At 58.3% G+C, this 112,789-nt stretch carries 102 protein-coding genes (3 of these 102 running past the window's edge); 58 read left to right on the top strand and 44 right to left on the bottom strand.

Annotation, left to right across the window (positions count from 1 at the left end; all coding sequences use genetic code 11):
* A protein-coding gene (locus ACZ5Q2_RS08260) for a Na+/H+ antiporter subunit E (RefSeq protein ID WP_061333240.1) crosses the window boundary here: on the top strand, positions 1-3 show its end. Its footprint begins 513 nt before the window's first position; only the last 3 of its 516 coding nucleotides appear in the window; its start codon lies beyond the left edge, outside the window; its stop codon occupies positions 1-3.
* Positions 1-290, top strand: the 3' portion of a protein-coding gene (locus ACZ5Q2_RS08265; RefSeq protein WP_061333239.1) for an MrpF/PhaF family protein. The gene continues 1 nt to the left of window position 1, outside the view; 290 of the gene's 291 nt are visible here — the last part of the coding sequence; its start codon straddles the left edge of the window (only 2 of its three bases are visible, at positions 1-2); it ends in the stop codon at positions 288-290. Before ACZ5Q2_RS08260 ends, ACZ5Q2_RS08265 begins: the two co-directional genes overlap by 4 nt.
* Positions 283-603, top strand: a complete 321-nt coding sequence (locus ACZ5Q2_RS08270; protein ID WP_227510249.1) for a cation:proton antiporter — start codon at positions 283-285, stop codon at positions 601-603. The genes ACZ5Q2_RS08265 and ACZ5Q2_RS08270 overlap by 8 nt, the downstream gene beginning before the upstream one ends.
* Positions 596-880 (top strand): Na(+)/H(+) antiporter subunit B, encoded by a 285-nt coding sequence (locus tag ACZ5Q2_RS08275; RefSeq protein ID WP_072676423.1) that lies wholly within the window; start codon positions 596-598, stop codon positions 878-880. The genes ACZ5Q2_RS08270 and ACZ5Q2_RS08275 overlap by 8 nt, the downstream gene beginning before the upstream one ends.
* Positions 877-1,578, top strand: coding sequence for an MnhB domain-containing protein (locus ACZ5Q2_RS08280; protein ID WP_061333238.1), 702 nt, complete (start codon positions 877-879; stop codon positions 1,576-1,578). Before ACZ5Q2_RS08275 ends, ACZ5Q2_RS08280 begins: the two co-directional genes overlap by 4 nt.
* On the top strand, positions 1,575-1,925 hold the full coding sequence (locus ACZ5Q2_RS08285) for a cation:proton antiporter subunit C (protein ID WP_082780619.1): 351 nt from the start codon (positions 1,575-1,577) through the stop codon (positions 1,923-1,925). The genes ACZ5Q2_RS08280 and ACZ5Q2_RS08285 overlap by 4 nt, the downstream gene beginning before the upstream one ends.
* Positions 1,922-3,388, top strand: a complete 1,467-nt coding sequence (locus ACZ5Q2_RS08290; RefSeq protein ID WP_197463868.1) for a complex I subunit 5 family protein — start codon at positions 1,922-1,924, stop codon at positions 3,386-3,388. The genes ACZ5Q2_RS08285 and ACZ5Q2_RS08290 overlap by 4 nt, the downstream gene beginning before the upstream one ends.
* Positions 3,385-4,881, top strand: a complete 1,497-nt coding sequence (locus ACZ5Q2_RS08295; protein WP_061333237.1) for a complex I subunit 5 family protein — start codon at positions 3,385-3,387, stop codon at positions 4,879-4,881. The genes ACZ5Q2_RS08290 and ACZ5Q2_RS08295 overlap by 4 nt, the downstream gene beginning before the upstream one ends.
* A complete protein-coding gene (locus ACZ5Q2_RS08300; protein ID WP_061333236.1) occupies positions 4,881-6,359 on the top strand; it encodes a complex I subunit 5 family protein in 1,479 nt (492 codons plus the stop codon). Before ACZ5Q2_RS08295 ends, ACZ5Q2_RS08300 begins: the two co-directional genes overlap by 1 nt.
* Here the strand turns inward: ACZ5Q2_RS08300 and ACZ5Q2_RS08305 are convergent.
* Both ACZ5Q2_RS08305 and ACZ5Q2_RS08310 read right to left on the bottom strand, forming a co-directional pair.
* Positions 6,342-7,862: an FAD-binding domain-containing protein gene (locus ACZ5Q2_RS08305; protein WP_061333235.1), complete on the bottom strand. Its 1,521-nt coding sequence runs from the start codon at positions 7,860-7,862 to the stop codon at positions 6,342-6,344. The two genes, ACZ5Q2_RS08300 and ACZ5Q2_RS08305, sit on opposite strands and share 18 nt — an antisense overlap.
* Positions 7,859-8,002, bottom strand: a complete 144-nt coding sequence (locus tag ACZ5Q2_RS08310; protein WP_432210239.1) for a DUF2256 domain-containing protein — start codon at positions 8,000-8,002, stop codon at positions 7,859-7,861. The genes ACZ5Q2_RS08305 and ACZ5Q2_RS08310 overlap by 4 nt, the downstream gene beginning before the upstream one ends.
* Positions 8,003-8,071: 69 nt before the next feature.
* Here ACZ5Q2_RS08310 and ACZ5Q2_RS08315 point away from each other — a divergent pair, with 69 nt between their 5' ends.
* A complete protein-coding gene (locus ACZ5Q2_RS08315; protein ID WP_374787712.1) occupies positions 8,072-9,760 on the top strand; it encodes an HAD family hydrolase in 1,689 nt (562 codons plus the stop codon).
* A gap of 5 nt (positions 9,761-9,765) precedes the next feature.
* Here ACZ5Q2_RS08315 and ACZ5Q2_RS08320 read toward each other — a convergent pair whose 3' ends face one another.
* The gene (locus tag ACZ5Q2_RS08320; RefSeq protein ID WP_374787711.1) at positions 9,766-11,061 is read right to left on the bottom strand and encodes a substrate-binding periplasmic protein; all 1,296 of its coding nucleotides are present in this window, start codon (positions 11,059-11,061) and stop codon (positions 9,766-9,768) included.
* 96 nt (positions 11,062-11,157) lie between these two features.
* A complete protein-coding gene (locus ACZ5Q2_RS08325) occupies positions 11,158-12,690 on the bottom strand; it encodes a cryptochrome/photolyase family protein (RefSeq protein WP_061333224.1) in 1,533 nt (510 codons plus the stop codon).
* Between the two features lie 183 nt (positions 12,691-12,873).
* Here ACZ5Q2_RS08325 and hemN point away from each other — a divergent pair, with 183 nt between their 5' ends.
* The gene (gene hemN, locus ACZ5Q2_RS08330; RefSeq protein ID WP_061333223.1) at positions 12,874-14,283 is read left to right on the top strand and encodes an oxygen-independent coproporphyrinogen III oxidase; all 1,410 of its coding nucleotides are present in this window, start codon (positions 12,874-12,876) and stop codon (positions 14,281-14,283) included.
* Positions 14,284-14,352: 69 nt separating this feature from the next.
* Here the strand turns inward: hemN and ACZ5Q2_RS08335 are convergent, their stop codons facing one another.
* Positions 14,353-16,374 (bottom strand): methyl-accepting chemotaxis protein, encoded by a 2,022-nt coding sequence (locus ACZ5Q2_RS08335; RefSeq protein ID WP_061333222.1) that lies wholly within the window; start codon positions 16,372-16,374, stop codon positions 14,353-14,355.
* A gap of 283 nt (positions 16,375-16,657) precedes the next feature.
* Between ACZ5Q2_RS08335 and ubiU the strand changes: the two genes are divergently transcribed.
* The 5 genes from ubiU to ACZ5Q2_RS08360 all read left to right on the top strand — a co-directional run bounded on the left by ubiU (position 16,658) and on the right by ACZ5Q2_RS08360 (position 21,961).
* Positions 16,658-17,653 (top strand): ubiquinone anaerobic biosynthesis protein UbiU, encoded by a 996-nt coding sequence (gene ubiU, locus ACZ5Q2_RS08340; protein ID WP_061333221.1) that lies wholly within the window; start codon positions 16,658-16,660, stop codon positions 17,651-17,653.
* A 13-nt stretch (positions 17,654-17,666) separates the two neighbouring features.
* Positions 17,667-18,572, top strand: a complete 906-nt coding sequence (locus ACZ5Q2_RS08345; protein WP_061333220.1) for a U32 family peptidase — start codon at positions 17,667-17,669, stop codon at positions 18,570-18,572.
* 75 nt (positions 18,573-18,647) lie between these two features.
* Positions 18,648-20,714, top strand: a complete 2,067-nt coding sequence (locus ACZ5Q2_RS08350) for a T6SS phospholipase effector Tle1-like catalytic domain-containing protein (protein WP_061333219.1) — start codon at positions 18,648-18,650, stop codon at positions 20,712-20,714.
* A gap of 129 nt (positions 20,715-20,843) precedes the next feature.
* Complete coding sequence (locus ACZ5Q2_RS08355; RefSeq protein WP_230713908.1) at positions 20,844-21,326, top strand: DUF2931 family protein; 483 nt, start codon at positions 20,844-20,846, stop codon at positions 21,324-21,326.
* Complete coding sequence (locus ACZ5Q2_RS08360; protein ID WP_227510248.1) at positions 21,323-21,961, top strand: DUF2931 family protein; 639 nt, start codon at positions 21,323-21,325, stop codon at positions 21,959-21,961. Before ACZ5Q2_RS08355 ends, ACZ5Q2_RS08360 begins: the two co-directional genes overlap by 4 nt.
* Positions 21,962-22,052: 91 nt before the next feature.
* Here ACZ5Q2_RS08360 and ACZ5Q2_RS08365 read toward each other — a convergent pair whose 3' ends face one another.
* The 5 genes from ACZ5Q2_RS08365 to ACZ5Q2_RS08385 form a co-directional block, all read right to left on the bottom strand.
* On the bottom strand, positions 22,053-22,352 hold the full coding sequence (locus ACZ5Q2_RS08365) for a CcdB family protein (RefSeq protein WP_374787350.1): 300 nt from the start codon (positions 22,350-22,352) through the stop codon (positions 22,053-22,055).
* Positions 22,352-22,597, bottom strand: a complete 246-nt coding sequence (locus ACZ5Q2_RS08370; protein WP_061332598.1) for a type II toxin-antitoxin system CcdA family antitoxin — start codon at positions 22,595-22,597, stop codon at positions 22,352-22,354. Before ACZ5Q2_RS08370 ends, ACZ5Q2_RS08365 begins: the two co-directional genes overlap by 1 nt.
* A 71-nt stretch (positions 22,598-22,668) precedes the next feature.
* Positions 22,669-23,169: a ubiquinone anaerobic biosynthesis accessory factor UbiT gene (gene ubiT, locus ACZ5Q2_RS08375; protein ID WP_082780587.1), complete on the bottom strand. Its 501-nt coding sequence runs from the start codon at positions 23,167-23,169 to the stop codon at positions 22,669-22,671.
* 69 nt (positions 23,170-23,238) lie between these two features.
* Positions 23,239-23,898 carry a two-component system response regulator NarL gene (gene narL, locus ACZ5Q2_RS08380; RefSeq protein ID WP_058092689.1) on the bottom strand — a complete coding sequence of 220 codons (660 nt, stop codon included), beginning with the start codon at positions 23,896-23,898 and terminating at the stop codon, positions 23,239-23,241.
* A gap of 29 nt (positions 23,899-23,927) precedes the next feature.
* Positions 23,928-25,784, bottom strand: a complete 1,857-nt coding sequence (locus ACZ5Q2_RS08385) for a histidine kinase (RefSeq protein ID WP_061332599.1) — start codon at positions 25,782-25,784, stop codon at positions 23,928-23,930.
* 183 nt (positions 25,785-25,967) lie between these two features.
* Here ACZ5Q2_RS08385 and ACZ5Q2_RS08390 point away from each other — a divergent pair, with 183 nt between their 5' ends.
* The 14 genes from ACZ5Q2_RS08390 (at position 25,968) to ACZ5Q2_RS08455 (ending at position 44,716) form a co-directional block, all read left to right on the top strand.
* Positions 25,968-27,236: an MFS transporter gene (locus tag ACZ5Q2_RS08390; RefSeq protein ID WP_061332600.1), complete on the top strand. Its 1,269-nt coding sequence runs from the start codon at positions 25,968-25,970 to the stop codon at positions 27,234-27,236.
* Between the two features lie 122 nt (positions 27,237-27,358).
* Complete coding sequence (locus ACZ5Q2_RS08395) at positions 27,359-31,102, top strand: nitrate reductase subunit alpha (protein ID WP_374787349.1); 3,744 nt, start codon at positions 27,359-27,361, stop codon at positions 31,100-31,102.
* On the top strand, positions 31,099-32,676 hold the full coding sequence (gene narH / locus ACZ5Q2_RS08400; protein ID WP_138435260.1) for a nitrate reductase subunit beta: 1,578 nt from the start codon (positions 31,099-31,101) through the stop codon (positions 32,674-32,676). The genes ACZ5Q2_RS08395 and narH overlap by 4 nt, the downstream gene beginning before the upstream one ends.
* Before the next feature lie 10 nt (positions 32,677-32,686).
* Positions 32,687-33,427, top strand: coding sequence for a nitrate reductase molybdenum cofactor assembly chaperone (narJ, locus tag ACZ5Q2_RS08405; protein ID WP_152438941.1), 741 nt, complete (start codon positions 32,687-32,689; stop codon positions 33,425-33,427).
* Positions 33,428-33,445: 18 nt separating this feature from the next.
* A complete protein-coding gene (gene narI / locus ACZ5Q2_RS08410) occupies positions 33,446-34,123 on the top strand; it encodes a respiratory nitrate reductase subunit gamma (RefSeq protein ID WP_432210238.1) in 678 nt (225 codons plus the stop codon).
* A 124-nt stretch (positions 34,124-34,247) separates the two neighbouring features.
* A complete protein-coding gene (locus tag ACZ5Q2_RS08415) occupies positions 34,248-35,054 on the top strand; it encodes a peptidylprolyl isomerase (RefSeq protein WP_432210237.1) in 807 nt (268 codons plus the stop codon).
* 307 nt (positions 35,055-35,361) lie between these two features.
* The gene (locus ACZ5Q2_RS08420) at positions 35,362-36,111 is read left to right on the top strand and encodes a Crp/Fnr family transcriptional regulator (protein ID WP_432210236.1); all 750 of its coding nucleotides are present in this window, start codon (positions 35,362-35,364) and stop codon (positions 36,109-36,111) included.
* Between the two features lie 54 nt (positions 36,112-36,165).
* On the top strand, positions 36,166-36,567 hold the full coding sequence (locus ACZ5Q2_RS08425) for a ribonucleotide reductase subunit alpha (RefSeq protein WP_432210235.1): 402 nt from the start codon (positions 36,166-36,168) through the stop codon (positions 36,565-36,567).
* 123 nt (positions 36,568-36,690) lie between these two features.
* On the top strand, positions 36,691-38,811 hold the full coding sequence (gene nosR, locus ACZ5Q2_RS08430) for a transcriptional regulator NosR (RefSeq protein ID WP_432210716.1): 2,121 nt from the start codon (positions 36,691-36,693) through the stop codon (positions 38,809-38,811).
* 62 nt (positions 38,812-38,873) lie between these two features.
* Entirely contained in the window at positions 38,874-40,769 is a 1,896-nt protein-coding gene (nosZ, locus tag ACZ5Q2_RS08435; RefSeq protein ID WP_432210234.1) for a TAT-dependent nitrous-oxide reductase, read from the top strand.
* Between the two features lie 284 nt (positions 40,770-41,053).
* On the top strand, positions 41,054-42,322 hold the full coding sequence (locus ACZ5Q2_RS08440) for a nitrous oxide reductase family maturation protein NosD (protein WP_432210233.1): 1,269 nt from the start codon (positions 41,054-41,056) through the stop codon (positions 42,320-42,322).
* On the top strand, positions 42,319-43,251 hold the full coding sequence (locus ACZ5Q2_RS08445; protein ID WP_432210232.1) for an ABC transporter ATP-binding protein: 933 nt from the start codon (positions 42,319-42,321) through the stop codon (positions 43,249-43,251). The genes ACZ5Q2_RS08440 and ACZ5Q2_RS08445 overlap by 4 nt, the downstream gene beginning before the upstream one ends.
* Positions 43,248-44,078 carry an ABC transporter permease gene (locus tag ACZ5Q2_RS08450; RefSeq protein WP_058092703.1) on the top strand — a complete coding sequence of 277 codons (831 nt, stop codon included), beginning with the start codon at positions 43,248-43,250 and terminating at the stop codon, positions 44,076-44,078. Before ACZ5Q2_RS08445 ends, ACZ5Q2_RS08450 begins: the two co-directional genes overlap by 4 nt.
* Before the next feature lie 20 nt (positions 44,079-44,098).
* Complete coding sequence (locus ACZ5Q2_RS08455; RefSeq protein ID WP_432210231.1) at positions 44,099-44,716, top strand: nitrous oxide reductase accessory protein NosL; 618 nt, start codon at positions 44,099-44,101, stop codon at positions 44,714-44,716.
* 228 nt (positions 44,717-44,944) lie between these two features.
* Here ACZ5Q2_RS08455 and moaA read toward each other — a convergent pair whose 3' ends face one another.
* Entirely contained in the window at positions 44,945-45,937 is a 993-nt protein-coding gene (moaA, locus tag ACZ5Q2_RS08460; protein ID WP_432210230.1) for a GTP 3',8-cyclase MoaA, read from the bottom strand.
* Between the two features lie 219 nt (positions 45,938-46,156).
* Here moaA and ACZ5Q2_RS08465 point away from each other — a divergent pair, with 219 nt between their 5' ends.
* From ACZ5Q2_RS08465 to ACZ5Q2_RS08475, 3 genes are read left to right on the top strand one after another with little or no spacing between them, the layout of a single operon-like run.
* Entirely contained in the window at positions 46,157-46,381 is a 225-nt protein-coding gene (locus ACZ5Q2_RS08465) for a hypothetical protein (RefSeq protein ID WP_058092705.1), read from the top strand.
* 23 nt (positions 46,382-46,404) lie between these two features.
* Positions 46,405-46,797 (top strand): YbaN family protein, encoded by a 393-nt coding sequence (locus ACZ5Q2_RS08470; RefSeq protein WP_432210229.1) that lies wholly within the window; start codon positions 46,405-46,407, stop codon positions 46,795-46,797.
* Positions 46,798-46,826: 29 nt separating this feature from the next.
* Positions 46,827-47,264: an RrF2 family transcriptional regulator gene (locus ACZ5Q2_RS08475; protein WP_058092706.1), complete on the top strand. Its 438-nt coding sequence runs from the start codon at positions 46,827-46,829 to the stop codon at positions 47,262-47,264.
* Here the strand turns inward: ACZ5Q2_RS08475 and ACZ5Q2_RS08480 are convergent.
* Positions 47,252-48,343: a fatty acid desaturase family protein gene (locus ACZ5Q2_RS08480; RefSeq protein ID WP_058092707.1), complete on the bottom strand. Its 1,092-nt coding sequence runs from the start codon at positions 48,341-48,343 to the stop codon at positions 47,252-47,254. The two genes, ACZ5Q2_RS08475 and ACZ5Q2_RS08480, sit on opposite strands and share 13 nt — an antisense overlap.
* 48 nt (positions 48,344-48,391) lie before the next feature.
* The gene (locus tag ACZ5Q2_RS08485; RefSeq protein WP_058092708.1) at positions 48,392-49,498 is read right to left on the bottom strand and encodes a ferredoxin reductase; all 1,107 of its coding nucleotides are present in this window, start codon (positions 49,496-49,498) and stop codon (positions 48,392-48,394) included.
* 197 nt (positions 49,499-49,695) lie between these two features.
* On the opposite strand from ACZ5Q2_RS08485, the gene ACZ5Q2_RS08490 reads away from it, so the two are divergent.
* Positions 49,696-50,325 carry a TetR family transcriptional regulator gene (locus ACZ5Q2_RS08490; protein WP_058092709.1) on the top strand — a complete coding sequence of 210 codons (630 nt, stop codon included), beginning with the start codon at positions 49,696-49,698 and terminating at the stop codon, positions 50,323-50,325.
* A gap of 5 nt (positions 50,326-50,330) precedes the next feature.
* Here ACZ5Q2_RS08490 and ACZ5Q2_RS08495 read toward each other — a convergent pair whose 3' ends face one another.
* Entirely contained in the window at positions 50,331-51,767 is a 1,437-nt protein-coding gene (locus ACZ5Q2_RS08495; RefSeq protein ID WP_058092710.1) for a WS/DGAT/MGAT family O-acyltransferase, read from the bottom strand.
* A 212-nt stretch (positions 51,768-51,979) separates the two neighbouring features.
* On the opposite strand from ACZ5Q2_RS08495, the gene ACZ5Q2_RS08500 reads away from it, so the two are divergent.
* Together ACZ5Q2_RS08500 and ACZ5Q2_RS08505 are read left to right on the top strand one after the other, a co-directional pair.
* Positions 51,980-52,879, top strand: coding sequence for a bile acid:sodium symporter family protein (locus ACZ5Q2_RS08500; protein ID WP_058092711.1), 900 nt, complete (start codon positions 51,980-51,982; stop codon positions 52,877-52,879).
* Between the two features lie 134 nt (positions 52,880-53,013).
* The gene (locus ACZ5Q2_RS08505; RefSeq protein ID WP_227510193.1) at positions 53,014-55,116 is read left to right on the top strand and encodes a TonB-dependent receptor family protein; all 2,103 of its coding nucleotides are present in this window, start codon (positions 53,014-53,016) and stop codon (positions 55,114-55,116) included.
* On the opposite strand, the gene ACZ5Q2_RS08510 is transcribed toward ACZ5Q2_RS08505, so the two are convergent.
* Complete coding sequence (locus tag ACZ5Q2_RS08510; RefSeq protein WP_058092712.1) at positions 55,113-57,014, bottom strand: alkaline phosphatase D family protein; 1,902 nt, start codon at positions 57,012-57,014, stop codon at positions 55,113-55,115. The two genes, ACZ5Q2_RS08505 and ACZ5Q2_RS08510, sit on opposite strands and share 4 nt — an antisense overlap.
* A 79-nt stretch (positions 57,015-57,093) precedes the next feature.
* Positions 57,094-57,549 carry a hypothetical protein gene (locus ACZ5Q2_RS08515; RefSeq protein WP_156471756.1) on the bottom strand — a complete coding sequence of 152 codons (456 nt, stop codon included), beginning with the start codon at positions 57,547-57,549 and terminating at the stop codon, positions 57,094-57,096.
* 172 nt (positions 57,550-57,721) lie between these two features.
* Here ACZ5Q2_RS08515 and ACZ5Q2_RS08520 point away from each other — a divergent pair, with 172 nt between their 5' ends.
* Complete coding sequence (locus ACZ5Q2_RS08520) at positions 57,722-57,913, top strand: ATP-binding protein (RefSeq protein ID WP_156471757.1); 192 nt, start codon at positions 57,722-57,724, stop codon at positions 57,911-57,913.
* An 8-nt stretch (positions 57,914-57,921) separates the two neighbouring features.
* On the opposite strand, the gene ACZ5Q2_RS08525 is transcribed toward ACZ5Q2_RS08520, so the two are convergent.
* The 4 genes from ACZ5Q2_RS08525 to tmpT all read right to left on the bottom strand — a co-directional run bounded on the left by ACZ5Q2_RS08525 (position 57,922) and on the right by tmpT (position 63,796).
* Entirely contained in the window at positions 57,922-59,481 is a 1,560-nt protein-coding gene (locus ACZ5Q2_RS08525; protein ID WP_058092714.1) for a SpoVR family protein, read from the bottom strand.
* Complete coding sequence (locus ACZ5Q2_RS08530; RefSeq protein WP_432210228.1) at positions 59,478-60,773, bottom strand: YeaH/YhbH family protein; 1,296 nt, start codon at positions 60,771-60,773, stop codon at positions 59,478-59,480. Before ACZ5Q2_RS08530 ends, ACZ5Q2_RS08525 begins: the two co-directional genes overlap by 4 nt.
* 20 nt (positions 60,774-60,793) lie before the next feature.
* Positions 60,794-62,716 carry a PrkA family serine protein kinase gene (locus tag ACZ5Q2_RS08535; RefSeq protein ID WP_058092716.1) on the bottom strand — a complete coding sequence of 641 codons (1,923 nt, stop codon included), beginning with the start codon at positions 62,714-62,716 and terminating at the stop codon, positions 60,794-60,796.
* A 420-nt stretch (positions 62,717-63,136) separates the two neighbouring features.
* Positions 63,137-63,796, bottom strand: a complete 660-nt coding sequence (gene tmpT, locus ACZ5Q2_RS08540) for a thiopurine S-methyltransferase (protein WP_058092717.1) — start codon at positions 63,794-63,796, stop codon at positions 63,137-63,139.
* A gap of 74 nt (positions 63,797-63,870) precedes the next feature.
* Here tmpT and ACZ5Q2_RS08545 point away from each other — a divergent pair, with 74 nt between their 5' ends.
* Positions 63,871-64,806: a D-2-hydroxyacid dehydrogenase gene (locus tag ACZ5Q2_RS08545; protein ID WP_058092718.1), complete on the top strand. Its 936-nt coding sequence runs from the start codon at positions 63,871-63,873 to the stop codon at positions 64,804-64,806.
* A 93-nt stretch (positions 64,807-64,899) separates the two neighbouring features.
* Positions 64,900-66,258 carry a YihY/virulence factor BrkB family protein gene (locus ACZ5Q2_RS08550; protein WP_058092719.1) on the top strand — a complete coding sequence of 453 codons (1,359 nt, stop codon included), beginning with the start codon at positions 64,900-64,902 and terminating at the stop codon, positions 66,256-66,258.
* Here ACZ5Q2_RS08550 and ACZ5Q2_RS08555 read toward each other — a convergent pair.
* Positions 66,241-67,257, bottom strand: coding sequence for an HDOD domain-containing protein (locus tag ACZ5Q2_RS08555; protein WP_432210227.1), 1,017 nt, complete (start codon positions 67,255-67,257; stop codon positions 66,241-66,243). The two genes, ACZ5Q2_RS08550 and ACZ5Q2_RS08555, sit on opposite strands and share 18 nt — an antisense overlap.
* Positions 67,258-67,379: 122 nt before the next feature.
* Between ACZ5Q2_RS08555 and ACZ5Q2_RS08560 the strand changes: the two genes are divergently transcribed.
* Positions 67,380-68,585, top strand: coding sequence for an ISL3 family transposase (locus ACZ5Q2_RS08560; RefSeq protein WP_011785425.1), 1,206 nt, complete (start codon positions 67,380-67,382; stop codon positions 68,583-68,585).
* Between the two features lie 111 nt (positions 68,586-68,696).
* On the opposite strand, the gene ACZ5Q2_RS08565 is transcribed toward ACZ5Q2_RS08560, so the two are convergent.
* The 3 genes from ACZ5Q2_RS08565 to ACZ5Q2_RS08575 form a co-directional block, all read right to left on the bottom strand.
* Entirely contained in the window at positions 68,697-69,926 is a 1,230-nt protein-coding gene (locus tag ACZ5Q2_RS08565) for a DUF445 domain-containing protein (RefSeq protein WP_058092721.1), read from the bottom strand.
* Between the two features lie 272 nt (positions 69,927-70,198).
* The gene (locus tag ACZ5Q2_RS08570; protein ID WP_058092722.1) at positions 70,199-70,933 is read right to left on the bottom strand and encodes a 16S rRNA (uracil(1498)-N(3))-methyltransferase; all 735 of its coding nucleotides are present in this window, start codon (positions 70,931-70,933) and stop codon (positions 70,199-70,201) included.
* 9 nt (positions 70,934-70,942) lie between these two features.
* Positions 70,943-72,292, bottom strand: coding sequence for an adenosylmethionine--8-amino-7-oxononanoate transaminase (locus ACZ5Q2_RS08575; RefSeq protein WP_058092723.1), 1,350 nt, complete (start codon positions 72,290-72,292; stop codon positions 70,943-70,945).
* A 214-nt stretch (positions 72,293-72,506) separates the two neighbouring features.
* Here ACZ5Q2_RS08575 and ACZ5Q2_RS08580 point away from each other — a divergent pair, with 214 nt between their 5' ends.
* Positions 72,507-72,995, top strand: a complete 489-nt coding sequence (locus ACZ5Q2_RS08580; RefSeq protein WP_058092724.1) for a DUF2505 domain-containing protein — start codon at positions 72,507-72,509, stop codon at positions 72,993-72,995.
* Positions 72,996-73,106: 111 nt separating this feature from the next.
* Positions 73,107-73,895, top strand: a complete 789-nt coding sequence (locus ACZ5Q2_RS08585; protein WP_058092725.1) for an SDR family oxidoreductase — start codon at positions 73,107-73,109, stop codon at positions 73,893-73,895.
* Between the two features lie 60 nt (positions 73,896-73,955).
* Here the strand turns inward: ACZ5Q2_RS08585 and ACZ5Q2_RS08590 are convergent, their stop codons facing one another.
* The 7 genes from ACZ5Q2_RS08590 to ACZ5Q2_RS08620 form a co-directional block, all read right to left on the bottom strand.
* Positions 73,956-74,702 carry an amino acid ABC transporter ATP-binding protein gene (locus ACZ5Q2_RS08590; RefSeq protein WP_058092726.1) on the bottom strand — a complete coding sequence of 249 codons (747 nt, stop codon included), beginning with the start codon at positions 74,700-74,702 and terminating at the stop codon, positions 73,956-73,958.
* Positions 74,703-74,715: 13 nt separating this feature from the next.
* Positions 74,716-75,387, bottom strand: a complete 672-nt coding sequence (locus ACZ5Q2_RS08595) for an amino acid ABC transporter permease (protein ID WP_058092727.1) — start codon at positions 75,385-75,387, stop codon at positions 74,716-74,718.
* Positions 75,388-75,458: 71 nt separating this feature from the next.
* Entirely contained in the window at positions 75,459-76,217 is a 759-nt protein-coding gene (locus ACZ5Q2_RS08600) for a transporter substrate-binding domain-containing protein (protein ID WP_058092728.1), read from the bottom strand.
* A 216-nt stretch (positions 76,218-76,433) separates the two neighbouring features.
* Positions 76,434-77,303, bottom strand: a complete 870-nt coding sequence (gene metF, locus ACZ5Q2_RS08605) for a methylenetetrahydrofolate reductase [NAD(P)H] (RefSeq protein WP_061332605.1) — start codon at positions 77,301-77,303, stop codon at positions 76,434-76,436.
* A 12-nt stretch (positions 77,304-77,315) separates the two neighbouring features.
* A complete protein-coding gene (gene ahcY / locus ACZ5Q2_RS08610; RefSeq protein WP_354445881.1) occupies positions 77,316-78,710 on the bottom strand; it encodes an adenosylhomocysteinase in 1,395 nt (464 codons plus the stop codon).
* Positions 78,711-79,179: 469 nt separating this feature from the next.
* Complete coding sequence (gene metK, locus ACZ5Q2_RS08615; RefSeq protein ID WP_230713802.1) at positions 79,180-80,370, bottom strand: methionine adenosyltransferase; 1,191 nt, start codon at positions 80,368-80,370, stop codon at positions 79,180-79,182.
* Between the two features lie 96 nt (positions 80,371-80,466).
* Complete coding sequence (locus ACZ5Q2_RS08620; RefSeq protein WP_061332608.1) at positions 80,467-81,468, bottom strand: metalloregulator ArsR/SmtB family transcription factor; 1,002 nt, start codon at positions 81,466-81,468, stop codon at positions 80,467-80,469.
* 235 nt (positions 81,469-81,703) lie between these two features.
* Between ACZ5Q2_RS08620 and tkt the strand changes: the two genes are divergently transcribed.
* The 4 genes from tkt to fba all read left to right on the top strand — a co-directional run bounded on the left by tkt (position 81,704) and on the right by fba (position 87,286).
* On the top strand, positions 81,704-83,704 hold the full coding sequence (gene tkt / locus ACZ5Q2_RS08625; protein ID WP_061332609.1) for a transketolase: 2,001 nt from the start codon (positions 81,704-81,706) through the stop codon (positions 83,702-83,704).
* Positions 83,704-84,735, top strand: coding sequence for a type I glyceraldehyde-3-phosphate dehydrogenase (gene gap / locus ACZ5Q2_RS08630; protein ID WP_061332610.1), 1,032 nt, complete (start codon positions 83,704-83,706; stop codon positions 84,733-84,735). The genes tkt and gap overlap by 1 nt, the downstream gene beginning before the upstream one ends.
* Positions 84,736-84,855: 120 nt before the next feature.
* Positions 84,856-86,016 (top strand): phosphoglycerate kinase, encoded by a 1,161-nt coding sequence (locus tag ACZ5Q2_RS08635; RefSeq protein WP_061332611.1) that lies wholly within the window; start codon positions 84,856-84,858, stop codon positions 86,014-86,016.
* 205 nt (positions 86,017-86,221) lie between these two features.
* Positions 86,222-87,286 carry a class II fructose-bisphosphate aldolase gene (gene fba / locus ACZ5Q2_RS08640; RefSeq protein ID WP_061332612.1) on the top strand — a complete coding sequence of 355 codons (1,065 nt, stop codon included), beginning with the start codon at positions 86,222-86,224 and terminating at the stop codon, positions 87,284-87,286.
* Between the two features lie 37 nt (positions 87,287-87,323).
* Here the strand turns inward: fba and ACZ5Q2_RS08645 are convergent, their stop codons facing one another.
* The 6 genes from ACZ5Q2_RS08645 to ACZ5Q2_RS08670 all read right to left on the bottom strand — a co-directional run bounded on the left by ACZ5Q2_RS08645 (position 87,324) and on the right by ACZ5Q2_RS08670 (position 92,939).
* Positions 87,324-87,932, bottom strand: coding sequence for a DUF2894 domain-containing protein (locus tag ACZ5Q2_RS08645; RefSeq protein WP_227510194.1), 609 nt, complete (start codon positions 87,930-87,932; stop codon positions 87,324-87,326).
* Positions 87,929-88,585 (bottom strand): OmpA family protein, encoded by a 657-nt coding sequence (locus ACZ5Q2_RS08650; RefSeq protein WP_061332614.1) that lies wholly within the window; start codon positions 88,583-88,585, stop codon positions 87,929-87,931. Before ACZ5Q2_RS08650 ends, ACZ5Q2_RS08645 begins: the two co-directional genes overlap by 4 nt.
* Entirely contained in the window at positions 88,585-90,657 is a 2,073-nt protein-coding gene (locus ACZ5Q2_RS08655) for a DUF802 domain-containing protein (protein WP_061332615.1), read from the bottom strand. The genes ACZ5Q2_RS08650 and ACZ5Q2_RS08655 overlap by 1 nt, the downstream gene beginning before the upstream one ends.
* Positions 90,654-91,340: a DUF3348 family protein gene (locus ACZ5Q2_RS08660; protein ID WP_061332616.1), complete on the bottom strand. Its 687-nt coding sequence runs from the start codon at positions 91,338-91,340 to the stop codon at positions 90,654-90,656. Before ACZ5Q2_RS08660 ends, ACZ5Q2_RS08655 begins: the two co-directional genes overlap by 4 nt.
* Before the next feature lie 105 nt (positions 91,341-91,445).
* A complete protein-coding gene (locus ACZ5Q2_RS08665) occupies positions 91,446-92,681 on the bottom strand; it encodes an MFS transporter (RefSeq protein ID WP_058092740.1) in 1,236 nt (411 codons plus the stop codon).
* Between the two features lie 57 nt (positions 92,682-92,738).
* Positions 92,739-92,939, bottom strand: a complete 201-nt coding sequence (locus ACZ5Q2_RS08670; RefSeq protein WP_058092741.1) for a hypothetical protein — start codon at positions 92,937-92,939, stop codon at positions 92,739-92,741.
* A 156-nt stretch (positions 92,940-93,095) separates the two neighbouring features.
* Here ACZ5Q2_RS08670 and ACZ5Q2_RS08675 point away from each other — a divergent pair, with 156 nt between their 5' ends.
* The 7 genes from ACZ5Q2_RS08675 (at position 93,096) to ACZ5Q2_RS08705 (ending at position 99,510) form a co-directional block, all read left to right on the top strand.
* Positions 93,096-94,055 (top strand): DnaJ C-terminal domain-containing protein, encoded by a 960-nt coding sequence (locus ACZ5Q2_RS08675; RefSeq protein ID WP_058092742.1) that lies wholly within the window; start codon positions 93,096-93,098, stop codon positions 94,053-94,055.
* A gap of 11 nt (positions 94,056-94,066) precedes the next feature.
* Positions 94,067-94,411 (top strand): chaperone modulator CbpM, encoded by a 345-nt coding sequence (locus ACZ5Q2_RS08680; RefSeq protein WP_058092743.1) that lies wholly within the window; start codon positions 94,067-94,069, stop codon positions 94,409-94,411.
* 203 nt (positions 94,412-94,614) lie between these two features.
* On the top strand, positions 94,615-96,045 hold the full coding sequence (locus tag ACZ5Q2_RS08685) for a DUF5666 domain-containing protein (protein ID WP_058092744.1): 1,431 nt from the start codon (positions 94,615-94,617) through the stop codon (positions 96,043-96,045).
* Between the two features lie 79 nt (positions 96,046-96,124).
* Complete coding sequence (locus ACZ5Q2_RS08690) at positions 96,125-96,970, top strand: DUF6502 family protein (RefSeq protein ID WP_058092745.1); 846 nt, start codon at positions 96,125-96,127, stop codon at positions 96,968-96,970.
* A complete protein-coding gene (locus ACZ5Q2_RS08695; protein ID WP_058092746.1) occupies positions 96,967-97,368 on the top strand; it encodes a hypothetical protein in 402 nt (133 codons plus the stop codon). Before ACZ5Q2_RS08690 ends, ACZ5Q2_RS08695 begins: the two co-directional genes overlap by 4 nt.
* 39 nt (positions 97,369-97,407) lie before the next feature.
* Complete coding sequence (locus tag ACZ5Q2_RS08700) at positions 97,408-98,913, top strand: DUF5666 domain-containing protein (protein ID WP_058092747.1); 1,506 nt, start codon at positions 97,408-97,410, stop codon at positions 98,911-98,913.
* A gap of 3 nt (positions 98,914-98,916) precedes the next feature.
* Entirely contained in the window at positions 98,917-99,510 is a 594-nt protein-coding gene (locus ACZ5Q2_RS08705) for an acyl carrier protein phosphodiesterase (RefSeq protein WP_058092748.1), read from the top strand.
* On the opposite strand, the gene ACZ5Q2_RS08710 is transcribed toward ACZ5Q2_RS08705, so the two are convergent.
* Positions 99,493-100,458 (bottom strand): NAD(P)H-dependent flavin oxidoreductase, encoded by a 966-nt coding sequence (locus tag ACZ5Q2_RS08710; protein ID WP_058092749.1) that lies wholly within the window; start codon positions 100,456-100,458, stop codon positions 99,493-99,495. The two genes, ACZ5Q2_RS08705 and ACZ5Q2_RS08710, sit on opposite strands and share 18 nt — an antisense overlap.
* A 115-nt stretch (positions 100,459-100,573) precedes the next feature.
* On the opposite strand from ACZ5Q2_RS08710, the gene ACZ5Q2_RS08715 reads away from it, so the two are divergent.
* The 3 genes from ACZ5Q2_RS08715 to ACZ5Q2_RS08725 all read left to right on the top strand — a co-directional run bounded on the left by ACZ5Q2_RS08715 (position 100,574) and on the right by ACZ5Q2_RS08725 (position 103,365).
* Complete coding sequence (locus tag ACZ5Q2_RS08715) at positions 100,574-101,305, top strand: DsbA family protein (protein ID WP_061332618.1); 732 nt, start codon at positions 100,574-100,576, stop codon at positions 101,303-101,305.
* A 283-nt stretch (positions 101,306-101,588) separates the two neighbouring features.
* Positions 101,589-102,608, top strand: a complete 1,020-nt coding sequence (gene trhO, locus ACZ5Q2_RS08720) for an oxygen-dependent tRNA uridine(34) hydroxylase TrhO (RefSeq protein WP_058092751.1) — start codon at positions 101,589-101,591, stop codon at positions 102,606-102,608.
* Positions 102,609-102,633: 25 nt separating this feature from the next.
* Positions 102,634-103,365: a DUF481 domain-containing protein gene (locus tag ACZ5Q2_RS08725; protein ID WP_058092752.1), complete on the top strand. Its 732-nt coding sequence runs from the start codon at positions 102,634-102,636 to the stop codon at positions 103,363-103,365.
* Between the two features lie 73 nt (positions 103,366-103,438).
* Here the strand turns inward: ACZ5Q2_RS08725 and ACZ5Q2_RS08730 are convergent, their stop codons facing one another.
* A complete protein-coding gene (locus tag ACZ5Q2_RS08730; protein WP_058092753.1) occupies positions 103,439-104,386 on the bottom strand; it encodes a YbgA family protein in 948 nt (315 codons plus the stop codon).
* A 113-nt stretch (positions 104,387-104,499) separates the two neighbouring features.
* Positions 104,500-105,156, bottom strand: coding sequence for a GntR family transcriptional regulator (locus ACZ5Q2_RS08735; protein WP_061332640.1), 657 nt, complete (start codon positions 105,154-105,156; stop codon positions 104,500-104,502).
* 257 nt (positions 105,157-105,413) lie between these two features.
* On the opposite strand from ACZ5Q2_RS08735, the gene ACZ5Q2_RS08740 reads away from it, so the two are divergent.
* Together ACZ5Q2_RS08740 and gloA are read left to right on the top strand one after the other, a co-directional pair.
* The gene (locus ACZ5Q2_RS08740) at positions 105,414-106,553 is read left to right on the top strand and encodes an alkane 1-monooxygenase (RefSeq protein ID WP_061332619.1); all 1,140 of its coding nucleotides are present in this window, start codon (positions 105,414-105,416) and stop codon (positions 106,551-106,553) included.
* 200 nt (positions 106,554-106,753) lie between these two features.
* Positions 106,754-107,302 carry a lactoylglutathione lyase gene (gene gloA / locus ACZ5Q2_RS08745; protein WP_061332620.1) on the top strand — a complete coding sequence of 183 codons (549 nt, stop codon included), beginning with the start codon at positions 106,754-106,756 and terminating at the stop codon, positions 107,300-107,302.
* A gap of 18 nt (positions 107,303-107,320) precedes the next feature.
* Here the strand turns inward: gloA and ACZ5Q2_RS08750 are convergent, their stop codons facing one another.
* The 4 genes from ACZ5Q2_RS08750 to uca all read right to left on the bottom strand — a co-directional run.
* The gene (locus tag ACZ5Q2_RS08750) at positions 107,321-108,265 is read right to left on the bottom strand and encodes a DMT family transporter (protein ID WP_061332621.1); all 945 of its coding nucleotides are present in this window, start codon (positions 108,263-108,265) and stop codon (positions 107,321-107,323) included.
* Between the two features lie 109 nt (positions 108,266-108,374).
* A complete protein-coding gene (locus tag ACZ5Q2_RS08755) occupies positions 108,375-108,647 on the bottom strand; it encodes a ComEA family DNA-binding protein (protein ID WP_061332622.1) in 273 nt (90 codons plus the stop codon).
* 408 nt (positions 108,648-109,055) lie between these two features.
* Positions 109,056-109,751 carry a GntR family transcriptional regulator gene (locus tag ACZ5Q2_RS08760; RefSeq protein WP_228703915.1) on the bottom strand — a complete coding sequence of 232 codons (696 nt, stop codon included), beginning with the start codon at positions 109,749-109,751 and terminating at the stop codon, positions 109,056-109,058.
* A 469-nt stretch (positions 109,752-110,220) separates the two neighbouring features.
* Positions 110,221-112,789, bottom strand: partial view of an urea carboxylase gene (gene uca / locus ACZ5Q2_RS08765; RefSeq protein ID WP_432210226.1) — the 3' portion only. Its footprint extends 1,064 nt past the window's final position; 2,569 of the gene's 3,633 nt are visible here — the last part of the coding sequence; its start codon lies beyond the right edge, outside the window; it ends in the stop codon at positions 110,221-110,223.

Genomic DNA, 112,789 nt, shown 5'->3' on the forward strand with positions numbered 1-112,789 from the left:
TGACCCTGATACTCAATGCCGTTGCGGCCTTCCTGTTGCTGACCCTGTTGATTGCCCTGATCCGCATCTGGAGGGGGCCGGCCCCGGCGGACCGGATGTTGGCGTCGCAACTGTTCGGCACAACCGGTGTGGCCCTGTTACTGGTGCTGTCCTACGCCCAATCCATGCCCGCACTGATGGATGTGGCGCTGACACTGGCGGTGTTGTCGGTACTCGCGATCGTGGCGTTTGTGACCCGGGTGGTGCGCATCGAACAGCCCTTGGGTGATGACGGAGGCCGCCATGATTGATTCAGCCATGTTTGCGGTTCAGGTGGTGTTGTTGGTTCTCGGTTGTCTGTTTTTTGCTGTGGGCACCCTCGGCCTGTTCCGATTCTCCGACACCCTGACCCGTATCCATGCCCTGACCAAGGTGGACAACCTCGGGTTGGGCTTTATTATACTGGCGCTTTTGCCACTGGCGCCGTCGCTGGCGGGTGGCGTAAAAATGGTATTGATCTGGGCCGCAGCTCTGGCTGCCAGCGCAACGTCTGCGCACCTGATCGCCCGCGCCGTTCATGTGCGCCCGAAGCATTCCGCGGTTCAGGAGGCAGCTGATGATTGACTGGCTGGTGGACTCCATCTTGGTGCTGGCGCTGTTGTCGACCGCGATCGGGGTGTTGTGGTCTGCAAACCTGTTTCGGGCGGTGGTGATGTTTATCGCCTTTGGCCTGCTGATGGCGCTGGCCTGGGTTCGCCTTCAGGCGCCGGACATTGCCCTGGCAGAAGCCGCCATCGGTGCCGGCCTGACCGGCGTGTTGCTGCTGGATGCGGCCAGGCATTTGGGCTATAACCGGCGTTGCGGTGGTGAAGGCAATGACCAGGGTGGGGCGTCGGGATGATGCGTTTTTTTGGCGTTACCGTCCTCGCCGCCGTGTGTCTGGCCTTTGCCGGTGCCTTGATGATCACGGTCTGGCACATTTCTGGTACCCAGGCGCCGGTCGACCTGCCCGGACTGCTGGTGGAGAACCTGGAGGCCAGTGGGGTAGAGCATCCGATCACCGCTGTGCTGTTGAACTTTCGCAGTTACGACACGCTGCTTGAGATCGGCGTGTTGGTCATCGCCGGGATTGCGGGTATCTCCATGGCGAAAACGACGTCCCTGGAAGATCCTCTCCTGCGCACTTCAGATCCCTTGTTGTATGCCCTGCAGCGCTGGTTTGTGCCGCTGATGCTGGTACTTGCCGGCTACCTGTTGTGGGCGGGTTCCGACCGCCCCGGGGGAGCGTTCCAGGCCGGAGCCGTGTTGGCGGCATCGGGCGTGATGATGCGCCTTGGCGGGATCCCCATGGAGTTTCTGCGCCCCGGCGTGTTGTTGCGTTTGGGGCTGGCCCTGGGCTTTTCCGTATTCCTTCTGGTGGCGGTGGCCAGTGCCCTGGCCGGCGATGCGTTCCTGGCGTACCCGGAAGCCTTTAACAAACCTCTGATCCTGGTCATCGAAACCGTGCTTACGTTCTCCATTGCGATGGTATTGCTGGCTCTGTTTGTGTCGGCACCGGTTAACGGCGCTGAAGAGCCGGAAGAAGGTGAGCGCGGATGACCTCGGCCCTGTTGTATGCATTCGCTGGCGTTGCCTTATGTGGTATTGGCCTGTTCGGGTTTTTGCGCCTGCAGCACCTGCTGCGCAAGTTGATGGCGTTCAACCTGATCGGTTCCGGCGTATTCCTGATCATGGTGGGCCTGGCCCAGCGCAATGGTCAGCCAGATCCTGTGCCCCAGGCCCTGGTGCTCACGGGCATTGTGGTGGCTATTGCAGCGACGGCACTGGCTGTGGTGTTAATCCGCCGGTACTACCATTTGTCAGGCCAGACTACGCTGGCTGAGCCGGCCCGGGAAAATGCCAGGCCCAAGGCTCGGGCTGTGAACCGGGAGGGTGCTCCCGAATGACCTTGTGGTTAATGGCGGGATTGTTGTTCACACCCCTGGCCTGGGCGGTGCTGACCCTGTTGCTGGATTTCAGCAAAGGCCGGGTGGTGACCTGGCTTGGAATCCTGGTGCAGGTGTTGGTGTCTCTGGGCTTGTGGGCCGCCGTGGCCAGCGACGGCGGGTTTCTTTACCTGCTTGGCGGTTGGCAGGCGCCCCTGGGCATTGAGCTGCGGGTGGATGGCCTGGCGGTAACCTTTGTGTTGCTGACGGCCCTGGTCGCGGCCGCTTGCGGCTGGCACGCGAGCATCTACCTGGACCCTGGCAAGCCGTGGCACCGGTATTTCTGGCCGCTGTTCTGGTTTCTGTGGGCCGGGCTGAATGCGGTCTGGCTGGGCGGCGATCTGTTCAATCTGTATGTGGGGCTGGAGCTGATCAGCCTTGCCGCCGTGGGGCTGGTGGCGTTGGGCGGCCAGGCGGACGCACTCAGGGCTGCCATTCGCTACCTGATGGCGGCTTTGCTGGGTTCCCTGGCGTACCTGCTTGGTGTGGCCCTGATTTACGGCCAGTTTGGCACGCTGTCGCTGGCAGGCGTGACCGAGCTGATGAATAGCGGTGATGTTCAGTCGGGCCTGACCTTCCCGCTGATTCTGATGCTGCTGGGCCTGGCCCTGAAAACCGCGCTGTTCCCGATGCATGGCTGGTTGCCGCCGGCCCATGGCATCGCCAAGTCGCCGGTCAGTGCGCTGTTGTCTGCGTTAGTGGTCAAAGCCTCGTTCTACATTGCCGCCAGGCTTTGGCTGGAACTGGGAGGCGACCTGGGTGGCTATGCCCTGGCTCAGTTGATAGGCGTGTTGGGTAGTTTGGCGGTTATCTGGGGTAGCTGGCTGGCGTTCCGGCAGGCCAAACTGAAACAGGTGGTTGCCTATTCCTCCGTGGCGCAGATTGGCTATCTGTTTTTGCTGTTCCCACTCACCTGGGGCGTCACCGACGCCATATCCCAGCAGGCGCAACAGGGCATTACCCTGCAGGTGGTCAGCCATGCCCTGGCCAAGGCCGCGATGTTCCTGGCCGCCGGCAATCTGATCATGTCGGTAGGCAGCAACCGGGTGGATGCCTTGGCGGGTGTCAGCCGGTTCCTGCCGTTCTCGCTGTTTTCTTTCGGGCTGGCCGGGGTGTCGTTGATGGGGCTGCCGCCTACCGGGGGCTTTGCTGCGAAGTGGTTGCTCCTCCAGGCCAGCCTGGCCAGTGGCCAATGGTGGTGGCTGGGGGTTCTGCTGGCGGGTGGTTTGCTTTCTGCCGCCTATGTCTTCCGGGTTTACCGGGCGTCGTTCATTGAAGCGACAGACACGGACCAGTTCTATCACCCGTCCAGGAGCCTGGAGGTGATACCGATGATTCTTGCGTTGCTGTCGCTTGGCCTTGGCCTGGTGGCGGAGCCGGTGTTGTCGGTGATGTCCTTGCCGTTTGAGGGGGGCAGCCGATGACCCTGAGTGTATTAATGCCGGTTTTTGCGCTGATGACTTCGTTGCTGGCGTCGGTGGTTCTGTTCGCTCTGCCGGAGAAAGGGCATCGTCTGAGAACCATCATTAACCTGGCAGCCGCCATTCTGAAGATTGCCCTGGTGGGTGTGATGATCTGGGGTGTGGCCCAGGGGCGCGAGTACGAGGCCGCGTTCACCATGGTACCTGGTGTGGAATTCGTGCTGCGGGCTGATGCGCTGTCGATGTTGTTTGCCGGGTTGTCTGCCCTGCTGTGGTTACTGACCACCATCTATGCCGTTGGCTATCTCGAGGACTCCCCGAACCGGAGCCGGTTCTTCGGGTTTTTCAGTCTGTGTGTCGCCAGCACCATGGGGATTGCCCTGGCGGGCAACCTGTTCACCTTCTTTCTGTTCTACGAAATGCTCACCCTGTCCACCTATCCGCTGGTGGTCCATCGTGGCACGACCAAAGCGCTGCGAGCCGGGCGTAACTACATTATCTACACCCTGACCGGTGGCGCGGTATTGCTGTTTGCCATTGCCTGGCTGCACGGCCTGGTGGGGGATCTCAGGTTCCAGGAAGGGGGCTACTTCTCAGAGATTGACCCCTCCATGCAGGGGCCTCTGACGATCATTTTCGTGCTAATGATTGTCGGACTGGGGGTAAAAGCAGCCCTGGTGCCATTCCACGGCTGGCTGCCCCAGGCAATGGTAGCGCCGGCACCGGTCAGTGCCCTGTTGCATGCCGTGGCGGTGGTGAAAGCTGGTGCCTTTGGCATTATCCGCGTGGTCTTTGAGATCTACGGGTTGGAAGCGGCCAAAGACATTGGGCTGCTGGCCGGGCTTTCGGTCGTGGCAGCCTTCACCATTATCTATGGCTCCACCCGTGCCCTGTACCAGGTTGACTTGAAACGTCGACTGGCGTTTTCAACGGTCAGCCAGGTGTCCTACATCGTGCTGGGGCTGTGCCTGTTCGGGCCCGTGGGCGTTGCCGGTGGCCTGGTGCATCTGGTGCATCAGGGCATCATGAAGATCACCCTGTTTTTCTGTGCCGGTAATTACGCCGAAACCCTCGGAGTGCACCGCATCGATGAACTGGACGGCGCCGGCAAACGCATGCCGGGCACCTCGGTGGCGTTTACCCTGGGCGCCTTTGGCATGATTGGTGCCCCACCGTTGGCGGGGTTTATTACCAAGTGGACCATGGGCAGCGGTGCACTGGCGGTCGGTATGGATTGGGTAGTGGCGGTGCTGGTGATCAGCAGCCTGCTCAATGCGGCGTATTTTCTCCCGATACTGCACCGGCTCTGGTTTGCTGAACAGTGCGAGCCGTGGCCCCACGAGCGCCGTTGGGGGCGCCTTGAAACCAGCGCCTGGCTGCTATGGCCGCCGTTGATTACTGCCGCTCTTATGCTGGTAGCCGGGCTGATTGCCAACCTGCCATTCAGCCCCCTGAGTTGGGCTGAGTTGATTGTGGCAAGGGAGGTGGCGCTGTGATGTTTGCGTCAAACCCCTTGCTGTTGTTGGCGATTATCCTGCCGCTGGCCTCGTTGTTACTGGCGCTGCGGCCCGCTTGGCAGCAGGCTTATCGTTACTGTTTGCCCTTGTTGCCCTTGCCCGCCTTGTTGGCAGGCCTGACATTGGGGCCAGACGCGTCCCTTGAATTGCCGGGGCTGCTGTTAGGCGGCCGGTGGGGGCTGGATGAGCTGCGCCAAGTATTCCTGGTTCTGACGGCAACGCTTTGGCTGGTGGCCGGTGTCTTCGCCGTCGGCTATCTGAAGGTACATTACCTGCGGCGTTTCTGTGTGTTCTGGGCGCTCACCCTGGCCGGGAATCTGGGGCTGGTGATGGCCCAGGATATTGCCAGCTTCTATAGCTTCTTCGCCCTGATGACCTTTGCCGGTTATGGCCTGGTGGTGCACGAGGGAACGGGAGAGGCCAACCACGCGGGGCGCGTCTACCTGGCCATGGCGGTGGTGGGTGAAATGGCCATTCTGTCGGGCCTTCTGATGGCCGCACAACAGGCCGGTAGTGGCTTGTTGGCCGATCTGCCTGCCGCCGTGGCGGAGGCCGACCGGCGCTGGTTGATCATGTTCCTGTTGTTGGCGGGATTCGGGGTGAAGGCGGGCCTGCCACTGCTGCATTTCTGGTTGCCCCTGGCGCACCCGGTCGCGCCGACGCCAGCCAGTGCGGTGCTCAGTGGCGCCATGATCAAAGCCGGCCTGTTGGGTTGGCTGGTCACTTTGCCGTTTGGTGAGGTGTCTTTGCCGGATTGGGGCAATGCGCTGGTGATCCTGGGCGCTGTCGGTTCCCTGGGTGGTGCTGTGCTGGGTGTGCGCCAGCGGCGCCCGAAAACCGTGTTGGCCTATTCCAGCATTAGCCAGATGGGCCTGATGACACTGATGGTGGGCGCAGCGCTGGCCAATACCGAGTATGCGGGCCCGCTGTTTGCGGTGATGGCGCTGTACGTGCTGCATCATGGCCTGGCCAAAGGTAGCTTGTTCCTCTCTACTGCCATGGCGTTGCCGGCGGGACGAGGTGGTCAGTGGCTGTTGTGGCTGTTGATCGCATTGCCGGGGCTGTCGCTGGCGGGGCTGCCGTTTACCAGTGGCGCTGCCAGCAAGCTGGCCATGAAGGAACTGCTCAAGCCGGGCAACTTCGAGTTTGCGATGGCACCCTACCTGCCCATGCTGATGAGTGCGGGTGCCGTGGCCACCATGCTGCTGGTATGGCGTTTTTTGTGGGTGCAGCGGGCAGCTGCCAGTGTTGGCAGCATTCCTGCGTTTATGTGTCTGGGCTGGGGCCTGGCCACGGCTGGCAGTCTGGTACTGTTCTGGTGGTTGCCCTGGCCCGGGGCCGTGCCGGATAAAGCCTGGCTAGCCACCATGGTTCATGAGGCCTGGAGCCTGTTCTGGCCCATTCTGGCGGCCACGGTTATCGCGGCGCTGGCCTGGCGTTCAGTCAAACAGCGATAGCTGGTTGTCCGGCGGCGGCTGGCTTGCCGGTTTCGGCCGTGTTTGATGTGGCCCCTTGCGGCTGCCGTGGCGGTGCAGTACCCGGCCGGTCTCTTCCCGGCTGACGTGTTGTTTTCGGAAGTCTCCCACCGCTTTGCGCGCAGCCCGGGCCGCCTGTTCGTGATCGCACACCGGCGCAATGTAGGTGTTGCCGCCGAATTTCGCTTTCTGGGCGGGCGTCATTAACCAGGGGGTATGGATCATTTCTTCGGGAACCCCGGCCAGCTCCGGAATCCAGCGGCGGATAAACTCGCCGTGCGGGTCCAGCTTCTGGCTTTGCAGCACCGGATTGTAGATGCGCAGGGCGTTGATGCCGGTCAGGCCGGATTGCATCTGGGTCTGGGAATAGTGAATGCCCGGCTCGAAATCGGTAAACAGTCGCGCCAGGTGCAGGGCAGGTTCACGCCAGTGCAACCACAGTTGGTAGCTGGCTACCGCCATCAGCATTGCCCGCATTCGGAAATTGAGCCAGCCAGTGTGTTGCAGGCTGCGCATGCAGGCATCCACCAGAGGCCAACCGGTTTGCCCTTGCTGCCAGCGCTGCAGCCGTTCGGAATCGTTCGGCCCGGTTTTCATGCCCTCCAGTTCCCGGTGCATGGCGCGGAATTCCAGCTCCGGTTCGTCTTCGAGTTTCTGGATAAAATGACAATGCCAGTGCAACCGCGAGCGAAAGCTGGTCAGGCTTTTCTGTTTCCGGGGCAGGGTAGTACGGTGATTGCCGGCAGCCTTGGCCTGTTGGTAAATCTCCCGAAGGCTGACCGTGCCGTAGGCGATATGAGGGCTCAGCCGGGAGCAGGCGCGCACGGCGGTATTGGGGCTGGAAATGTTGTACTGGTAACCCACGCAGCGGCGCTCCAGAAACGACGCCAGTAACGTCTCGCCGCGAATGCTGCCGCCGGTTTGTCGATCCGGGCACCGGTCCGCTGCGGTGGCGCCGGGTTCGATACCGCGCCAAGTTATACCCTGAATGGCGCCGGCAAACGGCACGGAACCAGGTGCCTCAAGTACGGGCTGCTTCATCAGTTCTGTCCAGGCTTTGTCCCATATGTCCCGGTCTTTGAGCCGGCGTACCACCCCGAACTGGTTCCACTCCCTGAACTCTATCTGGTTGTCGGAGCACCACTTTATAACCGCTTTGTCGCGCTCGAAGGTCCATTGCCCGCCGGTTTCCTGATGGCAAAACACGCGCTCAATGGCATGGCTTGCCTTGAGCTCACTCAGGGCTCCGATGACGGTCCCTCGCAGCACCACCAGTTGGTTGCCCGCTTTGCGCAGCTGCTTATCGAGGTCATCCAGGGAATCCTGGATAAAACACCATTGCCGCCCGCTGGTATCCGGTTGCTGCCAGTAGTCGTCTTCAATCACGTACAGTGCAATAACCGGCTCCCCCAGATTGGCGGCAGCCACCAATGGGGCGTGATCGCGGGTGCGCAAATCCCGCTTGAACCAGACCACGGTGGTCATGGTTGCGGGCTCCGATTACGGCGGCACCGTTCGCTGCAATAGCGGACCTGGTCCCAGTCTTTTGCCCATTTCTTGCGCCAGCTGAAGGGGCGCTGGCACACCGGGCAGGTTTTCTCGGGCAAGTGTGGTTTTTTGTGCATTCGCGACTTTTGGTTTTAACTGAATAAATGTGGGCAGATATACGTGACTGAAACGGCAAAGGTTTTGTTATGACCACACTGAACGAAGGCATTCACCCCCCCTCGGTTCTGATCTTTGACTGGCACGGCACTTTGGTGGACACCCACGATGCCATGTTCAGCGCCATGGAAGATATGTTGCCGCAGCTGGAAGATCTGGGGCTGGTGGAAAAGTTGCTGCCGGAGGAGCAATGCCGCACACAGGATGATGCCCGGCTGGTGCGTTACATCCGTATCTTCCGGCGCCTGCATCCGAGGATTCTGGCGGAGCGGCGGGTGTCCAGAACTGATATCTTCAATGCCATCTTCGGTGATAACAAAGCGGCCAAGCTGGTTGCCCACGAAGCCTACAACAACGCTTACCGGAAATATTTTGGCCAGGTGAAGCCATTTCAGCCGGGTGCCTATGAGTATCTGTGTGCGCTGAAAGCCATGGGCATCAAGCTGGCGGTATCGACCAACCGCAACCGGGAGTTTCTGGACAAAGAGCTGCAAACGGTGGATGAGGGCCGATGGCATCATCTGTTCGACGCAACGGTATGCGCTGATGATGTGACCGAGTACAAGCCCGACCCTCAGGTGATTCTCAAAACCCTCGAGAAGCTAGAGCTGGCGGCCGATGCCCGGGCCTGGTATGTGGGCGATAGCTATGTGGATATGCTCACCGCCCACAGTGCCGGGGTGTCCGGCGTGTTCTACAACGGCGCCTGCTGGGAGCCGGAGCGGATTTCGAGCTGGTTTACCTCCCGGGATGCACCGGCGGCGGTGCTCGACAGTTTTGAAGACCTGATGGATTTGCTGGCGTTGCTGGAGCGGGAACAGCCTGAGGCGTTCGCCGCCAGCCCGGCGGAAGTGCGCCCGAAGCCCTTCCCGCCACCCGAACGGCCGGAGCCGCGTATTGAGCCGGATTGGCACCCGGCGGTGGTGAAGCTGATTCGCCCGGCGGTGGTGTTGTTTGACTGGCATGCCACCCTGGTGGACACCCTGGACGCCATGTACCACGCGGTGGACGATATGCTGCCGGATTTCCACACGCTGGGGCTGATGAACCGGATGGTTGCGCCGGAAGACAGCAAAACTCCGGAAGATGCCCGGCTGGTGGCCTATGTACGGGAGTACGCCAAGTTGCACCCCAAGGTAAAGGCAGACCGGAAAATCTCCCGCACTGATATTTTCGAGGTGCTGTTTGGGGAAGATCAGCAAGCCAAGCAGGTTGCCCACAAGGCGTTTAACCATCACTACCGAAATCACTACGGCACGGTGAAGGCCTTTGAGCCGAAAGTCCGGGAAGTATTGGAGGGGTTGCGACGACTGGGCATGCAGGTGGGCGTGATCACCAACCGGGATAGGGAGTTCTTTGAACACGAGCTGGCCGCCGTGGAAGACACCGGTTGGACCCATCTGTTCGATGTGGATGTGTGCGGTGACGACACGCCCCTGAGAAAACCGCACCCGGATCAGTTACTGCTGGCGGTGCAGAAACTGGATTACCCGCCGGACCCGAGCGTGTGGTACGTGGGCGACTCCACCACCGATGTCATTGCCGCGAAGCGGGCGGGTATGACGTCGGTGTTCTTCAACGGTGCCCAGTGGGACTTGCCCTGGCTGAACCGGATTTTTCCGGGCACTCACAAACACCCGGACAAACCGGACGTGGTGGTCAATGATTTTTCCGAGTTCTGGGCTTTGGTGCTGGCCTGTGAGCTGGGGCCGGCCTGAGGGTGTTACTCGGCTACCGGTAACTCCATGGGGACGTGTTCAGAACGAGCCCGCGCCAGCCGTTCGTAGTTGTGCAGCGCCTTTTCGATGGCCAGCCCCATGGCCAGAATACCTTCCAGGCCGTTATTCGGCTCTTTCAGGGGAATGGGCACACTGACGATAATCTGGAACTGGCGGGTAGACGCATCGTAGCGAATGGGTGATATCCACAAATCGGATTTGCGCTCCATACCACGTTCGGTTTCAACGGCAATTTCCTGGAACTTTGGCTCGTCGCCCTGCCAGTAATCGGATGACAGCTGACTCATGGCAACCAATGCGCCCTTGTTGTCGGTCAGCAAAAGTTCCGTTACCAATCCGCCTTGCTCGTCTTGCCACTGCTTCAGGGCCTGAGATGCCGGTAGCCCGAGTATCTCAGAGGCCAAGGGTGTCGGTTGCTCAGGGGCGAGAGCCTGCCAGAGGGTGTCCTGGGTGAGAATCTCTGTGAAGCTGTCGTAGACTGGCCCCTGATGAATTGCCTGAGCCAGATTCAGACGTTGCTCCAGGTCTTGTATGAGCCCCCTGGCTTGCCCTGCTACATGCTGATACTCATCTGCAGACAGCTGCATGTGCTGCTCCATACACGCCGGCAATTGACGGTTGAATCGGGTCAGGACCCCCGGGTGTTCGCTGACAAATCGTCGGTTGAGATAGAGGTGCAGCGGGGCGTAACGAAGGAATTCCCGGTTCAGCGTTTGGCCAAGTGCCAGTGAGTCTTCGCGCAGTGTCTCCATCACCTGTTGATCCATCAGTGCAAGGTCAATTCGTTGGCGTTTCAGCAAAGCCGGTAATTGTTCGGTTGAACTGACGGTCACAAACGGCTCAAAGCCGTTCTGGATGAGCCAGACTTCTTCGTTGCTGCCACCGACAACACCGATTTTTGCAGTTGTCGGGTCAGGGCGTTGGCCAAGGTAAAACCAGTACCATTTTTCCAATGCCACCGGGTGGCTGATATCCGCTGCCTCATCCATATCGGGTGATGGATCTACGGCAAAGTAGCCATCCACGAGTTGACGCTGCAGTGCGAAGCGGGCGCGGTTCTGGGGCATCAGGCGAATGTTTACCTGCGCCCCCGCATGTTCCATGGCGCATCGAACGGTCTCGACCGTTTCCCCGGTCACCTCCGGGCCGCCTGGGATCGGGTTGGCCTGCTGGTAGGGGGGAGAGTCAAATGTATATAAACTGAATGTTTCATGGTCTGCAGCAACTGTCCACGGAATCAAGGTGAACAGTAATCCTGCTGCTATGGGCCTGATAGACATGCCGGACTCCAGCGTCCTTATTGCTGACAATTTGCCGATGGATACAGCATAGCAGTCAACCGGCTTATTTTCTCTTAGCTGTTTTTCCCAGGTAGGTTACAGTTGCTCAAGATTGGCAAGCAGCCACTCCCCGCGGCTGAGAATGGCACGGCGCCGCTCATCTGGCTGTTTATCCCAGTTCCGATACATCATGGCCATGCGCGGATTGTTGGCAAAGTCATCCCGATGGCGGTCGATAAAATGCCAGTAAAGTGCATTAAACGGGCAGGCTTTCTCTCCAGTGGCATCCTGCACCCGGTAGTGGCAGTTCTGGCAGTGGTCCGACATGCGCTGGATGTATTTGCCACTGGCGGCGTAGGGTTTGGAACCCAGATAGCCGCCATCGGCGTGCATCACCATGCCCAGTGTATTAGGCAGTTCTACCCAGTCGAAGGCATCGATGTAGACCGCCAGGTACCAGTCACAGATGTCCTCCGGATGTATGCCGGCCAGCAGGGCGAAGTTGCCGGTCACCATCAGGCGCTGGATGTGATGGGCGTAGGCGTTTCTGGCGGTGGCATCAATGGCTTTGTGCATACAGCGCATTTTGGTTTCACCGGTCCAGTAGAACCAGGGCAGGCTGCGCTGGTTGTTCAGCCGGTTCTCTTTGGCGTAACCCGGCATCAGAAGCCAGTAAATGCCGCGAACAAACTCGCGCCAGCCGATGATCTGGCGGATAAACCCCTCTGCCGCGTTCAGCGGCGCCCGCCCGGAATACCACGCTTGTGCCACCGCCTGGCAAACGTCCGTCGGGTCCAGTAATCCGGTGTTCAGATAGGGGGACAGGATGGAATGGAACAACCAGTCTTCGTGGTCGGACAGCGCATCCTGATAGTCACCGAAACAGGGCAGGGCGAAGTCGATAAAGTGTTCCAGCGCTGCCTGGGCCTGGTCCGCCGTGACGGCAAAATGGAAGTCCTCTGAGGTGCCGAAATGGTCGGGAAAGTGCTCCTCTACCAGCTGGATCACCTCTCGGGTAACCGAATCGGGCTCCACGCGAAACGGCGCCGGCGCGGGCGGTTTGCCGGACCATTTCTTTCGATTGTCGGAATCGAAATTCCACTGGCCACCCTCCGGTTTGCCTTCGGGTGTCATCAGCAGGCCGGTTTTTTTGCGCATTTCCCGGTAGAAAAATTCCATGCGCAGTTGTTTGCGACCCTTGGCCCAGTCGGCGAACTCCTGTTTGCGGCACACAAAGCGGGTGTCTGGCCGAATCTCCACTGGAATACCCAGGTGTTCGTGCCACTGGCTGATCTGCGAGTGCAGCCGCCATTCACCGCACTCGGTGGTGATCAGTCTCTCGGGCCTGTGCTCTGCGGCGAGCTTTGAAACGACCGCTTCCAGGGATTGTTCCGGGTTATCCGGATGGTAGTGCTGGTAATGCACGTGCCAACCTTGTTGTTCCAGTTCCCGGGCGAAGTGGCGCATGGCGCTGAAAATATATATTAGCTTTTTCTTGTGGTGATTGGTGTAGCTGGCCTCGTCATGGACTTCGGCCATCACCACCCGATCGTTGTCTTTATCTGCGTCTTCGAGTGCAGAAAGCTGGTGGCTCAGCTGGTCGCCGAGAATCAGAATCAGGTTGGCCATGGCATCGGCTCCGGTGTTGGCATTATCCCAAAGGGGTAGGCTGAATACGCCATGGGCGCAAGGGTGGTTCAGTGGCTATGCTGATAGACTCCAGATGATACGCATCAACTGATGCTCGGGGCCGATAGGGCATAATGGATGCTTTCCGGCTTGCCGATCTTTTCTGACGACAGAGTTTTAACTATGGCTTCCAACAACGCTGCAGAAAACAACCTGCCCGCCTTCATCTGGGATGAGGCACTGATTCGCCGCTACGACCTCAGTGGTCCCCGCTATACGTCTTACCCCACGGCGGTCGAGTTCACCCAGAAGTACGGCATCGAAGACATGGTGAAAGCGGCCGGCCGCAGCAAGGCTGCCGGTGGCCCCATTTCCTTGTACACGCACCTGCCGTTCTGTGCACATCTCTGTTACTACTGTGCCTGCAACAAGGTGATCACCAAAAAGCGCGATAAGGCTATGCCTTACGTGGAGCGTGTTCTGAAAGAAGCTGCTATCCAGTCAAAACTGTTCGGGGCGGACCGCCCGGTGCAACAGTTGCATTGGGGCGGCGGCACGCCAACGTTCTTGCCCCGGGATGTGATGCAGCACCTGATGGCCGGATACGCTGATCTGTTTAACCTGCAGTCTGGCGATGAGCGGGATTACAGCGTCGAGATTGACCCTCGGGAAGTGGACCAGGATACCCTGTCGACCCTGTGGGAGCTGGGTTTCAATCGCATCAGCCTTGGTGTGCAGGATGTAAACCCGCAAGTACAGAAAGCGGTGAATCGCATCCAGCCCCGGGACATGACCGAAGCGGTGCTGAACGAAGCTCGCCGTATCGGCTTCCGCTCCATTAACCTGGACCTGATCTACGGCCTGCCGTACCAGACCCCGGAAAGTTTTGCACAAACCCTGGAATCGGTGATCGAGATGTCCCCGGACAGGCTCTCCGTGTTCAGCTACGCGCACCTGCCGGACCGCTTCTACCCGCAAACCCGGATTCAGGCCGACACTCTGCCAAGCCCGCAGCAGAAGCTGACCATTCTGCATAACACCATCAACCGCCTGCTGGAAGCCGGTTACGAATACATCGGCATGGACCACTTCGCCAAGCCGGACGACAGCCTGGCCGTGGCTCAGCGCGAGGGCCGGCTGCACCGGAACTTCCAGGGCTATACCACCCATTCGGATTGCGATTTGGTGTCTCTGGGGGTGTCTGCCATCGGCCAGACTGACGACGCCTATTTCCAGAACAACCATGATTTGCCGTCCTGGGAAGCCTCAATTGATGCCGGGCAACTGGCGATCGTTCGCGGCGTTGGCCTGAGCCGGGATGACCGGATTCGCCGGTGGGTGATCGGCCAGCTGATCTGCCAGTTCCGCCTGGATCGCAAACAGTTTGCAGACAAATGGAGCGAAGACTTCGATCGGTACTTCGCGGATGAACTGAACCGCCTGAAGCCGATGATCCAGGACGAACTGATTGGCGATGATGGCGGTGCACTTCAGGTGCAGCCCGCCGGCCGGTTGCTGATTCGGGCCATCTGCCAGATCTTCGATATGTACCGCAAGGAAGGTGCCAGCCAGCGGTTCTCGCGGATTATCTGACCGGGTTTGCTGTAAACAGAACCAACAAGGGCTGCCAAATGGCAGCCCTTGTTGGTTTGACTCGATGAATTAGCTAGCCACTTTGAACTCGTTGGCCAGGTCCTGGAGTTTGCGGGCAAGCCTGGCCTGCTCCTGAGTCACCTGATTGATCTCCTGTGATCCGGTCAACGTCAGGATAGCGGCCTCACTTACTGTCTCCATGCTGCCTGCCAGTTCACGTGTCACCGCGACTTGCTGTTCCGATGCAGTGGCAATCTGGGTGGCCATGTCGGAGATGCTATTTACGTCGGTCAGGATGTCCGCGAAGGTTTTTTCCATCTCAGAGGCCTGTTCGCTGGTCTGGTTGGCGAGCTTGTGGCTGGCAACAATGGATCGGCTGGCGTTGTCTGTGATGGTCTTGAAGCCGTTGATGATGTCTTCAATCTGGGTGGTCGATTCATGAGTTTGTTGTGCCAGGGTCCGTACCTCATCGGCCACCACTGCAAAGCCCCGGCCATGCTCGCCAGCTCGTGCCGCCTCGATGGCAGCATTCAGAGCCAGCAGGTTGGTCTGGTCCGCCACTTTACGGATGACATCCACTACTTCACTGATGGTGCCGCTGCGTTCCTCCAGCTCTTCGATCACCTGATTTACTTCCTGAACCGATTGCGCCAGGGTGCGGATTTGCTTAACGCTTGAGTGCAGCACCTGCTCACCGGTCCGGCTCTTGTCCATGGCGCTGTTGGAAGCGTCTGCAACCTGTTGGGTGTTCTGGGAGATTTCCTCCGAGGTGGCGGACATTTCTTCGGTGGCGGCCGCTACCTGCTCAATCTGCTGTTGCTGGTTCTTGATCTGGCCGGAATTCTGGCCCGCGGTGGAGCTGGTTTCTTCGGTGGCGGTGGCCAGTTGCACGCTGGCCTTATCGATCTGCATCAGGGCTTCGCTGAACCGGCCGAAAAGTTCGTTGACCGCCTTGGCAATAGTGCCGGTTTCGTCCTGGCTGGACACCGGGATATGCCGTGTCAGGTCTTTGTTGTCCATGGCATAACGAACGCCAGACAACAATGCGGCTACCTGGTTATGGATGGCGTGGATGATCACCAGCATCAGCAAGATCACGATAATGATGGCACCGCCTGCAATCGTAGAGGCGCCAATAAGTGCCTTGCGGGCATCACCTACCGCTTCGGTAGCCGCGGCTTCCACTTGGGCTAGCATCTGGCTGCGGATACGGTTGATGGCTTCAATTCGTCTGGTTGCTGCGGTGAACCACTCGCCGGGGTCCAGGGCATACATGCCAGACGGACTGCTCAGCAGGGTTTCACGCTGGCTCCGAAATTCCCGGCTTACCGGTAGGTTTGCCAGCTGTGTGATGTCTCCCCGCAGTTCCGAATCGCCCGGCAACATACTGATGGCCGAATTCAGGTAGGCATCCTGCTGACCGCTCATGCCGGTTACCCGCCCGAGCGTTGGCAGGTCAAAGTCCCCGGATCGAATCAGTGCCGCGCCGTTAGCGCGCTCCCGCCCGGCCATTTCCACAGCTCCCGCCAATGCAAAATAGCCGTTGATCTGGCGGCTCAGGTCGGCGTCGGTTGAGCGGCGTACCAGCAGGGGAACCCGGTCAACCATTTCCATGATCATCGTGGTGTACTGGCTGGCAGAGTCGGCACTATTGATGTTGCGGTTGTCGATGCCCTGGCGAAGCCTGCCAAGGCCGGACAGTTGCTGTTCAAGGCGGTCAATACTGGCTTTGATCACGCCATCAAATTCGGTGTCAGACACCAGGACTCGGAGCCCGTCGCGATAGGTTCGAAGGCTTCGGTCTGTATCCTGGCGCTGGGCATCCAGGTCGCGCTTTGACTGTTGCTCGCCGCTGGAACCTGTCGCGCTCGACAGCAGAACGGCCGAGCGGCCGCGCTCCTTTTGCAGGGACTCAATCAAAGGATCTCCCAGCTCCGCCAGGTTCACCATGGCCTGTAACTGGCGCATGTTGCCCAGCTCATCCGCGTTACGGCTGATACTGAAAGCGGCAAAGAAAACGATGACCAGCAGGGCCGGAAGCACGAGGGTAATGAGCTTGCCCCGCATGGAGAGGTTATTCAGAAATGACATGGAAGATCCCCTTCACTGAATTAATTCGTCCATTGTGGGCAAGTGTAGCAGCCGAGGGTATTCACGAATCGGGGTAGCTGATGGGGTAGGTTGGGCTTTGTAAGTGCCTGTAAAGTAATGCTATCTGTATGGCCTGGTTAGAAAAAATGGTCCTGTACGGGCAACTGCGTAGAGTACTGCTTTTGGGGTAGAAGGCGGTTATCGCCCGCTCCGCTGACAAAGGTCAAGGTGCCTTAGTGGCTTGGCGGGTATGGTGCCGGCACGTCTTTCAGCGGAGAAAACCATGGAACTTGTCTGCCCCGCCGGTAGCCTGCCCGCCCTGAAAACCGCCGTCGATAACGGCGCCGATGCGGTGTACTTCGGCTTTCGCGACAGCACCAATGCCCGCCAGTTTGCTGGCCTGAACTTTAACGAAAAGCGCGCAGGGGAGGGCATTGAATACGCCCACTCAAAGGGCAGTCGCGTATTCTGTGCCATCAACACCTATCCGCAGCCTGATGGCTGGGAACAATGGAAGGGTGCGGTGGACCGCGCCGCGAACCTGGGTGTGGATGCCATCATCCTGGCCGATATGGGGCTGCTGGAATACGCCGCCAGCAAATATCCGGACACCCCGCGCCATTTGTCGGTACAGGGTTCTGCCACCAGCCACGAAGCCCTCTCGTTCTATAAAGACAACTTCGATATCCGCCGGGCGGTTCTGCCCCGTGTACTGTCCATTGATCAGGTGAGGGGCGTTGCCAAACACAGCCCGGTGGAGCTGGAAGTGTTCGCCTTCGGCAGTCTGTGCATCATGGCGGAGGGCCGTTGTTACCTGTCTTCCTATCTCACCGATGAGTCTCCCAACACACGAGGCGCCTGCTCGCCCGCCAAAGCCGTGCGCTGGCAGGAAACCCCGCAAGGTCTCGAATCCCGCCTGAACGATGTCTTAATCGACCGTTATGGCCAGGGCGAGTCGGCCGGTTACCCAACCCTGTGCAAGGGCCGCTTTGAAGTGGAGGGCAGTGTCTATCACGCCATTGAAGAGCCGGTTAGCCTCAATACCCTGGACCTGCTGCCAGAGCTAAAAGAGCTGGGCATCAGCGCGGTGAAGATCGAGGGCCGCCAACGCAGCCCCGCCTACATTGCCGACGTGGCCCGCACCTGGCGCCAGGCGCTGGATCGGCTGGAAGCAACACCGGGCGTGTTTTCCGTAGAGAGCCAGTGGAATCAGACGCTGGCCGGGCTGTCCGAGGGTGGCCTGACCACCATTGGCGCTTATCACCGCAAGTGGAAATAAGGTTTAGCTGATTATGATGAAACTATCCCTTGGCCCGATTCTGTGGTTCTGGTCCAAGCAGTCCGTGTTCGACTTCTACGCCAAGGCCGCTGAATGGCCGGTAGATACCATTTATCTTGGCGAGGTGGTCTGTTCCCGTCGCCGGGAACTGAAGCCGGATGACTGGCTTGACCTGGCCCGCGACCTGAAAGCCTGCGGCAAGAGCGTGGTGCTTTCTACCCTCACGCTGATTGAATCCGAAGCCGACCTGCGCCGCTTGCGCCGGTTCTGCGAACAGGATGATTTCCTTGTGGAAGCCAACGACCAGAGCGCCTTACAGGTGGCCATCCGCAGCAACATTCCATTTGTGACCGGCCCGTCCATGAACATCTACAACACCGCCACCCTGAAAATCCTGGCCAGACAGGGACTGCAAGGCTGGAACCTGCCGGTGGAACTTGGGAAGGAAACCCTGGACCAGCTGATCAGGGAATTGAAGGCCGAAGGCCTGGATCTGCCCGCCGAGGTATTCTCCTGGGGCTTCCTGCCGCTGGCCTGGTCGTCCCGTTGCTTCACCGCCCGCCATTACAACCTGCCCAAGGACAACTGTGAGTTCCGTTGCCTGGAGCACCCCGATGGTATGGAGCTGCGCTCACGGGAAAGCCAGGAGTTGTTCCGCCTGAACGGCATTTCTACCCTGTCTGGCTCCCGCTATGACCTGATGCGGGAGTTGCCGGATATGGAACGAATGGGCGTGAGCACCGTGCGCTTGAGTCCCGAGCATCAGGGCATGGATGAGGTAGTCAAACGCTTTGACCAGGTACGCCGGGGGGAAGTGCCAGCCACCGACCCGCTGCAGCTGGTGGAAGCGCCGCCGTGTAATGGGTACTGGTATGGCAGGCCGGGGATGGATTTGGTGCAGGACCCTGGATTACAATAAATTTTTGATTGCAACGAGCTTTGGACGGCTGTTGCATCACAGGGATGTTTAAACTCAGTCAACGGATGACGAACGATGGATATTGTCAAAACTTTCGATCTGGTTGCGGCACATCTGCCCAACCTGGAATCGCCCTTCTTTGCTGCTGAAAAAGCCAGAAACCTGCTGGAGAATGACCGTCACGGTCATCGCTTCAATCTAAACAAGATACTTGACCGAGTGGCTTCGTCCGGTTTACGACCGGACCAACGGATGCGATTGATAAATGAAGTCAGTAATCGACTCCGAGAAGGAAAGCTGTGGCTGGTATACGGCCATTGTGATGGAAAGCCCTTTGATCCGGTAGTGAGCTGGAGAGAGGATGCATCAGGGCAAGGGCGGTGGATGATCAATGACAGCGCCTGTCGGTTTGCCCTGAGGGATAGCGTCCAGAGTTTGAACGAAAACAACATCACGCCGCAACAACTGGCCCATCACGGTGGTAGAGGCATTGGTTCGTTGTCTGTTGGACTCTTCAGCACAGAGCTGAGGCTCCTGCGCAAGGAGGAGGCTTTGCAACGGCAATCAGTGGCATCCTCGGACAGTCCCTTCCCGGCCACCCCTGTTGCGCCCTTGCCGTCAACGACCCAAACCCCACAATCGTCTGCGTCTGAAACGCCTCCGGAGATTCATCTGGAAATTGGTTTGTTCACCGACGGTACCCTGAATAACGCGGACAATTCCAGGGCGATGGAAGACCGGGTTCAGGAAGAATGCCTCACCCCGCTTGAAGACGGTGAAATTACCGAAGCGGAGTGTCGGTATCGGCTGGCAATGATGCTTGGGGGGAGTTATGCCAATGCGCCGAGTAATGTGGCGAAGTTGAGGGATATGTATGTTGAGTCCAAAAAAGTCAGCGATGGCGAAATTAAGCAGCGATTTTGGGTGTATGCGCCTGGTATAGGTACAAGAACGGGAGCGAGTGATTCGCTGGTGGGTATGACAACTGGGATGGGGCAAACTGGGGTTGTTAACCAGGTAGAGCGGGGCTTTGCTGAGATCGCTGGGCGACTTGAAGAGCTAGAACTATCTCGGACAATTACTTCAATCACATTTGACCTATTTGGTTTTAGTCGGGGAGCTGCTTCGGCGCGCCATGCCGCTCATGAAATAAGTCAGGGGGAAGTGGGCGCGTTGGGACGGGTTATGGATGCTCGGGGTATTAAGTGGCCGGAACAGGTCAATATTCGGTTTGTCGGGCTTTTTGATACGGTCGCTGCAATCGTTAATCCGCTCGCACTAGACCTTTCCCCGGGCAATGGTCAGAACGATCCAGTGAATGTTTGTCTTCGTCCAGAGAACGTTAAACGGGCTATTCATCTCGTGGCCTCAGACGAGCACCGTGAGAACTTTTGTTTAAATAGTTTACGAAACCCAGACGGTAGCCTGCCGGCTAATTTTCGGGAAATTTCTCTTCCAGGCGTGCACTCTGATATCGGGGGCGGCTACGGTGAAAGCGTGCGAGAAGATGTGCTGATTACCCCAGCGGAACGGGTTTCCATCACCTGGTTTGACCAACCAGAGCAGACAACAAAATGGCAAGAGCTCGATATCGTGAGAAAGCAAATTGAGGCCGAGAAGTGGATTGGCGAATATAGTTTGCCGATGACAGTTATAGAGCAGTCTCACCCAACACCGAGTATTCAGGAGTTGGAAAGTGAAGCCAGTCTCGATATTCACACTAACTTCATAACGCAGCGGACACCGCATAGCGGTCGCATGGCTGAACTCGCCCTAAGAATGGCCCGCCAGGTACGCGGGGAGTATTCCCGGATAGCTTTAAGAGTAATGCATGAGTTAGCTGTCAATGAGGGTGTCCCATTAGCAAGCATTGACCCGAGGGATGGGGCTCTTCGGTTGCCGAAGGATCTGAATCTGATCGATGAAGAATTGCGTTCGCAAATAAATGCTGGTTCCAATAATCCATCTCTCACACCAGAAAGTCGGGACTTAGTTCGCCAGCGCTATATCCATTATTCGGCGCATTACAATTCAATCGACTTTACGGTATTTGGGCGGATCGCATCGTTGCGATTGCCTGGCCTTGTGGCGCCAAATGCGCCCACTCAATCCGGGGAGCGGGTTATTTATCCTAATCGATGAGGACAGGTTGTGGATTTAAAGAGAACTATGCTTCTGGTTAGCCTAAGTTTAATGGTTTTCGGATGCTCTTATACGGATGACGACGACATAAACTGGAGTCTCGTTGCTGTCGCACCCCAGCACTACGAAATGTGGATAATCAATGCTCATTTGGAGAAGCCTGGTGTTAGGAGCTGGCGCGCACCTATTGGAGGTGGGGTTCGATGTTGCTGGATGGGTCCTGACGGCCCCTTCGGTTCTGGAGGCCCGATAGATCCGTTCCCCAGCTTGATCGCATTGCATTGGTTCTCATTTTCTGAACAAAAATTCTACTCCACGTTGTTTGAGGTTCCCTCGGACTTGCAGGACCGTATGCGTGTGCCTGCTCCTACAGCCACTCAAAGCAAAGATGTTCTGATGAAGCCAAGAAGGACTTTGGTTTTGGGGCTTGCGCCTGGTGGTGAGGTGGTTGTGTGGATGATGAGCCAACGATCTAATGCCGTCGAAGTCATGCGAGTGCCCGCTGTCGAAGTTGAGGGCGACCTCGAGGCGTTTGAAATTCGCACAAGGGAGTACTTAGAACAACACGGTTCGTATATCGAAGAACACGGTGTGCCGTTGGAGGGTTGGTGATCCGATCGGTGTACGCCTTTGTGAAGCGGGCATTCAAAAAACGACCAACTGCTATGGTTTGCGGAGTGGGACTTGCCATATGGGGCGGTTTGTCGTTTTGGCCTAAGGATAATCTCCCTTGGTATGTCGGCGTCGCTGCCCCGAGCCACTACGACATGTGGGTCATTAACCTGCATCTGGAAAAATCCGGAGAGCGTAGTTGGCGGATTCCTGCAGGCCATAAAGGCTGCTGCTGGGAGGGCGGCAGAGGTCCTTTTGGAACGGGGGGCTCGATGGATCCGTTCCCCAACCTGATCGCGATCCATTGGTTTTCTTTTGCGGAGCAGAAATACTATTCCATCATGATTGATGTCCCGCCGGATTTGCAGGATCAAATGCGAGTGCCTGCTCCCAACAGGACTCAAGATGGCGAGATACGCCACCTGCCAAGAAGCGACTTGATTTTAGGGTTGGCGCCCGGAGGAGAAGTGGTTGTCTGGATGATGAGCCAGCGAACAAACGCGGTAGAGGTAATGCGTGTTCAGGCGATTGAAGTCGAGGGTAACCTCAATGCTTTTAAAGAGCGGACCAAGAACTACCTCGAGCGAAGCGGTGCCTATCTTGAGAAACACGGTGTGCCGTTGGAGGGTTGGTGATCGAGTAAGTTAGATACGTGCGGTTTCTACACGGCTTTCTGCTAATGCCCCGTCCACAGCACCAGTAGACCTCCCGCTTCGGCAACAATTTTCAAAATCCCAAGAACAGCATGTCCAACGCCGCGGAAATTTCATCTTGTTGCCCAGCAAGGCTGCCGGCGCCAAAACGCAATTCCCCTTCAGGCACAGCAGCCATATACTGAGTAGCCATGACTACCTCCTGGCCCTCAATGTTAAAGACTGGATTCAGCCTCTGGGCAGGGGTAGGCGCCGAGGATTTGGGCAACAGTGGCACAACAACTCGGGTGTTCAAGCCACTGAGAAGGTCTGACTGAACATCCAGCAGATAGCCAGCCCCATCCTTATTTTCAAAGATATCGAAACGGGCCATCAGAACTGCCGGTGCCGTGCAAGAGGCAGGCCGTTAGCTTCAACGTATGCATTAGAGCTTGCGAGGGCTCTGGCATTTTCTTTCAACCACTTCTGCTGTTTATGAAGCTTCACAGCCTCCGCGATCCCTGCCTCTGCTGATCGTGAAACATTGATTCCCAGAGCTTTCGCCTCTTTTAGGAGGGCACTATCTAGCGACAGGTTCGTTGGCTTTCGTATGGATTTGGTAGCTTGGGCGGATTGCATGGTTCAGTCCTTGCACAGATCGATGCGCCAATTTTATGCGCATGTTAATTGCACATCAATAGCCCGCTGACTCAGACTGATTCGAGAAACAGTAGGCGGCGCGGTGACAAATCCCACTCCAGACTATCCAGAAGATTCTTCAAAGCCAGCCCCAGCTCGGTATCCCCCTCAATCACCAGGCGCCGCTGGAAAAACAGCTGGTCCGGGTCTTGCCGGCGCTCTGCGAGGGTTTTGAAGGCTGCCAGCGAACCCCGAATGGTCGCTTCGCCTGGGCTTTCCACAACGCGAAGCCGGCCAGCCCAGAAACCGATGGTGATGCCCGGTTGACCACCGTTCACTTCCAGCCTGATTGTCCGACCTTCAAAATCATCGAATTCGCCCTCAGCCAGCGCTTCTGCAAACAGGCGGTTCAGCGGGGCTTCGGCAACCAGTTGTTTGAAGCTGACGGGTATGTTGCGGTCGATGGTGTCCAGCAGCGGCGTCGGGGAGGGCAGGTATTCCTGCAGAACCGCGATGGATTGCTCCAGTAATGGGCTGTGCAAAGACGCGATGGGAGGTAGCGAAAAGGCCATATTTAACTCCGGGCAGGACGACAACCCGCCCAGAGTATCAAAAGGTCGCCGGCGGCGACTTGATTTAACTCAGCCCTTGTGGAGACCTTCTTCCACGGCCCAAACGGCTACTTCAACCCGCGAGCGCAAGTTGAGTTTCTTGAGCAGGTGCTTTACGTGCACTTTTACTGTGCCGTCGCTGATGTCCAGCTTGCGGCCGATCATCTTGTTGGAGAGGCCTTCGGCAATCAGGCGCAGTATGTCTTTTTCACGCGGCGTCAGGCTGTCGAAGTCCGGCCGGGATGACTGCTGCGGTTTGTTGGAACGCAGGGCCTGGGCCAGTAACGTTGTTAGCCGGTCACTGATGACCATTTTGCCAACAGCCGCCTGGTGTAACTGGGCGATCATATCTTCCGGCTCCATGTCTTTCAGCAGGTAGCCGTCGGCACCGGCACGCAGGGCGGCAACCACATCGTCTTCCTGGTCAGACACGGTAAACATGACAATACGCGAGCTGATGTTCTGGTCCCGCAGGTGTTTGAGAGCTTCAATGCCGTCCATCTCGGGCATGTTCAGGTCCATCAGGATCAAATCCGGCTCGGTTTCCAGGGCCAGCTTGATGCCGTCGGCGGCGTTGCTTGCCTCGCCGATCACTTCCATGTCGTCTTCCATGCCGATCAACTGCTTGATGCCCTGTCGCAGCAGGGGGTGGTCGTCAATCAGCAGTATACTTGCGGGTGTCTCAGCCATGGTTTCTCTCGTTGATGTTGGTGTTTGGGTCAGGCCGGTGAAGATTCGGTAGGAATCAGGTTACGGCTTTTGGGAACGAATGTTAATGTCACTTCCACGCCGCCTTCGTCCCGGTTATCAACCTTTACCTTACCCCCGAGCGTTCGGGCGCGGTCCTGCATGATCACCAGGCCGTAATGGTTAACCGGCTGGTCGCCGCCGGGCAGGCCCTTGCCGTTGTCGCGAATACTTGCCCGAACCTGCGGAGACTCGAACAGCACCTTAACGGATATGACCGTAGCGTCGGCATGCTTGACGGCGTTTGCCAGTCCCTCGCGGATAATCTGCAGGGTATGGATTTCCTCGTTTGGCGACAGCGTCTGAGGCGGCAGGTTGTATTCAAAGTCCACCGGGTGGCCCAGCCTTTCGGAAAACTCATCAATGGTTTTGCGCAAGGCGGTGGCCAGGTCTGGCGTGTCCAGTTTCAGGCGGAACGTGGCCAGTAGCTCACGCAATTGGCGGTAAGCGCTGTTCAGACCGGTACTGAGTTCATCCAGAATGTCATCGTGAACAGGCTTCTGGTCGCCGGTGATATTGAGCCGGCGTAGCCGCGTCACCTGCATTTTCAGGTAAGACAGCGACTGGGCCAGTGAATCGTGCAGCTCCCGGGCGATCACGGTGCGTTCTTCCGCCAGGGTCAGTTGCTGTTCCTCGGTTATTTGCCGTTCCAGGAAAATCGCCGTTGCCAGTTGGTCGGTGAGGGTCTCCAGCAGTCGGCGGGAGGTGGCAGACAAGCCTTTTTCTGCCGGGTACCACACCTCCAGGGTGCCGAGTAACTGACCGGGTGTCCGGATGGGCAATAACAGACGGCGCCCATCGTTATTTTCCAATGGCATCTCATCATAGACCTCGGGTGTTACGAGGCAGGCATTACAGTGATGGTCGCGGCAGTAGAACGGGCGCTTGTCTGTGGCCGTGGTGATGGCCTCTACCGGCTCAGCGGATTCTTTGTCATGCAGGAACAGACGGATCGGACCAATGCCCAGCAGCAGCTCCAGCTCCTGCAGCATGGGAATGGCACCATTACAGAGGTCATGATTGGCAAACAGGTCTCTACTGGCCGAATGCATCACCTGCAGGGCCTGGTGGCTGACTTCCAGTTCCTCGGTTTTCTGCCGGGCCTTGGCTTCCAGTTCGTAGTAGGTCAGGGCCAGTTCGCTGGTCATCTGGTCGAAGGCCTGGCCCAGTTGTGCCAGCTCGTCTGCACCTTTCAGGTCGGCTTTCCGGGAGAAATCTTTCTCGCCAACGGCGCCGGCGATAGCCACGAGTTTTCGCAGGGGGCGAAGGATCCGGTTTTTCAGGTCGTAGAACAGGGCGATCACGATCAGCACCGAGAACACCATGCTGATGATCTGAATCAGGTGCAGCAGATCAACACGTGCTTCTGTGCGCTGTTCCAGCATAGTCACCAGGCGGTCAACTTCCTGGATGTAGTCCTCCACAGCCTGAACCATAGCCGGGGTGATGGGTGTGCCTACTTCATGTTGTTCAAGGGCTGGTTTAAGTTCGTCCTGCCATGCCGCCAGCATCTGACGGTACTGTCGTGCCAGAGGGTGGTCGTCTGCGCCGGGAACCGAGCGAAGGATGGCGGTGTCCTCAAGGCGGCGCTCATAATCATTGATGCGTGCGCCTGAGGTAGCCCGTCCATTTTCGTAATCTTCGGTGGCAGAACGGGCAATTAACTGGAAGGCGCCCATTCGCAGCGCTCCGGCCAGGTTGATGGCCGTGGCATTGCCTTCAATGCTGTTGGAAACCGCCAGGGTTGTAGACATGCTGACGATAGCGGTCAGCACGATGGCGCCGATCACCACAGCGAGTCGGTTTACTAGCGGACTTCTGGATGTCATGGGTTGTTGTCTGTTAGGGAGTTCGAAAGGTGCCTTTCCAGGCCAGATTATGACCGAGGAACTGCGGTTCCGATACCTCCTTGAGGATAGTCAATTACCCCAATGGATAGTCCTCCATCATAGCCTTTGACCCTTTGGAGAGCAAAAGCCGACACTAAAGGTTGGTTAATTCGAGGTGACAGGATGCAAACCCGACTGGAGCAGGACGATGACAAGCTGGCATCGCTGGTGGTGATTCTGCCGCTGGCAGTGACAGGCTTTGTTGTTGCGGCAGGATGCTGGACGCTGTTTGCCGTGGCGGGAGTGCACCTCAGGGCCGATCTTGCCTTGAGCAGTCTTCAGTTCGGCATATTGCTGGCCGCGCCCATGGCCGTCAGTGCTGTATTGGCAGTTCCGGCCGGGTTGGCCGCCCAGCGTTTCGGTGCCCGAGCCGTGATGCTCGCCTGCCTGGCAGGGTTGGCAATGTGTATGGGGTTACTCCTGCTAGTCGATAGTTTCTATGGTTACCTGCTGGTTGCCGGCGGGCTGGGGCTGGCCGGTGGATTCTACAGTGCCGGCCTGCAGTTTGTGGTTAGTCACTGCAAGCCGAAACGGTTGGGGCTGGTTCTTGGCGTTTTTGGTGCGGGAGTCACTGGGGCCGGCTTCAGCTATTACCTGGTGCCGCTGTTTCACGATGCGTTCTCATGGCAGGGAGTGCCTCTGGCCTACCTGATTGTATTGCTGCTGGTGATTGCCCTGCTGGTGATGTTGACCGATCCGGAATCCAGTGAATCAGGGGCGGACAGGCCCTGGTCTGTAGGGCAGATGGTTCGAATACTCAGACGTGGTCGCTCGCTCCCGCTCACTGCCTACTTTGGCGTGGTGGCTGGAAGCTTCTTTGCCCTGGCGCTCTGGTTGCCGGATTTCCTGTCGGCACAGTTTGGCTTGTCCCTGGACGCGGGCGCACGCCAGGCCCAGTGGTTCGTTATTCCTGGTGCCCTTGCGCAGATTCTGGGTGGTGGCCTGGCTGACCGGTTTGGCAGTGCCAGGGTCGCCACGCGGTCATTGGTGTTGTGCCTGGTGGCGCTAGCGGTGTTGTCTTACCCGCCAATGACGTTATTTGTCAGGGGGGTGGATGAGATCATCACTGTGGAATTTGCCCTGCCCCTGATGATTGAAGGTAGTTTGATTTTGGTGCTGGGTGTCGCTATGGGGAGTGCCATGGGGAGCCTGCAACGAATGGTGATACTGGTCAATCGTGCCGAGGCCGCCTTGTTCGCAGGCTTCTTGTTGGTCTCCGCCTGTTCCGTTGCGTTTGTTCTGCCGGTCCTGTTTGGTGCCGTCAACCAGTGGCTGGGGGTGCGCACGGCAGTGTTCATGATTCTGTTCCTGTTGCTCAGCAGCAGCCTGCTGATGTTTGCCCGCGACACCCGTCGTGAGGAGCGCAGAACCCTTCTCCACCCGGGGATATAGCTCTGCTACCACCTCGGTGGTACAGCCCGGTTATGTGGTAGTAACCACGCAGATTTCGCGGTTTTTCTCACACACAATGGTCTCAAATCGGAGCAACGATCCGGCAGACGGAGAGAGAGACCATGAGTCATTTGATCGACAAACTGAGTTACTTCAGGAAGAAGCGCGAGCCGTTCGCGGGCGGCCACGGCGAAACCCATGAAGTCAGCCGCGAGTGGGAAGACAGCTACCGCCAGCGCTGGCAGCACGACAAGGTTGTGCGTTCCACCCACGGCGTAAACTGCACCGGCTCCTGCAGCTGGAAGATTTACGTCAAGAACGGCCTGGTCACCTGGGAAACCCAGCAGACCGACTACCCCCGTACCCGCCCGGACCTGCCAAACCACGAGCCCCGCGGCTGCCCCCGGGGTGCCAGCTATTCCTGGTACATGTACAGCGCTAACCGCCTGAAGTACCCACTGATGCGCAAGAGCCTGATGAAGCTCTGGCGTGCGGCCCGAATTCAGTTCAACGACCCGGTGCAAGCCTGGGCGTCCATTGTTGAAGACCCCAAGAAAACCGCCGAGTACAAGCCCCGCCGTGGTATGGGTGGTTTCATTCGTTCCAATTGGGACGAAGTCAACGAGCTGATTGCTGCCTCCAACGTCTACACCGCCAAGAAGTTCGGCCCGGACCGCATCATTGGCTTCTCGCCGATTCCTGCCATGTCCATGGTGTCCTACGCCGCCGGCAGCCGCTACCTGTCGATGATCGGTGGCGTGTGCATGAGCTTCTACGACTGGTACTGCGACCTGCCGCCGGCTTCCCCGCAAACCTGGGGTGAGCAGACCGACGTGCCGGAATCCGCTGACTGGTACAACTCCGGCTACATCATTGCCTGGGGTTCCAACGTGCCACAGACCCGTACCCCGGACGCCCACTTCTTTACCGAAGTGCGCTACAAGGGTACCAAGACCGTTGCCATCACCCCGGACTACGCCGAGGTCTCCAAGCTGTCGGACGAGTGGCTGAACCCCAAGCAGGGCACCGACGCCGCCCTGGGCATGGCCATGGGCCACGTGATCCTGAAAGAATTCCACGTCGACAAACCCAGTGAATACTTCACCGACTACGTGCGCCGTTACACCGACATGCCGTACCTGGTCATGCTGGATGAAAAAGACGACGGCAGCTATGTGCCGGGCCGTTTCCTGCGGGCCAGCGATCTGGTGGACGGACTGGGTGAAGAAAACAACCCGGAATGGAAAACCATCGCCATTGACGAGAGCACCGGCGAGCTGACTGCACCGAATGGCTCCATCGGTTACCGCTGGGGCGAGAAGGGCAAGTGGAATCTGAAGCAGACCGCCAAGGGCACCGATGTAAACCTTCAGCTTTCCATGGTTGAAAAGCACGACGACGTGGTCGACGTGGCCTTCCCATACTTCGGTGGTATCGAGCACGATCACTTCAAGCACGTGGAAATCAAGGACATCCTCAAGCACAAGCTCGGCACCCGTAAGGTCCAGCTGGCTGACGGCACCGAAGGCCGTGTGGTCACCGTTTACGACCTGATGGTGGCCAACTATGGCATCAGCCGTGGCCTGGGCGAGGACGACGGCGCCACTTCCTATGACGAAGTGAAGCCCTACACCCCGGCCTGGCAGGAAAAGATCACCGGCGTACCCGCCGAGAAAGTGATCCGCATTGCCCGTGAGTTTGCGGATAATGCCGACAAGACCAAGGGCCGTTCCATGGTCATCGTGGGTGCCGGTATGAACCACTGGTACCACATGGACATGAACTACCGTGGCCTGATCAACATGCTGATCATGTGTGGCTGTATCGGCCAGAGCGGCGGTGGCTGGGCCCACTACGTTGGCCAGGAAAAACTGCGCCCGCAGACTGGCTGGCAGCCGTTGGCGTTTGGCCTGGACTGGCAGCGCCCGCCACGCCACATGAATTCTACCTCCTTCTTCTACGCCCATTCCGGCCAGTGGCGTTACGAGAAACTGGGTGTGGACGAAATCCTGTCGCCGCTGGCGGACAAGTCCAAATTCAGTGGCAGCCTGATCGACTACAACGTGCGCGCCGAGCGCATGGGCTGGTTGCCGTCCGCACCGCAGCTGAACCGCAACCCGCTGGGTATTGCGGCGGAAGCCGAGAAGGCCGGCATGGACGTCTCCGACTATGTGGCCAAGTCCATGAAGGACGGCTCCCTGGCCTTCGCCAGTGAAGATCCGGAAGCACCGGAGAACTGCCCGCGCAACCTGTTCATCTGGCGCTCCAACCTGCTGGGTTCGTCCGGCAAAGGCCATGAGTACATGCTCAAGTACCTGCTGGGAACCAAGAACGGCCTGCAGGGCAAAGACCTGGGCGTGGAAGGCGGTGCCAAGCCGCAAGAGGTCAAGTGGCGCGACGAAGCCCCGCAGGGCAAGCTCGACCTGCTGGTGACCCTGGACTTCCGCATGTCCACCACCTGCCTGTATTCAGACATCGTTCTGCCGACCGCTACCTGGTACGAGAAGAACGACCTGAACACCTCAGACATGCACCCGTTCATCCATCCGCTGACCGCCGCCACTGATCCGGCCTGGGAAGCGCGCAGTGACTGGGAAATCTACAAGGGCATTGCCAAATCCTTCTCCAAGGCGGCTGAGGGCCACCTGGGTGTCGAGAAAGATGTGGTCACCCTGCCGCTGCTGCACGATGCGCCGGCGGAACTGGGCCAGCCGTTCGATGTGAAGGACTGGAAAAAAGGTGAATGCGACCTGATCCCGGGCAAGACTGCGCCCAACTTCATCACTGTGGAGCGGGATTACCCGAACACTTACGCACGCTTCACCTCGCTTGGCCCGCTGATGGACAAGCTGGGTAACGGTGGTAAGGGCATCAACTGGAACACCGAGAAGGAAGTCAACTTCCTGAAGGAGTTGAACTACACCCATCTGGAAGGTGCCAACGCGGGACGTCCGAAGATTGAAAGCGCCATTGATGCCGCGGAAGTGATTCTGACCCTGGCGCCGGAAACCAACGGCCAGGTTGCCGTGAAGGCGTGGGCCGCGCTGTCTGAAATGACCGGCCTGGACCACACCCATCTGGCGAAGAACAAGGAAGAGGAGAAAATCCGCTTCCGGGACATCGTGGCGCAACCGCGCAAGATCATCTCCAGCCCGACCTGGTCTGGTCTGGAAGACGAGCATGTGTCCTACAACGCTGGCTACACCAACGTGCACGAGCTGATTCCCTGGCGCACCCTGACCGGCCGCCAGCAGTTCTACCAGGACCACGAGTGGATGCGCGCGTTCGGTGAAAGCCTGCTGGTGTATCGCCCGCCCATCAACACCAAGGCGATTGAGAGCATGCAGGATCAGCGCAGCAACGGTAACCCGGAGAAAGCGTTGAACTGGATCACGCCGCACCAGAAGTGGGGTATTCACAGTACCTACAGCGACAACCTGTTGATGCTGACCCTCTCCCGCGGTGGCCCCATCGTGTGGATGAGTGAAGACGATGCCAAAGACATCGGGGTTGAAGACAACGACTGGATCGAGCTGTTCAACAGTAACGGTGCCATTGCGGCCCGGGCGGTGGTCAGCCAGCGGGTGATGCCTGGCATGGTGATGATGTACCACGCCCAGGAACGCAACGTGAACGTACCGGGCTCTGAAATTACCGGTACCCGGGGCGGCATCCATAACTCGGTCACCCGTGTGTGCCCGAAACCGACCCACATGATTGGTGGCTATGCCCAGTATTCCTACGGCTTCAACTACTACGGCACCGTAGGTTCCAACCGGGACGAGTTCGTGGTGGTCCGCAAGATGAAGAACGTGGACTGGCTCGACGGTGAAGGCAATGACTATGCTCAGGAGGCAGTAAAATGAAAATCCGTTCCCAAGTCGGCATGGTGCTGAACCTGGACAAGTGCATTGGTTGCCACACCTGTTCCGTCACCTGCAAAAACGTATGGACAAGCCGTGAAGGCATGGAATACGCCTGGTTCAACAACGTCGAAACCAAGCCTGGCATCGGCTACCCGAAAGAATGGGAGAACCAGGACAAGTGGAAGGGCGGCTGGATGCGCGACAGCTCCGGCAAAATCCGCCCCCGCATCGGCGGCAAGTTCCGGGTACTGGCGAACATCTTCGCCAACCCGGACCTGCCGGAAATCGATGACTACTACGAACCGTTTGACTACGACTACCAGCACCTGCACACCGCCGGTGATGTGAAGCACCAGCCGGTCGCCCGGCCTCGGTCGCTGATCTCCGGCGAGCGCATGAAGAAAATCGAATGGGGCCCGAACTGGGAAGAAATCCTGGGCACCGAGTTTGCCAAGCGCCGCAAAGACAAGAACTTTGATCAGGTGCAGGCAGACATCTACGGCCAGTTCGAGAACACCTTCATGATGTACCTGCCGCGCCTGTGCGAGCACTGCCTGAACCCGGCGTGTGTGGCCAGTTGCCCGAGCGGTGCCATCTACAAGCGCGAAGAAGACGGCATTGTACTGATCGACCAGGACAAGTGCCGCGGCTGGCGGATGTGTGTCTCCGGCTGCCCGTACAAGAAGATCTACTTCAACTGGAAAACCGGCAAGTCCGAGAAGTGTATTTTCTGCTACCCGCGTATCGAAGCCGGTCTGCCGACCGTTTGCTCCGAGACCTGTGTCGGCCGTATCCGCTACCTCGGTGTGCTGCTGTACGACGCAGACCGCATTGAGGAAGTGGCCAGCGCCCCGGGCGAGCACGAGCTTTACGAAAAGCAGCTGGAAATCTTCCTGGACCCGTTCGATCCGAAAGTGATCGAGCAGGCGAAGAAAGACGGCATCCCGATGAACGTGATCGAAGCCGCCCAGCAGAGCCCGGTTTACAAAATGGCGGTGGACTGGAAACTGGCCCTGCCGCTGCACCCGGAATACCGCACCCTGCCCATGGTTTGGTACGTGCCGCCGCTCAGCCCGATCCAGTCTGCGGCGGAAGCCGGTAAGGTCGAGTTCGACGGCGTGCTGCCGAAGATCGAAAGCCTGCGGATTCCGGTCAAGTACCTGGCCAACCTGCTGACCGCCGGTGACGAGAAGCCCATTGTTCGCGCGCTCAAGCGGATCATGGCCATGCGTCTGTACAAGCGTGCAGAGACCGTGGAAGGCAAAGAAGACCTGCGCGCCCTTGAGGAAGCTGGCCTGACCAAAGCCCAGGCGGATGAGATGTACCGCTACCTGGCCATCGCCAACTACGAGGACCGCTTCGTGATTCCGACCAGCCATCGCGAGCTGGCCAAGGAAGCTTTCCCGGATGCGGACGCCTACGGCGAGCGTGGTGGTTGTGGCTTCAGCTTCGGCGACGGCTGCAACGGTGGCGACAGCGAGTTCAGCCTGTTCGGTGGCAAGAAGCAGACCACCAGCATGGTCAGCAAGCTGGCGACCGTAAAGCAGGTCGACCCGAAACAGCTGCAGGATTGAGGAGCAAGTTATGCAACTTCTGAAAGTACTGGCGCGGGTACTCGAGTACCCCACCGACGAACTGCAGCAATCCAAAGACGCCCTGGTCGCCGCTGTCCTGGAGGACAGCCGGCTGCCCCGGCAGAACAAGGAACAGCTGCTGACCTGCATCGACCGACTGTGCGATGGAGACCTGTTGGACCTTCAGGAATCCTACGTAGGCACCTTCGACCGGGGCCGGGCTACCTCCCTGCTGCTGTTCGAACACGTTCATGGAGAATCCCGTGACCGCGGCCAGGCCATGGTCGACCTGATGGAGCAATACCGCGCCAACGGCCTGGAAATTGACGCCAAGGAACTGCCGGACTACTTGCCGCTGTTTCTGGAATACCTGTCGACCCGGCCCTGGGACGAAATCCAGAACTGGCTTGAAGATATCCATCACATTCTCGGCCTGCTGGGCGAGCGCCTGTACCAGCGCGAGAGCGTGTACCACGTGATCATGGACGCACTGCTGGTGCTGTCCGGTCGCAAGGCGGATCGTCAGGAACTGGCCCGTATCGTTGCCTCGGAAGAGCGCGACGATACCCCGGAAGCCCTCGACAAGGTCTGGGAAGAAGAAATGGTGAAATTTGTGGATGACCAGGGCAGCTCCTGCGGCACCGGTGGCGTGGTTGGACAACGCCGCCGCGAGCTGGAACAGACCCAGACCATTCACCTGAGCGATCAGCTGATGACGGACGCCACACCCCGTCAGACAGGACGCGCGTAAGCGCAGGAGGAAATGATAATGTCCTATCTAAACACACTGTTTTTCGGGGTATACCCATACATCGCCCTGGCCGTCCTGTTCATCGGCACCTGGGCGCGTTATGACCACGGTCAGTTCACCTGGAAAGCCCACTCCAGTCAGATGCTACGAAAGAAGAACATGGTATTGGCCAGCGTGCTGTTCCATGTGGGTATCCTGGTGATCTTCTTCGGCCACCTGGTTGGCCTGTTGGCGCCGAAATGGGCCTACGAATGGCTGATGACCCCAGGCCAGAAACAGGTCATGGCCGTGGTGGTCGGCGGCATCGCCGGCGTTATGTGCCTGATTGGCGGCGCCATGCTCGCCTACCGCCGCCTGACCGACCCGCGGGTTCGTGCCAGCAGCACCGTCGCTGACAATCTGGTCATCATCATCCTGGTTGTGCAGGTCGCCCTCGGCCTGGCCACCATCCTGCCCACCATGGGGCACCTGGATGGCTCCCAGATGCTCAAGTTCTCCGCCTGGGCTCAGGGGGTGCTGACCTTCCAGGGCGGTGTGGCGGCTTACGTCGCTGACGCTCACTGGATCTTCAAGATGCACATTTTCCTGGGCTTGACCCTCTTCGTGCTCTTCCCGTTCACCCGACTGGTGCACATGCTCAGCGTGCCGGTGGAGTACTTCGGGCGGAAGTACCAGGTGGTTCGCAAGCGCGCCTGAATCTGAAGCAGCCACGGACGGCTCGGACTCACACGGACAGGAATGATTTTATACAAGTTCCTGTTCGTCTTTGTCCGTGAATGTCCGTGCCGTCCGTGGCAAAGAATCTTTTTGGAGAAGCAACATGCAAATAATCCCCGTCGGCGAAGCCGGCAAACCCAGAAACCAGTTCCCTCCGGTGTATGTGGGTGACACGCTGATCCACGAAGACGACATCGCCCGGGAAATGCAGCACCACCCAGCCGAAGAACTGGCCGAAGCCTGGCACGAAGCCGCCAAAAGCCTCGTCATCCGCGAGTTACTCCTGCAACAGGCCAGTCGCCTGAACCTGGACAACATCGAAGACGAAGAAGACCGCATCGCCCGGGTACTGGAACTCGAACTCAACGTCCCGGACCCCGATGAACAGGACTGCGAACGCTTCTACAACGCCAACCCCGGCCGATTCTGCAGCCCCACCATCATGGCCGTCAGCCACATCCTCATGGCTGCCGCCCCGGACGACATCGAAGAACGCATGCGCCAGGAAGAAGCCGGCCGACAACTCCTGACCGCCCTCCTGGACGGCCGCTCACAGTTCAACGAACTGGCCAAACAATACTCCGCCTGCGAATCCCGCCACCAGGGCGGCAGCCTCGGCCAGATCAGCAAAGGCCAGACCGTCGAAGAATTCGAACGCCCGGTACTGAGCCTCACCGAAGGTTTGAATCCCGAACTCATCGAAACCCGCTACGGCTGGCACATCGTCCGGGTAGACCAACGAATCGACGGCGAACAGCTCCCGTACGAACACGTCAAACCCCAGATTCGCCAATACCTGAGCGAAAGTGTCACCCGCCGCGCCTTCCGCCAGTACCTGCAAGTCCTGGCCGTTGAAACCGGCATAGAAGGCGTCGACCTGGAGCTGCCGGATTCGCCGTTGATGCAATAAATAGGAATATTACTCCGGAGTGCGAAGGCCGGCAGTTGTAGACCCTTCCAAAACCTTGCGGAGCCAGGGATGGCGGAGCAGAGCGTACAGGGATGTATTCACAGCGTGTTTTGGAAGGGTCTACAACTGCTGGCCAAACTCCATGATCTGATTTCCAGTTTGGTTAGCAAAGCGAATAATTGAGTTAAGTCAACTACTCAACAAGAACCCGCCTTATACCCCCATCGGGGGAGCGATTTTTCACCACTATCCCTCTACTATTTAAAACAAGATATTGAATGCATGAATATGCAGAGAGGATACCCAAATGGCCGTCACCCAAAGCGCCGAAAGCCGATACACCAAACCCGTACTCGTCGCCATCAACAAACCGCTTGATGAAGAAGACGGCCTGGAAGCACTACGCAGCCACGCCCTGTTCCGCAGCCTCAAAGCCCACGACCTGGACTACCTCATCCAGCAGTCCCGGCGCCTGCGTCTCGGCCACCACCAGCTGCTCTACCGCCAGGACATGCCAGCGCACCACTTCTTCTTTGTGATCAGCGGCCGCCTCAGACTCTACCGCCTGGACTCCTCCGGCATCGACAGAACCCTCGACAGCATCGCCCCCGGCGACTGCTTCGCCGAAGTCATGATCTACGCCGATCCGCCAAGGTACGCCTGCTACGCCGAAGCACTCAAATCCAGTGAAGTGCTGATGATCCCGGTCAAAGCCTATCAGGACCTGCTCGACCGGCACCCGGAGTACGCCCAGGCCGCGCTTCGCCATTACGCCATGCGCGCCGTCATACGGTTCCACGACCTGGAAATCATGACCGTCCAGAACGCCCGTGACCGCCTGATCCGCTACCTGATCGATCTGCTGCCTAATGGCGCCCTGGAAGGGGGCGAAGTTGAACTGCCCCTGCCCAAATGCCTGGTGGCTTCGCGCCTGGCCATGCAGCCGGAAACCTTCTCCCGGATATTGGCCGATCTAAAGTCCAACGGCCTGGTTCGGGTGAACCGCAGCAAACTGTTTATTTCCGACCCTCAGCGACTGATCGAAATCAGTCAGTAGCTTTCGGGCCCTCCGGGCCCTTTTTTCCATTTTCGCCAAGTCAGGGGCATCATTATGATCAGCAGTTACCAGGACCTTGTGAAGGCCAGCCAGAAGGAACATGAGCCTCAGCGATTCCTGTTTGTGTTCTGCAAAGCCGAACTGCCGGACGATGCATCTGCTGCCGAGCGGGCCGCCTTCGAACGTGGTGAGGGTGGGGCGTTGACTCCGGTGATCTGCGTTGACAAAACGCCATCTGAAGCCTCCGAGTTCAGCGTGCTGGCGGAAGAGTCCAGAACCACCGGCCAGGACTGGGACATGGTGTTCGTGGCGGCCATGTCTGGCCGTGGCGGCATAGAACCCTCCAGTGATGAAGCCCAGCAACCCATGACCATGATGGTCGAGAGCATCCGTATGGGTAACGTTGGCAATTACCTGCCTCTCGATCAATCCGGCCAGGCCGTGAGCCTGGGCTGAACCGGTCCGGTTACGCCGCTGGCGTATCCAAAAAGAGGTATGTGATTTTTATCAATCATTGTCCACCCTAGTTGTATTCCGATTGGATTGGGGGTTTGAGTGTTCAGGGAATCTGTTCTCGTAATGCTGGCATTGATGCTTCTAGCATCGGTTGCCAGCGCCACGTCGCTCAGTGAATACGAGCCCGTTGCCGGCCGGCAGGTGATCCAGGTTGCCATTCCGTCGGTCACTCGCTATGAGCCCCGGGAAGACAACCGGGCCATCCAGGAACTCTACGCCGGCGATGAACTGGTGGGCTACGCCTACCAGACCCTCGATTTCGTGCAAACCCCGGCATACTCCGGTAAGCCCTTGAACGCCATGGTGGTGCTGGATACCGAAGGCGAGATCAAAGGCGCCCGGGTGATCCATCACGATGAACCGATTCTCTTGATCGGTATTCCCGAAGCCAAGATGCATGAGTTCACTGATCAATACGCCGGCCTGAAAGCTGACCAGCGAGTAACCGTTGGGGGAAAATCGTCTGAACGTAGGGTGGCAGTAGATGGTTTATCCGGTGCCACCGTCACGGTCATGGTCATCAACGAAGTCATTATGCGCACGGCGCATCGAGTTGGCGGTGAGCTGGGTCTGGTTAAAGGCGTTGGGGTTGGCAAGCGGCCCCCCAAGGCTGAAGTGAACAAGGGCAGCTTCCGGCAACGTTCCTGGACAGAATTAACCGGCGACGGCTCAATCCGCCGGATGCTGCTGACCCGGGGCCAGGTGGATGATGTCTTTGTTGGCAGCCCCGCCGAGGGCGTCGAAACCGCGCCCGTGGATCAGCGGGATGAACCCCTGATCGACTTGTACGCCGCCTACCTGGATGCGCCGTCCATTGGTCGTAACCTGCTGGGTGATCGCCAATATGAGTGGTTGATGTCTGAGTTGAAGGAAGGCGAGCATGCCATTGCGGTGCTGGCCACCGGGTCCTACTCCTTCCGTGGTTCAGGTTATGTGCGTGGCGGTATCTTTGATCGCTTGCAGATCCGCCAGTTCGGAGACACCTTCAACTTCCGGGATCTGGACTACTATCGCCTGAGCGATGTGTACCTGGGCGATATGCCGCGCCTGCCGGAAATGGCCATTTTCATCATTCGCCAGCAATACAACTTTGACCCGGGCGAACCCTGGTCCCTGGAGCTGACAGTAAAGCGCCAGACCGGCCCTCTGGACAGCGAATTTGCGGTGTTCCCCCTGGAATACCAACTGCCTGACAAGTATTACACCCGTGCGGAACCCGAGCTTACCCAGGAAGAGTGGCTGGAAGAGCAACCCATGTGGGTTCAGGTCTGGTATCAGAAGCAGTTCCAGATCATCGTGGTGGGACTGGGTATTGGCGTGCTGCTGTTTATCCTGTTCTTCCAGGACTGGTTGGTGCAAAAGCCGCGGATGATGCGCTGGATTCGCCACGCATTTCTCACTTACACCCTGTTCTTTATTGGCTGGTACGCCCTGGGGCAGTTGTCGATTGTCAACGTGCTGACCTTTGTAAACAGCCTGATCAGCGGCTTCCGCTGGGAAACTTTCCTGATTGATCCCATGCTGTTCATTCTCTGGTCGGTGGTGGCCGGCATCGTATTGCTCTGGGGGCGTGCGGTTTACTGCGGCTGGCTGTGCCCGTTCGGCGCCCTGCAGGAACTGACCAACGAAATTGCCCGCAAACTGAAGGTGCCCCAGTACACCGTACCGTTTGCCGTGCATGAACGCCTCTGGGCAATCAAATACATAATTCTGCTGGTGTTGTTTGGCGTCTCTCTGGATTCTCTGGCCACCGCCGAGCGAATGGCGGAAGTGGAGCCATTCAAAACCGCTATTACCCTTAAATTCGATCGTACCTGGCCGTTTGTGGCCTACGCGGTGTTGCTGCTGGTGGTCAATTTGTTCACCCGTAAAGTCTTCTGCCGCTATCTGTGCCCGCTTGGAGCCGCCCTGGCTCTGCCTTCCAAGCTGCGGGTGTTCGACTGGCTCAAGCGCCGCAAAGAGTGCGGCAACCCCTGCCGCCTCTGCGACCACGAATGTGAGGTGCAGGCTATCCATCCGGATGGGCACATCAATTACATGGAATGCCACTACTGCCTGGATTGCCAGATGACCTATTTCGATGACCACAAGTGCCCACCGCTGATCGTCAAGCGCCGGGGCAAACGCCGTGGTCACAACGCACCGGGCCACCCGGAGGAAATCCCCGTGGTTCAGGTGAACTGAGCAGTACCTGTAAAAAGCCATGAGAAGCTAAAACCGCCATAACCAATAACGGAGTTGGAGCTATGAGTAAGCAAGATGATCTGAGCAAGGGTACGCCGGATGCGCCGGAGAGTGGTCTGAGCCGTCGCCGCTTCATGGGAGCAGCCGCCCTGGCCGGCGTGGCTGGTGCAACCGGCCTGGGTGCCACCATGATGACCCGCGAATCGTTCGCCGCAGCGGCCAGGGAAGCCAAGAACAAGATTCATATCGAACCCGGTGAGCTGGACGAGTACTACGGCTTCTGGAGCGGTGGTCACCAGGGTGAGGTGCGTGTTCTGGGTGTTCCGTCCATGCGTGAGCTGATGCGGATTCCGGTGTTCAACATTGATTCCGCCACCGGCTGGGGCATCACCGACGAGAGCAAGGACATTCTGGGCCGGGACAAGCTGTATCCAAACGGCGATTGCCACCACCCGCACGTGTCCATGGAAGACGGCCGTTACGACGGCAAATACCTGTTCATTAACGACAAGGCCAACAGTCGTATTGCCCGTATTCGACTGGATGTGTTCAAAACCGACAAGGTTACCCACATCCCCAATGTTCAGGCGATTCACGGTTTGCGTCTTCAAAAGGTGCCGCGCACGAACTACGTGTTCTGTAATGCCGAGTTTGTCATTCCACAACCGAACGATGGCAGCGATTACAGCCTTGAGAACAGCTACACCATGTTTACTGCGGTTGACGCTGAAACCATGGAGGTCGCCTGGCAGGTCGTTGTGGACGGCAACCTGGATAACACCGACGCCGACTACACCGGTAAATATGCGGCCTCAACCTGCTACAACTCCGAGAAAGCCGTAGACCTGGCCGGCACCATGCGAAACGACCGTGACTGGGTGGTGGTGTTCAACGTGGAGCGTATTGAAGCTGCCGTCAAGGCCGGTAACTTCAAAACCATCGGTGACTCCGACGTACCCGTCGTTGACGGCCGTAAGGGTTCCACCGTTACCCGTTACATTCCGGTGCCGAAGAACCCGCACGGCCTGAACACCTCGCCGGATGGCAAGTACTTCATCGCCAACGGCAAGCTGTCTCCGACGGTGTCCATCATTGCCATCGACAAGCTCAATGATCTGTTTGATGACAAGATCGGTGACCGCGATCCGATTGTTGCGGAGCCGGAGCTGGGTCTTGGGCCTCTGCATACCACGTTCGATGGCCGTGGCAATGCCTACACCACGCTGTTTATCGACAGCCAGGTGGCCAAGTGGAACATTGACGATGCCATCAAGCACTACAATGGCGAGAAAGTGAATTACATCCGCCAGAAGCTGGATGTTCACTACCAGCCGGGCCATAACCACGCGTCGCTGACTGAATCCCGCGATGCGGATGGCAAGTGGCTGGTGGTGCTGTCGAAGTTCTCCAAGGACCGTTTCCTGCCGGTAGGCCCGCTGCACCCGGAGAACGATCAGCTGATCGATATTTCCGGCGAGGAAATGAAACTGGTACACGACGGCCCTGCTTTCGCTGAACCGCACGACTGCATCCTTGTGCGCCGTGACCAGATCCGTCCGAAGAAGATCTGGGACCGGAACGATCCTTATTTTGCCTCTACCCGTGCGCAGGCTGAGAAAGACGGCGTGACGCTGGAAGCGGATAACAAGGTTATCCGGGATGGCAAGAAGGTTCGTGTGTACATGACCTCTGTGGCACCTCAGTTCGGGATGCTGGAGTTCAAGGTGAAGGAGGGTGATGAGGTTACGGTGGTTGTGACCAATCTGGACTCCATCGAGGATGTGACTCACGGGTTCTGTATGGTGAACCATGGTGTGAGTATGGAGATCAGTCCTCAGCAGACGGCATCGGTGACCTTTACGGCGGGTAAGCCTGGGGTTTACTGGTACTACTGCAACTGGTTCTGCCATGCGCTGCATATGGAGATGGGTGGTCGCATGTTGGTCGAGAAGGCCTGATAGCTTCTGACCTTGGTTTGGGGTCCCTTTTTTGGGGCCCCAGCCTGTTGGTTGGGAGTAGCAACCCAAGTGGAGAGACCTTTCCAAAACACGCTCCTTCGGCACATCCATGTGACGCTTGGGCTCCGCCATCCTTGGCTCCGCACAGTTTTGGAAAGGTCTCTCCACTTGGATTGCCGGATACCGTGCTGTCCTCGGAGCGGCCGAAGGCGCTATGAATTTCCCCGTTGTTCTGTCTCAGGTCGCGACGTCCACGGGTTACTTATCAACCTAGAGAGCATTTGATGTATCAACTTTTGCGTTATGGGGTGGCCCTGTCAGTCGCTCTGATTTCGCTGACCGCAAGTGCCAACCTGCAAGATCAGCTGGATGCCCTGGAGCCGGGGGCGTCGTTCGAGCTTCCTTCCGAGCAGCTTCCGCCATTGGTTATCCGGGTGCCCGGCGTTTCTGTGTCCTGTGCTGACGATTCGGTGATTGATGCCGGTGGGGCAGGGCACGGCGTGGAGATTCTGGCGGAGGGGGTGTCGTTTTCCGGTTGTGTGTTGCGCAACTGGGGTCAGGATCTGAATGAGTTGGATGCGGGGATTTTTGTGGCTCGGGAGGCTAAGGGGGCGGTTGTTGCGGATAACCGGCTTCAGGGGCCGGCGTTTGGGGTTTGGTTGGATGCGACGCCGGATGTGGTTGTCCGGAATAACGAGATACGGGGGGATACAAACCTTCGGTCCCAGGATCGGGGCAACGGGATTCATCTGTTCAATACCACCGGGGCGTTGATTGAGGGAAATGACATTCGCCAGACCCGGGATGCGATTTATATCGAGACGGCGAATAACAACAAGATTCGCAATAACGTGATGTCGGATCTGCGTTATGGCATTCACTACATGTACTCCATGCACAACCTGCTGGAAGGCAATGTGACCCGTGGCACTCGCACGGGGTATGCGTTGATGCAGAGCAAGTATCTGACGGTGGTAAATAACCGGTCGGAGAATGATGAGAATTACGGGATTCTGATGAATTTCATCACCAATTCCACCCTCAAAGGCAATGTGGTCACCGGGGTGTCTCAGGGGCAAACCGGTGGGGTGATGATTTCCGGAGGCGAGGGCAAGGCGGTGTTCATCTATAACTCGCTGTACAACACCTTCGAGGGTAACTACTTCGGCAACAGCAATATCGGCATTCATCTGACCGCCGGTTCCGAGCAGAACGAGGTGTTTGATAATGCCTTTGTGAACAACGAGCGGCAGGTGAAGTATGTGGCCACGCGTACCCAGTCCTGGGCGAAGGATGGGCGAGGGAATTTCTGGAGTGATTATCTGGGCTGGGATCGTAACCAGGATGGCATTGGTGATGTGCCCTACGAGCCTAATGACAACGTGGACCGCTTGTTGTGGAAGTACCCGGAGGCGCGGGTGCTGATGTTCAGCCCGGCGGTGGACACCCTGCGTTGGGTGCAGGATGCGTTTCCGGTGGTGAAGTCTGCCGGGGTGAGTGATCCCAAACCGTTGATGCGAATTCCCGAACACCTGCAATCGGAGATCCGATGAACTGCTTTCGACTGGACAATGTGAGCCACCGCTACGATAAGGCGACGGTGCTCCACGGCGTGGACTTGCGGCTGGAGCCGGGGGAAATTCTCGGACTGTTTGGCCACAACGGGGCGGGTAAAACCACTTCGATCAAACTCATTCTGGGTTTGATGAAACCGACCCAGGGCAAGGTTTCTGTGTTGGGTGGCGAAGCCGGTGATCCCCACGTAAGCCAACACATAGGCTATCTGCCGGAGAACGTGATGTTCTACCCGCAGCTGGCTGGGCGGGAAATCCTCAGACATTTTGCCCGGCTCAAAGGTGCCAGCCTGAAGCAGGTGCCAGAGCTGCTGGAGCAGGTTGGCTTGGGCGATGCCATGGATGCCCGCACCAAAACCTACTCCAAGGGCATGCGCCAGCGCCTTGGCCTGGCCCAGGCGCTGCTCGGCAAGCCGAAGCTATTGATGCTGGACGAACCCACGGTTGGTCTGGACCCGGTGGCAACGGCCGATTTGTACCGGTTGCTGCGGCGCCTGCGGGATGACGGCACGGGCATTGTGTTGTGCTCCCATGTCCTGCCCGGTGTTGAACCCTACATTGACCGGGCTGCCATCCTCACCGACGGCGCCCTGAAGGCCGCCGGCGACCTGCCGGCACTTCGCCGCCAGGCCAACATGCCGGTCACCCTCAGCCTGGAGCCGGCCACCACCATGATGGCGCTGGAGAAAGCGATTGACGGTGCACGCCCCAACGCCGGGCTACTCATGAAAAGCAACAACGGCCGCCTGCAAGTGGACGTGAGACCGAAGGAAAAAATGGCGTTGATACACGCATTGATGAACTCCGGAGAGGTGGCGGACCTAGGAATACACCAGCCCAGCCTGGAAGATATCTACGTCCACTTCATCGGGTCGGGCGGACTGGCCCACCGGGGAGGTGGCCAATGAATGCTATCTGGACCATTGCCCGCAAAGAACTCAGCGACAGCTTTCGCAATCGTTGGCTGGTGGCGATCAGCCTGGTGTTTGCCACCCTGGCTCTGGGCATTGCCTGGTTTGGTGCGGCGGCGTCCGGGCAGGTGGGTTACGCCTCCACGCCGGCCACCATTGCCAGCCTGGCCAGCCTTGGTATCTTCCTGATACCGCTGATTGCCCTGTTGCTTGCCTACGACGCCATCGTGGGTGAAGAAGAGGGCGGCACACTTCTGCTGCTGATGACCTACCCACTCAGTAAAAACCAGCTCCTGCTCGGCAAATTCCTCGGCCACGGCCTGACCCTGGCCCTGGCCACACTCATCGGGTTCGGGGTTGCGGCCATCGCCATCGCCGTACTGGTAGACGACGTCGCCGTCGGTGCCCTGGCGGCCGCCATGGGCCGGTTCATAGGCTCAACCGTTCTGTTGGGGTGGGGGTTCATCGCCCTGGCATACCTGGTCAGCGTCCGGGTCAGCGAGAAACCCGTAGCCGCAGGCCTGGCCCTGGCCATCTGGTTCTTCTTCGTATTGATCTTTGACTTGATGCTGCTGGGCATCCTCGTTGCCAGCGAGGGCAAGCTCAACCCGGAGCTGCTGCCATGGCTGCTGATGCTGAACCCCACGGATATCTACCGCTTGCTCAACATCGTGGCCTTCGGTGATGGCAACCAGCTGAGCGGTGTACTCAGCCTGGGCTCAGACCTGCCCATCGGCACCGGAGGGCTCTGGCTGGGCCTGGCGCTCTGGTGTGCCACACCGCTGATCGGCGCCCTGTTGTTATTCAAAAACCGAAAAATCTGATACCACTGGAGAACAGAACCATGCCCACACCGCTCACCAAATGGCTTATAGCGGCCCTGACGGCGATCACCCTCGCGGGTTGCTCCAACGGCGAACAACAAACCGCCACCAAACCCGACCCGGTTCACTTTGACTCCGGCGACGAATGCCACGTATGCGGCATGGTCATCACCAGCTTCCCCGGCCCCAAAGGCCAGGCCTTCACCGAGCGCCAGCAGCACACCCGCAAGTTCTGCTCCACCAAAGACATGTTCGCCTGGTTCCTGCAGCCGGAAAACGAAAACCGCGACCACACCCTCTACGTCCACAACATGGCGGAAACCCACTGGGACCACCCGGACGACACCCACCTGATCGACGCCCGTGAAGCCTGGTACGTCGTCGGCTCCGAACGCACCGGCGCCATGGGCCCGACCTTGGCATCGTTTGAAACAGAATCCGAAGCGACCGACTTTGCCGCAGAATACGGCGGTCAGGTCATCGGTTTTGCGGATATCACGCTGGAGCACCTGAATGCTGGTATGGCAATGCATGGCATGGAGGGGATGGATGGCATGCACGATATGCATAATCAGGAAGATGCCGGTATTCGTTCCGGTCAGATGACTGACAATCATAGCAGTCACAATGTCCATTGAGATGCCCGACGGCTGGATCAGATAACCACGAGAGGCTTGAGATAGCCTGTAAAGGCGAATTCCGAGAAGTAAGAGAGAGCAGGTGAGGGAAGGCTTTACAAAAATTTGCGGAGCCATGGATGGCGGAGCAGAAGCGCCACAGGGATGTGCCGAAGGAGCGGTTTTTGGAAAGCCTTCCCTCACCTGCTCTGACGCCAGGCCCGGCAGGCTAGGAGCCGAAACAGACAGTCAACCGCCAGTCATATTCATAAACCGAAGAATCTGAACATCACCATTGGTAGAAAAGTGATGCCGCTCCGGCTTCAGATCCATCGCATCAATGATCGCCTGCTGAAGCTTGTCATCCGTCACCGGATTGCCCCGCAGAACCCGCCGCAAATCCACCGAATGCTCATTGCCAAGGCACAGCAAAAGCCGCCCCTCAACCGTCACCCGAACCCGGTTACAGGTTGAACAGAAGTTATGGGAATGCGGTGAAATGAACCCGACCCGAACATCGCTGTCCGGCATCTGATAGTAACGTGCCGGCCCGCCAGAATCCTTGGCCACCGGAATCAGATCATGGCGCTGCCGGATGATATCCCGCACCTCCTCGCTGGTACACAAGGCAAGTCCTCGGTCATGCTCCGAAATCTCACCCAGCGGCATCTCCTCGATAAAACTGATATCCACCTGCTTTTTCCGGGCAAACTCAATCAGTTCCGGAATCTCTTCATCGTTACGGCCTTTCATCACCACCGTATTCAGCTTGATACCGCGGAAGCCTGCGTCCCGGGCGGCATCAATACCGTCCAATACCTGCTGCAGATTGCCAGTGCGGGTAATGGAACGGAATTTTTCAGAATCCAGGGAATCCAGACTGATATTGAGACGGTGCAGGCCCGCTTTACGCAGTTTCTCCGCCATGGTCGGCAACTGGCTGCCATTGGTGGTCATGGCAAAGTCCCGCAAACCATAGGTGCCTACTTCGCGGACCAGCTCAAGGATGTCTTTGCGGACCAGGGGTTCGCCGCCCGTCAGGCGGATTTTCTCGGTACCCAGGGCAACAAAGTTGCGAGCCAGCCTGGCGATCTCCTCCAGCGTCAGAACCTGCTGGCGGGGCAGAAAGGTCATGTCCTCCGCCATGCAGTACACACAGCGGAAGTCGCAGCGGTCAGTTACCGACAGGCGCACGTAATTGACGGTGCGGCCAAATCGATCGGTCAGCTTGGCTTGCGGCATGGGCAGGTTTCCCTGTCTGGAGTCATATGTATAAAGGATAGTCAAAGTATCACAGATATCCCAGCTCAATCCGATACCTCTCGGGGGGTAATCCTTCGTTCTAACCCCAGATGAGGAAAAGGCGCGTCTTGTTTGCGGGTATTTTTTCTGTTTGATTTTCAAGCACAGCCGATGTATCTTTTAATAAGTAAAAAGTATACATGTTTAATGGGGGCGATCATGGAACGCTTTGAAAAATGGCTGGTCATATCAAACGCTGCGGTTCTGGTGTCGTTCCTGGGATTGCTGTTGACGGTGATGCTGGCTTACCCGCTGGCCGATGCCTTGGCACTGCCAGTGCAGATTGCCGCCCACATGGGAACCCTTTTATTCGCGGTTGGGGTGAAAATTGCCTACGTTGCCCGTCTGGCCTTTCTGAGCAAGTTGGGCAGACCCGTACATTGATTCACGGTAGAATAGATGTAGTTATGAATCGTTCCGAGACCCGTGCCATGAAAGCACCTTCCGGTAAAACCGGTTTCCGGATACTTGCGTATATGTCTGTAGCGATTGGTGCCGCCGGGGTTGTTCTTCCGCTGTTGCCGACCACGCCGTTTGTCATACTGGCGGCTTACTTTGCCAGTAAAGGGTCTCCGGAGTTTGCCCGGTGGCTTGAAGAGCACCCGACTTTCGGCCCGGCAATTGCCCAGTGGCAAGAGCGCAGGGCCATTCCGGTTAAGGCGAAGATTCTCGCCTGCGCCATGATGGCGTTGAGCTGGAGCATGTTGGTCTGGCTGGGTTCAACAGTATTTGTATTGACGGTTTCGGGGCTGTTCCTGCTGAGCGTTACAGGTTATCTGCTCACGAGGCCATCCTGTTAAAGTTTTCCGTCATATTTATGGAGTTATGAATGCACATCACCCGCTATACAGATTATTCCTTGAGAGTTCTGATTTATCTGGCTGAACAGGGTGATCGTCTGGCCACCATTCAGGAAATTGCAGACAGCTACGAAATTTCCAAGAATCACCTGATGAAAGTGGTTCATCAGCTCAACAAGAAAGGCTACATCGAGACCATTCGGGGCAAGAAAGGTGGTATGCGCCTGCACATGGCGCCCAATGAGATCAACATCGGTGTTCTTGTCAGGGAAACGGAGCAGGACCTCAGCATTGTTGAGTGCTTTTCATCAAAGAATGCCTGCAAGATCACCCCGGTGTGCGGCCTGAAGGCCATGTTTGCCGAAGCCTTGAAGGCATTCCTTGAAACACTCGACAAATACACTCTGGCCGATGTTATCCAGGATAAACACCGGCCACAGCTGGTGCGCTTGCTTCAGATCGCCTGAAGCTCGCGCTTTCCTTCCAATCGGGTTCTTACCACGTCCGGCAGCGAGAATTTGCCGATACGTTTGAGGACGGTGCCATACTGTTTGGCAAAGCTCCCGGTGTTGTATGGAATGTCGTATTTCTCGCACACTGCCTGAACCTTCTCGGAAATCTCCGGGTAGCGGTGAGCCGGCAGGTCGGGGAACACGTGGTGTTCAATCTGGTAACTCAGGTGTCCACTCAACACGTGCAGCCACTTACCGCCGGTGAAGTTGGATGAACCGGTGAGCTGGCGCAGATACCAGTGGCCTTTGCTTTCACCCTCGCATTCTTCCTCGGTAAAGGTCTCCGCATCTTGGGTGAAGTGCCCGCAGAAGATAACGGTGGATGCCCAGATGTTACGAATCAGGTTAGCACCCACGTTGCCTGCCAGAACGATAGGAGCGACAGGCAGGGTCAGTAGCGGGAAGAATACGTAATCCTTGAATCCCTGGCGACCGCCCTTACGGGCAAAATCCTTCAGGAACGGCAGCTTGTCGCGCCAGCGCAACTCACCCCGGCGGATCTTCTCGCTCTCCAGTTCGTGTACCCCGACGCCCCACTGGAACAGCACGGTCAGCAGAATGTAGTTGATGAACTGCAACAGGTGGCCCGGGTGCCATTTCACGTCATCACTCAGGCGAAGCACTGCATAGCCATAGTCCCGATCTTTGCCAATGATATTGGTGTAGGTGTGATGTTCGTAGTTGTGGGTCCGGCGCCAGGAATCGCTGGTGCAAACGGTGTCCCATTCATAGGTTTGAGAGTTAAGGGCCGGGTCATTCATCCAGTCGTATTGGCCATGCATGACGTTATGGCCGATTTCCATGTTCTCTATGATTTTTGCGATACCCAGCGTTGCGGTAGCGGCCACGAATACGGGTGGAATGAAGCCAAAGGGCATCATCACCCGGCCGCCCACTTCCAGGGTGCGGTGCAGGCGGATGATCTTGCGGATGTACTTGGCATCCCGCTCGCCCAGGTCTGCAATGACCTCGTCACGGATGGCGTCCAGATCTTTCTGCAGCTCGTTCAGTTGGTCTTCGTTAAGCTTTTTCATATCGATGACTCCCTGCGGCAATAATCGCCGCAATACAAAAGAATGGGGTTAGACGTCCAGGGCGACAGGCCCTTGGGGAACCGAAACACAAAGTTGAACAGGCTCTTCACCCGGGCCGGAGACCTTGCCGGTAAGCCGGTTAACCACGATGCCGCTGGTTTTGCGGCAGCTGCACTGGTGGCAGATGCCCATGCGGCAGCCATATTGGGGTTTCAGGCCAGAGGCTTCGGCAATCTCCAGCAGGTTGGCATCGCCTTCTGAGCCCACTTTCAGGTTGCTGTTGGAAAAGGTCACTTCACCACCCAGTTGATCGCTATCCAGAGATGCCTGTGCCGGGGGCGCAAAAAAGGTACTGTGTATCTGCTTCTCCTTCAGGCCGCGCTTGGCCAGAAGTTCCGTTGCCAGGTCCATCAGACCTTTGGGTCCGCACAGGAATACTTCTCTGGCCTTGATGCCCGCGACGGTCTCCAGGTCGCTGTCCCGCAGATAACGAGGCTCGTCGCTCTCATTGGTTGCGATGATGGTCAGTGACAGCGCAGGCCAGCGTGCTGCCAGGGCCTGCAGTGCTTCCCGGGCGATCACGTCATTCTGGGTGCGCACGTAATAGAGCAGGGTAACGGGGGCCCGATAGTCCTCTGCTGCCATGGTCTGAAGCTGGCTCAGGATAGGGGTGATGCCGCTACCGCCGGCGATGAACAGCACGGGTTGCGCCGGCTCGGGAATCAGGAACTCCCCAAACGCCTCTGTAAGCCCAATCACATCTCCCGGTTGCAGGGCGTCGTGCATCCAGTTGGTGACCAGTCCACCGGGCAGGCGCTTGATGGTCAGGGTGATCTGCCCCTCGGACTGCCACAACAACGGTGAGCTGGACAGGCTGAAGGTGCGGGTGCGGCGAACACCCTCTATATCGGTACAGATGTTCACATGCTGACCTGCCTGGAACCCGGCCCATCGTTTTGCCGGCTTCAGAACGAAGGTTTTGGTGTCAGCTGTTTCGTCAATAATGTTCTCTACTCGTGCCGGTGTGTACTCTTGTACCCACATCGGGTTGATGGCTTCGGCCAGCGGGTCGAAATAGCCGGCCGGGTTGTCCCGGTTCAGTAACTGCCGGCCAAGCCAGTGAAGTGCTTTGGTGTTTGAGAGTCGTGCCAGCATGATTGGTTCTCCATACTTGTTGGTACTTGTTCCACTGCATGTGTACAAGTGTCCACTAATGTGTACGACTGTACACACAAGTTTGACTTTCAACAATTACCTGGCGTGATGGTTGGCTCGAAATGACAAGTCAGGTGGTTCTTTCTCCGGTCTAATGTGTACACTTGTGAACCTGGTTAAGCGGTACGGGAAGAGGAATGGCAGACAAACAAAGGCGCAAGCCAGGGGAAACCCGCGAGAAGCTGATGAGTGCGGCTCTGGCATTGGTGGGTAAAGGCCGGCATTTCGCCAGCCTGGGCATTCGGGAGGTCACCCGGCAGGCCGGTGTTGTGCCTACATCCTTTTACAGGCATTTCCGGAGCATGGACGATCTGGGTTTGCAGCTGGTGGATGAGCTGGGCCTGGTGCTACGCCGAATGATGCGGGAAGCGCGAGCCAATGTGTTGCAGGCAGACAAGCTGATTGAAGAGTCCGTGGGTATCTTCGTGGCTCATGCCCAGGCCAACCGCAGTTTCTTCCTGTTTATGGCTCAGGGCCTGGCGGGGGAAAGTCGGGCGGTACAGGAGGGGATTCGCAGTGAAATGCGTTTCTTCGCCAGCGAGCTGGCCAACGATCTTCGCCGGCTCAGGTTAATGGAGCATCTTAGTGACGCCGATCTGGATGTAACCTGCGATCTGGTAGTGCGAACCGTGGCCTTCAGCCTGACCGACCTGCTCAGCATATCAGAAGACGACGATTACCAGATCGGCCAGGTGCGTAAGCGCACCACCCGTTTCCTGCAGATGGTGTTTGTCGGCGCTGCCAACTGGAACAGCGACAGCGCCTGATTTGATTACTTGGCCGCAGGCTTTTTGGTCCTGGTTTTGCGTGGCTTGGGAGGTAAAATCAGGCTCTCCAGCTCATCCAGTGCTTCCCCGGTGTACACCGCCAGCTTCTGCATGCTGGGTAGAGTGTCGCGGCAGCCGGTGTAACCGAAGTTCAGTGAGCCGGCATAGCTCAAACAGGTAATGTTCAGGGCCCCGCCGTGGGCAATCAAAGATACCGGGTACATGGCTTCCAGCTTTGCGCCCTCGTAGTAAAGCGTTCGCTCCGGCCCCGGGACGTTTGAAATCGTCACGTTAAACACTGGCCGCATGCGCCCGCCCAGGCCAGACATAAGCTGCAGGATATAGGGTGACATCAGCAGCATGGTGTATTGGGTCAGTGCACTCTTCGGCAGTTTTTGCAGATGTTCCTTGGCCCGTCGGGTAGACGTCTTGATTTGCTGAAGCCGGTTCAGCGGGTCTGCTTCATCGGTAGCAAGAGAGGCAATCATGAAACTGATCTGGGTCCCCGTACCTTGGTCGTCGGCCGGGCGGATGTTAACCGGAATGCCGGCCGTCAGGGGTATGTCGGGTAGCTGGCCTTGTTCCAGCAAAAATCGGCGCAATGCCGTTCCGCACAGATACAGTACGATATCGTTCAGAGAACCACCGGATTGGTGCGCCAGAGCTTTCAGGCGATCCAGCTGATAGTGTTGGGTAGCGAAACGGCGCTGACCGGTTACCCGGTGATTCAGCAAAGAGACGGGGCCCGTGAAGGGAGCCGTCAGGCCGTCTTCCGGGTGCCGCACCGAGTGAACCAGGCGGTTGCCAGCCTGCCAGAGTCTGGGTGCCATATCAGCCTGAAGTTTCAGGGCATCCATCGCCTGCGACACCGCCGCCGGTACGCTGGCTTCTTTATCGGTTTTACTGCCCCGGCGCCGCTCCGGCCGTACTGTCCAGGGCGGGGGCATCTTGGTGCGTTCCGGGTCTGTGGTCAGTACCCGCTGCATCAGGCGTACACCACTGATGCCATCAATCATGGAGTGATGCATCTTGGTGTACAGGGCAAAGCGATTGTTTTCCAGCCCCTCGATGACATGGCATTCCCACAGCGGGCGGGAAAAATCCAGGGGATTGGAGTGCAGGCGCGACACCAGGATGCCAAGCTCCCGCTCGCCGCCAGGGCGCGGCAGGGCTGAGTGTCGTACGTGGTAGTCGAGATCGATATCCTTGTCGATTTTCCAGGCAGGGGAGACCAGCCTCCCGAGAAAGCCGGACCAGGCCAGCTTGTATCCCCAGGGGGGGGCTACATCATCCGCCTCTTTCATACGGGAGACCATGTCCCGCAGGAAAGTTTCCGGGGCTCCCTCCGGCAGTGAGAATATCTGCAGGTTACCCACGTGCATCGGGGTGTCTTCAGATTCTACCGCCAACCATGAGGCGTCCAGTGTTCCGAGACGTTTCATTCCTTGTGTATCTCCGTCACTCAGTCATTTTTTGATTGTTACACGCAAGTATACTGATTACCGCAGTAACACACGATCAAAACGCCCATTTAGTTCTGGCTTTTACGGGGGGTTGCAGTTACACAATGTAGCCATCCGGCGCTGCCGATCTGTCGGGTAGTGTGCTAATTTCTCTCTGCAAACAATCAATAACAAAGAATGACGGAGGTTTCGTGGAATCCAGCCCGCTGATCTCGGCAGGTTTGCCGGTGGCGCTCTTTATCATCATGATCGGTATCGGGATGACCCTGACCGTTCGGGACTTTCGCCAGGTGGCGGTTTACCCGCGCGGCATGGTGGTCGGCACCATCGCCCAGATATTGTTGATGCCGCTGGCTGCGTTTGCGCTGGCCTACCTGTTTGGGGTGTCGCCTGCCATCGCGGTGGGGCTAGTGATTATTGCAGCCTGCCCTGGCGGCACCACATCCAACCTGTTCGTTTTGCTGGCCAGGGGTAACATTGCCCTGTCTATTGTGTTGACCGTCATAGCTAGTCTGATCACCATCATATCCCTGCCGCTTTTTACCAATATGGCCTTGCAGCACTTTATGGGCACGGCGGAGGACATCTCGCTACCAGTGGGCAAAACCATCGGCATGCTGGTGGGCATCGTGTTGTTCCCGGTGGCTCTTGGCATGATTGTGCGCACTCACAAGCCTGAGCTGGCACGTAAAGCTGAGAGTGTGGTCAGCATTTTCGGGGGCGTGGTCCTGGCGGTTCTGATTGTGGCCCTGCTGTTCGGTGTTCGTGACCAGATTGGCGATTTGTTGAAGCAGGCTGGCCCTTCAACCATCATGCTCAATGTGGTGGGCATTGTTCTGGGCCTGCTTGCCGGGCGTGCGGCGGGCCTGACTCAGCGCGAATCACTGGCCGTGGCGGTTGAGCTGGGTGTCAAGAACGCGACCATTGGCCTGATGGTTACCCTGACGCTGCTGGAATCCAGTGCCATGTCCATCCCCGCTGCCGTATACGGTGTGCTTATGTTCCCCATCGGGTTCTTGCTGGCGGTGTATGGTCGCAGCATTATTCCCAAATCCAATGTGCAGACCACCGCCGCCCAGCCAATCGATTGACATATTTGGCAGCCGCATTCCAACTATTGTTGGGTATTCAGTCGCCGGCTTAGTCGTTATGCTCAGGCCTGCGCGGATGTGATCGGGTTCGCGGCTGGTGCGTATCATGCAACTGATGGCAGGGGGGAAGTGAAGTGAAAGAGGAAGCCCAGGGGCATGGTTACTCACAGCGGTTGGTGATTGCGTTCGCCATTGTGTCGGTCATGATGCCGTCAAGCGAGTTGGTGGCACAGGTTGCGGACGAGGGCGAGGCGATTGGGGAAATCGTTCTGGAAGTGACCTCACCTCGCCTGGCTCGTGACCTTTACGATACCCCCGCTGCGGTCAGCGTAGTGGACGCTCCCGCCATCCGCCAGGGCCAGCAGCGCCTGCAACTGGACGAATCCCTCAATACCGTGCCTGGCCTGTTCTTCCAGAACCGTTATAACTTCGCCCAGAATCTGCGACTGTCGACTCGGGGTTTCGGGGCTCGCGCGCCCTTCGGTATTCGTGGTATCCGCATTCAGGTAGACGGCATTCCCTACACCCTGCCGGATGGCCAGTCGCAGATCGATGCCATTGACCTGGATTCCGCCCAGCGTATTGAGATTATTCGGGGCCCGTCCTCGGTGCAGTATGGCAATGCCGCCGGTGGCGTGCTGGATATCACCACGGCCCGTGGCGATGATTTGCCCCCCGGTGCCCGGCTGCGCCTTGATGGCGGCAGCGATGATTACCGCAAGGCCGCCATTCAGGGTAATGGCGTTCGCGGCGACACCAGTGCCATCGCAACGCTGTCCTGGATGAATGTAAACGGCCACCGGGAGCAGAGTGAGGCGGAAAAGGGCCTGTTCAACGCCCGACTTTCCCATGAGCTGGATTCCGAGAGGGAGCTGACCGCCACCTTCAACGCCTTGCATAACCCGAAAGCCCAGGACCCGGGCGGCTTGACCCTGTCCCAGGTAGAGGATGATCCGAACCAGGCTACCTTTATGGCCAATCGGCTGGACAGCGGCCAGACGGTGAATCAGCAAACCCTGGGGCTGCAGTATCAGGATGCCGCTGTATTGCCCGGTGAGGTCACCGTGAACACCTTTTACAGTCATCGGGATTTCGCCCAGCAGTTGCCTTTCCCCGGCGCCAGCCGCGTGGCCTACGACCGCCATTTTTACGGCATCAGTTCCCAGTACCAGCAAGGTTCCGAGCTGGCCGGGCGACCTTTGACCTGGGTAACCGGCGCGGATGTCCATCGGCAGTCGGATGACCGCCGGCGCTACCAGGTGTCACCCATGGGCGAGATTACCGGGCAAACCCAGGCCGAAACCCAGAACGCGACAAACGTGGCTGTATTCGCCCAGGGGGATCTGGCGCTGACGGATCGGTTGAATTTTTCACTCGGGACCCGCTGGGATCACCTGCGCCTGTCGGTCGATGATGACCGGCTTGAGGACGGAGATGATTCCGGCAGCCGGACGTTCCGGGAAGTCAGCGGCGTGGTTGGCCTGAGCTATCGCCTGGCGCCCCGGCATCAGGTATATGCCACCGTTGGTACGGCGTTTGAGTCTCCCACGTTTACCGAGTTTGCCAACCCCTCGGGTGCCGGTGGCTTTAACCCGGATGTGGAACCGCAAAAGGCGCTGAACAGGGAGATTGGTGTTCGTGGTTTATGGGGTAATTCGCTCAGCTATGACCTGGCGCTGTTCTCCATCCGGGTTAAGGATGAAATCCTGCCCTACGAACTGGATGGCCGTACCTTTTACGAAAATGCCGGCGAAACCCGCCGTCAGGGCCTGGAGCTGGGCATCGACTGGGACATTTCCTACAACTGGCGAGTCACCAGTGCCCTGACCCTGGCCGACTACGAGCTGCGGGACTTCACCGACGAGCAGGGCAATAACGCCAACGGCAATGAAATCCCTGGATTGCCGTCGACCCTGTGGGTGAACGAGGTGAAATGGCAGGGGGCGGGCGGCCGGTTTGCCGCGCTGGAAAGCCAGTACATTGGCGAGTTCTACGCTGAAAACAGCAACCAGACCGAAGTCAGCGATGTCTGGCTGCTGGGCGTTCGGGTGGGCGACCGGTTCCTGATCAGCGACCAGTCGTTCAGCCTGTACGCAGGCCTGCGGAACCTTTTGGATGAGGACTACTTCGCCAACGTTCGCATCAACGCCAACGCTGACCGAGCCGTGGCCGACCGGGGCTACTTCGAGCCGGGCCCCGGCCGTACCTTCTACGCGGGCGTGGAGTGGTCGTTCTAACCCTCTTCTTCCCGACCTTTGTGGAACTGCGTGCCGCCGCCGTCGGAATTCAACTGACAGATGGCGGACGGCACGCCGTCCGGGGTCAGCCTGAGATCGCCAATTCCGGCACCATTCCACAGGCGTTCACCGGCTTCCCGGCCTTCGGGCAGGCGCGGTGCAATGCGCATGCGCCGGCGTTTGGTAAACCAGTTCAGCGGTGACCAGGGCGCAAACAGCCAGCGGTTCAAGCGGTCCAGCCATTCCAGCAGGCTGTTGGGGAATTCGTTCTTGATGCCGCTGCTGGTGATCTGCCAGATGCGCGGGCTGTCGGTTTTGTGCCGAAGCCGAACGTCATAGGCGAAGGAATAGTGCACGTCACCGGAGAGAATCACGAAATGTTTCGGGGTTTTCGGGTGGCCGAAAATATTCAGCAACACGTTTGCGGCCCCACGATGGGCCATCCAGTTTTCCGCATCCACCATCAGCGGTTTTCCGAACCAGGTGAACACCCGCTGGATCATTTCGATCAGTTTGACCCCGAACATGGGCGCAGGGGATACCACCACGACCGCGTCTTTGCCCATCACCGCCTGCTGAAAATCGGTCAACGCCTCCCAGTCCATCAATCCGGACGGATGGCTGCGGCGCACTTCGCTGCGCCAGCGCCGGGTGCGGGTATCCAGCACCACCAGCGGCGGTTCGGTGGCCAGGGTGTAGTGCCAGTGGTGGAAGTGGAACAGGGTATCGATCAGTTCGTCCTGCAGGCCGGCATCGAGGTCTTCCCGGGGCGCTTCCGCCGGTAACAGCGCGGCACATTGCTCGATCAGCTCGTCAAATACGGCCGGCTGGTTGCCCCAGCCCTGACACAGCAGATAGCCAAGCAGGGCGTTGCCAATGATGCGGCGGGAAAACGGGTGGTCGTAGGCGGTGCTCTCCCACAGAGCCGACAGGTTCCAGTCGTCGGTGACGTCGTGATCATCGAAGATCATGTACACCGGCACGTTGGCCAGGGCCCGCGCGGCATCGGGCAGAGTGGCCCGGAACCGGTCGATGTGTTCCTGCTCCCGTCGATAGCGGGCCTGGTCATCCGGTTGGCTGACCGGCATCGCCTCGGTGACCAGTTGCCAGGGTGCCGGCGACCAGACCAGCAGGTACATGGCGAATACTTCGGCAAAACTGATCAGGTGATTACCCGCGTGGGCGGTGGTGAACACCGGTTTGCGCACGCCGCCGAAGAACTTTTCCGTCAGGTCTTCATTGAACTCTGATTCCGGCAGCAGGCGATCCCGGTGATAGTAGGTATCGGCATTGTCGGCCAGGGCACTGCTGTGGGTCAGATCGGCACCGGCAAGTGTTTCCTGAGCCAGACTCAATGCCTGCACCACCTCGTGAATGGCGTGCAGCATGGGGCCGGCGACGTCATCAGCGTAAATCTGATCGCCGGTCATCAGCAGCAGGGCGGGACGGTCGTTGGGGGAAGCGGCATTCGCCAGTTCCTGATCCACCCGAACCAGCCCATCGGTAGCTGGATGGTGAGGACGCCGGCAGGAACCGTGCAGAAGGCGGTCCAGCCGGGGTTTGATCACAAATGTTGGCCGGGTGTGGCCGTCATGACACAGGTGCGGCGCCCAGTCCTGAATGCGGCCCGCGCTGGTGCAGTCAGCGTTCGTCAGGTGCAGGTCGTAGCCGATCAAACGGGAAGCCGGTAAGGGCGTGTCCGGCTGAAAACGGATCAGATGAAGCCAGGCCAGTTGCCCGACGCGCAGCCTGGTGTGCTCTTCGGCGTTGGCCTTGCGGCTGAGAATAGGGTTGTCACCGTCGAACAGCTCGACGGTGACCGACACAGGGTCGCGGGTTACCAGCCAGAGGGTCAGGGACTCGCGATCGGTGTGGCGAAGAATTGGGCCGGCCAGCACGGCGGGAACCGTGCTGGCGTCTTGTGGGTGATATGTTGGTGTCGTCAGTGGGGTCTGACTCACATTCAGTCGTCCCGTTCTACCCGCACCGGCTCAAGGCTGTCGCTGCGGAAGTCAATTTCCAGCTCCTGGTCCCGATCGTCATCGCCTTCGACGGTGATGTTGCCGCGGGAGCTGATTTCGAATTCATCAAACCAGACCATACCATACCTTCACGACCGGCGGCGTCCAGGTAGTCCAGCACCGCGTCTGCAGACAAGCCGAAGCGTTCACGATCGTACCGGCTGCGACTTTCACGCTCGATGTTGCCGTTGTCGTCGAATTCCAGTTCAACGTACCACTGGTCGTCCAGCCAGCCTTCAATTTCCACGTCATCCTGATGGTCATCATCAAATTCGATGCTGCGGAACTCGACGATGCCATAATCCGTGCCCATTGCAACTGCGTTCTTCGCGTCGTCCAGACGGGCGTCGGCCATCGCCAGAGGGGCTGCGGTGATGCCGGCAATCAGTCCAAGCGCAGTCAATGTTTTCATATCAGTCTCCTCATTCATCAGATGTGAATCACTGACGGCGTTGCGTTTCCTGTCAGCTTGGAGGCATTCTGGAACAATCAGACTGACACCAGCGTGAGCGGTTCGTTCATGATTCATTCATTTTGCATCTGACACCATTGGACGTGTGACTAACGTTAGGATAAACAAACCCATGGCAGTATTACGCGCAATGCCCGCTGATCAGTTTACCCGCCGGATGCTGGTGGGTTGCCTGCTGGTGGCGGCGCTGGCGGTGTCCATTGTCAAAGACCTGGTGCAGTTGTACGGCGGCCAGCTATCGCTGGTCCGCTCGGAACTCGGCGGATTGAAGGTTAGCGCCTGGTTTCCCGCCAGGGCGCTGTAAGTTCCGGTTTACTCTTCGTCCACCGCTCTTGGCGGACAGTGGTGCTCTTCCACCACGGTGCCGTCGTCCACGCTTTCCAGATGCACATCAAAGCCCCACAGCCGGAGCACGTGCTTGAGCACTTCGTCGGTTTCCGCTCCCAGTGGCACCCGGTCTACCGGCACGTGGCGCAGGGTCAGCGACCGGTCGCCCCGCACGTCCACGTTCCAGACCTGAATGTTCGGCTCCCGGTAGCTCAGGTTGTACTGGCGAGCCAGTTTCTCCCGCAGGGTGCGGTAGCCGGGGTCGTCATGAATGGCGGTCACCCGGTAGTGGTCTTCCCGGTCGTCGTTCTCAATGGCGAACAGTTTCAAATCCCGCATCACTTTGGGCGACAGGAACTGCTGGATAAAACTCTCATCCTTGAAGTTGCGCATGGCGAAATGCACGGTCTCCAGCCAGTCTTTGCCGGCGATGTCCGGGAACCACTCCCGGTCTTCCTTGGTGGGGTTCTCGCAGATGCGCCGCAGGTCGGTGAAGATGGAGAAGCCCAGGGTGTAGGGGTTAATGCCGGAATACCAGGGGCTGTTGAATGGTGGCTGGTACACCACGGCGGTGTGGCTTTGCAGGAATTCCAGCATAAAGCCGTCGGTCACCAGGCCTTTCTCGTACATCCGGTGCAACAGGGTGTAGTGCCAGAAGGTGGCCCAGCCTTCGTTCATCACCTGGGTCTGGCGCTGCGGGTAAAAGTACTGTGCCAGTTTGCGCACAATCCGCACCAGTTCCCGCTGCCAGGTTTCCAACAGTGGCGCGTTCTTCTCGATGAAGTACAGCAGGTTTTCCTGGGGCTCTTCCGGGTAGCGGGGTTTACGCTTGACCGGGTCGTCGTCTTCGTCCGGTTTCGGGATGGTTCGCCACAGATCGTTGATGCGCCTTTGCTGGTATTCTTCCCGCTCTTTTTGACGCTGGGCTTCTTCCGCCGCGGAAATGGGTGCCGGGCGTTTGTATCGGTCTACCCCGTAGTTCATCAGGGCATGACAGGAATCCAGGATCTCCTCCACCGCATCCACACCATGGCGCTCTTCGCATTCGGCGACATAATTGCGGGCGAACACCAGGTAATCGATGATCGCACTGGCGTCGGTCCAGGTGCGGAACAGGTAGTTGCCTTTGAAAAACGAATTGTGGCCATAGCTGGCGTGGGCGATCACCAGGGCCTGCATGGGCAGGGTGTTCTCCTCCATCAGGTAGGCGATACAGGGGTTGGAGTTGATCACGATCTCGTAGGCCAGGCCCATCTGTCCCCGTTGGTAGCCCTTGGAGGTCTGCAGGAATTGCTTGCCGAACGACCAGTGGTGATAGCCCACGGGCATACCCACGGAACTGTAGGCATCCATCATCTGCTCGGCCGTAATCACTTCCACCTGGTTAGGGTAGGTGTCCAGGCCGAACTCGGCGGCGCACTTGGCAATCTCCTCGTCGTACTTCTGGATAAGCTCAAAGGTCCATTCTGAGCCGGTGGAAATGGGCGTTCCTGCCTTGGGTTGTTCGCTCTCCGGTGCGTTCGGGCGATCAATCAGGCTGCTCATGCCGCTTTCCTCTCGAACAACTGTCGGAATACCGGGTAAATATCGCCAGGGTCTGCAATTTGCTGCATGGCAAAACTCTGGGGAAACTGTTCTAGGATCTTCTCGTACTCGTACCAGAGCATCTGGTGGTCCTGGGGTGTGATTTCGATGTAAGAGTAGTACTGCACCAGCGGCAGAATGCTGTTGGCCAGCAGTTTGCTGCAAACCGGGGAGTCATCGTTCCAGTTGTCACCATCCGATGCCTGGGCAGCGTAGATGTTCCATTCCGCCGGTGAGTATCGGGCCTCGATGATCCGGTGCATCAGCTTCAGGGCGCTGGAAACAATGGTGCCGCCGGTTTCCCGGCTGTAGAAGAATTCTTCTTCGTCCACTTCCTTGGCACTGGTGTGGTGGCGGATAAACACCACATCGATCTTCTTGTAGTTCTTCTTCAGGAACAGATACAGCAGGATAAAAAAGCGCTTGGCGATGTCTTTGTGCATCTGAGTCATGGAGCCGGACACATCCATCAGGCAGAACATTACGGCGCTGGTGGCGGGCTTGGGCTGCTTCTGGTGCTGGCGGTAACGCAGGTCGATCTCGTCGATAAACGGAATGCGTTTGACGTTGGCTTTCAGGCGCGCAATTTCGTCTTCCAGCACCTTGATCTGGTCTTCATGGCTGAAGGCCGGGTCCAGATCTTCAGGCGCGCTTCTCAGGACTTCCAGCTGCTTTTCCAGATCCTTGATTTTCTTCTTGCGGGCGCCGCCGAGGCCGAGCCGGCGGGCATGGGCGCCCCGCAGGGAGCGCACCACATCCAGTTTGGCGGGCACACCCTGGCTGGTGAACCCGGCGCGTACGTAACTGAAGGCTTCGGTATCCTTGAGTTTCTTGCGGGCCAGGTTGGGCAGTTCCAGGTCATCAAACAGGAATTCCAGGAATTCCTCCTGGGTGATCTGGAAGGCAAATTCGTCCATGCCTTCACCGTCGGGGCTGGCCTGGCCTTGCCCCTGGCCTTTGCCGCCACCGCCCGGGGGTTTGGGAATGGTGTCACCGGCTACCCATTCCTGGTTGCCCGGGTGTACCACTTCCCGCCGACCACCGGGACCATGGTGGAAGATGGGTTCCTGTATATCCCGGGCCGGAATGCTGACTTTCTCGCCCCGTTCAATATCCGTAATGGAACGTTTCTGGACCGCTTCGGACACCGCTTTTTTGATGTGATGGCGATAGCGGCGCAGGAACCGTTCCCGGTTCACCGCGCTTTTGTTTTTACCGTTCAGTCGCCGGTCGACTATGTGGGTCTTACCCATGGGTCTGCTCCCGCTGGCCGTTAATGGGACTTACGCACACGCAGATACCACTCAGCGAGCAAGCGGACCTGTTTCTCCGTGTACCCACGTTCGACCATGCGTTCCACAAACTGTTTGTGCTTCTTCTGGTCTTCCTGGCTGGCTTTCGGGTTGAAGGAAATCACCGGCAGCAGGTCTTCGGTGTTGGAGAACATCTTCTTCTCGATCACGCTGCGCAGCTTCTCGTAACTGAGCCAGCTGGGATTCTGGCCCTGATTGTTGGCCCGGGCCCGCAGCACAAAGTTGACCACTTCGTTGCGGAAGTCTTTCGGGTTGCTGATGCCCGCAGGCTTCTCGATTTTTTCCAGCTCGTCGTTGATGGAGGCGCGGTCCAGAATTTCCCCGGTTTCCGGATCCCGGAACTCCTGGTCCTGTATCCACAGGTCGGCGTAGGTCACGTAACGGTCGAACAGGTTCTGGCCGTATTCGCTGTAGCTTTCCAGATAGGCGGTCTGGATTTCCTTGCCGATGAATTGCACATAGTGCGGTGCCAGGTATTCCTTGATGAACCTCAGGTATTTTTCCTGAATCTCAGACGGATACTGTTCCTGCTCGATCTGTTTTTCCAGCACGTACAGCAGGTGCACCGGGTTGGCCGCTACTTCGGTGGTGTCGAAGTTGAATACCTTTGACAAAATCTTGAACGCGAAGCGGGTAGACAACCCATCCATGCCTTCCATCACCCCGGCGGCGTCCCGATATTCCTGGATGGACTTGGCTTTCGGGTCGGTGTCTTTGATGCTCTGGCCGTCGTACACCTTCATCTTGGAGAAAATGCTGGAGTTTTCCGGCTCCTTGATGCGCGACAGCACCGAGAACTGGGCCAGCATGTCGAGGGTGTCTGGGGCACAGGGGGCGCCGGCCAGGGAGCTGTTTTTCAGCAGCTTGCGGTAGATCTCGATCTCTTCGGTAACCCGCACACAATAGGGCACCTTGACGATGTATACCCGGTCAAGGAAGGCTTCGTTGTGCTTGTTGTTGCGGAAGGTCTGCCACTCGGATTCGTTGGAGTGGGCCAGGATAACGCCGTCGAAGGGCACGGAACCCATACCTTCGGTGGTGTTATAGTTGCCTTCCTGGGTGGCGGTCAGCAGTGGATGCAGCACCTTGATGGGGGCCTTGAACATCTCCACAAATTCCATCAGCCCCTGGTTGGCTTTGCACAGGCCGCCACTAAAGCTGTAAGCGTCTGGATCCTCCTGGGAGAAGTCTTCCAGCATACGGATGTTGACCTTGCCCACCAGTGCCGAAATATCCTGGTTGTTGTCATCACCGGGTTCGGTCTTGGACACCCCGATCTGGTCGAGCACCGACGGGTAGCGTTTCACCACCCGGAACTGGCTGATGTCGCCACCATACTCGTGCAGGCGTTTGACGGCCCAGGGCGACATGATGTTTTTCAGGTAGCGGCCGGGAATGCCGTATTCTTCCTCCAGAATCGGGCCGTCTTCGTCCGGGTCGAACAGGCCCAGGGGGCTTTCGTTGACCGGCGAACCTTTAATGGCATAGAACGGCACCTTCTGCATCAGTGCCTTGAGTTTTTCCGCCAGGGAGGATTTGCCGCCGCCCACCGGGCCCAGCAGGTAAAGAATCTGCTTCTTCTCTTCCAGGCCCTGGGCGGCGTGGCGGAAGAACGACACGATGTTTTCCACGGCTTCTTCCATGCCGTAGAACTCGGAGAATTCCGGGTATCGCTTGATGACTTTGTTGGAAAAAATGCGTGACAGGCGAGGGTCACGGGAGGTGTCGATCAGTTCTGGTTCGCCGATGGCTATCAGCATTCGCTCGGCGGCGGTGCTGTAGGCTGTTGGGTCCTTTTTGCAGATCTCCAGGTATTCCTCAAGGGAGTATTCTTCCTCCTGAGTGGATGCATACCGGTCTTTGAAGTGCTGCAGAATGCTCATAGATGGCCCCTCGCTTGCTCTTGCTTGTTATAAAACCGCTTTAACTCACGCAATATCCCCGTTGCTGAAACGCCGCCGGTCCGGGCGGTGTGCTCTGGTTAATAGGTTGATGGGATGGTTCTGTTAAACAGGTATACGTTATCCGGAGCTTTCCGGCCTGCTTAATCTGAGCTTAGTTCAGAGTTCGGGGGTTGGACAGGTGGGGTTCACCTTAGGTTCATTAAATTATGTTACGGGGCGTATCGGATTGGTGGCCTTCTGGGCGTCCTGGGTTGGGGGGCTGACGTACACCGGGGCAGGATTTTCTTGGGCAAACTGAAACTCGCTTTGCTCAGACATTCAGTTTGCCCAAGAAAATCCTGCCCCGGCATACGTCGATCGAGACCTCGAAGGGGCCGCTTTTGGACTGCGGTGGGCCACTTATTTCTTTATTAGTGTAAACACGCTTTCTGCGGCGCCGTTTCTCAGGCCTCTTCTTTTGGCGAAGGGGTTGTCGTGGGCCATGTCGCGCTTCAGTACGTGGTTAACTTCGTAGTCCTCGCTATACAGCTGGAACACTTCCTCGTCGCTGACGTTGAAGGGAGGGCCTTGCATTTCGTTGCTGTCGTAATCGAGGGTGATCAGCAGGATTCTGGTGCCGTCCGGGATGATGGCGGTCAGGTGGTCCACATAGCCTTTGCGCATTTCCGGGGGCAGGGCGATGAGCGCTGCACGGTCGTAGACGAGGCGGATGTGTTTGAGGTCATCGGGCACCAGTTGGAAGAAGTCGCCGCACCAGATTTGCAGGTCGTCGTGTTTGAAGGTAGTGAAGGGTTCGCCCGGATGCACCTTGGCTTTCTCGCCGGCCTCTTCGAAGAAATCCTTGCAGGCGATGTCGCTGATTTCCACGCCAATGATGGGGTGGCCACGGTCGTGGAGCCACCACATGTCATGGGCTTTGCCGCACAGGGGCACGAACACGGCTTCGGTGCCCTGGCCGGCCAGCTCCGGCCAGTGGTCATGCAGGTACTGGTTTACCGTGCCCTCGTGGAAGCCGATTTGGCTCTTTTCCCAGCGTTCGTGCCAGAATTCGTGTTCCATGGTTTGCCTCCCTGAGTTTGCTCGTTTTACTCAGTCTACCTTAATCTGTGCGGTTCTTGAGTTGGGAGAAAAGTATGAAAGCGGTGTTTCTTGATAGCCAGACCCTTGGCAGTGATGTGGATCTGTCGCCGATTGAGCAGGTAACCGGTGGCCTGACCTGTTATGACCGAACCTCGCCCGAGCAGGTTGTGGAGCGGATTCAGGGTTTTGATACGGTGCTGGTGAACAAGGTGGTGCTGGGCAGGGAGCATTTCGACGCCTGCCCGGAGCTGAAGACGATTGCGGTGGTGGCCACGGGGCTGAACAACATTGACCGGGCGGCGGCAAAGGAGCATGGGATCACCGTGATGAACGTGACCAACTATGGCCGTTCCACCGTGGCCCAGCACACCATGGCGCTGATTCTGGCGCTGGCCACGCGGTTGCTGGATTACAATCGGGATGCCCGAAATGGTACCTGGGGTAAGAGTGATATGTTCTGCCTGATGGACTACCCGATTATGGAGCTGGAGGGCAAAACGCTGGGTATTGTCGGTTATGGCGACCTGGGGCAGGGTGTTGTGGAACGGGCAAAGGCCTTTGGTATGAACATTGTGCTGGGTTGTCGGCCGGGGCAGCAGCCCGGAGAGGTCGATGGCTATTCCCGGGTTCCGCTGGACGACCTGTTGGCGCAGGCCGACGTACTGTCTCTGCACTGCCTGCTGACCGATGACACCCGGAATATGATTGGTGAGAGGGAACTGGGGTTGATGAAACCCACAGCGTTGCTGATCAACACCAGCCGGGGAGGTCTGGTAGATGAAGCGGCGTTGGCGAATGCCCTGCGCAACGGTCAGATCGCCGGGGCCGGGTTTGATGTGCTGACTGAGGAGCCGCCACGCCACGGGAATCCATTGCTGGCGGAGGATATTCCGAACCTGATTCTTACCCCCCACTCCGCCTGGGCCAGTCGTGAGGCCCGTCAGCGAATTGTGGGGATTACCGCAAGGAATCTTGCGTCACGGGCATGATCTGCCGGTTCCGAACTCATTGGCTAGAGAATCGGCTTGTTAACAGCCGGTTGGCTGATAAGCTGTAGAAAACACTGACAAGCAGGATCTTGCGTGGCATCAATTCAAACCAAAGAGCGGCTTCAGGCGGCGGAGAAGTGGATTCTCGCCAACCCCAATCCACCGCAGAAATGGCCCTGGACCTGGCTCTATAAAACCGGGCGTTCTGTGTATGCCGTGGCTAGGGATGTCATCAGCGGGCAGCTGACCCTTCACGCCATGAGCCTGGTCTACACCACCTTGCTAAGCATTGTGCCCTTGCTGGCTCTGAGCTTTTCGGTGCTTAAAGCGATGGGTGTGCACCAGCGCATGGAGCCCTTGCTATACCAGTTTTTTGAGCCGATGGGCCCCCAGGGCATGGAGGTTGCAGAGCGCATCCTGGGTTTTGTCGATAACATGAGAGTTGGCGTGTTGGGCTCTGTGGGCCTGGCGTTGCTGGTGTACACCGTCATCTCGCTGGTCCAGAAAATCGAACGTTCGTTCAATATGATCTGGCGCGTGCCCGAGATGCGATCCATGGCCCAGCGCTTCAGCAACTATCTGAGCGTGATCATGGTTGGCCCACTGCTGATGGTCTCAGCCATTGGCGTGACCGCCACCATTTTTTCATCCAACGTTGTGCAGCGGTTCATGGAGATTGAACCGTTCGGTTCTTTGATTGTGATGGTCAGCCGCTTCACCCCGTTCTTCCTGGTGGTGGGGGCCTTCACGTTTGTCTATGTGTTCATCCCCAATACCCGCGTAAAGCTGCGTTATGCGTTCATTGCTGGTTTGATAGCAGGGGTCTCCTGGCAGGCGGCGGGCATGCTGTTTGCGTCCTTTGTGGCCAATTCGACCAAGTACGCGGCGATCTATTCGGGGTTCGCGGTGGGCATTATTCTGCTGATATGGACCTACCTGAACTGGATGATCCTGCTGCTCGGCGCCAGCCTGGCCTTTTACATGCAGAATCCGGGGTCTGTGGCCAAGCGTCAGAATGTGCAGCTGGCGCCGGAGTTGCAGGAACGGGTGGGCCTGGCGTTGATGTGGATGGTGGCCAAGCCGTTCAGCCTGGGGCAGCCTGCACCGCAGCAAGAGGCACTGGAGTATGAGCTGCGTGTACCTGGGGAGGTTACACGGAGCATCAGTGACAAGCTGATTCGCGCCGGACTGTTGAGTCTGGCGGGGCGCAATGGTGATCAGTTGGTACCCGGCAAGGCATTGCACCTGATCACAGTCGGGAGTGTGCTCCAGGCCATCCGCCGGGATGAGGACCGGGTTGTTGACCGCCTTCCAAGCAGTGCCATGCCGGTGCAGCTGAGAGATCTGGTGGGTCACGGTAAGGATGTCAGTTTCGCGGAGTTGCTGGCTGGCGGGGAAGATTCCCCAGACAGCGCCACGGATGCCTCGAAGGTGTCAGGCGTCAGCTTTTGAGCTTTTGCCTTCCTGTAGCATCCTGAGCACGGCCTTGCGCACCGGGGTGACCTGCTCCGGTGTCAGGTGCACGATTTGAGCCAGCTTGTCTTCCGGCAAATTGCGCTGGCGAGCATGGCGCAGTACTTCACGGGTTCCCAACAACAAGCCATCGGTGAGCGCCGAATGGGCTTGCCTGGGCGCCGGGCGTTCGGCCGAGAGCAGCCAGGCATGATATTTCGGCGGCAGGTTCCAGACATTGGCCAGCAGTTGGCAGGCTGCCCATTGATGTCGGATCAGGGCTGTCCTCAGAACCGCTGGCTCTGGCTCGCTGCCGGCACTCTGAGCCCGGTAGATGCGGCCAAGCTCCCGGCGAATGGTAATATAGGCAAGTGCCGGCAGCAGCCCCACCATGAAATGGGCACTGGTGTCGTCGCGGTGAATGCGGGCAATCAGTTCCGTTGCCCGGGCGCAGGTCAGCCCCCAGCGCCAGGCACGCTGTGCAAACAGGGCTTCCCGACTGTTTCTTGCCGCCATCATCGGGCGCATGACCGCCGCTGAAATGACGTTCCGGATGCCATCCAGCCCCAATACAAATACGGCTTGATCCACCGACTCTATGGTGCTGTCACCGGGCCGGAAGTAGGGGCTGTTGGCTACCTGAAGGAGTTGGTCTGTGAGCGACGGGTCACTCAGGATGATGTCGGTAATCTGCTTGCGGTCGGTTGTTTCGTTAGACAACGCCCGCATCAGCATGGGCAGGCTGCCGGGCCTGCGCGGTAGCTCTTCCATCTCACTGGTGCGCAGGCGGCGCTCCAGTTCGGTCAGTATTTGTTCTGCCCCGGCGGGTTCGGATCGGAGCATGGCCGGAGAAGCGTCAAGCAGCCAGCAGAACAGGTGATCTTCCAGCTGTTTGACAACTACGGCGTCTGAAGCGTGTTGTTCGGGGCTGTGACTTTGCGCCGGGTTAAACAGGCGTGTCTCGGTGGCCGCCGCGGCAGGCGGCGGCGTCGCAAACAAGCCTGATATCCAGGAAAAAAAGGTTCATCGCGGGTTAGCGTGAAAAAGTAGGAGACGGCGGTCAAACCGGTTAGTTTTGAGTTCGCCAAAACAACAAACCTGACCGACTCACCGCCGTCCCTATGAATGCTAATCCTCTTGCCCTGTTCTGGGAAGGATTCACGATAGAATCGTATGCCCAGATTGACGCTCAATCTCTGCTCATCCGACTGCAACCTGCCGACGATTACTTGCCATGCTGCAGTGGTTGTAATCAGCACACGCTTGCCATCCATGACATCAGCACCCGACGAGTCCGAGAACGCGACCTGTTCCAATACCGCGTCTGGCTGGACGTGCCAGTTCGCCGAGTTCGTTGTACGACCTGTGGCCCCAAGCTTGAACAGATTCGCTGGTTACCAGGGCGACAGCGTCTGACGGCAGGCATGGTCAGTTGGATTGAATCCCTGGTACGACTGATGCCGATCCAACATGTGGCAACGCTGCTAGGGTTGCATTGGCATACGGTCAAGGCCATCGACCATCGGCGCCTCAAACGAGAAGTGACTGAGCCAGATAAACGCCGGATTCGTCGACTGATCATGGATGAGTTCGCCTTGTTCAAGGGACACCGCTACGCCACCGTGGCGATTGATGCGGATACTCAACAAGTCCTCTGGGTTGGAGAAGGCCGCAGTCGAGCAGCGGTACGCCCCTTCTTTGAATGGCTGGGGCCGGAAACCTGTGGCCAGATCGAAGCCGTGGCGATGGATATGAATACCGCCATGGACCTGGAAGTTCAGCACCACTGCCCACAAGCACGGGTGGTCTATGACCTGTTCCACGTTGTAGCAAAGTTCGGACGGGAAGTGATTGACCGTGTCCGGGTCGATCAGGCCAATCAGCTTCGACACGACAAGCCGGCTCGCAAAGTAGTGAAACGAAGTCGCTGGCTGTTGCTCAGAAACCGAGGCAACCTCAAGGACGAGCAGGCTCTGAAGCTCGAAGAACTGCTGCAAGCCAACCAGCCCCTGATGACTGTCTACGTCCTGAAAGACCAGCTCAAAGAGCTCTGGTACGCTCCCTCAGAGGCCGATGCCAGACAACGCTGGCAAGACTGGCTAAATCTGGCTATGAGTAGTGGGCTGGCCCCCGTGCAGCAGTTTGCCAGGCGCCTCAAGGGCTACGTCGACGGCATTATCGCCAGCGCGGTCTACCGGTTGAACACCAGTGTGTTGGAGGGAATGAACAACAAGATCAAGGTGATCAAGCGGGTGGCCTACGGCTACCGGGATAACGACTACTTCTTTCTGAAGATAAAAGCAGCATTTCCCGGTAAAGCGCGATGAACCGAAAAAAAGCCCGGCATCCATTGCCTCCGATTTAACGTGTATTTAAAAGTGACCGTTCACCGGATCAGTATAGTGGCGTTATGCAACCCTGCACAGTCTTGTGTGGCTTCAGAAGAAGGCTTCTCCAAACACGAATACCAGTTGGCACACACCGGCGACGAAGCCCAGAAAAGCCCCAACCAGAATCAGTTTGATTTCGTCTTCCTGGAAACAGGGGCGCAGCAGATCCTGGAATTCTTCTGATGACAGCGCAATCATCCGCTCAACCATGATCGATTCGACGGCGCGGGCACGGTCCTGCTCGAACACAGGGTTGTTGAAGGAGCTTTGGGAGATCTGGATGGCTTTCTCGCCCACCTGATTTTTCAGGGTGGCAAAGCCGGTCGGGCCGAAGGCCATCTGGGTCAGGGCTTTGCCCATGCCAGCGGTTTCATCCACCAGAGGTTTGATGTGTTTCTTGACCATATTACGGGCACGGTCGCCCTTGGGGCCTTCAAGTATGGAGTTGATGATGTTGCCCACGGTGAGGATTTCATGGGTCACGATGTGACAGAAAGACTCGGCAACTTCCGGCTGACGCTTGAGAAACAGGCCCTGGAGCCGAAGTGGGCCCACTTTGTGTTCATGAAGTGGTCGGAAGATCACGTTCAGGGCAATCCAGTTGGTGGCCCAGCCCACCAGAAGGCCGAACAGGGGCAGTACCCAGATGGCGGGGTAGAAGTACCAGACGGCCATCTGGATCAAGCCGAACAGGAAACCGAAGTAGAGGCCGGAGTTGATGATGAAGCGGAACTCTACGTCGCCGCATTCCAGGAAAATGCGGTTGAGCAGTTTTTTGTCGCGAGCCAGGCGCTCGATGACCATGCCTTTGATGTCCAGCAGGTCTTCGATGTTGTCTGAGATGTCGTCAACCAGGTTGTCGACCAGTTGGGGTGTGGACTTTCGAACCCTGTCGTAGACCATTTTGCGGGCGGATGCTGGCAGGTTTTCCCAGAAGGAGGGGTATTCCCGGAGCATGAGTTCGTCTACGTATTCTTCGATGCGTGGGTCGACGGTGTAGATGATGTGGGCGGCCAGGACTTTGGGGTCGATCTGGTCGAAGATTTCCTGGACGGTGCCGATTTTGGAAATGGTGGCATCGACGCTGATGGCGGCCATCTTTCTGGCTTTGGACGGGATGATGCCTTGCCAGCCCAGGAGCGGTGGTTTACCAATGAATTCAAGGGGGTAGAAGGTCATTTTGATGGCGAGCCAGTTGGTGCTCCAGCCGATCAGGGCCGCTATCACGGGGATGCTGAGGTATTGCCAAAACTCTGGATTGGTAAGTAGATCTGTCATCCTGGGCTCGCGAATCTATTTATTTTTACCTGGTCCTTGGTGCCCGGCAGCGGGTTGCGGAGAGGCTTTCCAAAACACGCTGTGAATACGTCCTTGTACGCTCCGCTCCGCCATCCATGGCTCCGCAGGGTTTTGGAAAGCCTCTCCGCAACCCGCTGCCCCTAAATCGGCAATGGCTTCAGGCTTTTTTGTCAGACAAGGATAATGTTGGTCGGGGCCAGATCTGTCAATGACTGCGATGCCCGCAGGTTTGCCAATCAGGGCCACAAACCTCAGCTGCCGATGTCTCCCCACAGCCACTGGCACAGCGCAATGGCAGCGACCGGGGCGGTTTCGGTGCGCAGTACCCGGGGGCCAAGGGCCACGGGCAGGAAGCCGTTTTGTTCTGCAAGGTGGATTTCATCGGCGGTCAAACCGCCCTCCGGGCCGATCATCAGGGCAACGCTGCCCGGCTTGGTGAGGGTGTTCAACGACTGCTCCGTGCGGTGGTGGAGTACCAGTTGCAGGTCGGCGGTCTGGCTGTATTGCAGCCATTCGGCAACGGTCATTACTGGCAGTATGTTCGGTACCCTCGCCCGGCCGCATTGTTCGGCGGCGCTGATGGCGACTTGCTGCCAGTGGCGCAGGCGTTTTTCTTCCCGGTCACCTTTGAGTTTTACATCGGAGCGTTCGGTGGTCAGGGGTGCGATGGTGGTGGCGCCCATTTCGACCGCTTTCTGCACCGCGTAATCCATCCGGTCGCCTTTGGATAATGTCTGGCCCAGGATGATGTTCAGGGGAGATTCGGTGTTGTTGGTTTCCGCCCCGGTTATTTCTACCTGAACGTTTTTCTTGCCGGCCTGGGTGATGGTGGCGGTGTAGTCCTGGCCGTCGCCGTTGAACAGGCGCAACTCCTGGCCTGGCTGCATGCGCAGTACCCGGCCCACGTGGTTGGCGGCGTTTTCGTCAAGCTCGCAGAGACTGCCCGCCTGGAGTGGGCTGTCTGTGAATATCCTGGGTATGCGCATGGGCTGCCCTCAGCCTTTTACCGCGATGCCGATGCCTTCGGTCGCTACCTGTGCCAGGTGGCGTATCTGGTCTTCGGTGATGACATACGGGGGCATGAAGTACACCACGTTGCCCAGGGGCCGTAGCAGTGCCTGGCGGGTGAGGGCGTGTTGGTAGACTTTCAGACCCCGGCGTTCCTGCCAGGGGAACGGGGTTTTACTGGCTTTGTCTTTAACCATTTCGATGGCCAGGGTCATGCCGTGCTGGCGGATGTCACCGACGTTGGGGTGGTCGGCCAGGTGGGCGACGGATTCAGCCATGCAGCGGGACAGCTGGCGGTTGTTTTCGATGACGTTTTCGTCCCGGAAGATGTCCAGGGTGGCCAGGGCGACGGCGCAGCCGATGGGATTGCCGGTGTAGCTGTGGCTGTGCAGGAAGGCGCGCAAGGTTTCGTAGTCGTCGTAAAAGGCGTTGTACACGGTTTCGGTGGTCAGCACGGCGGACAACGGCAGGTAGCCGGCGGTAAGTCCCTTGGACAGGCACATGAAATCCGGGGTAATGCCGGATTGTTCACAGGCGAACAGGGTGCCGGTGCGACCAAAGCCCACGGCGATCTCGTCGGCAATCAGGTGTACGTTGTAGCGGTCGCAGGCTTCCCGCAGCTTGGTGTGGTAAATCGGGTGATGCATGCGCATGCCGCCGGCGCACTGAATCAGGGGCTCAACAACCACGGCGCAGATTTCGTCGTGGCGTTCGGCCAGCAGTTTCTCCATGGCCTCGAACTGGCGCAGGGCATAGTCTTCGTCGGTTTCACCCGGTTCCTTGTTGTAGGCATCCGGGGACGGGGCGGTAAGAACCTCCATCAGCAGTGGCTGATAGGTGTCTTTATAGAGCGCCACGTCACCGAGTGCCAGTGCACCCAGGGTTTCGCCGTGGTAGCTGTTGCTGAGATTGACGAAGTTTTTCTTGCCGGGCTGGCCCAGGTTTTTCCAGTAGTGGTAGCTCATCTTCAGGGCAGCTTCGATGGCGGATGAACCGTTATCCGCGTAGAAGCACTTGCTGAGCCCTTCGGGCGTGACTTCGATCAGGCGCTCAGACAGGCTGACCACCGGTTCATGGGTAAAACCGGCCAGAATCACGTGTTCCAGCTGGCCAATCTGTTCCTGGATAGCGGAGTTGATCCGCGGGTTGGCGTGGCCGAACAGGTTCACCCACCACGAACTGACCGCATCGATATACCGGTTGCTCTCGAAGTCTTCCAACCACACGCCTTCGCCGCGCTTGATGGGAATCAACGGCAGGCTTTCGTGGTCTTTCATCTGGGTGCAGGGGTGCCACACGGATTTGAGGTCCCGTGCGACCAGATCAGCATTACGCATCGTGTTCTCCTGTCTTCCCGGCTGGGGCATTTTGTTTGAGACCGCCCATGATACTTCCCGGAGCGCTCGGTTAACAGCGCCCCGGTTGTGACCCAGAACAGCGGTGGCGTGTGAACCAGTCGGATGGCTTCCATGCCAGAAACGCTCGTTCGGGCGGCCAATGTGAGGATGGCCGGCTGCAGCAACAATGAATTCAACATAACAGGAGGCGATTATGGAGCTGACTCTGGAGCATGCCTATGAGGTAGGGCTGGATCACATCATCGAACGGTTCTTCAGTGAGCATCACATTATTGAAAAGAACCAGAAGCTTGGTTCCCGGAACCTTCGTGTAGCTGAGCTCCAACGGGACGATGCTGCGGCCAAGCTGGTCATTGAGCGGGAAATGATGGCGTCAGCCCCGGTCCCCGGCATGCTGGCCAGCTTTCATCGGGAGTGGAACCGGGTGCGCCAGGAAGAGCACTGGTTCAAGAAAGACGATGGCGAGTGGCACTGTGAGTTCCGGGTAAAGATTGATGGGGTGCCAGCTCGAATCAAGGGCATTATGCGTTTGCTGGGCAATGGTAATCGCTGCATCAACTACGTGAACCTGTCTGTTCACTGCGATGTGCCTTTCCTCGGCAAGAAGGTGGCTAAGTTTCTGGCAGAAGATTCTCACGCAAAGATTGAACGGGAGTATGAGGTTACGCGTCAGTTGTTGTGACGTTTGCTAACCGCCGCCCGGTGATGGTCATGGCGGGTGTTCATTTGCTGGTGTAGTCTCTTGTTTAAACGTTCCAAAACAAGAGCCTGGTAACGGAAGGACTGAATTACTATGCCCGCACAAACTGTCTGGATTACCGGAGCCTCCTCCGGCATTGGCGAGGCGCTCGCCCTTCGATATGCGAAACATGGCGCGCGTCTTGTGTTATCTGCCCGCCGTAAAAGCGAACTGGAGCGAGTTGCAAGCCGCTGCCTTGAGGCCGGCCTGGAGGAGGGGCATGTGCTGGTCTTGCCGCTGGATGTGACTGACTGGGCTTCTTTGCCCGGTGCCGTTCAGGCGGTGCTGGAGGCCTTCGGTACTATCGATCTGCTGGTCAACAACGCAGGCGTCTCTCAACGCTCCTTGTGCAAAGATACCGATATGGCGGTCTATCAGAAGCTGATGGACGTGGATGTGATGGGCCAGATTGCACTCACCAAGGCGGTGCTGCCCCATATGCTGGAGCGTGGCGCCGGGCACCTGGCGGTCACCTCCAGTGTGGCTGGCAAAGTCGGTGCCCCCATGAGAACCGGATATTGCGCCGCCAAGCATGCGGTGATGGGCTTTTTTGATGCCCTTCGTGCGGAAGTGGAGGGTGAGGGTGTTCAGGTGTCTACCATTACACCCGGTTTTATTCGCACGGATATTTCCCGCAATGCCCTTTCGGGCGATGGCTCTGCTTTTGGTGAGGAAGATGCAGATATTGCCGGTGGCATGGACGTAAACGAATGTGCCGAGGTGATTTTCAAGGGGCTTCAAGCGAAGAAGCGCGAAATCCCGGTGGGTAAGGGCAAGGAAATGGCGGCGCTCTGGGTTAAGCGGCTGTCGCCGGAGTTGCTGTTCCGCCTGGCCAGAGCGTGACTGCAGGCCTCGGTAAGCCTTAGACAACTACCGAGGCCAAACGAACCGGGTGCGAGGCGGTCAGTGCGCCAGCACCCGTGAAAGAAATGCCTGGGTGCGCTCGTTCTGGGGGTTGTCGAAGACGTCGTCGGGCCTGCCTTCCTCGACAATCTGGCCCTCATGAATGTAGATCACCCGGTCTGCGACTTCCCGGGCAAATCCCATCTCGTGGGTAACCACCATCATGGTCATCCCCTCCTTGGCCAGCTCTCGCATGACATCCAGCACCTCCCCGATCATTTCCGGGTCCAGCGCCGAGGTAGGTTCGTCGAACAGCATCAATCGGGGTTCCATGGCGAGGGCCCGGGCGATGGCTACCCGTTGCTGCTGGCCACCCGACAACTGGCTGGGGTATTTGTCGGCCTGGTTGCCGATGCCTACTCTGTCCAGCAAGCGCTCTGCGGTGGCGTTGGCCACTACCTGGGACGCCTTTTTGACTTTCATGGGGGCCAGCATGATGTTCTTTCGTACCGTCAGGTGAGGGAACAGATTGAACTGCTGGAACACCATGCCCACTTCCTTGCGTATTTCCGACAACGCCTGCTGGTTGCCACCTTTGGGCGCGAGTTTCTGGTTATCTACTTCCAGGACGCCGGATTCATACTCTTCAAGGCCGTTCACACAGCGGATCAAAGTGGACTTGCCGGAGCCGCTGGCACCGATAATCACCACTACTTCTCCCTGCTCGACGGTCAGGTCAATATCCTTGAGGACATGCAGTTTGCCGAAGTACTTGTTCATGCCCTTCATTTTCACAATCTGAGTCATTACTCGGGCTCCTTCAGACAGACGCTACGCCACGGCGCTCAAGCAAACGCAGGAGCAGGGACAGAGTTAAGGTGATGGCCAGGTACATGAGTGCGACCACGAAATACACCTCAAACGCGGTAAACGTGTTGGCAATGTACACCTGCCCCTGACGGACCAGTTCACCTACGCCGATGACAGAAAACAGGGACGTGTCTTTGATGCTGACAATGCCCTGGTTGCCCAGTGGCGGAATCATGCGCCGGAACGCCTGGGGCCAGATGATGGACCAGAAGGTCTGGGTTCTGGAGAGCCCGAGCGACAGGCCTGCTTCGGTCTGGCCCTTGTCGATGGACTGCACGCCACCGCGCACCACTTCGGAAATATAAGCGCCGGAATTGAGTGCGATGGCTGCAATGCCAGCGGTGAGCGGGTCGATGGGCCCACCGACCAGGTCTGGCAGCCCGTAGAAAATAAACAGGACCTGAACCAGAATCGGCGTGCCACGAAAAATCTCGATGTAGGCAATGGCGGGCCAGCGCAGGAACCAGCTTTTGTTGATGCTCAGCAAACCGAACAGGATGCCCAGCACAAAGCCGATGGCCAGGCCGCCAAAGGAAATCATCAGAGTGTAGGGGATGCCTTTGGCCAGAAATGGAATGGCATGGATTGCTGCCTGCCAGTCAAACTGAAACTGGAATTCCACAGTGTGAGTCTCCGTTGAGTTGGGAGGAACCGGTCAGGGCGTTGTACGCCCTGACCAGAACGGATGGCGGGTTACTTGTCTTCAGGCATGGGGCCAAACCATTTTTCATAAATGGTCTTGTAGGTACCGTCTTCCTTAATAGAGGCAAGTGCTTCGTTGACCGGGCCAACCCATTGGCTGCCCTTTTTCAGGGCGATACCGTACTGCTGGCCTTCATAAAGCTGGCCGACGGTTTTCACCCGGCCTTCGCCACGGGTGCTGGCAAAGTAGCCAACGTTCGGGGCATCGTAGAACACCGCATCAATGGCTCGGGACATCAGTGCCATATACATATCGGAGCTGCCCGGGTACGGCGTGACACCGCCATTGTTATCCAGGTTTTGCATCAGGAAGTCGTAACTGGTGCTGCCGATCTTGGTGCCAACTTTTTTGCCCTCAAGATCAGAAAGCTCATCGACATCACTGTTGTTTGCCCGCACCAGAATCCGCAGGCCGGAGTCGTAGTAGGGGTCAGAGAAATCGACAATCTGCTTGCGCTCTTCGGTGATGGTAATGCCGGCGATAGCGATATCCACGTTGCCGGTTTGCAGGGCCGGGATAATGCCATTGAAATCCATGGTCTGCAGGTTGTACTCAAAGCCCGCGCGCTCGGCCACCTCAGAGATGATATCCATGTCGAAACCGATCATCTCGCCGGTTTCCTGGTCCATCATTTCAAAGGGGACAAAACTTGGGTCGGTCACCACTCGGAGGGTTTCTGCACTAACGGTTGACGCTGCAACCGACAATGCCAGACCAGCGCCCAGTGTTTTCAGCCATTTCGTGCTCATGTGTTCTCCTTTCTGTTTTTTGTGCTCCGTTTGCCCGGTAAGGCAATCCGCACAGGTAACCGCTTTTAGCGCATGCCCTGCGGGGAGCGTTGATGGGAATACATCAGATACAGGTTAGACCAGAAAACGAGGATTTGCAGAAAATCAGTTGGTTATAGCGGCAGGAGGATAAAACGAAAGCCCTCTGCAGAGGTGCAGAGGGCTTCGGGGAGCAGATCAGAAAGCGATCTTCTCCCGGTCGCTGATGCCCAGATTCTTCCAGATGGAGATACTGGGTTCAGCCTGGTTCAGGGTGTAGAAGTGCAGCCCGGGCGCCCCGGCTTTCAACAGCTTTTCGCACATTTCGGTGACCACTTCTTCGCCGAACTTGCGGATGCTGTCGGTGTCGTCGCCGTAGGCTTCGAGTTGCTTGCGGATCCAGCGGGGGATTTCCGCACCGCACATATCCGAGAACCGCACCAGGCTGGAGAAGTTGACGATCGGCATGATGCCCGGCACCACCGGAATGGTGACGCCCATCTTCTCCAGGCGGTCGATGAAGTAGAAGTAGCTGTCGGCGTTGAAGAAGTACTGGGTGATGGCGCTGTTGGCACCGGCCTGTACCTTCCGTGCGAAGTTCTTCAGGTCTTCCTCGGCGTTGCGCGCCTGGGGATGAAACTCCGGGTAGGCAGCCACTTCCAGATTGAAGTGATCACCGCTGTGCTCCCGGATAAACTCCACCAGCTCGTTGGCGTAACGCAGCTCACCGGAGGCACCCATGCCTGAGGGCAGGTCGCCGCGCAGGGCGACAATCCGGTTGATGCCGTTCTCTTTATACAGATCCAGCAGCTCCCCGATCTCTGCGCGGGTACCACCCACGCAGGACAGATGCGGTGCTGTGGAAATGCCCTGCTTGTGCAGGTTCAGTACCGTTTCAATGGTGCGGTCCCGGGTGGAACCGCCGGCGCCGAAGGTGACCGAGAAGAAATCCGGGTTCACCTCGGCCAGCTGGTTGCGCACCGCCTGGAGTTTTTCCTTGCCCTGATCGGTCTTGGGCGGGAAAAACTCAAAGCTGAAACGGCGCTTGAATTGCTTCTGGGATTCCATGATCGTTTCCGCTTAGTACCTGTAGCTTTCCGGCTTGTACGGGCCTTCGACCGGCACACCGATGTATTTTGCCTGGTCCGGCGTCATCTTGGTGATCACGCCACCAAAGCCTTCCACCATGGCGCGGGCCACTTCTTCGTCCAGCTGCTTGGGCAGAACCTGAACGTAAACGCCCTTGGCCTTGGACTCTTCTGGCAGGTCAGCAAACTTGCGCTCGAACAGGTACATCTGGGCCAGCACCTGGTTGGCGAAGGAGCCATCCATGATCCGGGACGGGTGACCGGTGGCGTTGCCCAGGTTCACCAGGCGACCTTCGGACAGCAGGATCAGGTGGTCGTTGGCGGCCTTGTCGCGGTACACCACGTGCACTTGCGGCTTGACCTCGTCCCACTCCCAGTTCTTGCGCATGTAGGCGGTGTCGATTTCATTGTCGAAGTGGCCGATGTTGCACACTACGGCGCCGCTCTTCAGGGCCTTCAGCATGTTCGCGTCGCACACGTTGACGTTACCGGTGGTGGTTACCAGCAGGTCAGTGGTGCCCAGCAGCTCGGTGTTGATGCCCTGCTCGGTGCCGGTGTTGATGCCATCGATGTACGGAGACACCACTTCAAAGCCGTCCATGCAGGCTTGCATGGCGCAGATCGGGTCGGCTTCGGTCACTTTTACGATCATGCCTTCCTGACGCAGGGAAAGGGCAGAGCCTTTACCTACGTCACCGTAACCGATCACCAGCGCTTTCTTGCCAGACAGCAGGTGGTCGGTGGCGCGCTTGATGGCATCGTTCAAGCTGTGGCGACAGCCGTACTTGTTGTCGTTCTTGGACTTGGTGACCGAATCGTTCACGTTGATCGCCGGGATCTTCAGGGTGCCGTCACGCAGCATTTCCTGCAGGCGGTGAACGCCGGTGGTGGTTTCTTCGGTGACACCGTGCACGTTGTTGATGATTTCCGGGTATTCGTTATGCAGCAGCTCGGTCAGGTCGCCGCCGTCGTCCAGGATCATGTTCGGCTGCCAGCCGTCCACGTCTGCACCTACGGTGCGGTGCAGGCACCATTCGTATTCTTCGTCAGTTTCACCTTTCCACGCGAACACGGGAATGCCTTGCGCCGCGATGGCGGCTGCGGCCTGGTCCTGGGTGGAGAAGATGTTGCACGATGACCAGCGCACGTTAGCGCCCAGCTCGACCAGTGTTTCAATCAACACGGCGGTCTGGATGGTCATGTGGATGCAGCCCATGATGTTGGCGCCTTTCAGCGGCTGCTCGGCTTTGTATTTCTCGCGCAGTTTCATCAGGGCGGGCATTTCGCCTTCGGCGATTTTGATTTCCTTGCGACCCCAGTCGGCGAGGGTGATGTCGCGGACTTTGTAGTCTTCAAACGTGGTCAGTTTTTCTGCCGGAGTGCTCATTTGGGTGTTCTCCTGTCAGTCTGCTTTGGCCTTCGGAGTTCGTGATCCTCTGGCCGCATGATTTGGGTGCCGCGGGAGTGGGGTTTTGCTTTCGCGGAACCGCTACGAGCACATCCATGTGCGCTTCTCTCAGGCCATCCCTGGCCTTCGAAATTCCGCGAAAGCAAAACCCCACTCCCTCGTTTTAACATTTGGCGTATGCGGTCTTTTCTACGCCGCTCAATCTGTTTCAGGCCTCAGGTACAGCAATTTTTAAGGCCTTTTTTCTGGATAAGCCCTCACCGATGTTGCAAAGCGGTGGTGAGGTAAGTCCTTCGGGGACTGTTGAGGGCCATGGACGGCCCGAAACAAGCGCACATGGATGTGCTTGTAGCGTGTCCCCGAAGGACTTACCTCAGCGCCGCCACCCCCAGACGGTGGCGGGCTGGGCCAAAATAGGGCCCAACTCAAGGAGTCAGACCCAAATTCGTCAGATGCCCGCGGCATCCTTCAGAGCCGCAGCGCGGTCGGTCTTCTCCCACGGGAACGCGGTGAAGGTCTCGCCGCCAACGGTCATCTCGTATGGGTCGCGGCCGAAGTGGCCGTAGGCTGCAGTGGCCCGGTACATCGGGTGCAGCAGGTCCAGCATGTTGGTGATCGCATACGGGCGCAGGTCGAAGTGCGCGCGTACCAGGTCGATGATCTTGTCGTCGCTGATCTTGCCAGTGCCAAACGTGTTCAAAGAAATGGAGGTCGGCTGGGCTACACCGATGGCGTAGGACACCTGGATCTCGCATTTCTCGGCCAGGCCTGCGGCCACGATGTTCTTGGCCACGTAACGGCCGGCATAGGCGGCAGAACGGTCAACCTTCGAGGGGTCTTTGCCGGAGAACGCACCACCGCCGTGACGGGCCATGCCGCCGTAGGTGTCTACGATGATCTTACGGCCGGTCAGGCCACAGTCGCCCACCGGGCCGCCGATCACGAACTTGCCGGTCGGGTTGATGTGGAACTGGGTGTCTTTGTGCAGCAGTTCTTCCGGCAGCGTGTGCTTGACGATCAGTTCCATCACCGCTTCTTTCAGGTCTTCCTGGGTCACGTCCGGGTCGTGCTGGGTGGACAGAACCACGGCATCGATACCGACAACCTGGCCGTTCTCATAGCGGCAGGTGACCTGGCTCTTGGCGTCCGGGCGCAGCCACGGCAGCAGGCCGCTCTTGCGGGCTTCGGCCTGGCGCTGTACCAGCCGGTGAGAGAAGGTAATCGGGGCCGGCATCAGCACGTCGGTTTCGTTGCTGGCGTAGCCGAACATCAGGCCCTGGTCGCCGGCGCCCTGGTCTTCCGGCTTCTGGCGGTCAACGCCCTGGGCGATGTCGACAGACTGTTTGCCGATGATATTGATCACGCCACAGGTGTCGCCGTCGTAGCCCACGTCTGAGGAGGTGTAGCCGATGTCTTTGATCACACCGCGCACCAGGTCTTCCAGGTCTACCCAGGCGCTGGTGGTGATTTCACCGCCAACGATGGCAACGCCGGTCTTGACCATGGTTTCGCAGGCCACGCGGGCGTGCGGGTCGTCGGCCAGGATGGCATCCAGTACCGCATCGGAAATCTGGTCGGCCAGTTTGTCCGGGTGGCCTTCAGAGACCGATTCGGAGGTGAAGATGTTGTAGTCAGACATAGCGGTGCTCCTTTGTGAGCGTTTTCAAAGTCAGTGTACGTATTTCTACGTACGACAATATCAAAGTTTTTTGATGTTCCAGTATCCGCTCGGGCCTCAGGCCGTTGCGGACGTTTTCCAGAATTCCCGTACCTGCACCTGAAAACCGTTGCGCAGGCCAATAAACAGTTGTTCTCCGGCGCTCAAGCCGGCATCAGCGGCCCAGGCGGTCAGCTCTTCCGGCTCAAAGCCAAGCCAGAGGTCGCCGCAATTCTCTTTCGCCCAGTCCTGATCATGGCTGCACAAATCACTGACGATAAAACAGCCACCGCTGTTCATCAGTGCCGCGGCATCCAGGAAGATGTCCGCCGGGCTGGGCACATGGTGCAGCACCATGTTGGCGACGATCAGGTCAAAGGCATCACCGCGGGCCAGCAGCGTGTCGGTGACGCCTTCAATCAAATCCACATTATTCAAACGCTCATCAATACAGGTGCGGGTGGCCGTGGCCAGCATGTCCTTGCTGTTATCCAGCGCTACCACGTGTTCAAACAGGGCTGACAGTACGGGCAGGAAGGCACCTTCACCTGGGCCGATTTCCAGCGCACTGCGCCATTCTTGCCGGGTAGTGCGCTTGCGGATCAGCTCTGCTGTGGGCTCGGCATAAAGGTCAAAGGCTGCAATCAATTCCTGTTGTTCCCGGAACTGCTCCGAGTGTCGGGAGAAAAACGCCTGGGACTGCTCCGCCCGCTGCTCCCGGATTGCCTCAATCTTCTCTTCCAGCTGCGGCGGCAAGGGCACGCGGTCTACCGTCTCGAATATCTGCCGGATCGCCTGGTCCGCCAGTTTGTCGCTGTCCAGATGCAGGGGGCGGCGGTAGAAAATGGCGTTGCCTTCACGCTGGGGTTCCAGCAACCCGGCCTTGTTCATCACTTTCAGGTGATGGCTCATGCCGGACTGGCGCATATCAAACAGCTGGCTCAGCTCCAGCACGCCGAAGGTGTCACGGCGCAGCACCCGCAGGATTTCCAGGCGCAGTGGGTCTCCGCTCGCCTTGAAGATCGGTGCCAGGGTGTCCACGGAGGACAGTTCGTTAGCATGTGCATTGAGTGAGGTCATTGTTGGCAAGTGTAGGGGTGATTGGTTGGTCGATCAATAGCCATATCAAAATTTTTTGATATAGGTTTATGGCTTTGTGAAATCAGTTGCTTTGGCGAGTTTGTGCCGCCGTCATCGGAAAACAACTACATATGGATTTGCCCCCGCACACTGTAATCGGCGAAAATACGCGCCTTCTTTTTGAGCAGTTTTTGCAGCTTGAAGTCTTTTCCTGAAAAACACTGGAGAATTGTCAATGCCGTCCCGTAAAGATCTCGCCAACGCCATACGCGCGCTGAGCATGGATGCGGTTCAGAAAGCCAAGTCCGGCCACCCGGGTGCGCCCATGGGTATGGCGGATATTGCCGAGGTGCTGTGGAACGATTATCTGAGCCACAACCCGGCCAACCCGCACTGGGCCAACCGCGACCGCTTCGTGCTGTCGAACGGCCACGGCTCCATGCTGCAGTATTCCCTGCTGCACCTGAGCGGGTACGACGTCTCCATTGACGACATCAAGAACTTCCGCCAGCTGCACTCCAAAACCCCGGGCCACCCGGAATACGGCTATACGCCGGGCATCGAGACCACCACTGGCCCGCTGGGGCAGGGCATTGCCAATGCCGTTGGTTTCGCGCTGGCCGAGAAATCCCTGGCGGCGCAGTTCAACCGCCCGGGCCACGAGATTGTTGATCACTACACCTACGCATTCCTGGGCGATGGCTGCCTGATGGAAGGCATCTCCCACGAAGTCGCCTCCCTGGCCGGTACTTTGGGCCTGGGTAAGCTGGTGTTCTTCTACGACGACAACGGCATTTCCATTGATGGTGAAGTAGAGGGCTGGTTCACCGACGACACGCCCAAGCGTTTCGAATCCTACGGCTGGCAGGTTATCCCGAATGTGGATGGCCACGATGCCGATGCCATTCGTGCGGCCATCGAAGCGGCCCGCGCGAATACCGACCAGCCCACCATCATTTGCTGCAAAACCATCATCGGCTTTGGTTCCCCCAATAAACAGGGCAAGGAAGATTGCCACGGCGCCCCGTTGGGTGACGATGAAATCGCCCTGACCCGGGAAGCGCTGGGCTGGCAGCACGGTCCGTTCGAAGTGCCTTCTGAAATTTACGCAGCCTGGGATGCCAAAGAAAAAGGCGCCGCTGCCCAGAAGGCATGGGAAGAGAAATTCGCCGCCTACGAAAAGGCCGAGCCGGAACTGGCCGCTGAGTTCAAGCGCCGCATGGCCGGCGAGCTGCCGGCAGACTTCTCTGAAAAAGCTCAGGCCTACATTCAGGAATGCCAGGACAAGGGCGACACCATCGCTTCCCGTAAGGCATCCCAGAACACCCTGAACGCCTATGGCCCGCTACTGCCGGAACTGATGGGCGGCTCCGCCGATCTGGCCGGTTCCAACCTGACCATCTGGTCTGGTTGCAAAGGCGTGACCAAAGACGACGCCTCCGGTAACTACATCTATTACGGTGTACGTGAGTTCGGAATGGCCGCCATTATGAACGGCATCGCCCTGCACGGCGGCTTTGTTCCCTACGGCGCCACCTTCCTGATCTTCATGGAATACTGCCGCAACGCGGTACGCATGGCGGCTCTGATGAAGCAGCGCTCCATCTTTGTCTTCACCCATGACTCCATCGGTCTGGGCGAAGACGGCCCCACGCACCAGCCCATCGAGCAGATGGCCAGCCTGCGCACCACGCCGAACATGAGCATGTGGCGCCCGGCCGATACCGTGGAATCTGCGGTAGCCTGGAAAGCCGCCCTTGAGCGCAACGACGGTCCCACCGCCATGGTGTTCTCCCGTCAGAACCTGCCGCACCAGCAGCGTGACGCCGAGCAGCTGGCCAACGTCGCCAGGGGTGGCTACGTGCTGTCTGACAGCGAAGGCACCCCGGAGCTGATCCTGATTGCCACCGGCTCTGAAGTGGCCCTGGCCCAGGACGTTGCCGCCAAGCTGCGCGAGCAGGGCAAGGCTGTGCGTGTGGTGTCCATGCCGTCTACCGATGTATTCGACGCCCAGAGCGCCGAGTACAAGCAACAGGTGCTGCCGCTGGAAGTCACCAACCGTATCGCCATCGAAGCCGGCATTGCTGACTACTGGTACAAGTACGTGGGCCTGGACGGCCGGGTTGTGGGCATGACCACCTTCGGTGAGTCTGCGCCTGCTGGCGAGTTGTTCAAGGAATTCGGCTTCACCGTCGATAACATCCTGGAAGTGGCTGACGAGCTCCTGGACGCCTGATGACCAACTCAACGCCGTTTCGCATCGCCATCAACGGGTACGGCCGCATAGGCCAGTGCGTGTTGCGGGCACTCTATGAAAACGGCTATCGCGACCATCTGCAGGTGGTCGCGATTAACGAGTTGTCGGATATCGACACCATCGCCCATCTCACCAAATACGACTCCACCCATGGGCGGTTTCACGGTGAGGTGGCGGTGGATGGCGATAACCTGGTGGTCAACGGCGATCGCATCCGTGTGCTGCGCCACCCGGACCCGAGTGATCTGCCCTGGCGTCTGCTGGACGTGGACCTGGTGCTGGAATGCTCCGGCGCCTACTCCGACCGTGCCACGGCGGAGAAACACATTGAGGCGGGCGCCCAACGCCTGCTGTTTTCCCAGCCGGGCGAATCCGATGTGGACCGCACCGTGGTGTTCGGAATCAACGACCACCAGCTGAATGCTGAGGATGTGATTGTGGCTGCGGGTTCCTGCACCACCAACTGTCTGGTACCGGTGATCAAGGTACTGGACGATGCCTTTGGCGTGGAGCAGGGCAGCACCACCACCATCCACGCCGCCATGAACGACCAGCCGGTGATCGATGCCTACCACCACCAGGACCTGCGCCGCACCCGCAGTGCGCTGCACAACATCGTGCCGGTAGACACCGGCCTGGCCCGCGGTATCGAGCGTTTGTTGCCGCACATGGAGGGGCGCTTCAGCTCCGTCGCCATGCGGGTGCCAACACTCAATGTCTCTGCGATAGACATGGTGGTGAATGTGCGCCAGGCCACCGATGTGAAGGCGGTAAACCAGTTATTGCAGAACGCCGCAACGGGCTCGTTGAAAGGCATTCTCGGCTACACCGACGAACTGCTGGCCAGCTCCGACTTCAACCACGACGCCCACTCCGGCGTAGTCGACGGCGGCCAGACCCGGGTCACCGGCGGCACCATGGTGAAAGTGCTGTGCTGGTTTGATAACGAATGGGGCTTTGCCAACCGGATGCTGGATGTCAGCAAGGTCTGGCTTGAGAAAACTGATTGATGAGCCACGGACCACACGGACGAACACGGACAAATACAAAGCTGTTTTATCTTTTCGTCCGTGCAAGTCTGTGTCGTCCGTGGCAATAACGTTCTAACCCGTAGAAATGGAACTGTAACTATGGCCATCAAAAAAATGACTGACCTGAACCTCGCCGGCAAGCGGGTTCTGATTCGCGAAGACCTCAACGTGCCGGTCAAAGACGGCAAGGTATCCAGCGACGCCCGCATCCGCGCCTCGCTGCCGACCATCAAAGCCGCCAAAGACGCCGGCGCCAAAGTCATGCTGATGTCCCACCTGGGCCGCCCGGAAGAAGGCGTGTACGACGAGGCCTCTTCCATGAAGCCAGTCGCCGAACACCTGAGCACCCTGCTGGGCCAGGAAGTGCGCCTGATCAAGGATTACCTCAGCGGTGTTGAAGTCGCCGACGGCGAAGTGGTGCTGTTTGAAAACGTTCGCTTCAACAAAGGCGAAAAGAAAGACAACGAAGACCTGGCCAAACAATACGCCGCCCTGTGCGACGTCTACGTGATGGACGCCTTCGGCACCGCCCACCGCGCCCAGGCCTCCACCCACGGCGTAGCGAAGTTCGCTCCAGAAGCCTGCGCCGGCCCCCTGCTGGCGGCAGAACTCGACGCCCTCGGCAAAGCCCTGGATAACCCGGCCAAGCCGGTCGTTGCCATCGTTGGCGGCTCCAAAGTCTCCACCAAGCTGGACGTCCTCAACGCCCTGGAAAAAGTGTGTGACCAGATCATCGTCGGCGGCGGCATCGCCAACACCTTCCTGGCCGCAGCCGGCCAGCCGGTAGGCAAGTCCCTGTGCGAACACGACCTGATCGACACCGCCAAAGACATCGCCAGCCGCGTGGAGATCCCGCTGCCGGTTGACGTAGTGGTCGCCAGCGAATTCGCCGAAACCGCCACCGCCACGGTGAAAAACATCTCCGACGTCAGCGACGACGACATGATCCTCGACGTAGGCCCGGAAACCGCCGGCCAGTTCGCTGAACTGCTGAAAAACGCCAAAACCATCCTGTGGAACGGCCCGGTTGGCGTGTTCGAATTCGACCAGTTCGGCAACGGCACCAAGGCACTCGCCCAGGCCATCGCCGAAAGCGACGCCTTCTCCCTGGCCGGTGGCGGCGACACCGTCGCAGCCGTTGACAAATACGGCATAGCTGACAAGATCTCCTACATCTCCACCGGCGGCGGCGCGTTCCTCGAATTCGTGGAAGGCAAAACCCTGCCGGCAGTAGCGGTTTTGGAAGAGCGTGGCGCTTAAGGGCTCACGCAAGAGCTAGATTCGCAAGGCTGGTGGCGGGGTTGGCCTCCCGAGACTGTGCGCAGCATGGATGCTGCGCTCAAGCCTACAGGGATGTATTCACGGCGTGTCTCGGGAGGCCAACCCCGCCGCCAGCCGAAGCAGACTCCCAAGTCTGAAGCAAAACAGAATTTAACCATTAAAAAGTCAACGAAGGAGACAACCCATGGCCCTGATATCGCTGCGGCAACTTCTGGACCACGCCGCCGAGCATGGTTACGGTGTGCCAGCCTTTAACGTAAACAACCTCGAACAAATGCGCGCCATCATGGAAGCCGCCGACAAAACCGACTCCCCGGTGATTGTCCAGGCCTCCGCCGGTGCCCGCAAATACGCCGGCGCCCCCTTCCTGCGCCACCTCATCCTGGCTGCCATCGAAGAATGGCCCCACATCCCGGTGGTTATGCACCAGGACCACGGCACCAGCCCCGCCGTCTGCCAGCGCTCCATCCAGCTCGGCTTCAGCTCCGTCATGATGGACGGCTCACTGGGTGAAGACGGCAAAACCCCGACCAGCTACGAATACAACGTAGACGTTACCCGTCGCACCGTTGAAATGGCCCACGCCTGTGGTGTCTCCGTAGAAGGTGAGCTGGGCTGCCTGGGCTCCCTCGAAACCGGCCAGGCCGGTGAAGAAGACGGCATTGGCGCCGAAGGCACCCTGGACCATGACCAGATGCTGACCGACCCGGAGGAAGCGGCGGACTTCGTTAAGAAAACCCAGGTCGACGCCCTGGCCATCGCCATCGGCACCAGCCACGGTGCCTACAAGTTTACCCGTCCGCCGACCGGTGACATCCTGGCCATCGACCAGATCAAAGCCATTCACGCCCGCATCCCGGACACCCACCTGGTCATGCACGGCTCGAGCTCCGTACCCCAGGAATGGCTGAAGGTGATCAACGAATTCGGTGGCGAGATCCCGGAAACCTACGGTGTCCCGGTGGAAGAAATCGTGGAAGGCATCAAGCACGGCGTGCGCAAGGTCAACATCGACACCGACCTGCGCCTGGCCTCAACCGGTGCGGTTCGTCGCTTCATGGCCCAGAACCCGGCCGAATTCGACCCGCGCAAATTCCTCAAGGCCACCATGGTTGCCATGACCGACATCTGCGTAGCTCGCTACGAAGCCTTCGGTTGTGCCGGCCAGGCCAGCAAGATAAAGCCGGTGAACCTCGAGCAGATGTTCGAGCGTTATGAGGCTGGCGAGCTGGACCCTAAGGTTAAGTAAGCTGCACAAAAAAGCCCCCGCGAGTCGGGGGGCTTTTCTATCCCTTTTGCCTAAACCGCTCCAGCGCCAGCAACGTATCGGTATAACGGGCAAACCGCTCCAGATACTCTGGCGACAACGTCTGCATTTCCGCAAGCGCTCGGCTAACCAGCCGGTGTGCGTTCATCGGCCCCGCCTCTTTCGGGGTGCTCTCAATCCCGTGGCGGATGCGCTCCTGAAGGGCCTGAGTGCCCTGATCCGCTCTTGCTCTGATCATCGCCTTGAGCGGTTGTGGGCTGTTGGAGCTTGATGCCGTGCGCGTTTGCTCCAGCTCTGAAGTCTCTCCAAACACCCTTTGTTCCAACGTTGATCTCGGGGCTTCGGCCGGTGTCTCTGTGATTTGATTCAGCCGGTCCAGCAGGGATGAAATGGGGGATGGCTCAGGGGCAGCGGGTGCCTGCCTGGGCTGCTCGGCACCCTCTAACCTGGCCTGATAATCGGAAATGGCCTGCTCTAGCTTCCGCCAGTGACCGCCCTGCTGGAGTCCGTTCGCGCGCAGGCGCTGTTCGAAGGACTCCAGATAACGAAAGCGAACCGGATCGAACCGGTCTGCGCCTTGTTGCTTCAGGTTCTCTAGCAATGAAAGGCTGGAGGCTTCTTTCATCATCCGTTGCCTGACCCGGTTTCGGGATCCGTGGCCGCCGAAGGTGCCCGGGGCACGGTACTGATTTCCACCCGCCGGTTCTGAGCTCTTGATTCGGCATCCGTGTTGGGTACGGCCGGATGGTGTGGGCCGAAGGCGGCGGCGAAGACGCGGTCGTTGGGCAGGCCCAGTTCTGTTAACGAACGGGTGACGGTGAGCGCCCGCTGGGCCGACAGGCCCCAGTTATCCTGGTAACGGTTGCCGGGATGCATGGGCAGGTCGTCGGTGAAGCCGCTCACCATCAGCAATTCATCGTGCTGTTCCAGGTAGGCCTGTAACGGGCGAATCAGTGATTCCAGTACTTCTTCACCTTCGGCCTGCAACTGGTCTGAATTCAGCTCGAACAATACGTTCCCGCTGATGCCGATACGGCCATCGCGGAACGTCACCAGACCTTTGGTGAGAGGGTCTTCGAGAGCTTGCTCCAGGGCCATCCGGCGCTGTTCTTCCGCCTCCCGCTTCTCGATCTCCTCGGCCAGGGACTGGCTGAGTTCCAGCTGAATGCCGATCACCCACACAAGAATCAGCGCCAGAATACCCACCAAAGCAGCCATCAAGTCCGAGAATATGGCCCAGACCGGTGCCGATTGGTGTTCGCCGCCTTCCAGCTGTTCCATCACCCGACCTCGCTGGATTCTGCCCGGCGCAGAGCCGCAGCGGCATCAATCACATCTTTCTGGGCACTGACGCTGAGATCAATCACCTCGCGGGCCTGGGCCACGTAGTAGGCCAGTTGCTCATCGTGCCGGTTGCCAGCCTTATCCAGCGCTTTCTGGATATCCGCCAGGCTGCCGATGACCTGCTGGTTGGACTGGCTGAACAGCTCAATGGCCTGCGCGAAGGCATCGCTCAGGGCGCCGACTTCCTGGCTACTGCCGGTAATGTCGTCGCCCAGTTTGCCCAGTTGCTGGCTCTGTTCCTGGATCAGGGTGTTGAAGCGTTCGCTGATGCCGGTCAGGGTTTCGCCGGCGCCGGTGATCAGGGTATCCACCGCCTCCCGCTGACTGTCAGCGGTGCTACGCTGGTTCTCCAGCAGAGTGTCCAGTTCCTGAACCAGTCGCTGGCGTTCCTCCAGCAGCTCGTTTTCCCGCTCGCTGTTGCGGGCGATTTCCGACTGCAGCTGTCGGATCACCTCGGCGGCGGCCTTCGGTGTTTCCGAGGCCGTCTCAATCAGGCGGGTCATGGGCGCTTCCAGTGCAGTGCCGAGCTCGCTCAGGTGGCGGGCTGCTGTGGCTTCCAGTTGTTCCATTCGCTCGTTTGCAGCCCGGGCTCGCTCGCTTTCCTGTTCCCGAAGCTGATCGAGCTGAGCGGCAACGGTGCTGAGCAGTTCCGCCAGCCCGGCCTGTTGCTGCTCAATCAACCCGGTGCTGCTGGTCTGGAAATGGCTTTGGTATTGAGTCAGCGCGTCATTTAATGCTGCCAGCATGTCGTCACTTTGAACTTGCTGTCGGGCCAGACCGGCCTGCCAGTGTTGCGTTACCTCAGCTCCTGCATTGTTCAGGCGTTCACAGCTCTGTACCAGTTGTTGCTGTTGTTCCTTGAGCCAGGTTTGGTGCTGGTCGTTGATGGCGCCAAGCCAGGTGTGGAGTTGTTCCTGCAACTGGCTTTGACTTTGTTCGTTCTGCTTTGAGAGGGTCGCCAACGTCTCCTGGTTCTGGGCCTGTTGTGCAATCAGATTCTGCTGCCAGCGTTCGCCCGCCTCCGTGGTAACTGCCTGAAACCCGGAGATCAATTCCGTGAGTTGTTCACGGGCATTATCTGCCCAGCTTTGTTGCAGGCCGTGAGCATCCTTCTGAAGTTGCTCCAGGGCCTGGACAACTATGGGCTCAATCCGCTCTGACGCCTGCTTTGCAGTGTTGTCTAATGCCGTTGTCAGGGAGTTGGCTACGGAGTCGGCCAGGGTCTGATAGTGGCGGCCGACCGTGCTGTGGAATTCCTGCTGGTTCCGGGTCAGGGACTGTTCCAGTTGCTGGCCAAGTTGCTCCATGCGCGCCGTCATGCGTTCCATGGCCGAGGCCATTTCGGGCAGGGCTTTGGCCTGGCTTTCCAGTGCCTGAAACGCCTGGTGGCGTTGATGATCTGTAGATAGATGATGCAGCTTGTTTCGCAGCGCACTATCCAGGGCGCGGGACGCCTGCAACCGGTCCCGGCGGCTCAGGGTAGAGGCCAGCCCCAGCATGGCGGAGGCGGCCACGCCGGCAATGGAGGTGCCAAAGGCGAGACTCAAACCGGCAATCGGTGCGGCCAGTGCGCTGCGAATAGCGCTCAGTTCGGTACTGTTATCCAGCGCCGAGGCGGCGCCGCCAAGGGTCACAATCATGCCCGCAAAGGTGCCCAGCAGGCCCAGCATCACCAGCAGGCCGGTCAGGTAGGGTGTCAGTTGCGGGCCGGGTAATGCGGCGGCATGGCCCTCGATTCGCCGTTGCACCGGGAACTGCATCGGGGCGGGCAGTGTGCCAAGCCAGTGGTTAACCTGCTCCTGGCTTTCAGGTAACTGATGAACCTGTGCGTTCAGTTCGCGGGTTTGTCGGCGGAAATTCACCAGTTCGCCAAAGCCGAGACAGTAAACGGCGCCAATCAGCCCGGTAAACGCCAGCGCCAGCAGGTCGGAACCGACAAATCCGGCACCAATCCAGGCTACCACGGCCAGGCCGATGGCAAACGCCAGGGTAAAGAACAGTTTACTCATGGGGTGTTGTTAACCTCTTTGTGGCAAGCCTCCAGCAAACCCAGAACCGGTTCCAGCCGAACATCCAGTTCAGCGAGTAACAAAGACTGCGCTTCCTCGCAGTAACGGTGGAACCAGTCGGCCGTTGTGGCCGGGGTAGGGCTTTGCTCCGGGGTGGTCGATCGGTGCTCGAATCGTTGTTCAAGTACCTTGGGAATATGGGAAAAACACTGTGCGGTATACCCGGCCATCGTTTGATCAAACACGGCGTCCAATTCGGCCAGGTGAGCCAGCTTCGGGCCCTGATCTTTCATCGATTTTCGAACCTTGTCCCGCAACTGACGGCTGTTGGCCGCCACTTTGCGTTGGAGTGCGAGCCAGGTATTGAGAGCGGCTTCAAGCTCGGGTTCACCATCAAACTCCAGATCTGAGCCAAACCCGCGAATACGCTGAACCAGTGCCCTGCGTATCGTCGCCAGCTCCTCGGTTAACCGGTCTACCACGGCGCCCTGAGGCGTGCCTGGCTGTTTCGCCCGATAACCAATGGCCGCATCCAGGGTCATGGTGTTGCCCAGACCGAACAGCCGGCTCAGGCGCTCTGCGAAGCAGGGCAACTGGGTGCCGTTCAGCGTTGTCGCTGAATCATCCAGTTGGCGCAATAGCCTGGCTCTGAGGCCAGTATTTGCCAGAGGTTGCGAGGGCATTGGCTGGGGTTTCACTCCGGTTTCCGCGCAGGTAACGTTCAAAGCTCGCTATTCTACTGGCTAAGCGGAGTGAATGATAATGACTGTAGCGTGAGAAATGAGCGCCTAGCTGGCCTCTGGCACAGGCACAGGGTGGCGCCAGGCAACCAGGAAAATCATCAGCCCGGCCACGGCGGTTGCAGCTCCTACGTAGCCAGTGGATTGCCAGCCGAAGCCAGCGGTAATGGCCAGCCCGCCAAGCCATGGGCCAAGGGCGTTGGCGAGATTGAACGCGGCGTGATGGGAGGCGGCGGCCAGGGTCTGGGCGCCGGTGGCTACGTCCATCAGGTGGGTTTGCAGAGCCGGGCCCAGCGCCACCATCAATGCGGTCAGGAAGCAGACCACGAGTAACACCGGCAATGAGCCTGTGGCAGACGGAAAGACGCTCAGAATCATGGCGCTGAACACCAGGATCACGCCAACGGCCCGGAATTGCAGACGGTCAAACAGCCAGCCACCAAGCAGGTTGCCCACAAAACCGCCCATCCCGAACACCACCAGGGCCACCGGAATCCAGACCGCATCCACTCGGGTGACTTCCAGCAGCGTCGGGGCTAGGTAACTGAACACCGCGAACATGCCTGCGAAGCCGATAGCGCCAATGGCCAGCGCAAACCAGATTTGTGGTTTGTTAAAGGCGCGGACTTCGCTTAACGGGCTGTGCCTTTGTTCCTGCGGATTTTTGGGCAGGAACAGGGTAACCAGCACTACGGTGAGTAACGACACCAGGCCAACAAAACCAAAGGCATAGCGCCAGTCCATGGATTGCCCCATCACCGTGGCCAGGGGGTTGCCGATCAGCAGTGCTAGGGTCAGCCCCATCATGATCTGGCTCACCGCCTTGGCCCGCTTGTGTACTGGCACCAGCGAGGCTGCCACCAGCGCAGCAACACCGAAGTAGGCGCCATGGGGCAGTCCGGCGATAAACCGGAAAACCAGCAGGGATTCGTAATTGCTGGCCAGAGCGCTGGCCAGGTTACCCAGCGCGTAGAAGGACATCAGTAGTATGAGCAACTGCCGCCGGAAAAGTTGCGCACCGAGAATGGCCAGAATGGGTGCACCGACCACCACGCCCAGCGCATAGGTGGAGATAAGGTGGCCTACCTGTGGCTCAGAGACGCCGAGATCCTGGGCGACATTGGGCATCAACCCCATGATGGCGAATTCGCCGGTACCGATACCAAAGCCGCCCATCGCCAGCGCAAAGACGATCAGCCAGGTCGGAAGGCCGGATTCGGGGTTGTGGGTGGCGGCGCTCAATCTGATCTCCTTGATCCAGTCAGGGAAGAGAAAGCCCGCCATTGTCAGGATTGGGTGCTCTAACGGCTATAAGCGATTATGAGGATGGACGTTAGCTTACTAATTCAAGCCGTAGCGGCGTTCGCGCTCAAACCGGAAAAAGCCCTCTTCCTCTTCCCGTTCGATGGTCGGAGCAGAAAACCCGAAATGTTCCTGGCGAACGGCTTCTTCGGAGTAGCCTATCTGGCGGCGCAGATCGTTGATGGTTTGCTGGCGCTTGTCTGCAGGCAGGCTGGCAAGCTGCTGTTGCACGCTGTCCATGGCAAACAGGCCCGGACCAGTGTGGCATTGCCGTAGTCCACCGCCTCTCAGTTCTTGACCTGTCTCAAGTGGCGGTCAGCACTGGCTTGTATTTTTTCCATCAGCGTCAATTATAGGTAGTCAGAGAAACCTCTTTGGTCAGATGCGAGGAGCGCCATGGATTTCAAAGACTATTACGCCGTCCTCGGTGTGAGTGAGTCTGCCACGCCCGAGGAGATCAAGAAGGCCTACCGTAAGCTGGCGCGGAAGTACCACCCGGATGTCAGCAAAGAAGCCGACGCGAGCGACCGTTTTAAAGATGTGGGCGAAGCCTATGAAGTGTTGAAAGACCCCGAAAAACGGGCCGAGTACGACCAGTTGCGCAAGTACGGTGCCCGCGCCGATGGCTCATTCCAGCCGCCACCGGGCTGGCAGAGTGCCTCGGGCTTTGGCGGTGGAGGATACACCGAGGCCGACGCTCGCCAGTTCAGTGATTTTTTTGAGGAAATCTTCGGCGGTGGCCGGCGTGGAGGCTTCGGGGGTGGCGGTTTTCACCAGAGCATGAGAATGCGGGGCGAGGATGTGCATGCCCGGCTGGCCCTGTTTCTTGAAGAGGCTTTTAACGGTTGCGAGAAACAGGTGTCGTTCACGGTTCATGAACCGGATGACCATGGCCGCCTGATACCACGCCAGAAAACCCTGAAAGTAAAAATCCCTGCGGGCATGCGGGAAGGGCAGCATATCCGGCTGAAGGGCCAGGGCGCACCCGGAATTGGTGGAGGTGAGCCTGGCGATCTGTTTATCGAAGTGGAACTGGCGCCCCACCCTCACTTCAGTGTTGAGGGCCGGGATGTGCTGCTTACCGTGCCGATTTCGCCGTGGGAAGCCGCCCTGGGGGCAACGGTCACAGTGCCAACGGTGACCGGAAAGGTGAATGTGAAGGTGCCGAAGGGGGCCACCAGCGGGCGCAAACTCCGGCTCAAGGGCAAAGGCTTTCCGGGCAAACACCCGGGCGACCAGATTGTGGTACTGCAAGTGGCCATGCCCGAACAGCACACGGCGGAAGCCGAAGCACTCTACGAGAAGCTGGCTGAGCTGGAGAAAGGGTTCAATCCGCGCAGCAAGCTGCACGTGTGAGGGAGGCGAACATGACGAGTAAAGACCGGATTCTGATGGTGGAAGTCACCGACACCGATGGCAGCACCTTCTCGCTTCGGGAAATCTGCGAACGCGGGGGCTGCCATGCAGAGTTTGTGATCAAACTGGTGGACTATGGAGTCATCGCGCCACTGGACGAGGTGCCGGAAGTGCGCCAGTGGCAATTCGACGTGGCCGCATTGAGTCGCCTGCAGAAAGCGCTGCGCCTGCAGCGGGATCTCAAACTCAACCTGCCCGGGCTGGCCATGTCGCTGGAGCTGCTGGACGAAGTACAGGGCATGCGGAGGGAGGTGGACCGCCTGAACCAACGCATTCGTCAACTGATGGGCGAGTAGCGGTATTTTGTCCCGGGGGCTGAATGTCTGGTTCAGCTCCCGGACACGTTTCCAGAAACGATTCACGAAATTGTCATCTTCCTGAACTGGACAAATTTAAAATTTGGGATTATTTTCCTACTTAAATAGTTGGGAAAACATTCCCAAATAGTGTGGCGCTGAAAACAGCGCCGGATTCTGTCAAATCAGTCGGGAGAAGGAAGATGAAGCGCAACGGACTTTCAAAGGCGATCAAGTTGGTTCTGGTTGGTACCTTGGCCGGCGGTCTGGCCGCCTGTGGTGGGGGCGGCTCTGGCTCCTCCGGTTCAGTAAGCACCGGTGCCAACGCCGAGGGCACCAGTGTGGGTGCCGTCACCGGTTTTGGCAGTGTCTACGTCAATGGCACCCGGTTCGCCACCGATGGCAGCGTGAACAGCGACGACGGGATCGAGCGGGAGGACCAGCTGGAAAAAGGCATGGTTCTCAAGGTTAAAGGCAGCTGGGATTCACGTGGCGAGGGGCAGGCGAGTGATATCCGTTACGACGATACCCTCCGTGGGCCACTCACCGGCGCAATCTGGGACTCCGTTGCAGCTACGGGTAAATTGCAGCTGCTGGGGCAGACGGTTGCGCTGACCAACCAGACGGTATTCCGCGGGGCCACGCCGGTTGAGCTTGCGGCACCGCTTGCCAATTATCGGGTTCGGGTAAGCGGCTGGCGCCTGAATGACGGCAGCTTCCGGGCCAGCTTCGTGGGTGCTCGTTCGCTGGACTCGGATTTTGACGATTTGAATGAAGCTGAACTTGAAGGCGTGGTCCAGAACCTGAATGCGCAGTCGCAGACCTTCACCATCAACGGTTTCACAGTGGATTACACCAGCGCGGTCGCGGATGATGATTTCAGTCTGGACCAACTGGAGAACGGGCTTGTGGTTGAGGTGGAAGGTCAGCTCAACGCAGACGGCAATGTCCTGCTTGCCGAGGAAATTGATGATGAGGACGACCTGTTTGACGACAACGATGACGTTGAAATTTCCGGTGATATCTACGATTTCGATGCGTCTGCCCGCACCTTCCGGATTAATGGCGTGCTGGTTCAGCTGAATGCTGAGACTGAGTTTGACGACATCAGCGAGGGCAGCCTTCAGGATGGCGTGTTCGTGAAAGTCGAGGGTGATTTCCGCAACAACACTCTGCTGGCGGAAGAAGTGGAAGGCCGGGAAGGCGATGCGGAACTGGACGGCATCATCCAGCAGATCGATCTGGACAATGAGTTGCTGGTGGTCAGTGGCGTTCGCGTTCAACTCACCGCCAATACCCTGATCGACGACGATGACAGCGATAACGACCTGCGTAATCGGGTTGATGACATCAACGCCTTCAGCGTTGGGGACTATGTTGAGGTGGAAGGTCGTCAGCGTACTGATCACCTTGAAGCCTTCATCATTGAGCGGGAAGACAGCGACGAAGATGATAACTTTAAGCTGGAGGCCAGAATCGATGCCATTTCCGATACGTCGGTGACGGTGATGAATCTGGAAATCCTGCTGAATGGCTTCAGCGTTGCGGGCCTTCAGGTTGGTGATGAAGCCGAGGTTGAATACGCCCAGACCATCGGCGGAGAGTATGAGTTGACCGCAAACCCTGAAAACTGAGGTTGAAGGACACAGGTTGCGGGGGATACCGCAACCTGTGTCTGGTTTTCCGGGGCAAGATGGGAATACAATCCCAAATATGACTGATGCCAAATCCAATCCCCTGCACCAAGCGCTGTTCCGCATTTTGCGCCCGATGGCCAGGCTGCTGCTGCGCAATGGCGTTCCGTTCGGCGAGTTCTCTGAGCTGGTGAAAAGGGCGTATGTGGAGGCTGCGTTGGAAGATTTTTCCGATGGCCGCCGTAAACCGACCGATTCCCGGGCGGCCGTCATGACCGGACTGACCCGTAAGGAAGTACGCAAACAGCGGGAGATCCTGGCGGGCGAAAACCCGGTTCGGGAAACCACCTCCCACGCCAACCGGGCCTCACGAGTGGTCTCCGGCTGGGTTCACGACACCGGTTTCCAGGCCAGTAACGGAGAACCCGCTGCCCTGGTGTTTGAAGGCCCGGGCAGCTTCAGTGAGTTGGTTCGAAAATACAGCGGCGACATGACGCCACGGGCCGTACTGGATGAGCTGCAACGTGTAGGCGTGGTCAGTGTGGATGTGGACAGCGGCCAGTTGCACCTGAAGCAACGAGCCTATGTTCCCACCGGAGACAGCGAAGAAATGCTCCAGATCTTCGGCGAAGACGTATCAGATCTTGTAGCTACCATTGATCACAACCTGGTGAGCAGTGAACACGGGCAGCAACCCCTGTTTCAGCGAACGCTCACGTACAACGGTGTTCCACCAGACGTCATTAATGAGTGGCGCGAGCGTGCCGCAAGGCAGTCCCAGGCCCTGCTGGAAGAACTGGACAGCTGGTTAGGGCCTCACGACCGGGGAGTATCCGGCCAGGAGGGCGGCGAATCGGTACGGACCGGCGTCAGCATTTTCTATTTTGAAGAGCCGGTTCAGACGAACAAGAGCGGAGACGAATGATGATGGCTCTTAATGTCCCGACCGGACAGCCCCCGCGCTGGCAAACCACCGAACTGGTCAGCACGCTGCTTTCGCCGGGAGCCCGTCAGGTGGTGAGATACTGGCTGAGTTCCGAGCATTTCCTGGATGAGGAGAACCACCCGAGGGTGGTGCTTGCAACGCCCCATGAACCCCATTCCTTTGTTGACCTGGTGCAAATCGCCAACCCAAACCTGGTGCCTTCTGTCGTGCTTGCGGAACTGCTTCGAAAGGGCATTGTGGAAACCCTGGAGAGCGGTCACGTTCTGTTAAAGAGAAGCGCTTATGCTCCCTGGGGTGCTACCGGTTCACTGAGCCTGGGCAATTACGATGATTTTGTTGACATCGACAAGCTACGACGACGCCACAACGACAGCTGACGATCAGTGGCGGGCCCGGATGGCCTGCAGGAGAGAACAATGTTCAGAGCAGTAACGCTTCACAGAATGCTGAAACTCGCCGCCGCACCGATCGCACTCGGCGTGTTGAGTGCCTGCGGCGGCGGTGGCGGTGGTGGAGTCGGCGTTGCCGACGGCGGCATCCGAGGCACAGGCTCCAGCGTTGGGCCGGTTTCCGGTTTCGGCAGCGTCTTCGTCAATGGCGTGAGGTTTGAGACGGATGGTCGCGTCAGCAGTGATGACGGCATTGAGCGTGAAGACCAGTTACAGGAAGGCATGATCCTGAGGATCGAAGGCGAGTGGCGGGTTGATGGCCGAGGGAATGCGGAGTCGGTCGAGTACGACGATACCTTCCGTGGGCGTGTGGACAATCTGATTCAGACCCTGGATGCCGACGGTATGGTCGAATCGGTGCAGTTCACTATCTATGAGCAGACTGTGGTTGCCGACCAGCAGACGGTGTTCAAGGACATTACGCTTGAAACCCTGGCAGACGGCGCTTTCGTGCGCATCAGTGGCTGGCGTGAGCCGGATCCCAACGGTCGGTACCGGGCAAGCCACATTGGTTTGATGACGCAGGATGAAACCAACGTAGAGATTGAAGGCCGCATTGACAAGGGTTCATTGCAGCTGAATCTGAATCAGTTCAGCATTAACGGGCAGTTAGTCTCGTACACTGACAGTGCGTTCGTCGGGTCGCTGACGGAAGCCGATCTGGCAGATCTTCTGCTGGTGGAAGCCGAAGGTACGATCTCCAATGGCGTATTGATTGCCCGGGAAATCGACGAAGGCGAAACCCGTCGCTACCGTCGGGGCTCCGGCGATGACATTGAGTTCTCAGGCCCCGTGAGCACCGACTACAACGCATCGACCCGCTCCTTCCACATCAACGGCCTGATTGTCTTTGTCGATGACAATACCGAGTTTGATGATGGTTTGTCGGCCTCGGATCTGACCGCCGGCATGCTGATACAGGTTGAGGGGGATTTCCAGGACAATGGCTCCGTACTGGCTGAAGAAATTGAAGCTCGTGAAGGCAACGCGTCAGTAGACGGTGTCCTCGACGTCAACACGCTCAACTTCAACGACCAGACCTTCCGGGTTGGTGGTGTGTTGGTGCAGCTCACGCCACGGACGATCATCACCGACGATGACAGCGATCTGCGCCTGAAACTGGCGGACCTGAACGGCAGTTATCAGTTGGAAGTGGAAGGGATTGAGCGGCAGTCCGGCTCTGGCGTTGTGCTTGAAGCGATAAAGGTTGAGCGCAATGAGGAAGACAATGGGCCAGCGGCGGATCGTGAATATGAAAGCCAGGGTCAGCTCACGCACGTGCAGGGGACTGTGTTCACGGTACTGGGAATTGATGTGCAAACCACGATAGATACCCAGTTTGAAGGCACCAGCCGCGACGAGTTGATTGATGCCTTCGATGCCGGGCAGCGGCCGGTACTTGAAGTAGAGTATCGTGAGCCAACACCGGGCAACTTCGTGGCCGATGGAATCGAACTGGAAAGCGAAGACTGAGCCATGAACCACCTCGCCCACACCTTCCTCGCACCGGACTCACCGGAGGCGAGAGTGGGCAGTATCCTCGGGGATTTCACCCGGGGGCTGGACTGGGATCATGTGCCGGCGCCGGTGCTCGAAGGCGTGCGGCACCACCTGGCGGTTGATGTATTCACCGACCAGCATCCGCAGGTGCTGGCCAGCAAAAGCCTGTTCTCAAAAGAGCGCCGGCGCTTTGCCGGCGTGGCCCTGGATATCCTCTACGACCACTTCCTGCTCCGGCACTGGGAACAGTTCAGTGACTGGGACAAAGATACCTTTATCCGGACCGTATACCAGGAACTGCAAAGCCACCGGGCGCTGATGCCGGACAACATGGCTGTGGTGACCCGCCGCATGGTTGAACACGACTGGTTTGGCGCCTATCAGGATCTGGACAACATCGGTTATGCCCTCGACAGGGTGGCCGGCCGAATCCGCTTTGCTAACCGGTTTACCGGCATCATCGACGAAATTCGGGCCAACGAAGCCGAACTGGAAGGCCATTTTCTGGCCTTCTTCCCGGAACTTCAGGCCTTCGCCAACCGCTTTCCGGAATCATCCCATCAGGCGTGAACGGGCCTGCTGATATTCCGCTTCCAATCGCTGAACCAACGCCTCAACAGGCACCACATCATGAATCTGGCTCACACCCTGGCCGGCTGACCAGACCGTCTTCCACGCTTTGGCTTCATCGTCCATGGGCTTGAGTTTCTCGCCGTAATTCACATCGCCGGCCTGATTCAGCTTGTGCATATCAAAGCCCGCGGCTTCAAGACTCTGGCGCATAAAGCTGGCCGGTACACCGGACACCGCCGGGGTATGGATGATATCCGCTGATACGGCTTCGATGATCATGTTCCGATAGGCATCCTCTGCCTCGGATTCCTCGGTATTGATAAACCGTGTCCCCATATAGGCCAGATCCGCCCCCAGTGCCTGGGCTGCCAACAGATCCTCTCCGTGCGACAAACCGCCGGCCAGCAAAATGGTGCCATCGAACACCTCACGGATTTCATGCACCAGTACAAACGGGTTGGTGGTACCGGCATGGCCACCGGCCCCTGCACTCACGGCAATAATGCCATCCACCCCAGCTTCCGCCGCCTTACGGGCATGCTTCTGATTGGTTACATCATGGAACACCAGCCCACCATAACTGTGCACCGCCTCCACCACCTGGCTGGCCGCGCCCAGGGAGGTAATCACCATCGGCACTTTGTGCTTCACACAAAGCTCCAGATCCGCCTGCCAGCGAGGATTGGTGCGATGCACCACCAGATTAACCGCATAGGGCGCGGTAACTGAGTCCGGATGGGCCTGTCTCCATTGCGCCAACTCTGTGTTCATCTGAACCAGCCATCCCTCAAATCCCTCACTGCTGCGCTGATTCAGCGCCGGGAAACTTCCCACCACGCCCGCCTTACAGCAGGCCAGCGCCAGCCGGGGCGAAGAAATCAGAAACATTGGCGCGGCGATCAGGGGTAATGAAAGAGAATCTTTGAGCTGAACGGGCATTGGCATGATTGGTCCTTGATTTTTATTGGAACTTTCTCAGGATATAGGGGATCTTAGCCTGCCCGACGAGCAGTGGACAATCGTTCCAACGGGTGACAGGACAAAACAAAAGGAGCCCACCATGGGTGAAGCAAAAAGACGCAAACAAACCGGCGCCCCCGCACCGCGTAAGCACAGAAACAAGAAACCGGCCATCATCGGCATCTCGGTAGCGGTTGTCATTGCCGTAGCGGTAGCCGTGTACTTCCTCACCCTGCCGCCCAAACCAACCTCCGAGGCACTACCGGTAGCCGCCCCCAACGCATCAGACTTCCCGGCCTCCCTCGACCAATACGGCATCTCCATTGGCCCGGCAGACGCGCCCGTTGTCGTACGCGAATTCGCCGACTACCAATGCCCCGCCTGCGCCAGCTTCGCCTCAGCCAGCAAACGCCTGAAACAGGAATACGTAGACACCGGCAAAGTCCGCTTCGTCTATTTCGACCTGCCCCTACGCCAACACCAAAACGCCGTCCCCGCCGCCCAGGCCGCCCGCTGCGCCGGAGACCAGGGCCAATACTGGCCAATGCACGACAAACTCTACGACGCACAAAGCGAATGGAGCGGCTCCAACGACCCGGTAACCACCTTCACCCGCTACGCCAACGGCCTGGGCCTCGAAGAACGCCGCTTCCGCCGCTGCCTGACCACCGAACTCCACAAAGAAGCGGTAGAACAAAGCCTGCAAGTGGCCACCCAGATGCGCGTAATGAGCACCCCAACAGTGATGGTAGACAACATCCAACTAACCCGACCGGGTTGGGGACAGCTCTCCGCAGTAATTGAGCGCGAACTGGAAAAGGCGAATAACTAAGCACACGCCGCAATAAGTCCGACGGCAAACCGAAAAGTTAGCCACTGGGTGGGGAGAACTGTACAAAAGCCTACGGAGCCATGGATGGCGGAGCGGAGCGTACAGGGACGTATTCACAGCGTCTTTTGTACAGTTCTCCCCACCCAGTGGCGGGAACGCGGGAACAAAGGCACCCAAACTAAGTAAACCCCGACTTGCACCGAAACCCCAGTTGGTTAAACTTTGCCCCGTAACAAACATCAAACCATGCTCCGGATTTACGATCCGGCCCGCAGGAGAAACCATGAGCAACGAAATAGTCGTCTGCGCACTCTACAAGTTCGCAGTATTGAATGATTACAAAGACCTACGCCAACCCCTGCTGAACCTCATGCTGGAAAAAGACGTCCACGGCACCCTGCTGCTGGCACGGGAAGGCATCAACGGCACCATCGCCGGCAGCCGCCAGGGCATCGACGCCATCAAAGACTGGATCGCCAGCGACGAGCGCTTCGACGGCGTGGACTACAAAGAATCCTTCGTAGACATCCAGCCCTTCAAGCGCACCAAGGTCAAACTCAAAAAAGAAATCGTCACCATGGGCGTTGAAGGCATCGACCCCAAACGAGTGGTTGGCACCTACGTCGACCCCAAAGAATGGAACAACCTCATCTCAGACCCCGAAGTACTGCTGGTAGACACCCGAAACCAGTACGAAGTTGAGATTGGCACCTTCAAAAACGCCGTCAATCCGGCCACTGACACCTTCCGGGAATTTCCAGAGTATGTGAAACAGAATCTGGACCCCAGCAAACACAAGAAAGTCGCCATGTTCTGCACCGGCGGCATCCGCTGTGAAAAATCCACGGCGTACCTGAAAGAACAAGGGTTTGATGAGGTATACCACCTCAAAGGCGGCATCCTGAAATACCTGGAAGAGGTGCCCCAGGAACAGAGCCTTTGGCAGGGCGAGTGCTTCGTGTTTGACGACCGGGTAACCGTCAACCACAGCCTCGAACGTGGCGATTACGACCAGTGCCATGCCTGCCGCCGGCCCATCACCGAAGAAGACAAACAACGCCCGGAATACGAACAGGGCGTAAGCTGCCATCAGTGCATTGAATCACTGACAGAAGAACAAAAAGCCCGGTTCAAGGAACGTGAGCGCCAGATGCAACTGGCCCGGGAACGCGGGGAAGCGCACGTGGGTGGTGAAGCCGCCCGCGTTATTGCTGAGCGGAAGGCCCGCAAGAAGGCCGAAAGGGAAGAACAGGCCCGCAAAAGTCTGGAGGGGGAGAAAGTTCGTAAGGTTGTTAACAACTGAAAACTAACCCAACCAAGGAGATAACATGGGTATCAGAAAACCACTGGCAGTCGCATGTATGGCACTGGCCCCGCTGGCCCAGGCCCAGGACAGTGGCAACTGGACAGGGGAGGCAGAACTCGGTGTGCTGGTAACCTCCGGCAACACCGAAGAAACCAAAGTGAACGGTCGCCTGGGATTGCAGCATGAGACCCAAACCTGGCGCAACACCGGTGAGTTCAGCTCCCGTTACACAGAGACGGAAGATCAGACCACCGCTGAAGAGTACAAGGCGGCCCTCGAAGCTGATTACAAATTCGACGACAATCAATACTGGTTTGTGCGTGGCTCCTATGAAGACGACCGGTTCTCCGGTTATGACTTCGAATCCACCCTCACCACCGGTTATGGAAACCGTGTTTGGCAGGCAGGGGATCGTTCCTTCCTGGACCTCTCAGTGGGAGGCGGTTATCGCTACAACAAGCTGCGGCAGGAAAACCCCGATGGCCGGGATGTGGAAGAAGAGGCCATCGCCCGCCTGGCTGGCCAGTTCGATTACGCGTTGTCTGAAACTGCCCTGTTTCGCCAGAAACTGAGCACCGAGATTGGCCTGGATGAGAACAACACCATCAGCCAGTCCGAGACCTCGCTGCAGAGCAACATTGTCGGTAGCCTCTCCATGAAAGCGGCTTTCCGGGTAAAGCACGTGTCTGATGCGCCCGTTGGCTCAGACAAAACCGACACCGAGACCTCGCTCTCACTGCTGTACGGCTTCTGATTCCGGATTCCCGGAGCCAACGAAAAAGGGGCAGATGGTAAAATCATCTGCCCCTTTTTCGTTATCCAGAACCTCAGACGTTGTTCCGAAGTCCCAACTCATCCGGGTAGGGGGTCAGGTACTTCTGGGTGTGCAGATAATCCACCGGCTCCTTACGCTGGGCCAGTCGCAGTAGTGTCATCGGCACCACCAGTGGAATCTCGCCGCGCCGGTAAGCTTCAATCTGCTCCAGCAGCACCGCTTTCTCTTCCGCTGCCATCCCGTCTTTCAGGTAGCCCAGCAGATGCTGCATGGCATTCACGTGAGAACCCCGGCTTACGCGCTGGGTCATGGCTTCCATAAAGCCGTGAATGTAGCGATCCGCAATCTGCGCCAGCGGCTCGGCTTTCAGATCGGCGAGCATCGGGCCAAGCTGCCGGTAGATTTTTTCAGAGTGGGCCAGCAACGTGAACTTGTGGCGCTGATGGAACTCCAGCAAGGATTGCTTGGTCAGCTTGTCGCCGGCCACGTTCTGCATCCAGTCGTCGTAGGAGAACACGCGCTCAATGAAGTTCTCCCGCAACATGTCATCGTGCAGGCGGCCTTCTTCCTCCACCGGCATTAACGGGTAGGCCTTCATCAGCGCCTCGGCAAACATGCCACGGCCATCCCGGTGCATGAAATTACCTTCCGCGTTGTGAATCTTGATGCGCTCCATGCCGCAGCTGGGGGATTTCGCCATCAGGATGTAGCCACGCAGGTTGGCGAGCGAGGGCATCACCTCGGCAATGAAGTTCTGCATGCCTTCGGTGTGGTCTTTGGTGCCCTTGCTTTCCACCAGGTGCAGGCCGTCTTCGTGCTCGCGCAGGTGAATGGCCGGGCGGGGAACACCCAGGCCGGCTTCCAGTTCCGGGCAAATAGAGCGGAACTCAAAATGCTTGGCCAGCACCTGGGTGCAGTATCGGGAATGCTTGTGGCCACCGTCGTGGCGAACTTCCTTGCCGAGCAGGCAAGTGCTAATGCCAACAGGAATACCGGTCACTAAAACTCTCCAGCCGTTGGATGATCGGGTACTACACCACTATACGTTCTCTGAGTATAGCCCGATCAATTACAGACCCGGGGCTCCAGTTGAATGCTGAACCTCTGAAAGCCTCAGCTCAGGGCCTGCTCAATCAGCTGTTTCTGGTGCTCGGCAAATCCGCGAATCAGCGCCTGGGCCTTGTCGGCGTCTCTGGCCAGGACTGCCTGGGGAAGTTCCGAGAAAAACTGACTGGTCTGTGCCAGCCCCTGGCGATATCGCTCCGCGCTGAGATAGTACGCGCGGCTGACAGCCGGTTTGAAGTTGGAAAGGGCTTCCGTCAGGTACGGGTTGTCCACCACCTTACAGCAGGCCTCCATCACCCCGAAACTGGCCTCTACCACCGCGGTAATGTCGGTGGCCGGTTGTTTTACCTGGTCCACCACCTGGGCCACGGCGTCGAGCATCATCGGCTTGTCCGATTCCTGCCAGCGTTCACACAGGCGGGCGGCCAGCATCATCAGCAGGTGCATGTACACGTCATACAGCTCTGAAGCGTAATCGGCGTTCAGTTTGGTGGCAGAGGCACCTTTGCGCGGCGTGATTTCCACCAGGTGCCAGCGTTCCAGGGTATACAACGCTTCCTTCACAGACGCCCGGCTGACCTTGAGTTCGTTCGCCAGGCTGGCTTCCTGAATACGTTCACCGGGGCGGATCTGCCCGGTCATGATGCGTTCCGCCAGGTAGTTGGCTATCTGCTCCGCCAGGGTGTTGGGCACCTGAAAATCCATAAGGGCTCTCTGAACAGGTTGAACAATCCGGCTGGCCAAAGAGGGCAGTACGCCGGCAGATGGTTGAACGCGCATGAGTTTATCACAGCCTCTTGATGGATGGATTCAGGCCCGCGCTGGGCGGGTGTTTCGTGACACTTGTCAAAAAATAACCAGAACAATGCTTGACGACTGATATATTGTAGGACAATAATGCAGAAAAAGTAAGGCCATTATTCCCATCCCGACACAACGTTTTACAACAAAAGGGGGCTACCATGAGCTCACGTCTGATTACCTGGAATACCGAGGCTGGCCGCCGTCGGGTTCTGATTACCCTGAAAAAATACAGCTACTTGATTGCCATGATTCCCCTGGTGCTGCCGCCGTTGCTGCTGGCGGCCGGGGAAAGCACCGGCCTGATCAATCTGTTTGCCTGGGGTGTGCCGGTGGTGGTGTTCGGAATCATTCCATTGCTGGACATGATGCTCGGCAAAGACGCCCTGAACCCGGATGAGCAGGACGACGTGCCCCGGCTGAATCAGGAAAAGTTCTACAAAGTCATCACGCTCGGCTGGGTGGCTGCCTACGCCGCCTTGCTGGTCTGGAGCATGACTACCCTGGCCTCCGGCGTGTTCAGTGTGGCCGGCGCCATTGGCTGGGTGGTGTCCATCGGTATTGTGGGCGGTTTGGGCATCAACGTAGCCCACGAGTTGATTCACAAAGATGGCAAGCTGGAACCCTGGGCCGGTGGCTTTCTGTTGTCGCTGGTGTGCTACGCGGGCTTCAAGGTGGAGCACCTGCGGGGCCATCACGTGCATGTGTCGACGCCGGAGGATGCGTCATCCTCACGCTACAACCAGTCCCTGTACAACTTCCTGCCCCAGGCCTACGTGCGTAACTTCATGAATGCCTGGAAGCTGGAAGCCGAGCGCCTGAAGCGCAAGGGGCAGGCACCTGTGAGCTGGCGTAACGAGCTGATCTGGTGGTACGGCATCAGCCTGCTGGCTCTGGTGGCCTTCACGGTTGCGTTCGGCTGGCTCGGCGCCGCCTTCTTCCTGGGCCAGAGCTTTATTGCCTTTACCCTGCTGGAGATCGTCAACTATCTGGAACACTACGGCCTGCATCGCCGCAAGCTGGACAACGGCCGCTACGAGCGAACCACGCCGGAGCACAGCTGGAACAGCAATTATTTCCTGACCAACGTGTTCCTGTTCCAACTGCAGCGCCACAGTGATCACCATGCCTTTGCCAAGCGCCGTTACCAGGTGCTGCGCCATCACGACATCGCGCCGCAGTTGCCGGCGGGTTACGCCACCATGGTGGTGCTGGCCTGCATCCCGCCCCTCTGGCGCAAGGTGATGAACCCACGGGTAGAAGCCTATTACCGGGGCGAAGAGCACCAGCTTACCTCCTGACAGTTCTCTCATTAGCTCCGGCCTGCATGGCCGGGGCGATACCGCCTTCAGAGTGTCTCTGGAGAATGCCGGGGTAACACCCGGCCTTAAAGCCCCGTGAATTCGTCTCTGGTTCACGGGGTCTTTTTTTACCCTTGAAATCCGGGAAGGGGGCACACAGGTATATTGGCTGAACCCTCCATCCGATAAGGACACTCGACATGCCCAAGCATTTCGAACAGGCGCCGGGCCTTTACGACGCCCCGGTTCCCGAGACCGAAGGTTACGTATTCAACCAGACCATGATGCGCATCAAAGAGCCCGAGCGCTCCATGGACTTCTACACCCGCGTGATGGGCATGCGCCTGGTGCGCAAGCTGGACTTCCCGGAAATGAAGTTCACCCTGTATTTCCTGGGCTATCTGGACGACAAACAGGCTCAGCTGGTACCCAACGATGACGCCCACCGCACCACCTTCACCTTTGGCCGCGAAGCCATGCTGGAGCTGACCCACAATTGGGGCACGGAAGACGACGCTGATTTTGCCTACCACAACGGCAACGACCAGCCCCAGGGCTTCGGCCATATCGGCATTGCGGTGCCGGATGTGTATGCCGCCTGCGAACGCTTTGAAAAGCTGGGCGTGGAGTACGTGAAAAAGCCGGACGACGGAAAAATGAAAGGCCTGGCCTTTATCAAAGACCCGGACGGCTACTGGATTGAAATCCTGCAGCCGAACATGCTGGAGAAACAGCGCAAAGACGGCTGACCCGATATGGCCCCGGCTTCAGTCTGAACGACTGTTGCCGGGAGCGTTGCCGTAACGGGAAGCCACAATAACCGCCATGGTCAGTATCACAGCCCCGGTAATGCCGATGGGCCCCAGCACCTCACCCAGAATCAGCCAGGCCAGAAGTGCCACAAACAACGGCTCCAGCGTGACAATAATGCTGGAAAGCGTGGCAGGCGTGGTCTTCATCCCCGCGAAGAAGCACAGGTAGCCAATACAGGTTGGCACCACACCGATGTACAGCACCATCAACCAGTGGGAAAGCCCCAGGCTGGCCAGCCCGGCAAAGCCACCGGTCAGCGCCACTATCGGCACCAGCATAAGGGTAGCGGTCAGAAAGCAGATAAAGGCGGTGGTGAACACCGGGGTGCCGGCGGAATTGTAGCGACTGGTGAGGGTAAAGCCGGTGTATACGGCTGCTGCCAGCAATGCCATCAGAATACCCGCAAGCCGCAAGGTGCCGGCCGTGTCTATATCACTGGCCACCAGCATGCCAGTGCCGAGGATGGCCGCAAACGCCGCCGCCAGTGTCAGCGGGCCGGGCTTCTCGCCTAACATGGGTGCCGCCAGAATGGCCACCAGAACCGGCGGCAGACATAACGAAATCAACGTGGCAATACCGGCCCCGGTGAGGTCAACGGCCACCAGATAACTACCCTGATAAAACGCCTGGAATAACCCCATTGCTGCTAATGGTAATAAGGCCTTGGCGCTGAGCCCGCGCAGTGAACTACCGGCGACCTTCTGGCCGGGATGTTGAACTTCCAGCTGTCGCTGTTCCCGCCGCATCAACAGGTAGAAAAACGGCAACGCAACCACCAGGCGCAACAGCGCAAGCGTAAGGCCGGTCAGCTCGGTGCCGGTAAACAGGAATTTGGCAACAATGCCGGTGGTGCCCCACAGCAGGGCCGCGAACGCGATGAGTAAAGCGCCATGAATCATGAAAGTGGCCAACGCAATGAATGTAAAGCCAAAAAGGGTAACAGTGGCTGGCAGTTGGCGCTATAGGGGAAAGAACGGGCAGCCAGGGCTGCCCGGAGGGCTTTAACGCTTACTCGGCAGACAGCCGATCGGCATTGCGCTCAACGGTGCGAGCACCGATGCCTTTCACATTGGCCAGGTCTTCCACAGACTGGAAGGGGCCATTTTCAGAGCGGTAAGCCACAATGGCCTCGGCCTTGCTTTCGCCAATGCCGTTCAGGGTGGCCAGCGTGGCAACGTCCGCCTGGTTGATGTTAATGGTAGCCGGCTGTTCAGCGTGGGCGAAGCCTGTGGCCAGAGAGAACAGCAGAACGAGGGTAGCCAGAATGCCTGTGTGTTTCATCGGAGAACTCCTTTTTAAAGACGTTGTTATGAGACGTCAGGAGTAACAAACCGTGGGTGTGGGTAATGGGCTGGAGCGATGAGAGAAACGGTAAAACGGTAGGCTGTGTAAGTGCACGGAACGGGACCACAGTCCGTGTAGTCCCCAAATTCCGTGGCTGACCCCTGCCTGATCCATCAGGCGCGCATCATCCTGAGCACTTCGTCCTTGCGTTCGTCCCTGTAAGCCCTGTTCCATCGGGCAACTCCGGTTCCGTGGAGTTTCCATCCCTGAGCCAACGTCCGTGCTGGCTTGTCATCCCTGACAATGCTCATTCTACGCCTGGCCGGTTCATTAAGAATCGGACATCTGCCTGTCGGTGTGTGCGATATTTCCTACAGCGCTGTGAGCCTGCCGGTGAACCTAAGTTCATTGTTTCACGGGGCTTTTCTGGGCAATTTCTTGCCCGCCACGATGGGCTTCGGCGGCCTCTTTTATCTTCTCCATGGTGATTTCCCGCACCGCTTTCTGGCTGGACCGGATGTGCCGGGTCAGCCGGTCGGCGGCATCGGTGGCATGGCCGGTGCGAAGTGCTTCCAGAATCTGAGCGTGTTCTATATAGGTGGCATCCACCCGGTCATCCCGGGTGAAATCCAGCCGCCGGATAATCCGCAGGCGGTCGGTAATTTCCCGGTGAATGCGGGTCATCTCCCGATTGCCGGCGGCGGCCACCAGGTCGCAATGAAAGCTCTCGTCCAGCGCCCGCACGGTGCTGCCCACGGCCCGTTCGGAGGGGTGGTCCGGGTTCCAGATGGCAATCAGGGTGCGCAGGGTTTGTGGCTCCTCGGGCAGGGCGCAGATTTTGTGCATGGCGGCCCGTTCGAGGGTAATCCGCAAGTCGTAGAGTTCTTCCACCTGCTGAAAGTCAAAGGGCTTAACCTGCCAGCCACTGCGAAACAGGACATCGACGTAGCCTTCCCGCTGCAGCCGATACAGGGCCTCGCGCACCGGTGTCCGGCTGGCGTTCAGGCGGGCACCCACGTCGCCCTCGCTGAACTTGTCCCCGGGAATCAGGCGGAACTCAAAAATATCGTCCTTCAGGGCTTCATAAACCCGGTCTGCCATGGAGGCCTTTCTCTTAGTGGTCGTTTTCATTTTCGGAGTTTGCCCTCTTTGGGGGTGTCCTCTTGTTTTGGAGTTTGGCGCTGGGCATGGGGGGCGGAGTGGCTTTTCAAAAGACGCCGTGAATACGTCCCTGTAGGCTTGAGTGCGACATCCCTGTCGCACACACTTTTGAAAAGCCACTCCGCCCCCCACACCCGACTCCCCAAGCCTGCGAGAGGCGTTTGCCGAGAAGGTGGAGTTGGCGCGTCATTTCACACCCAGTTTCAGTCAATCGTAATCACTTTTTCCAAGCCGCAATCACTGGAGCCGACCAAGCCGATGTGCGGGAACCCCTCCACAGACTGTGCGCAGCAGGGATGCTGCGCCCAAGCCTACACGGACGTATTCACGGCGTGTCTGTGGAGGGGTTCCCACACAGCGGCGCCATCACCAAACAAACGGCCAGCACCAGAGGCGCCGATCTCCCAAGTTAGACCTCTATGCTCAGCAGGGGCTCCCCAGGCGTAACAGACTTCCCAGGCTCCACATGCATAGCACTGATGGTGCCAGACAGCGTCGCACTCACCTCGAACTCCATCTTCATAGCCTCTACGATCACCAACGGATCACCCTCCGCCACCGTATCCCCAGGCTTCACTAGGCACTTCCAGATATTCCCGGCAATCTCCGCGCTCACCAACTCCCCAAACCGCTCCAAGTCTGAGGTATCCGGTTTTGGCGGGGCCTTGGCCAGGCGGTCGAGTTCTTCGGCTTCGCTCTCTTTCCACAACGCCACCTCTTTAGCATAGGCCGCCTGCTGCAGTTTGCGGAACTCGGCGATGGAGCTTTCGTTGGCGTCCAGGAAGGCCTGGTGGGATTTCAGATCGAAGGTTTCTTCCTCGATTCGGATCTCCAGCTTGCCGGCGCGGAACTGGTCGCGCATTTCCGTCAGTTCGTCTTCGGTGACCGGGTAGTAGCACACCTGATCAAAGAATCGCAGCAGCCAGGGCGCGTCTTCGGCGAACTGTTTGTTTTTCAGGTATTTGTTCCAGATCGGCAGGGTTCGGCCCACCAGCTGGTAGCCGCCAGGGGAATCCATGCCGTAGATGCACATGTAGATGCCGCCGATGCCGACGGTGCCTTCGGCGGTGTAGGTGCGGGCCGGGTTGTATTTTGATGTCAGCAACCGGTGGCGTGGGTCCAGGGGCACGGCGCAGGGGGCGCCGAGGTAGACGTCGCCCAGGCCCAGTACCAGGTAGCGGGCGGAGAAGAGCACGTCTTTGACGTCGTCCCGGCTGGGCAGGCCGTTGATACGTTGCATGAAGTCGACGTTGTTGGGCAGCCAGGGCGCGGTGTCGCGCACGGACTGGCGGTATTTTTCCACGGCTTCCAGGGTGGCGCTGTCTTCGAAGGCCATGGGCAGGTGGATTACCCGGCTGCGGACTTTCAGTTCGTCGGTGGGCGGCAGGGTGGCTTCCAGGTCCAGCAGGTAGGTCATCAGCGCTTCCTGGGACAGCAGGCGGGCGTCGTACCTCAGCTGCAGGGAGCGCACACCGGGGGACAGTTCCAGCAGGCCGTTGGGTTGTACATCGGCGATGGCTTCCATCAGGGCGTGGATGCGCATGCGCGCGCCCAAGTCCAGCACGTTGGCGCCGTATTCCAGCAGGATGTACTGGTCACCGGCCTGGCGGTAGGTGACTTCCGGGCGGCCGTCGGTTTCGTCCAGGTGCGCCAGGATGGTGGCAGACAAATCGTTCAATGGCGCCAGGTCAGGCGCCACCAGGGTGACCGCCGGCGGGGCCATCAGGCTCTTGATGGCCAGTTCCTGGCGTTCGGCCAGTTGCACCGCCGTGTCGTTATCAATCGCTACAAACCGGATGGTGTCGCCGGGTTTTACCTGGCCGACTTTCCACAACTCGGCTTTGGCGATGGTCACGGGGCACACAAAGCCGCCCAGGCTGGGGCCATCCTTGGTGAGGATAACGGGCATGTCGCCGGTAAAGTTGATGGAGCCGATGGCGTATTCGGTGTCGTGGATGTTGGACGGGTGCAGGCCCGCCTCGCCGCCGTCTTCACGGGTGAATTCCGGTTTCGGGCCGTTCAGGCGAATGCCCAGGCGGTTGGAGTTGTAGTGCACTTCCCAATCCTGCTCGAAGAACTTCTCGATGGATTTTTCCGAGAAGAAATCCGGGGCGCCGTGGGGGCCATAGAGCACACCGATTTCCCAGTGGTTGGGGTAATCCGGAATCAGGTCTGGGTCTGCCGGGGCGGGGTCGTGGGTTGGCCCCGGGGTGGTGCAGGCGGGCAGTTCCAGCTGGCTGATGCCGAGCATGTCGCCTGGGCGCAACGGGCGGCCGCCGTGGCCGCCAAACTGGCCCAGGGCGAAGGTAGACCGGCTGCCCAGGTACACCGGCACATCAAAACCGCCGCGTACCGCCAGATAGGTACGGCAACCTTTGATGGCCTTGCCCACGGCCAGCACCTGGCCGGCTTTGACGGTAATGGGTTTCCAGAATTCCACCGCTTTGCCGTCGAGGGTCGCGTCTGTAAGGGCACCGGTCAGCGCTACTACGGAATCCTTGTGGAATTTCAGGCTGGGGCCAATCAGTGTGGCTTCCAGGCCGGCGGCGTCGTTGTGGTTGCCGACAATCCGGTTGGCAATACGGAAGGCGTAGTCGTCCATCGGGCCACTGGGCGGTACACCGATGTTCCAGTAGCCCACACGGCCGGGGTAATCCTGCACGGTGGTGTAGGTGCCGGGTTTCAGTACTTCGGCCACCGAGGGCTTGAACTCGAAACTCTCCAAAGCGCGGGTGGAGACAATACCATCCTCAAAACTTTTCTGGGCCACCACCTGGCGCAGGTAATCCAGGTTGGTGGCGATGCCCATCAGCCGGGTTTCCGCAAGCGCCTGGCGCAGTTTGGCCAGGGCATCGGCCCGGTCTTTGCCGTGCACAATCAGTTTGGCGATCATCGGGTCGTAGTGGGCGGACACTTCGCTGCCGTTTTCCACCCAGGTATCCACCCGAACGCCTTCTTCCGGCCAGTACACATCGGTC

This window comes from Marinobacter alkaliphilus (assembly GCF_055394375.1).

Excerpts from the sequence above, each read along its gene's own strand:
- ACZ5Q2_RS08270 (WP_227510249.1), top strand. The coding sequence starts at position 283 with ATGATTGATTCAGCCATGTTTGCGGTTCAGGTGGTGTTGTTGGTTCTC.
- ACZ5Q2_RS08275 (WP_072676423.1), top strand. The coding sequence starts at position 596 with ATGATTGACTGGCTGGTGGACTCCATCTTGGTGCTGGCGCTGTTGTCG.
- ACZ5Q2_RS08280 (WP_061333238.1), top strand. The coding sequence starts at position 877 with ATGATGCGTTTTTTTGGCGTTACCGTCCTCGCCGCCGTGTGTCTGGCC.
- ACZ5Q2_RS08285 (WP_082780619.1), top strand. The coding sequence starts at position 1,575 with ATGACCTCGGCCCTGTTGTATGCATTCGCTGGCGTTGCCTTATGTGGT.
- ACZ5Q2_RS08290 (WP_197463868.1), top strand. The coding sequence starts at position 1,922 with ATGACCTTGTGGTTAATGGCGGGATTGTTGTTCACACCCCTGGCCTGG.
- ACZ5Q2_RS08295 (WP_061333237.1), top strand. The coding sequence starts at position 3,385 with ATGACCCTGAGTGTATTAATGCCGGTTTTTGCGCTGATGACTTCGTTG.
- ACZ5Q2_RS08300 (WP_061333236.1), top strand. The coding sequence starts at position 4,881 with ATGTTTGCGTCAAACCCCTTGCTGTTGTTGGCGATTATCCTGCCGCTG.
- ACZ5Q2_RS08305 (WP_061333235.1), bottom strand. The coding sequence starts at position 7,862 with ATGACCACCGTGGTCTGGTTCAAGCGGGATTTGCGCACCCGCGATCAC.
- ACZ5Q2_RS08310 (WP_432210239.1), bottom strand. The coding sequence starts at position 8,002 with ATGCACAAAAAACCACACTTGCCCGAGAAAACCTGCCCGGTGTGCCAG.
- ACZ5Q2_RS08315 (WP_374787712.1), top strand. The coding sequence starts at position 8,072 with ATGACCACACTGAACGAAGGCATTCACCCCCCCTCGGTTCTGATCTTT.
- ACZ5Q2_RS08320 (WP_374787711.1), bottom strand. The coding sequence starts at position 11,061 with ATGTCTATCAGGCCCATAGCAGCAGGATTACTGTTCACCTTGATTCCG.
- ACZ5Q2_RS08325 (WP_061333224.1), bottom strand. The coding sequence starts at position 12,690 with ATGGCCAACCTGATTCTGATTCTCGGCGACCAGCTGAGCCACCAGCTT.
- hemN (WP_061333223.1), top strand. The coding sequence starts at position 12,874 with ATGGCTTCCAACAACGCTGCAGAAAACAACCTGCCCGCCTTCATCTGG.
- ACZ5Q2_RS08335 (WP_061333222.1), bottom strand. The coding sequence starts at position 16,374 with ATGTCATTTCTGAATAACCTCTCCATGCGGGGCAAGCTCATTACCCTC.
- ubiU (WP_061333221.1), top strand. The coding sequence starts at position 16,658 with ATGGAACTTGTCTGCCCCGCCGGTAGCCTGCCCGCCCTGAAAACCGCC.
- ACZ5Q2_RS08345 (WP_061333220.1), top strand. The coding sequence starts at position 17,667 with ATGATGAAACTATCCCTTGGCCCGATTCTGTGGTTCTGGTCCAAGCAG.
- ACZ5Q2_RS08350 (WP_061333219.1), top strand. The coding sequence starts at position 18,648 with ATGGATATTGTCAAAACTTTCGATCTGGTTGCGGCACATCTGCCCAAC.
- ACZ5Q2_RS08355 (WP_230713908.1), top strand. The coding sequence starts at position 20,844 with ATGTGGATAATCAATGCTCATTTGGAGAAGCCTGGTGTTAGGAGCTGG.
- ACZ5Q2_RS08365 (WP_374787350.1), bottom strand. The coding sequence starts at position 22,352 with ATGGCCCGTTTCGATATCTTTGAAAATAAGGATGGGGCTGGCTATCTG.
- ACZ5Q2_RS08370 (WP_061332598.1), bottom strand. The coding sequence starts at position 22,597 with ATGCAATCCGCCCAAGCTACCAAATCCATACGAAAGCCAACGAACCTG.
- ubiT (WP_082780587.1), bottom strand. The coding sequence starts at position 23,169 with ATGGCCTTTTCGCTACCTCCCATCGCGTCTTTGCACAGCCCATTACTG.
- narL (WP_058092689.1), bottom strand. The coding sequence starts at position 23,898 with ATGGCTGAGACACCCGCAAGTATACTGCTGATTGACGACCACCCCCTG.
- ACZ5Q2_RS08385 (WP_061332599.1), bottom strand. The coding sequence starts at position 25,784 with ATGACATCCAGAAGTCCGCTAGTAAACCGACTCGCTGTGGTGATCGGC.
- ACZ5Q2_RS08390 (WP_061332600.1), top strand. The coding sequence starts at position 25,968 with ATGCAAACCCGACTGGAGCAGGACGATGACAAGCTGGCATCGCTGGTG.
- ACZ5Q2_RS08395 (WP_374787349.1), top strand. The coding sequence starts at position 27,359 with ATGAGTCATTTGATCGACAAACTGAGTTACTTCAGGAAGAAGCGCGAG.
- narH (WP_138435260.1), top strand. The coding sequence starts at position 31,099 with ATGAAAATCCGTTCCCAAGTCGGCATGGTGCTGAACCTGGACAAGTGC.
- narJ (WP_152438941.1), top strand. The coding sequence starts at position 32,687 with ATGCAACTTCTGAAAGTACTGGCGCGGGTACTCGAGTACCCCACCGAC.
- narI (WP_432210238.1), top strand. The coding sequence starts at position 33,446 with ATGTCCTATCTAAACACACTGTTTTTCGGGGTATACCCATACATCGCC.
- ACZ5Q2_RS08415 (WP_432210237.1), top strand. The coding sequence starts at position 34,248 with ATGCAAATAATCCCCGTCGGCGAAGCCGGCAAACCCAGAAACCAGTTC.
- ACZ5Q2_RS08420 (WP_432210236.1), top strand. The coding sequence starts at position 35,362 with ATGGCCGTCACCCAAAGCGCCGAAAGCCGATACACCAAACCCGTACTC.
- ACZ5Q2_RS08425 (WP_432210235.1), top strand. The coding sequence starts at position 36,166 with ATGATCAGCAGTTACCAGGACCTTGTGAAGGCCAGCCAGAAGGAACAT.
- nosR (WP_432210716.1), top strand. The coding sequence starts at position 36,691 with ATGCTGGCATTGATGCTTCTAGCATCGGTTGCCAGCGCCACGTCGCTC.
- nosZ (WP_432210234.1), top strand. The coding sequence starts at position 38,874 with ATGAGTAAGCAAGATGATCTGAGCAAGGGTACGCCGGATGCGCCGGAG.
- ACZ5Q2_RS08440 (WP_432210233.1), top strand. The coding sequence starts at position 41,054 with ATGTATCAACTTTTGCGTTATGGGGTGGCCCTGTCAGTCGCTCTGATT.
- ACZ5Q2_RS08445 (WP_432210232.1), top strand. The coding sequence starts at position 42,319 with ATGAACTGCTTTCGACTGGACAATGTGAGCCACCGCTACGATAAGGCG.
- ACZ5Q2_RS08450 (WP_058092703.1), top strand. The coding sequence starts at position 43,248 with ATGAATGCTATCTGGACCATTGCCCGCAAAGAACTCAGCGACAGCTTT.
- ACZ5Q2_RS08455 (WP_432210231.1), top strand. The coding sequence starts at position 44,099 with ATGCCCACACCGCTCACCAAATGGCTTATAGCGGCCCTGACGGCGATC.
- moaA (WP_432210230.1), bottom strand. The coding sequence starts at position 45,937 with ATGCCGCAAGCCAAGCTGACCGATCGATTTGGCCGCACCGTCAATTAC.
- ACZ5Q2_RS08465 (WP_058092705.1), top strand. The coding sequence starts at position 46,157 with ATGGAACGCTTTGAAAAATGGCTGGTCATATCAAACGCTGCGGTTCTG.
- ACZ5Q2_RS08470 (WP_432210229.1), top strand. The coding sequence starts at position 46,405 with ATGAATCGTTCCGAGACCCGTGCCATGAAAGCACCTTCCGGTAAAACC.
- ACZ5Q2_RS08475 (WP_058092706.1), top strand. The coding sequence starts at position 46,827 with ATGCACATCACCCGCTATACAGATTATTCCTTGAGAGTTCTGATTTAT.
- ACZ5Q2_RS08480 (WP_058092707.1), bottom strand. The coding sequence starts at position 48,343 with ATGAAAAAGCTTAACGAAGACCAACTGAACGAGCTGCAGAAAGATCTG.
- ACZ5Q2_RS08485 (WP_058092708.1), bottom strand. The coding sequence starts at position 49,498 with ATGCTGGCACGACTCTCAAACACCAAAGCACTTCACTGGCTTGGCCGG.
- ACZ5Q2_RS08490 (WP_058092709.1), top strand. The coding sequence starts at position 49,696 with ATGGCAGACAAACAAAGGCGCAAGCCAGGGGAAACCCGCGAGAAGCTG.
- ACZ5Q2_RS08495 (WP_058092710.1), bottom strand. The coding sequence starts at position 51,767 with ATGAAACGTCTCGGAACACTGGACGCCTCATGGTTGGCGGTAGAATCT.
- ACZ5Q2_RS08515 (WP_156471756.1), bottom strand. The coding sequence starts at position 57,549 with ATGAAAACATTGACTGCGCTTGGACTGATTGCCGGCATCACCGCAGCC.
- ACZ5Q2_RS08520 (WP_156471757.1), top strand. The coding sequence starts at position 57,722 with ATGGCAGTATTACGCGCAATGCCCGCTGATCAGTTTACCCGCCGGATG.
- ACZ5Q2_RS08525 (WP_058092714.1), bottom strand. The coding sequence starts at position 59,481 with ATGAGCAGCCTGATTGATCGCCCGAACGCACCGGAGAGCGAACAACCC.
- ACZ5Q2_RS08530 (WP_432210228.1), bottom strand. The coding sequence starts at position 60,773 with ATGGGTAAGACCCACATAGTCGACCGGCGACTGAACGGTAAAAACAAA.
- ACZ5Q2_RS08535 (WP_058092716.1), bottom strand. The coding sequence starts at position 62,716 with ATGAGCATTCTGCAGCACTTCAAAGACCGGTATGCATCCACTCAGGAG.
- tmpT (WP_058092717.1), bottom strand. The coding sequence starts at position 63,796 with ATGGAACACGAATTCTGGCACGAACGCTGGGAAAAGAGCCAAATCGGC.
- ACZ5Q2_RS08545 (WP_058092718.1), top strand. The coding sequence starts at position 63,871 with ATGAAAGCGGTGTTTCTTGATAGCCAGACCCTTGGCAGTGATGTGGAT.
- ACZ5Q2_RS08560 (WP_011785425.1), top strand. The coding sequence starts at position 67,380 with ATGAATGCTAATCCTCTTGCCCTGTTCTGGGAAGGATTCACGATAGAA.
- ACZ5Q2_RS08565 (WP_058092721.1), bottom strand. The coding sequence starts at position 69,926 with ATGACAGATCTACTTACCAATCCAGAGTTTTGGCAATACCTCAGCATC.
- ACZ5Q2_RS08570 (WP_058092722.1), bottom strand. The coding sequence starts at position 70,933 with ATGCGCATACCCAGGATATTCACAGACAGCCCACTCCAGGCGGGCAGT.
- ACZ5Q2_RS08575 (WP_058092723.1), bottom strand. The coding sequence starts at position 72,292 with ATGCGTAATGCTGATCTGGTCGCACGGGACCTCAAATCCGTGTGGCAC.
- ACZ5Q2_RS08580 (WP_058092724.1), top strand. The coding sequence starts at position 72,507 with ATGGAGCTGACTCTGGAGCATGCCTATGAGGTAGGGCTGGATCACATC.
- ACZ5Q2_RS08585 (WP_058092725.1), top strand. The coding sequence starts at position 73,107 with ATGCCCGCACAAACTGTCTGGATTACCGGAGCCTCCTCCGGCATTGGC.
- ACZ5Q2_RS08590 (WP_058092726.1), bottom strand. The coding sequence starts at position 74,702 with ATGACTCAGATTGTGAAAATGAAGGGCATGAACAAGTACTTCGGCAAA.
- ACZ5Q2_RS08600 (WP_058092728.1), bottom strand. The coding sequence starts at position 76,217 with ATGAGCACGAAATGGCTGAAAACACTGGGCGCTGGTCTGGCATTGTCG.
- metF (WP_061332605.1), bottom strand. The coding sequence starts at position 77,303 with ATGGAATCCCAGAAGCAATTCAAGCGCCGTTTCAGCTTTGAGTTTTTC.
- ahcY (WP_354445881.1), bottom strand. The coding sequence starts at position 78,710 with ATGAGCACTCCGGCAGAAAAACTGACCACGTTTGAAGACTACAAAGTC.
- metK (WP_230713802.1), bottom strand. The coding sequence starts at position 80,370 with ATGTCTGACTACAACATCTTCACCTCCGAATCGGTCTCTGAAGGCCAC.
- ACZ5Q2_RS08620 (WP_061332608.1), bottom strand. The coding sequence starts at position 81,468 with ATGACCTCACTCAATGCACATGCTAACGAACTGTCCTCCGTGGACACC.
- tkt (WP_061332609.1), top strand. The coding sequence starts at position 81,704 with ATGCCGTCCCGTAAAGATCTCGCCAACGCCATACGCGCGCTGAGCATG.
- gap (WP_061332610.1), top strand. The coding sequence starts at position 83,704 with ATGACCAACTCAACGCCGTTTCGCATCGCCATCAACGGGTACGGCCGC.
- ACZ5Q2_RS08635 (WP_061332611.1), top strand. The coding sequence starts at position 84,856 with ATGGCCATCAAAAAAATGACTGACCTGAACCTCGCCGGCAAGCGGGTT.
- fba (WP_061332612.1), top strand. The coding sequence starts at position 86,222 with ATGGCCCTGATATCGCTGCGGCAACTTCTGGACCACGCCGCCGAGCAT.
- ACZ5Q2_RS08645 (WP_227510194.1), bottom strand. The coding sequence starts at position 87,932 with ATGATGAAAGAAGCCTCCAGCCTTTCATTGCTAGAGAACCTGAAGCAA.
- ACZ5Q2_RS08650 (WP_061332614.1), bottom strand. The coding sequence starts at position 88,585 with ATGGAACAGCTGGAAGGCGGCGAACACCAATCGGCACCGGTCTGGGCC.
- ACZ5Q2_RS08655 (WP_061332615.1), bottom strand. The coding sequence starts at position 90,657 with ATGAGTAAACTGTTCTTTACCCTGGCGTTTGCCATCGGCCTGGCCGTG.
- ACZ5Q2_RS08660 (WP_061332616.1), bottom strand. The coding sequence starts at position 91,340 with ATGCCCTCGCAACCTCTGGCAAATACTGGCCTCAGAGCCAGGCTATTG.
- ACZ5Q2_RS08665 (WP_058092740.1), bottom strand. The coding sequence starts at position 92,681 with ATGGCGGGCTTTCTCTTCCCTGACTGGATCAAGGAGATCAGATTGAGC.
- ACZ5Q2_RS08670 (WP_058092741.1), bottom strand. The coding sequence starts at position 92,939 with ATGGACAGCGTGCAACAGCAGCTTGCCAGCCTGCCTGCAGACAAGCGC.
- ACZ5Q2_RS08675 (WP_058092742.1), top strand. The coding sequence starts at position 93,096 with ATGGATTTCAAAGACTATTACGCCGTCCTCGGTGTGAGTGAGTCTGCC.
- ACZ5Q2_RS08680 (WP_058092743.1), top strand. The coding sequence starts at position 94,067 with ATGACGAGTAAAGACCGGATTCTGATGGTGGAAGTCACCGACACCGAT.
- ACZ5Q2_RS08685 (WP_058092744.1), top strand. The coding sequence starts at position 94,615 with ATGAAGCGCAACGGACTTTCAAAGGCGATCAAGTTGGTTCTGGTTGGT.
- ACZ5Q2_RS08690 (WP_058092745.1), top strand. The coding sequence starts at position 96,125 with ATGACTGATGCCAAATCCAATCCCCTGCACCAAGCGCTGTTCCGCATT.
- ACZ5Q2_RS08695 (WP_058092746.1), top strand. The coding sequence starts at position 96,967 with ATGATGATGGCTCTTAATGTCCCGACCGGACAGCCCCCGCGCTGGCAA.
- ACZ5Q2_RS08700 (WP_058092747.1), top strand. The coding sequence starts at position 97,408 with ATGTTCAGAGCAGTAACGCTTCACAGAATGCTGAAACTCGCCGCCGCA.
- ACZ5Q2_RS08705 (WP_058092748.1), top strand. The coding sequence starts at position 98,917 with ATGAACCACCTCGCCCACACCTTCCTCGCACCGGACTCACCGGAGGCG.
- ACZ5Q2_RS08710 (WP_058092749.1), bottom strand. The coding sequence starts at position 100,458 with ATGCCAATGCCCGTTCAGCTCAAAGATTCTCTTTCATTACCCCTGATC.
- ACZ5Q2_RS08715 (WP_061332618.1), top strand. The coding sequence starts at position 100,574 with ATGGGTGAAGCAAAAAGACGCAAACAAACCGGCGCCCCCGCACCGCGT.
- trhO (WP_058092751.1), top strand. The coding sequence starts at position 101,589 with ATGAGCAACGAAATAGTCGTCTGCGCACTCTACAAGTTCGCAGTATTG.
- ACZ5Q2_RS08725 (WP_058092752.1), top strand. The coding sequence starts at position 102,634 with ATGGGTATCAGAAAACCACTGGCAGTCGCATGTATGGCACTGGCCCCG.
- ACZ5Q2_RS08735 (WP_061332640.1), bottom strand. The coding sequence starts at position 105,156 with ATGGATTTTCAGGTGCCCAACACCCTGGCGGAGCAGATAGCCAACTAC.
- ACZ5Q2_RS08740 (WP_061332619.1), top strand. The coding sequence starts at position 105,414 with ATGAGCTCACGTCTGATTACCTGGAATACCGAGGCTGGCCGCCGTCGG.
- gloA (WP_061332620.1), top strand. The coding sequence starts at position 106,754 with ATGCCCAAGCATTTCGAACAGGCGCCGGGCCTTTACGACGCCCCGGTT.
- ACZ5Q2_RS08750 (WP_061332621.1), bottom strand. The coding sequence starts at position 108,265 with ATGATTCATGGCGCTTTACTCATCGCGTTCGCGGCCCTGCTGTGGGGC.
- ACZ5Q2_RS08755 (WP_061332622.1), bottom strand. The coding sequence starts at position 108,647 with ATGAAACACACAGGCATTCTGGCTACCCTCGTTCTGCTGTTCTCTCTG.
- ACZ5Q2_RS08760 (WP_228703915.1), bottom strand. The coding sequence starts at position 109,751 with ATGGCAGACCGGGTTTATGAAGCCCTGAAGGACGATATTTTTGAGTTC.